Here is a 115,343-nt window from a genome sequence, read left to right as displayed (position 1 = left end):
TGCCGACGGAACGAAGTAGAAGCCGATCCACCCGGCCTGAACCAGAACGACACCGAGTGCGTATCTCCGTGCGGTGAGCGCATATTCGGGACAGTTTCTCGAGACTCGAATCCACTGAATCACCAACGCTATTCGCATGATGACGTATCCGACGATGATCAGTAGGGCGTCGTCGTCGAAGAATCGCACAATCCCGGCGGCGAGTACCAACGAGCCCAGGATTTGAAAGATCGTCAGCAACCGCGCGATACCGTCGTCGTTGTCGAAGGCGGAAGCGAACCACGTGAAGTTGAGCCACGTCCACCAGATCGCGAAGAAGGCCATCACAAAGTGGCCGACGCCCAAGGCCCAATGACCGTCACTGATGGCGTGGTGAAGTCCGGTGGCGGCCTGGGCAACTGCCACGACAAAGCACAGGTCCGTCAGTAGTTCGAGTGGTGTGGCTACTCGGTGTTCCTCGTTCGGATCGCGAGGAACCAACGGACGGATGAACGAACTGACACGATTCACGGTTCGCACAGTAGCGCGCCGAGTGCCGATGCGCTGGACCACTCGACTACCCACTTAGCGGGATTCACCGCTACGGCCAGGATTGTCGTGATACGAGTAGAGGGAACAACTCCTGTCTGCGGTAATCCCGGACCGGGGAAATCAGCCTGCGGGCTCAGTCTTGTAGCGAGGTAATTCTCTATGTCCATTGCACTTTCCGAAGACCAGCGCGCCCTCGCACAGTCGGTTCGCGATTACATCTTGCGGGCAGAACCGCTCATCGAAGCTCGCGAATGCCTCGACAAGCCGACAAACGAATTGCCCTCAGGATGGTCGACTTTCGCGGAACTCGGCTGGCTGGGCGTCCATCTACCGGAAGAGTACGGTGGCGCCGGATTCGGCCTGCCGGAATTGACGGTAATCGTGGAGGAATTGGGCGCGGCAATGGCGCCCGGGCCACTGCTGCCGACGGTGTGGGCGTCGGCTGTCATCGCGGCAGCGGGCACCAGCGAGCAACAGGAAGCGCTGATTCCGGGCCTGATCGACGGAACCGTCGTCGCGACGGTCGGGATCAGCACCACTGCCACGCTGTCAGGTTCGACGGTCGAGCTGACTGCGCCCGTAGAGATGCTCTGTGCGGCAACGGCAGATATCCTCCTCGTCTCGATCGGTGAGGACGTCGTCGTTTTGCGACGCGAGCAGGTGCAGGTAACGGACTCGCCGACTCTTGATCCGACGCGCACCGTCTCGGCAGTGACCACCAACGGCCGCGTCGACGCCGTCGCAGTTCTGGCGGGCGCGGGTGCACACGCCGTCTCGATCGGCCGCACCCTGGCTGCCGCCGAAGCCGCCGGAGTGATTACTGCGGCCACAAAACTGGCCGTCGAATATGCAAAGGACCGCTTTGCGTTCGGCCGCGCGATCGGCTCGTTCCAGTCGGTCAAACACATCCTCGCGAACATGCTGGTAGACCGCGAAATGTCCACCGCGGCTGCCTGGGACGCAGCGCAGGCAGCATCCGACAACGAGGATCAGAGCTCGTTGGCAGCAGCAGTCGCAGTTGTGACAGCTCTACCCGCGGCCATGCGGGTTACCCAGAAGTGCATCCAGATCCACGGCGGAATCGGGTACACCTGGGAGCACGATGCCCACCTGTATCTGCGTCGTGCCGGGGCTCTGAATGCCGCATTCTCCCCCGTCCTCGCCCGCGCTGATATCGCCGACGCCACCGCAGCTGGGATCCGGCGCGAATCGACCATCGAACTGCCGGCCGAGGCTGACGAATACCGCGAGCAGGCGCGTGAATTCGTGAAGAATGCCGCTGCTGCTCCCGCCGATCAACTGCGTCGCCTACTGGTTGATTCCGGCTACGCCGTTCCGCATTGGCCGGCGCCGTGGGGCCGCGGCGCCGGTGCCGTCGAGCAGTTGGTACTGGAAGAGGAACTGTCGACAGTTGATCTGCCGCAGTACGGAATCGGCGAATGGGTGCTGCTCACCGTTGTCGGGCACGGTACCGCCGAACAGCACGAGCGCTTTGTCGACGCCAGTCTCATGGGCACCGTGAAATGGTGCCAGTTGTTCAGTGAGCCCGGCGCCGGTTCCGATGCCGCGGGAATCACTACCAAAGCTCGGCGCGTCGACGGCGGCTGGATTGTCAACGGCCAGAAGACGTGGACCAGCGGCGGCGTGACGTCGACGCACGGCATGGCGACTGTCCGCACCGACCCCGAGGCACGAAAGCACAAGGGCATCACCATGATGCTCATCGACATGGCTGCTCCCGGAGTGCAGGTGCGCCCGATCAAGCAGATCACCGGCGACTCACACTTCTCCGAGGTTTTCCTCGACGACGTCTTCGTTCCCGACGCCGATGTACTCGGCGACGTCAACGGCGGGTGGGGCGTTGCACGCTCTGCTCTCGGAAACGAACGCGTGACGATCGGCCGTGAACGACTGGGCCTGGGCGTCACGTACAGCATCCACGATCTGTTCACCGTGGTGCGCACTACGAACTCCGGGATGGACGATGCTGTGGCCGACCTTGTGGCTGAGGATCTTTCCCTGCGGGCACTCACCACTCGCATCGCAGAAATGGCTGTACTCGGCGCCGGCCCGGGACCCGAAGGCGCGGTGTTGAAGCTGGTCGGCAGTGAGCACGGACAAAGGCTCGCCGACGCCGGACTGCTGCTCTCCGGATTCCTCCCGAGCGACAGCGAATCGAAAAAGCCTGTCCATCACAGCTTTCTGGAGGTTCGCTTCCAGACCATTGCCGGCGGGACATCGGAAATCCTCCGCAACCAGATCGGCGAGCTCATTCTCGGACTACCAAGGGAGCCGGCTCTTGCCTGATTCACTCGACCCTTCACTCACCGGCCTTACCGATCTTACCGGCCGCACCGCGATCGTCACCGGTGCAGGCGCCGGCTTGGGCCGTGCGGAAGCACTGGCCCTGGCCGCTCGTGGTGCATCTGTCGTTGTCAACGACATCGGCTCCGCGGCGCAGGATGTCGTCCGCGAGATCGAGGCTCTCGGATCCCGCGGGGTAGCCGTGACCGGCGACGTCAGCGACTGGTCGCTGGGAGATCACCTGGTCGAAGCGGCAGTCGATTCATTCGGCAGCCTCGACATCGTTGTCAACAACGCCGGAATAACCCGAGACGCAATGCTATTCAACATGTCCGAGAAGCAATGGGACGACGTCATCGCGATCCATCTCAAAGGGCATGCGGCACTGTCACGCTCGGCTGCGATCCATTGGCGCGCAGCAGGCAAGGCGGCGGGTGGCCCGGTATACGGGCGCGTAATCAACACCGCCTCCGAGGCATTCCTGCTCGGCGGTGCGGGTCAGGCCAATTACGCTGCGGCCAAGGCCGGAATCGTCGCGCTTACGCTCTCTACCTCACGTGGTCTGGCGAAATACGGCGTTACCGCCAACGCCATCTGCCCACGCGCCCGGACGGAAATGACTGCCGGAGTATTCGCCGGCGGAGAACCCGCGACGGGGCTGGACATCATGGCGCCCGAGCGCGTCGCCACCTTCGTCTCGTTCCTGGCTACGCCAGCAGCGCAGACGATCAACGGCCAGGTGTTCGTCGTCTACGGCGACATGGTTGCCTTGATGGCCCCGCCCACGGTGCAGCAGAAATTCGTGGCCTCAGACGGGACCTTCACGGTGGAGGAATTCGCCGATCAACTGGTTCCGTACATCGCGGAACTACCAGCAGGACAGACTTACTCCGCGACCAGCATCGTCGCGCTCGATACGACGGGGACCTAACCACTGTGCGCCTCTATTAACCGCCCGCGGTTAATAGAGGCGCACAGCTCAGGCTGTCGGCAACATCGCCGACCGGCCGTGCGCACGAAATTCCGATTCTATGGCTTCGCGGCCCGCATCATCGAGGGGTACATACTCGTTCGTCTTACCCACACGCAGGTACACGGCATCTGTACTCACCCAGGCTGCGCGACGCAACGGATTCTTGTTGACCTTGTTGCTGCCGGTCAAGGGAATTCGGTCGATGACTCGGACGAATCGCGGCCACCACTTTGCACCCATGTCCGGCTGTTCGCCGAGGAACTCTCCGAAAGCTTTGGCGTCGAATCCTTTTCCATCTTCCATCTCCACAACCGCCATCACCTGATCACCGGTCCGAGGATCCGGAACGGCGAAGATCGGTGCAGCGGCAATTCCCGGCGCGCGTTGCAACACTCGCTCCACCGGTGCAGCCGAGAAGTTTTCGCTGTCCACCCGCAACCAGTCGGACGAGCGCCCGGCGAAATAGAAGTATCCGTCCGAGTCGCGGTAAGCGAGGTCTCCGGACCAGAAGTCGGCGCCCTTGACACGATCCGCCATCGCTCCGGGGTTCTTGTAGTACCCCTCGAAGGTATGGGCGAGGCCGATCGCCACCATCTCACCGGTGGCTTCGGCATTGATCAGCCGTCCGTCACTGTCGAATTCCGCAGGTGGACATTCGAGGCCGGTCTCCTCGTCGAGGACTCTGATGTCGAGTCCATTCTGTGGAACGCCCAGCGAATCCTTCGGGGTCTCCGGTGTTCGCCCGATCCGGAACACGCCTTCGCTCAGTCCGTAGCCCTCCATCACCGTGCAGCCGTAACGTTCGGAGAATCGCCGCACGTCGGTTTCCGACGCCTCGGTACCGAAGGCCAATTCCAGGGCGCTGTGGGCGTCTCTCTCGTCCTCGGGCTGACTCAGCACATAGGAGAGGGCTCGACCGACGTAATTGACGTAGGTGACGCCGTAACGATGGATGTCGGGCCCGAACTTGCTTGCCGAGAACTTCCTCGTCATCGCGACCGTTGCACCGGCGTACATCGCGGGAGCGAGATTCAACATCACGGCATTACCGTGGAACAACGGCATGCACAGATACGTCACCGAATCCCGTCGCATCGAGACCCGATCGACCATGGCTGCGGTGAGTCGCGCCAAACGACCCTGCCCGACGATCACAGCCTTCGGTGCCCCTGTCGATCCGGAGCTGAAAAGCAGCAACGCCTTATCTTCCGGGGTCGGTCCGGTCTCCGGGAGCGACGCTCCACGGAATGGTGCCAGGAATTCGGCATACTCGACGCTGTCGATGTTGAGAATCCGTTCCGGCGGTAGGCCGTGAGCCGTTCCCTCCACCAGATGCGCCAGCGCGTTCTCGGTGATCACGATGTCTACGTCACCGTGGCTGATGTCGTTGGCCAGCTCCAGGCCGTTACGGCTCGCGTTGATGCCGACAACCGCTGCCCCGGCCAAAGGTCCGGCGGCGAGCCAGAATACGAAGTCCGGAACATTCTCGAGCAGGACGCCCACGTGGATCTGACGGCCGTCCGGCTTGGGAATCAACGCGGTCAATGCCGCTGCGCGATCAGCACTTTCCTGAACAACCTCACGCCAGGACCAGGAGCTGTCCTCGTACCGAAGACCACCTCCGTCGTCCCCAGCGCGGCTTCGAATTATCTCTGCATACGTGTCCATATCTAGCTCCCTACTTCAGCAGTTCTGCCGGCACCGGCGCCGGCGGATTGAAGGTGAGGTAGTGCCCCGGAAAACCGTTCTCGTCGAGATCGTCGGGTTGCCAGCCCTCCAACAGTCCGCTGCCATCGAGTGCATGAACCGAGCGTCGGAATTCCTTCAGTAGTGGCAGGCTGAACGCCACTCGGCCGGTTACCTCGGACGGTTCGGCAGTGCAGAGCAGCAGCGCCGCCTCGGCCATCGTGTCCTCGGGCTCGGACGGCCATCCCGGAACCGCTGCGGCAGCGTGCTCGGTCGCGACGCCACGGTTGGGCGCAAGCGAATTCACAGCGATGTTATCGCCGTACAGTTCCATCGCGGATCCCGTGCTGATGCGGTCGATCATCGCCTTCGTTCCGCCGTACAAGACAGAACCGGCCAGCGGATGCGGCGCAAACGGCGGACCGACGCGCGGACCGGCCTGCCGGGACGAAATATTGACGATCCATCCCGCACCGTTCGCGCGCATGCTCGGGATGACCGCCTTCATCAGGTCCCAGGTGTTCCACACGTTCGTTTCGACGGAGTCGTAGAACCACTCTCTCGGCATGTCCGCAAAGAGTCTCTCGTAGCGCCGGGACGCGGCAACGTTGTTGACGAGGATGCTCACCGGGCGCCCGAAGCTTTCCTCGATTCGGGCGATCAGAGCGCCGCGATCGAGATCGGGTTCACCCAGATCGACGGCAAAGCTCTGCGCGGTTCCACCTGCCGCCGTAATCAATTCGACGGTTTCCTCGAGCGAGCCCTGAAGATTGCCATCACCCGAACGCAACGTGCGAGAGACTGCCGCAACGGGTATTCCCTCTGCTGCAATACGTCTCGCTATCGCCCGCCCGATTCCTCGGCTCGCACCCGTGACGACCGCAAGGCCTGCGGCTGTGGTGCTGTCATTCGTCATGCCGATACACCTTCCGTTTCCCCGACCACCGTGTCGGGCTGTGTTCCTTGGCGTGTCCGCTAACCCAAGACGTGTGGTAACGGACCAAGTTGTACAAGCTGACGGCCTCGGTTCCGGCCGGTCAGAACGTTTGCCAACGCCCGCGGGGCATTCTCCAACCCGTCTACGACGTCCACGCGGTAACGCAGCCGTCCCGCATCGAGTTGTTCGAGCGCCCACTCGCGGTAACGCGGATAATGCTTGTAGTGGTCGTAGACCACAAAGCCCTGAATTTTCAGTCGCTTACGAAGTACAGGGCGCAAAGGTGGGCCGAAGTCGGCTTCGGCTCCGTTGTACTCACTTGCCATCCCGCACACGACAACCTGACCGAAGTCGTTGAGCTGCTCGAACACCGCGGCCAACGTCTCACCGCCCACGTTGTCGAAGTAGACGTCGACACCTTCCGGACAGGTCCTCGCCAATCCCGCAGAGATCGTCTCGTTCGTCCGATCGATGCATTCTGCAAAACCGAGTTCATTCACGACATAGGCGACCTTGTCGCCACTTGCAATTCCGACAACGCGGGCGCCGGCCAGCGCAGCCATTTGTCCTGCCACCATCCCGACGGCGCCGCCGGCAGCCGAGATCACCACCGTCATACCGGCTTCGAGCTTTGCCGCGAAGTTCAGTCCGCAGTACGCCACAAACCCCGGCCTACCGAGCACTCCCAGCTCCGCTTCCAACTGAAATCCCGGACGGGGTTCCAACAAGTCCAGATACTCGCCGCGAACCGTGTGAAACACCTGCCAGGTATTCCCGCCACGGACCAAGTCGCCCGGCGCAAAATCCGGATGCCGCGACGCGACAACCTCACCCACCAACGCACCATCGAGGCCTGCCTGCGGTGGGCTCACCCCGGCCAGAACGATATCGCCGATCCCGGCCACCGCGCCGAGTGGACCCGGACGCCCGTCGGAGGCAGGCAGCCGCCGACGGGCACTGGGATCGATCGCAAGATAGCAGGCCCGGAACAGCACCTCGCCGTCTTGCGGTTGCCGAATCTCGGCTGCGGCGATCGCAAAGTCCTCTGCACGTGGAAGTCCCTGCGGTGCGCGAAGCACGCGCACCGCCAAGTTCTCCCCCGTGGTCATACAGGTGCGCCGATCGACGCGCCCTTCTCCAGAACATTGGCCAGTTCCATGCCGACCGCGCCCGCGCTCCCCAGGGAGAACGCGATTTGACGACCCCACAGGAAGTAGCGGTGGATCGGGTAGTCGATGTCAGCGCCGATTCCGCCGTGCAGGTGCTGGGTAGCGTGGACGACTCGCAGTCCACCACGCGACGCCCACCACTTGGCTACGAGTGCAGCAGCTTCCGCTTCGCCCTCCGCTCCCGTGTCCATCAGCCACGCTGCGCGTTGCGCGGTCAAGCGAATGCTCTCGGTGTCGAGATACGCATCGGCAGCGCGCACCGACACCGCCTGGTTGGTGGAGATCGGTCGACCGAACTGGATGCGCTCGGACGTGTACTTCGCGGTCATGGCCAGTGCTTCTTCGCACACACCAACAGCCAAGGCTGCCAGCGCAACCCGTGCTCGTCGCAGCGTCCAATCGAAAATAGCTGTTCCGTCACCCGGAAGAACGTCGGCAGCTGTGACGACTGCTCCGTCGAAGCTCACCGCACTGTTGCTCTCGTGATTGGTCACGTTCAGCGTGGTACGGACGAGACGTTCGGCGGGCACGATCATCACGCTCGTGCCACCGCCGGGCATTCCTACCGGAACAACCAGTGCCACAGCAACATCGGCAGCAGCCACCGATTCGACAGTTCCGTAGAGAGTCCAACCATCACCCGACGCCTCCGCCCGGACCGGCAGATCAGCGCCGTGACCAGTCTCGAAAGCACCCGCGACGATCACGGAACCGTCGAGCAGGCCTGGAAGCCACGACGCTTTCTGCTCCGGACTGCCGAACTCGGCAATCGGCAAGGCTGCGGTGGCTACAACCGACCACAGTGGGACCTGAGCGACGCGTCGGCCCTGCTGCTCGAGAACTGCAGCGAGACCGAGCATTCCGAGACCTGCACCACCAGCCTCTTCAGGCAGGGCGATTCCGAGAAGGTCGGAATCGGCGAGTACCTTCCACAATTCCGCGTCGAAACCACCCGACTTCTCGACCTCACGCAATCGATCGACGGTAGACTTGGCGGAAAAGATCGACTCACCCAGATCCCGCACTGCGGACAGGTTGTCGTCGAATTCGAATTCCATGTCAGCTCTTCTCGTTTGGTACGGCAGTGTCTTTCGATACGACAACAGGTCGACGACGCGCGGCGAGCCTCATACCCAGACATTTGGCGGCGACGATTTCACGCATCACTTCGTTGGTGCCACCGCCGAAGGTGTTGTTCTGGGCGCGCCGGCCCAGGTTTTCGACGCGGCCTTCGAGCGCCGCTCCTGGCGTTCCCGGACGCAACAGCCCCTTGGCTCCCAGGATTTCTTGCAGCATTCCGTACGCGCTCACCACTGCTTCGGTGCCGAAGATCTTGGCGGCAGCAGAGTCTCCACCACCCAAGGTGTTCGCCGCGACATCCGCGACCAGTCGGAGGTTCATCAGATCGGCAGCACTGAGCAGGGCGTAGATCTCGGCCAGTTTCTCGCGCACCCAGCCGATGTCGTAGACACAGCCGTCACCGGCCGGCTCGGCCTTCGCCCACTCGACTACCTCGGCAAAGAGTTCGTTGGCGACACCGCCGCGAGCTGCCAATGCCACACGTTCGTGGTTGAGCTGGTTGGTGATGAGCTTCCAGCCCTGATTGAGTTCACCGACAACATTGGAGAGTGGCACACGAACATCCTCATAATATGTTGCCGAGGTGCTAATTCCGCCGATGGTGTGAATTTCGGTCACTGAGAAACCGGGAGCACTGGTCGGCACCAGCACCACAGAAATACCTTCGTGGGTCGGCGCATCCGGATCGGTGCGGACGGCCAGCCACACCCAGTCTGCGAAAACACCGGCGCTGGTGAAGATCTTGTTGCCGTTGATGACCAGATCGTCACCGTCGATACGCGCGCGGGTTTCGAGGGCAGCGAGATCGGTACCGGCGTTCGGCTCGGTGTATCCGATAGCGAAGATCAACTCGCCGGCCAGGATCGGCCGCAGGAAGAAGTCTTTCTGCGCCTGCGTTCCGTGCTTGATCAGTGCGGGGCCGACGGTGTTGAGCGTGACCAGGGACAGTGGCGCATTCGCACGGATAACCTCGTCGTAGAACACGTACAGAGCTTCGGGGTTCTCACCCCGGCCACCGAATTCCTCCGGCCAGCCCAGGCCCAACCAGCCGTCCTTACCCATCTGACGCAGTATGCGGTCGAAGACGGGGCCGCCTTCGGTTTGGTCGACCAACGCGCGGCGGTCGTCTTCGTTGATGATCTCGGCGAAGTACGCGCGCAATTCCTTGCGCAGAGTCTTCGACTCCTCGGACAAATCCAGGTACATGGTGAAACTCCTCGAGAGTGAGAGCTAGGAGCGCGGCAGGCCGAGAACGCGCTGCGCGATGACGTTAAGTTGAATTTCGACGGTTCCGCCGCCGAACAGAATGGAGGGCAATCCGATGTGGTCGATGGCGTAGTTTGCCTTCGGATCAACCACTGCCGCACGGGGTCCCAACAAACGGAGCAAATCTCGCGACCCTTCGCGCTGAGCCAGCGCGTTGTACACCTTCGAGACGCTGATCTCGGCGCCGGGTTCTTGATCGGCCAGGCGGGCCGAGACGCCGCGCAGGTTCATGGCAGATAGTGCCAGCTCACGAGAGATGCTGTGACCCAATCCTTCTACGGCGTCTTCCCTCGAGCAATCGTGACTACCGTCGGCGATGACGGTTCGGAACTGATCGCTCGAACCATGATGCAATGTGCTGCCCATACTCAGGCGCTCGTTCGACAATGTTGTCGCGGCAAGCTTCCAACCTTGGCCCGGTTCGGAGACAAGGCAGTCGTCCGGAATGAACACCTCGTCGAGGAACACCTCGTTGAACTCCGACTTGCCTGTCGACTGCTTGAGCGGCCGGACGTCGACGCCCTTCGATGTCATATCGACCAAGAAGTAGGACAGTCCCCGGTGTTTCGGTGCATCCGCGTCGGTGCGGGCGAGGCAGACGCCCCAATCCGCCTCGTGTGCACCCGAGTTCCAGACTTTCTGCCCCGAAATGATCCAGCCGCCGTCGACCTTACGTGCTTTGGTGCTCAGCCCAGCGAGATCGGAGCCTGCGCCGGGTTCGCTGAAGAGTTGGCACCAGATGATGTCGGCGCGCAGCGTGGGATCGACGAACCTGTCGTGCTGCTCGGCATTGCCGTGTTCGAGGATCGTCGGAAGCACCCACTCACCGATCACAGTGGACGGTTGCGCCCATCCGCGCGTGGCGAACTCATGGGCGATGACAGCCTGTTCCTTGGGTCCCGCTCCCAGCCCATACGGGGCTCGATAGTGCGGTGCAACAAGTTTCGCCTCGGCAAAACGTGCGCGCCGAGCACTCCCCTTCGCCGGAGCCCAACTTGCGGCGGTGGTTCCGTCATCAGGCAGCAACTCGACGTCAGCGAAGACGCGGCGCACATCGGCGCGCAATTCCGGCAACAGGTCGGGATCAACGAACGAGAAGTCGCGAACAGCATCGGCGGAGCGTTCCCCCAGTGTGTGCGCCCACCTCTCCTCCGAACCGACAACGGCCGCAATGCTCAGTGCACGACGCCAATACAAGTGCGCATCGTGCTCCCAGGTGAAGCCGACACCGCCAAGCAATGTGACACATTCGAGCGCGTTCTCGATCCCGATGGGCAACGCCGCCAGCGCCGCCTGAGCGGAAACGAGCTGCTGCTGATCCACGTCGTGGTCTTCCGACCGTGCTGCATCCCAGGCTGCTGCACAGGCAATTTCGGAGCGCACGAGCATCATGGCAGCTTTGTGCTGAACTGCCTGGAAACTGCCGACGGGGCGACCGAACTGCTCTCGCGTCTTGACGTAGTCGACAGCGGTGCGCAGCGCCCAAGCCGCAAGTCCACTCGCCTCCGCGGCGTACACGGTATTGACGATCAGCTCGACACGCTGCGGCAGCAGACCATCTACGATCTCCGCGTCCGATACCGGGTGACCGGTCAGCGTCAACGTGCCGATCGCCCGTGTCAGGTCAATACCGTCCTCGACCTCGACTACCGCTGTGGCAGCCGGGGTGAGCCGGAACCACAGTTCACCTTCGCTGCTCTGGGCCTGTACAAGAACAACATCCGCGCCCGGTAGACCCAGGGCCGGATCCGATGTACCGGTGACGCTCCAGCCGGTTTCGGTGCGGACTGCCTCTACCCCGACACCCGTGGACACAGCTCCGGTAGCTCCAGCGCCCAACTCACTCAACATTGTTGCTGCCGCGCTACCGGAACCGGTCGCGAGAATTCCGCCGGTGACAACGGTCGGGACGTACGATCCGGGATAGAGAGCCATGCCCAACTGTTCGACAACCACCGCAAGTTCTGCGAGCGAGGCACCGTCGCCGCCGTATACCTCCGGCAGATGCACGGCGTGCAATCCCTGGTTTACCAGCGAATCCCAGGAATCCGGACGATCACCGGCGGCGTACCGCTTGAAATTGGCTCGGGTGTCGGCAATTACACCGCCGCGGGCCGCGAATGCGGCTACCGCTTCGGCGAGATCACGGTGGTCTTCGAGCAGGGGCAGGGCCATGGCTGGTTCCTCAATCTTCGGTTCTACTGGGGCGTCAGATACGTTCGAGAATCAGGCAGGTGGTTGCGGCTGACGCGCAGATCGCGATGAGGGCGATGGACTTGTCGCGTCGTTCCAGTTCGTCGATCGCATTGGCCAACAGTCGAATACCGGTTGCTCCGGCCGGGTGCCCCAGCGCAATGGCACCACCGTTGACGTTCAGCAGATCCTGGTCGACGCCGTGCACCTGCGCAAACGACATGGGCACCGAGGCAAACGCCTCGTTGACCTCGAACAGATCGATGTCGGCAATCGTCAGGCCCGTCCGTTCCAGCACTATGGACGCTGCGTCCACAGGACCGTCGAGCATGAACTCCGTGTCACCACCGATAACGCACTGCGCCAATATCTTCGCCCGCGGACGCACGCCCAACGCAGCAGCACGGTTCTCCGACATCAGCACGGCAGCACTCGCCCCATCCGACACCTGCGAAGATGTTCCGGCTGTATGCAATCCGCCTTCCTGGACGGTGCGCAGTTTCGCGAGGCCTTCCAAACTCGACTCCCGAAGCCCCTGATCGCGGTGAATCGGAACATCGGACTCCGGAACCGACACGTCGATAATGTGCTTGTCGAATCGTCCGGCATCCCAGGCGGCAGCGGCACGCTGTTGCGAGCGAAGCCCGAAGGCGTCAATATCTGCGCGCGAGAAACCGCGCTTGACGGCGATCCGGTCGGCGGCCGTGTACTGATCCACGGTGTCGAGTGACCACGACTCGGGTCGGGGTGTTCCGAGGCCCGTGCCCACCTTGTAGGTGAGCGGAGCCCGCGACATCAGTTCCACCCCACAGGCAATGCCGACGTCGACGGCGCCGATGGCGATCTGACCGGCCAGCAACTGCACCGACTGCTGCGCCGTGCCGCACTGCGCGTCGATGGTGGTGCAACCCGCCTTCAGCGGAAGACCCGCGTGCATCCAGGACGTACGAACGATGTTGCCGAACTGCTCCCCGAGCGGCGTCACGCAGCCGCCGATCACCTGGTCGACGGTATTCGGATCTACTCCCACCCGATCGAGCACACCGGACTGCGCATATCCCAACAGTTCGGCCGCGTGGACTCCGGACAGCCAGCCGTCCCGCTTCCCGAACGGCGTGCGTGCTGCGTCGACGATGACGGGGTTCATGTCATTTCCTCGGTTCGAAGTTCTGCTGCGTCGAGACCGCGGACGATCAATGACCAATCGTCGATCAGGTCCAGGCTGACGCATGATTGTGCGGTGAACTCGGTGTCGCAATCACACAGCGCTGTGACCGCTTCCACCATTTGTTCCATAGATTCGACCTGATCCGGACGGATAGTCTCACCGACCAGGACTCTTGCGCCCTCACTGAGCACTGCTGCCCGCGGTTCGATCGTGTTGACGCGCACACCCGCGCCGTAAAGTTCGGCACCCATGCCGTTACTGATGCGGTTCAGCGCCGACTTGGAGGCTCCGTACACGGTCATCGCTGTTCCCGGTTCGATCAACGTGAACGGCGGACCTTGCCACTGCTTCGTGGTTCCACTGGACACATTGACGATCCAGCCGAAACCCTGTGCCACCATGCCGGGTATTACTGCCTGCATCAGATCGAGTGGCGCGTGGACGTTTGCCTCGAAGACCACACGCCGCCGACGGAGCGGGTATTCGGACAACGGCGCGTAGATCGCTGCTGCCGCGTTGTTCACCAGGATGTCGATAGTCCCGCCGATCTTCTCGATCGCCTGCGGCACAACGGTGTCACGCTGCTGTTCGTCCGTCAGATCCGCGACGACAATCTCAACCTTGGTTCCGTACTTCGCAATTCGAGCAGCGGTTTCCTCGAGGCTGCCCAGCAGGGTTGCGTGTGCGCCGAGCGTTCGAGCCACCAAAACGACGTCGGCGCCCTCCGCTGCCAGTCGCTCCGCGACACCCGCACCGATTCCACGACTTGAACCGGTGACCAGCGCCCGGCGACCTTCGAAACGTCTCGTCATGCTACTTCCACCTCGAAGCAAAGCGGTTGATGCTCTCCGCAATCCGAACGACCTCGTCTTCGCGCAAGCCGTGACTCATACCGAGAGTCATACCGCGCTCGAAAACTGCGTCAGCTTCCGGCAATCCTTCGGCCGGCTGACGGTATTCGATGTTGTTCATCATCGGATGGCGAGTGACGTTGCCACTCCACACAGTTCGCGTATCGATACCGTCGGCTTCGATGGCTTCCTGCATATCGCTACGCGTGAAGGGAGCGTCCTCGTTGATCATCACCGGGTAGCACAACCAGGCCGTATCCAGACCGTCCAGTTCGACTGGGGGTGTGAAGAATTCGGGATGCGCACTGTATGCCGCAGTGAAGGCCGCGAACGTGGCCTTACGTGTCTTGTAGTTCTGTTCGAGCTTGTCGAGCTGCACGACGCCGTAGGCGGCACCGAGTTCGGATGGTTCGAAATTCCACGACATAAGCTCGAAAATGAAATCGTTGTCGTAGTCGACGCCGTCGAGCTCTTCCCGGAACACGCGACCGGTCTTCGTGCTACCGAACAGGTTCGGCTCGCTACGTCGGCCCCAACGGCGAAGCAGCAGCGCTTTGTCGCGACTCGCTTCGTCGTCGACCAACACCATGCCGCCGGTGCCGGCGCACGTGATGATGTGTGCCATCGAGAAGCTGGTAACGACGATATCCGCGCGCGAACCGGTGGGTGTACCGCGGAGGGTGGCGCCGATCGCGTCGCAGGAATCCTCGATGACCTTGAGCCCGTGGCGATCCGCGATGTCGCGGATGACGTCCCAGTCGGGGCAGTTGCCGGCCAGGTTCGGCATCAGGATGGCACCGGTCTTCTCGGTGACCATGGCCTCGATCTTGGTGACGTCGACGTTGAACGTGTTGGGCTCGACGTCCACGAACACCGGCACGAGGCCGGCACGCACGATCGGTGCGATGTCGGTGGAGAACGTCAGCGGTGAGGTGATGACCTCACTGCCCGCAGGCAGGCCGAGAAGCTCGACCGCCAGGTACAACCCGGAGGAACCGGAGTTGCACATGACACCGAACTTCTTGCCCGCCAAGGCTGCAATGCGTTCTTCCATCTCGAACACGTTCTTGCCGATACGCAGTCCTTGATTTCCGCTGCGCAGGACGTCGACTACCGCCTGAATTTCCTCTTCGCCGTGGGTAGCCCGCGCATAGGTGATCCGCTCGTTCATAGTTCCTGCTTTCTTTCAACGTGGAGTGCAGATTCAGTGATCGATGAAAATCAGTGATCCGCGGAGAGAACAAGCGCACTGTGCGGGACGGGCGAGCCGCCGGTCACCAGGACGTTGTTCAGGGTCTTCGGAGGTTGGTTGGTGGAGGTGCCGCGGATCAGCCGGACGCCTTCGGCGATTCCGTTGACCCCGTGGATGTAGCCTTCACCAAGCTGACCACCGTTGGTGTTGATCGGAAGTCGGCCTCCCAGTTCGAGATTGCCGTCCGCAATGAAGTCTTTGGCCTCGCCGCGTCCACAGAACCCGTATTCCTCGAGTTGGAGCAGCACCATCGGAGTGAATGCGTCGTAGAGGATGGCAGCATCGATGTCGTCTACACCGATTCCGGCCTGGTTCCACAACTGACGTGCGACAAGCTCGACCTCGGGCATGCTGTCGATGTCGTCACGATAGTAACTACTCATCGAAATCTGTTGGGGACCAACACCTTGAGCTGCACCCGTGATGATTGCCGGCTTGTGCGGCAGATCCCGCGCCCGCTCTGCACTCACGATGACCAGCGCCTGCCCGCCGTCACTTTCCTGGCAGCAGTCCAGCAGACGAATCGGGTCGGCGATCATGCGCGAGTTCTGATGATCCTCGATGGTGATGGGACGATCGTAGAACCAGGCCTTGGGGTTGTTGGCAGCATGCTTGCGTGAGAGAACCGAGATCTGCCCGAAATCGGCACTGGTGGCGCCGTATTTGTGCATGTAGAGCTTGGCCAGGAACGCTTCCTGCTGAGCCGGAGTAAGAAGTCCGTAGGGGTTGATCCAGTTGCGGTATTCCTGATCAGTCGACTGGTTGTACGCGAAAGGCGGTGGGCCGGAACCGAATCGGTGACCTGATCGTTCGTTGAATGCCCGGTAGACGACAACGACGTCGGCGACTCCACTCGAGACGGCCAGCGCGGCCTGCTGAACGGGTGCGCACGCACCACCGCCGCCGTGCGGGATGCGACTGAAAAACGTCAGTTCGGGGATACCGAGGGCCCGGGCGACGGCGATCTCCGGGTTGTTCTCCATGGTGAACAGCGCAAAACCGTTCACTTCTTCGGCTTCGATCTGCGCGTCGTCGAGTGCCGCCATGACGGATTCGCAGGCCAACTGCCATTCACTGCGCCCGGAGTTCTTGGAGAATTCCGTGGCTCCGATTCCGGCGATCGCTGCTGCTCCGGAAAATCCTCGACTCATGCCGTTGCCCCTTCCACAGACGTCACCGTCACCGTGGCGGTGACGTGCGTTCCTCGTTCGTTGCGCCCCTGCACGGCGACGGTCACGGTTGAACCGTCCTTCTCCACTACCTCGCCGGTGAAGGTCATCGTGTCGCCGGCGAAGTTCGGAACACCAAGCCTCAGTGCGATTTTGACAATCCGCGACGCCGGGCCGGACCAGTCGGTGACGTACCGGTCGATGAACCCGTTGGTGGAGTTGATGCTCATGAAGACGTCCGGCGTTCCACGTTCCTGAGCCTTGCCCGGATCGTGATGGACGTCCTCGAAGTCCTGCGAAGAGATCGCGGCTGCCACGATGAGCGTGCGGTCCAGCGGTAGTTCGAGTGCAGGCAGACCAGTGCCGACTACGCAGTCGAGAAAGCTCATGACGGACTCTGCCCGCGACGACGGAGCTGCGGCAAGATCTCGCCATGCGCGTGCTCGGAGAAGCCGACTTCGAGTTCCATGCCGAATTCCAGTTCGTCGTGGTCGATTCCGGCGATGTCCGCGACCAGGCGGGTGCCTTCTTCGAGATCGACCAGTCCGACCGCCAGTGGGTAGTCGAACGCCGGATCCTTGGGGTGGTGCAGGACGGTGAAACTGTGCAGGGTGCAGCGTCGCGTCGATTCGACTGTGTCCCAACTGAACGAGCGGCACGACGGGCACGCCGGTGCCGGCGGGTGCCGCAAGGTCTTGCAATCCGCACAGCGCTGGATTTCCAGACGGCCCTCCTTCGCAGCTTCGAAGAAGAAAGAATTGTCTCCGGTGACGGTAAGTCCGGGCACCGAGGTCCGGGGAACCGGTGCTGGGCTGGTCGGTACTGCGGCCTCGCTCATGCGGGCACCTCCTGCGTGTCAGGGTTGAATCGGAGCAGTCGAAATCGCTCTTCCACCAGAGTCTTTCCGGCTGCGTCGACGTAGTTCTTGAAGAGAGTGATGAAGCACCCGTGCCCGAGGCCGGTCTGCTTGAACGGTGAGATGGACTCGATGGTGAAGTGCGCGGTGACCTGATCGCCGGGACTCAGTTCCGCGAAGTACTCCTGCTCCACGTTCGTCGCGACTACCGAGGTGTAGCCCGCCCCGTCGAGCAGTGCCAGCAGCCTCGAGTAGGAAAAGTCCTCGACGGCGCCGTCTTTCCGAAGTTGTTGAACTTCCCGGTAACGGCGATATCCGGACATCACCCAGGTCGAGATCATCGCGGGCGGGCAGACGACACCGCGCCTACCGGTAGCGCGGGCAGCGTCGGCGTCGACGTAGATGGGGTTGTTGTCGTCGTGCGCTTCGACCCAGTTTCGGATCATCGCCTCGTTGACGGCGTAGCGCGCGACACGCGGCGGTTCGGCCTCCGTGCCGATGAATTGCGGAAACTGTTTCTCCAGGTTCTCCACTGAAAAATCCTCCACGTTCACGAGAGTTGAGCAAGCGCTTGATGCTGAAGTTAGCATAGGAACCCGAGAGCTGAAATACGTGATCCCGTTCGTCAGATCGGAGAGTCGGCCGGCGTGTTCTCCGGCAGCCCCCTACCATTACTTCAAGTCGAAGAACGCGATAGTCGCCAAGCTCGTGCGAAACTTCATCACCGACATTCAGCTGCGCTTCGACCAAGTGCACGAGACAGCCATACCGGCGCGACAACGATCTCCCGCAATCCGTCGACGGCCCGTCCCGCGAAGTCCGCGAGCATTGGATGAAAGCGACCGCCGAGGGCATCGATCAAGGTATCTTCCGCAAGGGCATTGCCCCCGAGATCTTCTATCGAACGGTGCGCGATACCCTCTGGTCGACGACGTATTGGCCGGACCGCCAGAAGTACACCACCGACGAGTGTGCGGATCTGATGATTACGCTCGTCCTCTCGGCATTCAGGGCCACCCCAGCAGCAAATGCTTCAACTTTTCTGCTGGCGTACCCACTGCCAATGGCTCCGGCGCGATCGCATTTCGCGGTCACCCTGTAGCACGCGAATCATTCGGAGCACTCGCGTAAACGTCGAGTGGTGTGGGTCAGCTCTACATGACCCACACCACCCGACGTAAAATTTCAACGACCGAAGACGGTCCCGCCGTTAAGATGAATGACTTGGGAGTTCACAAAGCCTCCACCCTCGCTACATAACCAAACTGCAGCAGCTCCAACGTCGGAAGGCCTTCCAAGCCGTCCTACGGGAATATTCTTGATTAGCTTTTGTACGCCCGAGTCTTGGTTTTGGTGGATCCCTTCCATTAATCCCAAAGCCAAAGCGTTTGCAGTTATTCCCTCTGCGCCGTATTCAACGCCAATATGCCTGATAAGAGACTCTGTACCTGCCTTCGCCGCACCGTAAGCCGAGACGCCAATCGAAAGACCACGGGATGAGGCTCCGGAAGAAATTTGGATAAGGCGCCCCCATCCCCGGTCAATTTGCAGTGGAATAACAAGTTGCACAAGACGAATCATGGCAACCAAGTTTAGTTCGATTTGTAGTTGCCAATCTTCGACCGGCATGTCCGCAAGTTTATTTGGTCGGCCACCTCCTTCAATTATTCCAGCGTTATGAACAAGTATGTCGATGCCCCCAAACTCCTTTGCGATGTTGGATACGGCAGACTCAACTAGGTCCGGTCCCATGACATCGAAAGCATAGGCAGTGCCACTGAAACCCGCTGCGGTAATCGATTCTGCGACCGATTCTGCCCGTTCTTGATAGAGGTCATTTACGATAACTTGTGCACCTGCCGACGCCAGAGACATTGCAATTCCAGCTCCAACACCTCGGCCTGCGCCCGTAACCAGGGCCACGCGACCTTCGAGAGGCAACTTCTGACTCATAATTTCCATCTTTCTATCGGTTGCGACCTTTGCGGAAATGGAATTGTTGATGATGTGGACGATATTCAATGTGGAAGTTCAATCTCCCTAGTCATACCGTCAGTAGTCATGAACGAGCTACACCTTCGAAGTACCGCCGCGGTGTATCAACGAGCATTGCCGTGATCTGCTCCTCTGTAACTCCCCGTTTCCGCACGTAAGGCAGCACATCGTTCGCGAGGTGCAGGTAGTTCCACTGAGGAAACGCGGCTAACGCCGAGGGCTCAGACCAATCCGCGTAGCATGCCGCGTCATGGGACAGCACCATTTGGTCAGCAAATCCCCGACGGCACATCTCGATCAGGGTGTCGGCGCGGGTTTCGAATGTCGTCTCGACATTGATGCCGAATCGATCCATGCCAAGGATGAACCCCGCCTCCGCGAGTTCCGTCAAATGCTCGACGTCATCAGTGTCACCGCTGTGACTAAGGACGATCCGGTGTGGCTGAACGCCTTCTTGTTCACACAGGATCTTCTGGATGTGTCGGCCAGAACGAGTTTCGGGGTGCGTGTGCACCATGATGGGAACTCCAGTTCGGTGGTGCGCTTTCGCCACCGCACGCATGACCCGCTCTACTCCGGACGTCAGTCCAAGTTGATCAATCGCACATTTGAGTAGACCAGCATGTACGCCGGTATCTGCAATTCCCTCTTCGATGTCTTTGACGAAGAGGTCCACCATCGGGTCCGGGATTCCCTCCCCGATGCCTGGTCCGCGGTGTCGAAAGAAGTACGGAACTTCGTCTTGGGTGTACAGGCCAGTAGCCACAATGATGTTCAATCCGGGTACTTGTTCCGCGATTCGTTGAATCCTCGGGATGTATCGACCCAAACCGACCACTGTCGGGTCGACAATTGTTCGAACCCCCTGTGCTACTAGTGCCGATAGCTTCGAGATCGCGTCAGCGACCCGCACGTCCTCATCACCCCACTCTTCTGGATAATTCTGCTGCGTATCGGCGCTCAGAACGAATACATGTTCGTGCATGTATGTTCGTCCGAGTTCGGCGGTGTCTATGGGGCCGCGAACTGTGTACAGCGGTGACATAGGAGCTCCTCGACTGATATCTGTCGCGCAGACGAACAAGGATTTGTGGCGGTTCGCGCAGGAAGCGCTACGCGGGCCGATCGGCCACTGGATAAGCACAATCCAACTGAGCCCACCCTCTCGGCAAGAGTTGACCAAGCGCTTGATCTCGAAAGTAGCATAGGATCACGAAAGTTGAAATACGCGATCCCACCGGCACATTGGCGAGCAAGGACAAGGGTCTCCACGTCGGGACACACCTGGTCGGTTCCGAACCCGAGCCATCAGGCAGGATTGCGGTACGTCGAGAATTAAGAAAACGCCTGCTCGGAGCAGGACCTTCACCAGCGGAGACCACGTGGCAGCCACACCGGATCGTCGAGAGAAAATCCTCGAAAGCTCAGCGGAATTGTTCGCACAGAAAGGCGTCGCGTCCACAACTGTTCGCGACATCGGAGAGGCTGCCGGCGTCTTCTCCGGCAGCCTCTACCACTACTTCAAATCCAAGAACGCGATTGTCGCGGAGCTACTTCGCGGATTCATGACCGACATCCAAGAGCGCTTCGACCAGGTGGCGAAGACTGCCGAAGGTCCCGAAGATGTCCTACGAGGCCTGATCCGGGAAACGCTGCTCGTCATCGAACTCCACCCCTTCCCGACAGCCATCTATCAGAACGATCGCGCCTATCTTCGCGACAACGATCTGCTGCAGTCCGTCGACATCCCGTCACGGCAAGTTCGCGAGCACTGGCTGAAAGCCATCGCGGCCGGCGTCGATCAAGGCATCTTCCGCAAGGACGTCGCTCCCGAGATCTTCTACCGATCCGTGCGAGACACCTTGTGGTCGACTACGCACTGGCCGGACCGTCAGAGATACACAACCGAGGAATTCGCGGACCTGATGATCACGCTCTTCCTCTCCGGATTCCGCATCACCGTGCGCGAGTGAGTTCCGGTAACTCGAGATCCTTGGGGGTTCGGCCCTGCGGAAGTAACAGGGACACGGCAAAGACAACCACGGCGCAGCCCGCACACACCAGATAGGCAACAGCAAAACCCGTCCACGACGTGGAATGCTCACTGCCGCTGACGACAAAAGCAGCCAGAACCGTCGCGACCGTCGCACTGCAAAGGGTGCTTCCGGACGTTCGCAGGAGCGAGTTGACGCCGTTCGCGGCAGCGAGTCGCTGACGCGGCACCGCAACAAGAATGAGCAGCGACAGTGTGCTGTAGACGATTGCCGTTCCGACAGCCGTAATACCCAATGCCGCAACCACTCCCCAGAGGGGCTTACCGGCAACGGCGTGGATGCCGTAGCCGCCGGCCAGAAAAACTGCACCAGCCAACATTGCCGTCCGGGAACCGTAGCGGTCCGTGATCCGTACTGCCACCGGAGAGAACAACACCATCGCGATACTGGCGGGAATCTGACAGAGCGCGGCGGAGATGATGGTCAGTCCGTAGCCTGCGCCCGGCCCTTTCGCACCCTGCAGCAATTGTGTTGTGATCAAGGTGTTTCCAAAGAAGGCGAAGCCGACGAGCAACGCCGCGATATGCGGGATCAGCACGGCACGCTTCACCAACGCCCGGACATCGACAAGGGGGTTGACGTTGCGTCGCTGCTGAAATACCCAGAGTGTAAAGAGAACCAGCGACGTGGACAGCATCGAGATCACCGAACCGCTGGCCCACCCCCAGCTACTGCCCTGAGTGATGGGTACCAGCAACAGGATGAGCGCCGCACTCAGTCCCACGGCGCCAACGCCGTCGAATCTGCCCGACGGATTGGCTTCCGACTCGCGAATGAACACCACTGCGGCGAGTGTCACCGACAATCCGATCCCCGTGGTTATCCAGAACAGCACGTGCCAGTTCGAATACTGAGCGATCATCGCGGAGAACGGAATGCCCAGCGCTGTACCGACTCCCAGCGTTGAACTCATCATGGCGACAGCACCGTTGACCTTGTTGCGCGGAAGTTCGTCGCGCAGGAGCGAAATTCCGATGGGGATCACTGCAGATCCGGCGCCCTGAAGTGCTCGCGCAAAGATCAAAACCGCAATATCCGAGGAGATCGCGCACAACATCGAACCCAGCGTCATCAAGGAGAACGCGACCAACAGCATTTTCTTCTTGCCGAACATGTCGGCCAGACGCCCGAAAATGGGCGTGACAACGGCACCGACCAACAGAGTGACGGTGACAAGCCAGGACACTGCCGTGCGACTGGCACCGGTGAAGTGCGGAAGTTCGGGAAGCAGCGGGACGATGACCGTCTGCAGCACGGCTTGAAAAACGGCCGCTGCGACAACAATCGGAAAAAGAAAACGTGAGCGGGCTGAGACAGTCGATGGAACTGGCGCACGGTCGAGCGTCGTCAAACCCTCACCGCCTGCCTCAGAAGGTAAATATCCGTTCACCTAATGTAGGTGAACGGACATTTACCAGCAAGTAGTGTGGCGACGATCACCCATCGAGAAGTTGTTGCACGAGCGGCGCATACATCGCCACAACCTCGTCCTGAGTGCCCGTCGCATGACCCGCCAGCATCCGCCGACGCATGATGGCCACCCCCGCCACCATCGACATCGCCAACTCGGCACGGAGCCGCACATTCGGGCCCGACAACCGCGCCGCCAAGGTGTCGATCATCTGCGTCGAATAGTTCTCGCGCAGCTTGCGGTTGCTCTCCTCGCTGACGCCGCTCATGAACAGCAAGCTCATGGACAGTGGCTTGTACGATTCGAGCGGCTTGGTGAACAGCGACACCAACCGCTCGCCAAGTGCCTCGTCGGGCGCGTCGAAGGCCGTGATTGCCGCAGCCCGGAAGTCGACCAACTCGTCGTACAACTGCTCTTTCGAGCCGAAGTACTTGATAATCAGCGGCGCGCTGACGCCGGCGTCCTCGGCAATGTCCTTGAGCGTGATCTCGCGGTACGGACGCGTGGCAAATGCCTTGCCGGCGGACGTGACGATCTGGGCCCGCGTCTCTTCCGAGCTACGACGCCCAGTGTGCGCACCACTCATCAGGCGTTCCTGGACAATTCACGGCGCCCGGACAGTGCCCTGCCCAACGTCAACTCGTCCGCGAACTCGAGATCGCCGCCCATGGGAAGCCCGGAAGCCAAGCGCGACACCGTCAAGCCCGGAATATCTCGCATCATGCGGACAAGGTACGTTGCCGTCGCCTCACCCTCGGTGTTGGGGTCGGTGGCAATGATCACCTCGGCCACGTCGACACCGTCCTCCTGATTTGCGATGCGAGCCAACAACTCCCGTATGCGAAGCTGATCGGGTCCGATGCCGGACAACGGATTGAGTGCGCCACCGAGAACGTGGTAGCGCCCCTTGAATTCCCTCGTACGCTCCACAGCCTGAACGTCTTTGGGTTCCTCGACGACGCAGATGATCGTTCGGTCCCGACGAGAATCAGCACAAATTCTGCACTTCTCCTGATCGGAGACAGTTCCGCACACCGTGCAGAACTGGACTCCGTCGCGGATGCGCGCCAGGGCGTTCGTCAAACGGTCGATCGCAGTCGGCTCGACCGAGAGAAGATGAAAAGCGATGCGCTGAGCACTCTTGGGCCCGACCCCGGGAAGTTTCCCGAGTTCGTCGATCAGATCCTGAACCGGACCTTCGTACACGTGGTCTCGTCTCTAGAAACCGGGGAGGCCGGGGAGGCCTCCGCCGAGTCCGCCGGCCAAGGGGCCGAGCTTCTCCGCTGCCACTTCCTGAGCCTTGCGCGACGCGTCTTCGATGGCACCGATCACAAGATCCTGAAGAGTTTCGACGTCGTCAGGGTCCACGACCTTGGGATCGATCTGCAGACCGACCACCTCACCGGTGCCCTTGACTGTGGCAATGACGAGTCCGCCACCGGCCTGGCCGGTGACCTCCGCCTGTGCCATTTCCTGCTGCGCAGCCATCAACTGCTGCTGCATCTGCTGAGCCTGAGCCAACAATGCGGACATATCTGGCATTTCACCTGGTTGCACTAGCGGTCCTTTCTACAGAGTTATCCACACCAGGGTAGTCGGTGCGCGCTACCGTGAGCGGGTGCGCCGGAACCAGTCAAATCACCGTCAACTCTCGTCAACGATATTGCGTTGCGCTGCCCTCTCGATCGGCCTCGCTGCCGCACTCGCCACCGCGGGCTGCACGATCCCCACCGAGACCGCCGAGGCAGGCCCGGTCAGCACTGCGGCCGCTGCTGTCGCCGTCAGCCTTCCCGAGACCACTACCGTTCCCGCAGCCAACACCGTTCCCGAGACTCTTGTCGGCAAGGTCGTCTTCCTCGACCCCGGACACAGTGGCTCGAACGACGCATCCATCAACACCCAGGTACCCACCGGGCGCGGCGGAAGCAAGAACTGCCAAACCACCGGCACCAACACCGATGCAGGGTTCCCCGAGCACACCTTCAACTGGGAAGTCGCGAGCCTGGTGAAGAACGAACTCGAAGCCGAAGGTGCCACAGTCCTCCTGAGCCGACCCGATGATTCGAGCGTCGGACCATGCGTCGACGCCCGGGCCAACTCGGCCAACGCGTCCGATGCCGACGTCGTGGTCAGCATCCACGCCGACGGAGCCACGGCGAGTGCCGAAGGCTTCCACGTCTGCTATTCCGCCCCGCCGCTCAACCCCGTCCAAGCCGGGCCTGCGGTGGCATTCGCGGAGACCATGCGCGACTCCCTCACCGATGCCGGCCTCACGCCATCCACCTATATCGGTGAAGACGGCCTGGCACCGCGCGCCGATCTCACCGGACTCAATCTCTCGGAGCGGCCGTCCATCCTCGTGGAGCTCGGAAACATGCGCAACGCCGACGAGGCAGCCCGCATGAGTAGCCCCGCCGGACAGGCCGAATACGCGTCGGCAGTATCGAACGGTGTGCAGGCTTTTCTCACAACCCCGTAGTGCGCGACCTGTGGATAACTCACGGTTATCCACAGGCTCGAATTCAGTCCGGTTACATCGGGTGCGGCCCGATACCGTTCTGACATGGCCCCGATCCTTCAAGCAGATCTCGAAGCACTACAACAGTTTTCGGCCGATCTATACAGCCAGTCCGACGCGATCATCACCGTCGATACCCTCGACGAGGTTGCCGATGCCTACCGGTTTCTGTCCGGACGGATCAGCGGGTTTGCGTCCGGTGTTGCCGCCACTTCCCGACTGCTCGAGGCCGCGGAGCGTGACTTCACAGACGCCTTGCACAGAATTCAGTTCTAATGCGTCCCACCATCTCCGAAGTTCGCGCGTGGTCGCCGGAACCACTGCGAACGGTGAGTTCGCAACTGATCGAGGCGGATCGGCGGGTTGAAGACATTCTCGACGAGAGCCGACAGCGGGCTGATGCCCAATTCGCTACGTGGAAAGGTGTAGCCGCAACTGCTGCCGGCGCCCACCTGTCCACCACTCTCCGTGCGTCCAGCCGCATATCCATTGCCGTGCGATCGATCGCGGATCTCCATGCCGGAGCAGCAAATACGCTCGGACACGCATACCGCGAGGCCAGAACAATCGCCAACGAGGCCACATTCTCGGGGATGACTGTCACCGACATCGGCGAGGTCTTCCCACCCGCCCCACTCTCGCCGATCAATGTGGCAGATATTCTGCAGAACAACCAATACGCAGAGACGGCAGTAACTTTCGGCCGGAACCTATCGGCAGCACTCGACACCGTGGAACGCGTCGAACTCGACTCCGATGCGGCCTTGGCGATCGCATTTCGTCAACTCTCCGAACTGCTCGAGGCACCGTCCGCCTTGGTCAGTGGCCCGATCATATTGCCGGACAACCCCACTGAACTGAGCACCTATTGGAATACCCTCTCCCCCAGCGAAAAAGATTCCCTGGCGACGCGCTATCCGACAATCGGGAACCGTGACGGACTCCCCGCCCTGGACCGCGACTACTACAACCGCCGCTACCTGGACTCATTGAGCACATCCCCGGATCGCACGTATGCCGCCGTCGCATCGGAACTTCGGCCCGACATGTTTCTACTGTCCATCAGCACCGACGGGCACGCCGTGATTGCTCTCGGAAACCCGGATACCGCAGACAATGTCGCGACTCTCGTTCCCGGAACCGGAACCAGCCTCGGCGGAATCGACGGAGACCTTGCGCGGACCACCGCCATGTTCAACTCCGCGCGAGCAGCCTCGCCCGGGTCTGCCAATTCGGTCATACTCTGGTCCGGATATGACGCTCCCCCAAGCCTTCCCGATGCAGGCTTCGACAGCTTTGCCGACGGCGCCGCACCCGCACTCGACAAGTTTCAGGACGGACTACGCGCTTCACACGACGGCCCGGCCTCCCACAACGTGATGATCGGACATTCCTACGGCAGTACCGTCATCGGCGCCGCCACTACCGGCGGCGCCTCACTCGATGTCGACGATCTTGTCTTCGTCGCCAGCCCCGGCGTCGACGCGGACCGCGTCAGTGACTTGAGACTCGACTCGACGTCCGCTGCAGACATGGGTGAACATGTCTATGCGACAACAGCATTCTGGGATCCGGTACAACTGGTACCGAAGGTCCTCGGAACACACGGATTCGATCCATCCGACCCGGCATTCGGCGCTCAGGTCTTCGAGAGCGCGCCCGGTTCACCAGGGTTGGCCGTCCACGGCGAGTACTGGAATGCAGAAAATCCGGCCCTGAATACTCTGGGCCGGATCATCAGCGGGACTACTTAGCCCAGTTCACGCTTGAGGTTGTCGAGCACCTTCTTCTGGATGCTCTGCAAGCCCTTGGGTGCAAACGTCCGCTCGAAAAAGCCGCCGATACCCGTCGCGCCCTTCCACTGCGTCAACGTCGTCACCGTGGTACCGGCTCCGTTGGGAGCAACCGTCCACGTGGTCACCAAACTGGAGTTGGCGTCCTTCTCGGTGATGACGTTGCCGTCGACCGTGACGGTCGACTCGACGTTGCGTGAACGCTTCTCAGTTGCCTTGAGCGTCCACTGGACAACTGTTCCGTCGCCCTGTCCGCCTTCCACGACCTTGTAGTCGAGGTACTGCTCCGACAGAATGCGCGGGCGAACCGTCTCGTAATCCGTCAGTGCCGCAAGCACCTTCTCCGGTGCCGTAGCGACGACGATCGAACTATGTGCGCTGACCTGACCCATTTACCCTGCGTCTCCCTTTATCAACTACCGCGACTCGATTACCGCGGAATACGTACAAGTGGATTACCTGCCGCTCCGCACAGACACTTCTCTCAATAGTGCCTGCTGCGGCCCGGTATCTCGACCATCTGCCCCGATCGTGTGAGCTGGTTCACCAATGGGTATGGGAAACCTGTGCCCGTTTGCAACAACTCGATCAAATTCACCCAATTCGACCCCTCCCGATGGCCTCCGCCGAACGCGCGGGATAGCGTCGGGGGTGTGACTCTCTCTTTCAATGGGGTAGTTCCGAAGATCTCTCGAATCCGGACAGGTCAGCGTCCGGGTTCCGGTGGCGCGCGCGAAACAGGTTTTGCGCAGCACCGGGAAGGCGTGAAACGACTCCTTGCGTCGTATCACGCGATCCCTCCCGACGGGTCCGTCAGACTCGCAAAGAAGACGTCCAACCTCTTCCGCACCCGAGCCAAGACGTCAACCCCCGGACTCGACGTCAGCGGCCTCACCGGCGTGATTGCCGTCGATCCAGTGGCACGGACAGCGGATGTCGCCGGCATGTGTACCTACGAGGATCTGGTGGATGCCACTCTCCCGTACGGGCTTGCGCCGCTTGTCGTGCCGCAGCTCAAGACCATCACCCTCGGCGGCGCCGTCACCGGCCTGGGAATCGAATCCACGTCCTTCCGAAACGGACTGCCGCACGAGTCCGTCCTCGAGATCGACATCCTCACCGGAAGCGGCGACATCATCACCGCCACCCCCGACGGTGAACATGCCGAACTGTTCTTCGGTTTCCCCAACTCCTACGGCACTCTCGGCTACTCGACACGGCTGAAGATTTCCTTGGAGCCGGTCAAAAAGTATGTGGCGCTGCGCCATCTGCGTTTCGATTCACTGAAGGCACTCGAAACGACGATGGACCGCATCGTCACGGACCGTGAATACGACGGCGTCGCAGTCGACTACCTCGACGGAGTCGTCTTTACCGATACCGAGAGCTACCTCATTCTCGGTGTACAAACCGACGACGACGGCCCGGTCAGCGACTACACCAACGAGAACATCTTCTACCGCTCCATCCAGCACCCATCGCTGATACATCCCAAGACCGATCGCCTCACGACCCGGGATTACCTGTGGCGCTGGGACACCGACTGGTTCTGGTGCTCGAGGGCCTTCGGTGCCCAAAACCCCAAGATCCGGCGCTTCTGGCCCAAGCAGTACCTCCGCAGTAGCTTCTACTGGAAGCTGATCGCCCTCGACCACAAGTACGACGTCGGCGATCGCCTCGAAAAGCGCAAGGGCAATCCCCCGCGCGAGCGCGTCGTCCAAGACGTCGAGGTCCCGATCGAACGAACAGCTGATTTTGTTTCCTGGTTCCTCCAGGAAATCCCGATCGAACCATTGTGGTTGTGTCCGTTACGCCTTCGTGAACCCAGCCCGGCCGCGGCCTCGGCTTCTCGACCTTGGCCCCTCTATCCGTTGGAACCCAAGCGCACCTACGTCAACATCGGCTTCTGGTCCTCGGTACCCATCATTCCGGGCGAGCGCGAAGGCGCCGCCAACCGACTGATCGAAGAAAAGGTCAGCGACTTCGACGGACACAAGTCGCTGTACTCCGACTCGTACTACTCGAGAGAAGATTTCGAAGCCCAGTACTACGGCGGCGACCGATACACCCATCTCAAGGAACACTACGACCCGAATTCCCGTTTATTGGATCTATTTTCTAAGGCGGTGCAACGTAAATGACCACGTTCAAGGACTCCAAAAACCAAGAGAAACTCTCCATCGCGGAGATACTAGAGACACTTTCCGACGGCATGTTGCCGCTACGATTTACCGCGTACGACGGGTCCGTCGCAGGACCGGAAGACGCCGACTACGGGCTTCACCTCAAGTCCACCCGCGGAACTACTTATCTCGCAACGGCTCCCGGCGACCTCGGCATGGCCAGGGCCTACGTCTCCGGCGACCTCGAAGCCGAGGGCGTTCATCCCGGCGACCCCTACGAGATCCTGCGCGTCATGGGCGACGAACTTCACCTGAAGCGACCGTCGGCATTGACGTTGGCCAGCATCACGCGCTCTCTCGGATGGGATTTGTTGCGCCCCATCGCTCCGCCGCCGCAGGAACATCTCCCGCGCTGGCGTCGCGTCGCAGAAGGGTTGCGCCACTCCAAGACTCGCGACGCCGAAGTAATCCACCATCACTACGACGTCTCGAACACCTTCTACGAGTACGTACTCGGCCCCTCCATGACCTACACGTGCGCTACCTACGAGAACACCGAACAGTCACTGGAAGCGGCCCAGGAAAACAAGTACCGATTGGTGTTCGAGAAACTCGGACTCCGCGAGGGTGACCGCCTCCTCGACATCGGCTGCGGCTGGGGCTCGATGGTCCGCTACGCGGCACGTCGGGGTGTCAAAGTTATCGGCGTAACCCTCTCACGCGAACAGGCAGACTGGGCACAAAAAGCCATCGAAGACGAGGGGCTCGCGGATCTCGCCCAGGTCCGCTTCTCCGACTACCGCGATGTAGCCGAAACAGGCTTTGACGCAATATCTTCCATCGGCCTGACCGAACACATCGGCGTCGGAAACTACCCGGCGTACTTCGAATTCCTCAAGGACAAACTGCGTGAAGGTGGGCGCCTGCTCAACCACTGCATCACGCGTCCGGACAACCGCGGCAGCGCCAAGGCCGGCGGATTCATCGACCGGTACGTCTTCCCCGACGGGGAGCTCACGGGCTCGGGCCGCATCATCTCCGAGATCCAGAACGTGGGACTCGAAGTGCGGCATGAGGAAAACCTCCGCGAACACTACGCATTGACCCTCGCCGGCTGGTGCCAGAACCTCGTCGACAACTGGGACGCCTGCGTCGCGGAGGTCGGCGAAGGCACCGCTCGCGTGTGGGGCCTCTACATGGCCGGCTCGCGCTTGGGCTTCGAGCGCAATGTAGTTCAGCTGCACCAGGTTCTGGCCGTCAAACTCGGCCCCAAGGGTGAAGCGCATGTGCCGCTGCGCCCGTGGTGGAAGGGGTAGTACCACCCCCACCAACTGAGCGAACGTACCTTTCGGCGCGTTAGATGCGCCGAAAGGTACGTTCGCTCAGAATGGGTCGGTAAAGACTAGTCCTTCAGTGACGCCGGCGGGGTGAACCGCTCACCGTACTTGGCAGCCAATTCCTCAGCCCGAGCGACGAAGCCGGCCTTGCCACCCTCGTAGCCGGTGACGAACTGGCTGACGCCACCCGTCCAGGCCGGGTAGCCGATACCCATGATGGAGCCGATGTTGGCGTCGGCGGTGGTCATGAGAACACCCTCGTCGAAGCACTTCTGCGTCTCGATGGCCTCGATGAACAGCATGCGATCGATGAGATCCTGGATCGGAGCATCCGAGGTTCCGGACTTGAAGTTCTCCCGCAATCCGGACCAGAGGCCGACGCGCTTGCCTTCGGCGTAGTCGTAGAACCCGGCTCCGCCGAGACGGCCGGTGCGGCCCGCGTCGACGATGAAGTTGATAACTCCGCCGGCCGGATCTGCCGGAAGCTCCCGGCCTTCAGCCTTGGCTGCATCCGCGTTTTCCTTGCGGATCTTCTGCATCAGGGTGAGGTTGAGCTCATCCGAAAGCTGCAGCGGCGCAGCCGGGTAGCCGGCCTGCATGCCGGCCTGCTCAACGGTGGCCGGGTCGATGCCCTCGGCAACCATACCGATGGCCTCGTTGATGAACGTGCCGATGACGCGCGAGGTGAAGAAGCCACGCGAATCGTTGACGACGATCGGCGTCTTACGAATTGCCTGGACGTAGTCGAATACGCGAGCCAGAGCCTCGTCGGACGTCTTCTCACCGCGGATGATCTCCACCAGCGGCATCTTGTCGACGGGAGAGAAGAAGTGGATTCCGATGAAATCTTCCGGACGCTTCACGCCGGTGGCGAGGCCCGTGATGGGCAGCGTCGAGGTGTTGGAGCCGAGCAATGCGTTGGGCTCGACGATGTCCTCGATCTCCTGGAAGACCTTGTGCTTGAGTTCCTGGCTCTCGAAGACTGCCTCGATGACGAAGTCGACGCCGGCAAAATCTGCCGGGTCAGCCGTCGGGGTGATCTTGGCGAGCAGTGCGTCGGACTTCTCCTGCGTCGTCTTGCCACGCGAGAGTGCCTTGGCTTCAATGCCTTCGGAGTACGCCTTGCCCTTGTTTGCAGCCTCGATGGTGACGTCCTTGAGGACGACCTCGTAGCCTGCCTTCGCGGAAACGTACGCGATGCCGGCGCCCATCATGCCGGCGCCGAGGACACCGATCTTGGTGATCGGGGTCTTGGCGATGTCCTTCGGACGCGAGGCGCCGGAGCCGATCGCCTGCATGTCGAAGAAGAATGCCTGAATCATGTTCTTCGCGGTACGCCCGGTGACGAGAGACGTGAAGTACCGTGCCTCGATGATCAGTGCGTTGTCGATGTCGACCTGCGAACCCTCGACAGCTGCGGCCATGATGGCGCGCGGAGCCGGCATGGGAGCGCCCTTGAGGGTCTTGCGCAGGTTCGCCGGGAATGCCGGAAGGTTGGCTGCAAACGCCGGAGTGGCCGGAGTGCCGCCCGGGATCTTGTAACCCTTCTTGTCCCAAGGCTGTACGCCGCCTTCGGGATTGGCCTTGATCCATGCCTTCGCGGCGGGAACCAGTTCTTCGATCGAACCGACAACCTCGTCGACGAGGCCGACTTCCTTGGCCTCGACCGGTCCGCGCTGCTGACCCTGGAGCAGGACGCCCATGAGCGCGTTCTGCAGGCCGAGCATACGAACGGTGCGGACGATGCCGCCGCCGCCGGGGAGCAGACCGAGGGTGACCTCGGGCAGGCCGATCTTGACGCCCTTGACGTCGGCTGCGATGCGGTAGTGGGTTGCCAGAGCGATTTCGAGCCCGCCGCCCAGCGCCGCGCCGTTGATGGCCGTGACAACCGGCTTGCCGAGGGTCTCGAGGCGTCGCAGAGCGGCCCGGATGACACCGACCTCTTCGAAGATTTCGGGAGCCTGGTCGGGGCCGATCTTGATCATGTTCTTGAGGTCACCACCGGCGAAGAAGGTCTTCTTGGCAGAGGTGAGGACAACTCCGGTGATGGAGTCCTTCTCGGCGTACAGGCGGTCGACGGTTGCGCCCATCGACTGCTTGTACAGGTTGTTCATGGTGTTGGCGCCCTGGTTGGGGTCGTCCATGGTGAGCACGACGATGCCGTCGGAGTCCTGCTCCCAATTGATCATGTTGTTCTCGGTCACGCTGATTCGTCTCCTGGTAAGTCCGAGTGAAGAAGGGGGCAGGTCTCTTAGACGCGTTCGATGATGGTGGCAACGCCCATGCCGCCACCGATGCACAGCGTGATGAGTGCGCGCTTGCCGCCGCGACGCTCGAGTTCGTCGACCATCGTGCCGAGAATCATTGCGCCGGTAGCACCGAGCGGATGACCCATGGCGATAGCGCCGCCGTTGACGTTGAGCTTCTCGTCCGGGATGTTCATGTCCTTCTGGAACTTCAGGACGACGGAGGCGAAGGCCTCGTTGATCTCGAAGAGGTCGATGTCGTCGACCGTCAGGCCGGCCGCGGCCAGAACCTTCTTCGATGCCGGGGTGGGGCCGGTCAGCATGATCGTGGAGTCGGCACCGCTGGTGGCGGTAGCAACGACGCGGGCGCGCGGGGTCAGACCCATGTCCTTGCCGGCTTGCTCGCTGCCGACGAGCACGAGTGCCGCGCCGTCGACGATTCCCGAACTGTTTCCACCGTGGTGAATGTGGTTGATCTTTTCGATCCAGTGGTACTTCTGCAGCGCTACGGCGTCGAAGCCGCCGATTTCACCGACAACACCGAACGCCGACGCCAGGCCAGCGAGGCCTTCAACGGTGGTTCCGGGACGCATGTGCTCGTCGTTGTCGAGGATCGTGATGCCGTTCATGTCCTTGACCGGAACAACGGACTTGGCGAAGTATCCGCCGGTCCACGCCTTCGCGGCAAGATCCTGCGAACGTACTGCGTACGCGTCGACGTCGTCACGCGAGAAGCCCTCGATGGTGGCGATGAGGTCTGCGCCGACGCCCTGAGGAACGAAGTAGTTGTCGTAGTTGGTCGCGGGATCCAGCGCCCAGGCGCCGCCGTCGCTGCCCATCGGAACGCGGGACATCGACTCGACGCCACCGGCGATCACCATCTCGTCCCAGCCCGAGCGGATCTTCTGAGCAGCCATGTTGACTGCCTCGAGACCCGAAGCGCAGAAACGGTTGAGCTGCACGCCACCGACGGTGTCCGGCAACTTGGCGTCGTTGACTGCGATGCGCGCAATATCCATGCCCTGATCGCCCACCGGAGTGACGACGCCCAGGATGAGGTCGGAGATCCGATCCTCGTCAAGGTCAGGGAAGCGCACGCGCAGTTCCTGGATCAGACCCGTGACCAGCGAGATCGGCTTGACCGAGTGCAACGAACCGGTCTTCTTGCCGCGGCCTCGCGGGGTACGGATGGCTTCATAAATGAATGCCTCTGTGGTCACTGTGAGGTGTTCCTTCCATGTATGCGTCGACCCTGTTTGCGTCGAACCGGTCTGCCTCGGCCGAGCCCGTGTGTACGGCGCTCAGCCCACTACAAACCTCAGCCCACCCACTCTAGAACGCGTTACAGAAATATGGGAAGGACTGAAGCGATCCTGCTCCATGACCGAGGTGATCACGACGTCGGCCGGTGGCGGTCACTACCGCTTCCGACCTGCCCGATCCTGCCTCACAAACGCGTCCGGCGACACCCCCACGCCGTTGCGTCGAGAGTGCCGCCGGTACGTCGGACAGTAGTTGCCTGCTGTTCACGAAAAGCGATTGTCAGTTGCGCTTCAGCCTGCGCAGACCACATCGATCTGGTAGGCGCCGGCAGCGGTTACCGGTACGGAAACCCGATAACCCCCGTCGACCGAGCGAACCGCGGCAGCTCCGACGTTGGTTCCGGACACCGCCGGACTTCCACAACGCTCCGGCACCCACAGGTCTGCTGAAACCCCAGTCCGGTCCGCGACACCCTCGACCTCGAGTGCCCCGCTCGGCACATCTGCCCGGATAGCTGTCAGCTCACCGGGAACTGCGCGCGGGTACGCCCTCGTCAGGATTGGCAGCAGCGGATCGTTCGCCGGGAAGCTTGCCAGTCCGCCGAAAGTTCCGGGTTGGCAATCGGGACGGTTGCCACGCAACTGAACATTGTGCGGGTCACCGCAGGCCTGCTTCCACTGCCACCACGTACCGCCGATGAGGTAGGAATCCTCCGCCGCGGCGTATCGGACCAGCTTGGGCGCGTCGTCGGCGGGATCATCGGAGAAGAATCCCCATTCACCCGAGAAGAACGGCGTCCCGTAGTTGTCGGCTGCCTTCTGTGCGTTGGCAAAGCCTTGCTCGATGGTGCCCATCGCCAACGCCAGCGACTCGTTGTAGATGTGCGGCGCGTAGACGAGGTTGGAATCCGACGTGAATCCGGACGGACCCGAAGACGCCGAACCCGTAGAACCACCGCTGCCCGAAGAACCTACGCTGCCCGTCGACGGGCCGGGCGTCGGCAGGATGCTCGACATCACCCCCGGCTCGAAGTACACCGTATGGCTGAATCCGCCCGGAACCGATGCTTCGGCCGCTCGGATCGCCGGAACCAGTCGGTCGTACATCTGACCCAGGCGAACGTAATCGTTGAAACCGATAGCCAGACCGGGATTGGGCTCGTTGAGCAGGTCATATCCGACGACGGCCGGATCAGTGGCGAACCGCCGGGCCACAAACTCCCAGGATTTGATGAACTCGCCTTGAATCCCGTTCAGATCGTTGTAGAAGTTCTCGAACGACGTCTGAACCGCTACCGATACCTCACGAGAGTCCTCCAGCCGACACGTATACATCGGGTCCGTGATCGCCGTCGCCCACGCCGGGGCGCCGTCCCAGCCGACTGCCGGCTTCATGAAACTCGGGCACACAGTTCCATCGGGCGAGTTGACCGCCGGACCCCAGGCATCCTGGTGCATGTCCAGAATGACACCGATATCGTGAATCTTCGCCCAGTTCACAGCCTCAGCGATCCGGTCGAGGTACGCGTGGTCGAAAACCCCACGCTGCGGCTCGATCAATGACCACGTGATGATCAGCCGGACCACGTTGAAGCCCTTGGCCGCGATTCCGGCAAAATCGGCTTCCGTCAGAGGCATCGTCGAGTCGAGGTCGGGAAACTCTTGGTAGTACTCACCGAGACCGTTGACGTTGACGCCGCGCAGGATGACCGTCCGCCCCTGATCATCAACGATTCGCGACGAGCCGTCCGTGCTCGTGGACAAAGTGGCCGGCGCCGGAACCGGCGGGACCGCACCGGCGGATCCAACACCCACCACTCCTGCGCAGACAGCCGCGACGCACGCGGTCGCCAGCACTGTAGTCGTCTTCTTTCGCAGCCTGGACAGCATCTGCAGAACACCCACCTCACCTCGACACGAAGGGTCGACGGCAAAGCCATCGCCGCCACGATCGTATTGGTCAGATGTCCAGCTTGTGGCCTTTTGCGAATATTGGGGAACTCTTGACTATTCGAGCTTGCGGGCTCCCAAAACATCCTTGAGTAGCTCTTTTGCTACTTCCTCTGGATCGCGTCGGGTGCTCGGATCGCCAGGCTGCGCAGCCTCGGCAACCATCTGCTTCTCCTCCTCCGGCGTGGCCGCAGCAGGTGTTGCCTCGTAGTCGACCTCCGGTTCGGGGTCGTCCGGATAGTCCGGGGCCTCGGGCGGTGGAATGTCGTCGGAACCGCGATCCGGTCCCCGTTGCGTGGACGTCGACGCCGGTGCCTGCGCCGCCCTCTCCTGACTGGGTCGCGAAAATCGCGGAGCTGCCGCAGCCCGAACGGGAGCATCGGCAGGCTTCGCCGACGCAGCGGAAGCATGAACCGTCGGAGCACCCTCCTGATACTCCACTTGCCAAGTGCCGCCGAACATTTCGGAGAGCACTTCACAAATGACCGCAGCATTGTGCGGCGAGGTGACACGGGCACCGAGCACCGGAGTGACATGCGCAATCACCAGCACCTGCCCCCGCACATCATGAACTGTTGCGGCTGAGAGCATCGCGGGCAGAACCTTGTTTCGCTCACCCACCTTGTTGCGCAACGTGTTCCAGGCATCGCGCAAAACGTCAACGGTAGGACCTGCCGAAACCGGGGCTTCAGGTTCAGGCTCGACAGCAGGCTCGGGTGCAGCGACGGGTTCGGGCTCCACCACCGGCTCGGGTGCGGCGACAGGTTCGAGAACTGGCTCGGACTCGACAACGGGAGTCGGTGCGACTGGTTCAGGCGCGACTGGTTCAGGCGCGACAACAGGCTCAGCCTCAGTCACAGGCACCGGCGCGACAACAGGTTCGGGCGCAACAGGCTCCGGCGCAACAGGCTCCGGCGCCGGCGTCACAACTTCTGGTTCCGGCTTACGCTGCGAGGGACGCTGGAACTTGGACTCGACCTCCGGGGCCGAGGCCGGTGCCTGAGCAACCGGTGCCACGTGTGCCGGTTGCGCGGGCTGGGCAAGTTGCGACGGTGCCGCACCGGAACCCACTGCCGGGATGCCTCTTTCGATTCGCTCCAACCGCTGAAGCACAGCCGATTCGGCATCCGATGCCGAAGGCAGCAGCATTCTGGCGCAGATCACTTCGAGGAGCAAGCGAGGTGCGGTAGCGCCTCGCATCTCGCCCAGACCAGCGTGGACGGTTTCGGCGAAACGCGTCAGCGCAGCCGGTCCGACGCGCTGAATCTGCTCTCGCATCGTTGCCAGTTCAGCCTCAGGAGCATCGACCAATCCGGTTTCGCTGGCATCGGGAACTGCCTGCATCAGGATGAGATCGCGTAGACGCTCGAGGAGATCGAGGGCAAACCGTCGCGGATCGTGACCGGCGTCCATGACACGTTCGATGGTTCCGAACAGGGCCGCACCGTCGCTAGCCGACAATGCATTTACTGCCTCGTCGATGAGTGCGACGTCGGTGACACCGAGAAGCGAGAGCGCGCGCGGGTACGTAACGCCTTCATCGCCGGCGCCGGCAAGAAGCTGATCGAGAATACTCAGGGAGTCACGCGGCGATCCGCCGCCGGCCTTGATGACCAACGGATAGACCGTCGGCTCAACGGGCACGCCCTCTTGCCCGCAAACCTTCTCCAGAAGCCCACGCATCGTGGATGGCGCCAGGAGACGGAAAGGATAGTGATGGGTACGCGAACGGATAGTCGGAAGAACCTTCTCCGGTTCCGTGGTCGCGAAGATGAAGATGAGGTGCTCCGGCGGCTCTTCGACGATCTTGAGCAGAGCGTTGAAGCCCGCCACTGTCACCATGTGAGCCTCGTCGATGATGAAGATGCGGTACTTCGACTCGACGGGAGCGTAGGAAGCTTTGTCTCGAAGTTCACGAGTGTCGTCGACACCACCGTGGCTGGCGGCGTCGAGCTCGGTGACGTCGACGTTTCCCGGACCACCCGGTCCCAGGGCGATGCACGAATTACACACCCCACAGGGCGTCGACGTGGGGCCTTCCTTGCAGTTCAGCGACCGCGCCAAAATACGCGCCGACGACGTCTTTCCACAGCCTCGAGGGCCGGAAAACAGGTAGGCATGGTTGATGCGCCCTGCGTCGAGGGCGGTGCTCAGTGGTGCGGTGACATGTTCCTGCCCCACCACCTCGGCGAAAGTCGCCGGTCGATACTTCCGGTACAGGGCCACGCGCAAAGACTACCGGCGACGTACGACAGGTAAAAACCACCGGCTTTTGCGTCGAAACATATTCGCAACACAATGGCAGTGCAGCGGAAACCACACACACGCATCGTGGGTTTTGTGCACGCGGACAGGTCCGTGTGTGGGAGGAGAAAACTGTGCCCGCCACCATCGACGCCGGAGCAACCGCCTGGCTGCTCGTCAGTACCGCCCTCGTTCTTCTGATGACACCGGGACTTGCCCTGTTCTACGGTGGCATGGTCCGTTCAACCGGCGTGCTGAACATGATCATGATGAGCTTCGTCTCCATCGCGCTCGTCACCGTGGCCTGGTTGTTCGTGGGCTACAGCCTGGTATTCGGCGACGATCACGGCGGCATCATCGGAGGCCTCGAACACCTCGGTATGGCGGGCATCGACCCGTCGACCGTGCACGGGAACGTTCCGGAAGTGCTGTTCGCAACCTTCCAACTGACCTTCGCGATCCTGACCGCAGCACTGATCAGCGGGGCGATCGCGGACCGTGCGAAGTTCTCCGCCTGGATGATCTTCGTCCCGATCTGGTCGCTGCTCGTCTACGCACCCGTCGCCCATTGGGTGTGGAATCCTCAGGGCTGGCTGGCCCGGATGGGAGCACTCGACTACGCGGGTGGCCTCGTCGTCGAAATCGTCTCCGGTGCGTCGGGCCTCGCACTGGCCCTGGTCCTCGGCCAGCGCATGGGCTTCAAGGCCGAGTCGATGCGTCCGCACAACCTCCCGTTCGTCCTGCTCGGCGTCGGATTGCTCTGGTTCGGCTGGTTCGGTTTCAATGCCGGCTCCGCGCTCGCCGCCGACGGCATGGCCGCACAGATCTTCCTCAACACCCTGGTCGCAGGTTGCACCGGCCTACTCGGCTGGTTGTTCGTCGAACAGAATCGCGACGGCCACCCCACCACCTTCGGCGCCGCGTCGGGCGTCGTCGCCGGCCTGGTCGCCATCACACCGTCCTGCGGAACCGTCAACATGTTCGGTGCCACGATCATCGGTTTGGTTGCCGGAATCGTCTGCTCGTACGCGGTGAGTTGGAAGCACAAACTCGGCTACGACGACTCCCTCGACGTAGTCGGTGTCCACCTCGTCGGCGGCATCATCGGATCGTTGATGATCGGATTACTTGCGACGGCCGTCATGACCGGTGGACCGGAAGGACTGTTCCTCGGCGGCGGATTCACGCAACTGGGCAAGCAGTTCGTCGGCGTCGTCGTGGTCGCGCTCTACGCCTTCGGTGTCACCTACGGCCTCGGGAAACTCATCGACAAAACCTTCGGTTTCCGCATTTCGCGGGAAGACGAAGCCCGAGGAATCGACGTCGCTCTGCACGCGGAGTCCGCCTACGAGCACGGTGTCCTCGGCCACGGTCCCATCGGCGGCCAGAATCCCAGCCCGTTCCTGCAGCGCGCCAAGGACGACCGCGAACGCGACTGACGCACTCAGCTCTTCGCGCTCAGGTTCTCGAAGATCGTTGCATTCGCCATACCGCCACCCTCACACATGGTCTGGAGTCCGTAGCGAACTCCTTCGTCACGCAGGTGATGCACCAGCGTCGTAGCGATCCGAGCACCCGAACCTCCGAGCGGGTGGCCGATCGCGATTGCGCCGCCGTTGACATTCACACGGTCGGCCCGGGCACCTGTCGCACGCATCCACGCCCCGACAACACTGGCGAACGCTTCGTTGACTTCGAAGGCACCGATGTCCTCGAGTTGCAGACCAGCCCGTTCGAGCACTCGGGCCGTCGCCGGAATCGGACCGGCCAGCATGGTGACCGGATCGTCGCCGATCACCGTGGCGGTATGCACCCGCGCCAACGGCACGAGTCCGAGTTCTTTTGCACGTTCGCTCGTCATCACCAGCAGCGCAGCGGCACCGTCCGAAATTTGCGACGAGTTTCCGGCAGTGATCCGGCCGTCTTCGACGAACGAGGGCTTGATCTGCCCCAGCTTCTCCGCCGTCGATCCCCGGCGGATTCCTTCGTCGGTGGAGAATTTTGTTCCGTCGGGCAGTGGAATCGACGCAATCTGGCGGTCGAAGCGCCCCTCATCGATCGCCCGCGCAGCGCGGCTGTGCGATTCGAGGCTGTACTCGTCCAGCCAGGATCTGCTGAGATCGTATCGGGCAGCAAGAGTTTCAGCTCCCAACCCTTGATTGAACTCCACTCCGTGGTACCGCTTCAGGATCGCGTCGGTGTAGGCGCTGCCGAGGCCGACTCTGCGCGCAGACCCCATCGGAATACGAGTCATGGACTCGACACCGCCGGCAACGGCAATGTCGTACTGACCCGAAATCACCCCGGCCGCAGCAAAATGCAGTGCCTGCTGACTCGATCCACATTGCCTTTCGATCGTCGTTCCAGCCACATGTTCCGGCCATCCCGCAGCCAGAACTGCATTACGCGCGATGTTCCCCGCCTGTTCCCCGACCTGCCCGACGCAGCCCCACAGGACGTCATCGACTGCGTCGGCACTGATCCCGACCCGTTCGATCAACGCGTTCAGTACCGTCGCCGACAGGTCCACGGGATGGACCTCCGCAAGTTGCCCCTTCCGACGCCCCACCGGACTCCGAACAGCCTCTACCACTACAGCATCACGCATTGTCTTCTCCTAGTCTTTCTGTTTTCGCGGTCACGTCGCAGTCCAGATCGGCGCGCGTCCCGCAGCAAAAGCCGAAGCGCCTTCACGGGCATCGTTCGAATCGAAAACGGGCATCACGATCTCGCGTGCCCGGGCAAACGCCTCGGCCGGCGCCCACGCCGGAGACTCGTCGATCACGCGCTTGCTGGCTCGTACGGCAAGTGGGCCGTTGGCGGCAATCTCCTCGGCGAGTTCGATGGCCGCCTGAAGTACCGCGCCCTCCGGAGCGAGGCGATTAACCAGTCCGAAAGGTTGCAATTCGACTGCAGTCATTGCCTTTCCGGTGAGCGCCATCTCGATCGCCACGGCCCGCGGAATCCGTCCGGGAAGCCTGGTCAATCCACCAGCTGCAGCCACCAGCCCACGCCGAACTTCCGGAAGCCCGAAGGTCGACGTCGGCGAAGCAACTATCAAATCGGCGGCCAGAGCGATCTCGAATCCACCGGCCAATGCAGGACCATCGACCGCCGCGATCAGCGGCTTGGTCGGTGGAGCCTCCACTAGCCCTGCAAAACCGCGACCCTCGACACGCGGGCTCTCCCCACGTAGAAATGCCTTCAAATCCATTCCAGCGGAGAAGAAACCGCCGGATCCGGCAATCACTCCAACGCGCAGAGAAGGGTCTGATTCCAGCCGGTCGACAGCTCGAGCGATCGCATGAGCAACCACACTGTCGACCGCGTTACGGACCTTCGGACGATTCAGAGTGATCACGAGCACCGAGCCGACAGCTTCGGTCAGTACCGATGCCTCCGTCATAGCAACCGCGGCACTCAACGCGGACCCATTCGGATGGCACCGTCCAAGCGGATAGTTTCGCCGTTGAGCATTCCGTTCTCGATAATGTGCTCCGCCAGTGCCGCAAATTCTGCGGGGTCGCCGAGCCTACGCGGATGCGGGACCGACGACGCCAAGGCTTCACGAATATCGTCCCTCGCATTGAGGAGCAGCGGTGTGGCGAACACCCCCGGGGCAATTGTGCAGACTCGAATAGCCACGCCGGCAAGATCTCTGGCTGCCGGCAACGTCATGCCGACGATACCCGCCTTGGACGTAGCGTAGTTGATCTGCCCGATCTGACCTTCGAACGCCGCAACGGATGCCGTCAAGACGCACACGCCGCGGTCACCTTCGAGTAGTTCGTTGGTGGCCATCGTCTCGGCCGCATACCGCAGCACGTTGAATGTGCCGATCACGTTCAGGTTCACGACGGATTCGAAGGGTTCCAGCGGGGCGGCCTTTCCTTCCTTGGTGAGGATCCGCATCGGACGTCCACGGCCGGCGCAATGTACTACTGCCCGGACCGGTCCCCATTCTGCCGCACTCGCGAAAGCCGCTGCGACAGACTCTGAATCGGTCACGTCGGTAGCCACAAAGTTGGCCGCCGGGCCGAGGGCCTGCGCTTGCTCGGCACCGGGCGACTGGGGAAGGTCGAGAAGGGTTACGGTAGCCCCGGATTCGACCAACCGAGTGGCCGTGGCCAGGCCGAGCCCGGAGGCCCCACCGGTGACGACTGCATTGATTTCTTTGATGTGCATGTCAGTTACAGTCCCATCGACTTCGAGATAACACTTTTCATTACTTCGCTTGTGCCACCGAAGATTCGGGTGACGCGGGCATCGGTGTACAGACGCGCGATGGGGTATTCGCTCATGTAGCCGTAACCACCGTGGATCTGCAGACACTTGTCGATTACCCGCGCCTGCACCTCGGTGCAGAACAGCTTCGTCTTCGCTGCGTCTGCGGGGCTGAGCGTGCCGGCATCGAGCGCGACCAGAGCCTGGTCGATCAATGCCTGACCGGCTGCAAGTTCTGTCGCGCAGTCCGCGAGAACAAATTTCGTGTTCTGGAAGTCTGTGAGCGGCTTACCGAAAACAACGCGTTCCCGCGCATAGTCGATGGCAAGGTCGACCGCTGCGGTCGCGGTCGCCTGAGCGGTGATGGCGATCGAGAGGCGTTCCTGCGGCAGGTTGTGCGCCAGCATGGAGAACGCGTTTCCCTCCTCCCCGAGGATGTTTCGTGCCGGGACTCGAACATTCTCGAAGAGCAGTTCGGCAGTGTCACTCGACTTCATGCCGATCTTGTGGAGATTGCGTCCCCGACTGAATCCCTCCATGCCCGCCTCGACCACGATCAACGACAGGCCACTACGCCGATTTTCGGCATTGCGTGAGGTACGTGCAACCACAATCACCAGGTCGGCATTGATGCCGCCGGTAATGAACGTCTTACTGCCGTTGAGGATGTAGTCGTCACCCTCCCTTACTGCGGTAGTCGTCACGCCGGCCAGATCCGAACCGATTCCCGGTTCGGTCATCGCGATGGCACTGACCAGGCCGCCGTCCGCGAAACCCGGGAACCAGCGGTTGCGCTGCTCGTCGTTCGCATATTCCAGGAAGTACGGAAGTACGGTGTTGAGGTGCACCTGGAAGCCTCCGAGTGACGCAGCAGCGTAACCGATCTCCTCGTAGACAACCGTATTGAACAGGAAGCTGTCGATTCCTCCACCACCGAATTCTTCGGGTACCTGAAGGCCGTTGATACCGATCTCCGCCGTTTTCCGGTAGAAGTCACGGGGAATGCAACCGGCTTCCTCCCAGTCCGCGAGGTTGGGCACGATCTCCTTGGCGATGAACTGGCGCACCGAGTCCCGGAACGCGTCGTGGTCGTCGTTGAAAATGTTGCGTTGCATAGTAAATACCTTCGTTCTGGCAACGGGTCGATCCAGCTACAGGAACGACAGCAGTTGGGTTTTGGCCTTCAGTGCAGTGCGATCACGCCGTCAGCAGCGAGTGCGGAAATGGTCTCCGCCGCGTAGCCGAGTTCGAGAAGAAGTTCTCCGGTGTGCTGGCCGAGGTTGGGCGTTCCGGCGGTGGGAGGCTTCGGAATGCTGGCAAGGTGCCACGGAGTGCCGAGGGTGGTGACCGATACGCCGTCCGGTTGACTCACCTCGATGAAGATCCCCGACGCCTCGACGTCCGGACTCCGCATCGCTTCGGCGTAAGTATTGATCTTGCCGGCGACGACGCCGTTTGGCGTGAGCAAGCCCATCGCTTCGTCGCTTGTCATAGTCGCGAACACGGAATGTAGTTCCGCGAGCATCGCTGTACGGTTCTCCACGCGCGCTTTGTTATTGGCGAATCGCGGATCGTCCGCAAGTTCCGATCGGCCCAGCAAATCGCACAGTCGCCGGAAGTGAATCTCGGAGTATGCGGAGAGGACAAGACTTCCGTCCTGGGTCGGCATGATGTCCGCGGCCGGCGCGACGGTCGGTTGCCCGTTTCCCCGACGCTTCGGCTCCTGCCCCGTCGTGAGGTACGCCCCCCAATTCGGAGCCTGAAGGTGGATAGCCACCTCGAGCAGCGACACCTCCACGGTGTCACCCTCACCCGTACGCAATCGCCGGATGTATGCACCGAGAATCGCCTGAGCACACACGTAAGCAGTTGCAGCATCTACGATTTGGGATCCAACCTTCTGCGGTTCCCCGTCGGCTTCTCCAGTCACCCACATCAGACCACTCTCGGCCTGCGCGGCGATATCCAGCCCGGCACGGAATTTCGAAGGGCCGTGCAGTCCGAAGCCACTGACCGTCGCGTAGACGATCTCCGGATTCCTCAATCGCACGTCGTCGGCTCCGAGTCCGAACGAATCCATCACACCGGGCCGGAGATTCTGCAAGACGATATCTGCACCCGCAATCAACTGCCGCGCAATCTCTTGTCCACGGGGGTCTTTCAGATCGACTGCGATGTCGCGCTTGTTGCGGTTGTACGTCTGCAACATCGCGTCGCCGTGAGGTCCGATGCCTCGAGCTGCCTCGCCGTGAATGGGCTCGACCTTGATGACATCGGCTCCCAGGTCTACGAGTACCTGCGCGGCTGCCGGAGCTGCGATGAACTGCCCGAAGTCGATGACGCGGACTCCGTCCAAAGGCTGGTCTGTCATGCTGACTCCTCGACTCGACTGCGAATGAGATTGATGTCGCGCTCCGGATTGACCATGAAGACCGCGATGGCACTGCCGACGATCATCAGGATTCCGCTCATGAGGAATCCGGTTCCGTAGCCGGTGATCTTGTCGACGGAATTGCCGACCGAGAACCCGAGCACCAGTGGTGCTGCCATACCGGAGATGCTCGAAACAGCGCCCAGCCCACCGAGAACCATGCCGCGCTTCTTCGACTGCACAACATCGGCGATGGCCGCCAGTGCCACACCGAAGGCTGCGGTGTTGAGCGAGAATGCCAACGAGATCAAGATGATCTGCAGGACGCCTTGCTGGAGCAGGGTAAATCCGACCATCGCGATACCGGCACTGGAAATGAGGCCGGCCGAGAGGTAGCCGCGGGCGACCCGACGGCTGACACCGCGGGAGATCAAACGGTTCGACAGCCAACCGGCTCCGATCGCACCACCGGCGGCAAGTGCGTAAGGCAGCATCACGAGCCGGCCCGTGGTCAGGGTGTCGTAGCCCAAACCATCAGTCAGGTAGACCGGCAGCCACGATACTTTGAGCGTGGTGGACCAGTACGAGCAGAACATCAGAAGTGCGATACCGGCGACCGTGCCCGTCTTGAGAATGACACGGTACGGCGCATCCACGGCATCCACGACAACAGCGGGCCGCTTCTCCGAATTCGGCTGGGCCGCAGTGAGTTCCGTGGGAGCTGCCCTGCCAAGAATCAGCCAGCCCACGACCCAGGCCAACCCCATGGCAATGAGCACGTAGAAGGCGGCGTGCCAACTCCAGGCAACGATGATCCACGTCAGCACCGGGGCTGCGATCAGAGTGCCGATCGAGGCACCAGCTGTTACGAAACCTCCTGGCATAGCTCGCTTTTCCGGAGGAAACCATGAATGGACTGCGTGGTTCGCAAGAGCAAACGCCGGACCTTCGGCAAAACCGAGGACAACCCGGCAGGCAATCAATACACCGAAACTGACCGGACTGAGTAGCGGAACCATCGTGGCCACCCAGATCAGCACCAACCCGGCCAGTAGCCACCGGATGTTCACCCGGGAAGACAACGCACCGAAGATCAAAGCGCCGGCCGCGAAGAGCCAGAAGAAGCTGCTCTGAACGAGGCCGAACTGCTGAGGCGACAACCCCAGGTCCTTCTGAATTTGAACGCCGGCAAAGGCGATAACCGACTTGTCGGCATGGTTGATGAGCATGAAGATGACGAGCATTCCGGTGATCACCCAGGCCCGGCGCATCGTCGATGGCGGCGACTTCGAGAGGGTGGTCGCAAGCGTTTGTGTCATGAGGTCCCTTCGAGAACGGAACGGATCACCTCACAAGTGGACAGCAGCGGTGTGCTCTGAACTTTCCTGGCAGGGACCGTCCGTCTGGAAGATGCGACCTGCGCCCACATTGGGTGTGACTTGGTACACACCATTCAAGGCCGCGGGACCGATACGGTCAAAGACGAAAGAACTGGGAAGTCACTGCAATTACCTATATATCGAGAGCAGCCCGGGCGTTCTCGTCCCGCATATGACTGTCCGTCGTATCTCGGATGAATTTCGCCGAATCAACAAGCGACCGTCCAGTTTTCATCTGCTCGGCGATAGCCTCGGCAAATCCCGCGATCGAGTCTCGCGAGCAGGACAAGAATTGATCGGCAGCCTCACTCATCCGGCCCGGCCGGGAAATGACACCCATCCGGCGTGTCATCGCCGGAGACAATTCCCGCACGACGCCGCCACGCAACAACGCGTCGAGGCCGCTACGCAACGGAACAATGGCTGACCCGCCGCCGGAGAGGACGATGGGGAGCACTGCGCCGCGGTGCCGGACCTCGACGGCCACATCGGGCTCAACCCCGTTGAGACGCAACGAGTGATCGATGAAGTCGCGGTCCGGCGTACCCCGCTCGCTCATCACGAACGAAACACCGGAAAGTTCTCCTACCGGAACCGGATCCGGCCAGCGAGCCTCAGTACCCGGCGGGGAAACGAGGACCAACTGCTGATCGATCAACTCCTCGCTGTCCAGATTCTCAGTAGGCATCGGTAGGGACAGAAAGCCCAGTTCACATGCGCCGGATCGAACCAGCGCAACAACATCGGCAGTGGAATCGCGCTCCTCGACATGAAAGCGGACTTCGGGATGCCGGCGACGAAACTTCGAAACCCACACGGACAAGGGATCGGAGCAGAGATCCGACAGTGACGCTATGTCGATACGGCCACCACGCATCGCCCCGACGTCCCGTACTGCAGTTTCCGCGGATGCAACTTCCCGGAGGATCATTCGCGCCGGACCCACCAACGCCTCTCCGGCGGGTGACAGCACCAAACCTCGTCCGACACGATGGAACAACTCCGTACCGAGATCACTCTCCAGCTTTCGCACTGCCTGGGAGAGCGAGGGCTGCGCGACTCGGAGTTCGCTGGCCGCTCGGGTCACGCCACCACAGTCGACAACTGCAAGGAAGTACTCCATTTGACGAAGATCCATGTGCTGAATCTACGTCTTCGGCAACAGTGCACAGATCTCGATTTCGCAAAATCCGCCCCTACTATTGACGGATCGGGTCGCCATGCTTGACGGTATGAGACATGCTGAAGTTGCGTAGCGCGGTTCTGAACGGATACGTCGAGGTCGCAGAGTCGGTTGGACTGAACCCCTACCCGCTGATGCGAGTCTCGGGGATCGACCCGGCGACGTTTGCCGCCACTCAGGGCTGGATTGCCGCAAAGTCGGTGAGCGAGCTGCTCGAACTCTCCGCATCTCAGTCCGGCCGCGACGATTTCGGCATCAGGATGTCCGGCGATCGCGGTGTATCAAATCTCGGACCGGTGGGCCTGATCGCCCGCGAGGAGCCGGATGTACGCAGCGCTCTGGGAATTGTCTTGCGCCACATGAAATTACACAACGAGGCAATTCGTCTGAGCCTGACCGAATCGCGAGGACTGGCCACGATTCAAGTCTTGTCGGCAGACGGGATAACCCTCGGACAGCAATCGATCGAACTGGTCGTCGCATCAATCGTCCGGATCCTGTCCGATTTCTTGCCCGACGGATGGCTTCCGGTATCGACCTGCTTCACCCATGCGATGCCGGCCGATAACACCAGGCACATCCAGGCCCTCGGCCCGTCCATCTCCTTCAATCACGAGATTGACGGGATCATCATTGCCACAAGCGATTTGGACGCACCAAACCGACTGTCCAACCCAGTTCTACGGCCATACGCCCAGGAATACCTCGGACTACTCGCGCCACCCGAGAACCCCTCCACCGTCGGACAGGTCCGAGATCTGATTGCCACCCTCCTGCCCACCGAGCATTGCTCGGCCACCCGAATCTCCCACAGCCTGGGGATAGACCGACGCACGCTACACCGGCGATTGGCCCAGGCCGGGGAAAGCTACTCCTCGATCCTGGACTCGGTTCGCAAGGAGCACGCACGCGCATCAATCGAACGTGGGGATCACTCACTCACCGAGATCTCCACGGAACTCGGATTCTCGGAGCTGAGTGCATTCTCCCGATGGTTCCGTCAACAATTCGGATCGAGCCCGAAGGCCTGGTCAGAACTTCAACTCGAGTAAACGCACCAACAAACGACGTCCCAAACCGTCAATATTTTCGTCCCAATCCGTCAAGTATGACACTCCCAACCCCGCTATCGTGATCTGCATCACCTCGAAGTTCCAGTGCCGGTCACATCACAGGCATTCGGTTCTCGCAGCCCTCACGAATGGAGTCACGTTATGCATTTCCACGACGACGCACTGTTCCCCGAGACCCAGGAAAAGCTGGTCATCACCGTCGCACCGTACGGCCCCGAATGGGAACCGGACGACTTCGCCGAAGACCTGCCCCTGACGATGGACGAGCACGTCCAGACCGCGGTGGACTGCTACAACGCCGGCGCGACGGTCCTGCACATCCACGTCCGCGAACTCGACGGCAAGGGCTCCAAGCGACTCTCGAAGTTCAACGAACTGCTCGGCCGCCTCCGCGAAGCAGTGCCGGACATGATCCTGCAGGTCGGCGGCTCCATCTCCTTCGCCCCGGAAGGTGAAGGCGCCGACGCGAAGTGGCTTTCCGACGACGTCCGCCACATGCTGGCGACGCTGGATCCGGCACCGGATCAGGTGACGATCGCGATCAACACCAGCCAGATGAACATCATGGAGTTGATGACGCCCGACGACACCGCGGGGACGTCGATGGACCGCCCGGAGTTGGCGAACACCTACCGCGAGATGGTCGTTCCGGCCGGCCCCGAGTGGGTCGAGGAACACCTGCGCCGCCTGCAGGCTGCGGGAATCCAGCCGCACTTCCAGCTTTCGAGTATTCCGCAGCTCGAGACGGTGGAACGGTTGATCCGCCGCGGTAAGTACACCGGTCCGTTGAACCTGACGTGGGTGGCGATCGGCGGCGGTTTCGACGGCCCGAACCCGTACAACATGATGAACTTCGTCTCCCGCGTTCCGGACGGTGCGTGTTTGACGCTCGAGACGTTGATGCGCAGTGTGTTGCCGGTGAACACGATGGCGACGGCGATGGGTTTGCATGCGCGGTGCGGTAACGAGGACACGATCTGGGGTCGTCGGGGCGAGAAGATGACGTCGGTTGCGCAGGTCGAGCAGGTGGTTCGTATTGCTCGTGAGTTGGGTCGTGAGGTGGCGACGGGTAAGGAAGCTCGCGATATCTATCGGATCGGTCAGACGTATGCCGATGCTGACGAGACGTTGGCGCGGTTGGGCTATGCGCCGAATCGTCGTGTCGGTCAAGTCGGTTTCACCCAGCACGCCTAGCTCCCGCTCTCCCATCTCATAGATCGAACTGAGGAAAAGTTATGGTGCTGCACGCCGAACCGACCAAAGCGCAGGACGAGACGTCGACGCCCGGGCGGAAACGACGGATCTATCCCTGGATAGTCCTTGCGCTGTGCTTCGGACTTCTGTTGTCGGACTACATGTCCCGTCAGGTTCTGAGCTCCGTCTTCCCGATCCTGAAAGCCGAATGGGATCTCTCCGATTCACACCTCGCATCGCTGAGTAGCGTCGTCGCTCTGATGGTCGGCCTGCTGACCTTCCCGCTCTCGATCCTGGCCGATCGTTGGGGTCGGGTGAAGAGCCTGATCCTCATGGCCGTGTTGTGGAGCATCGCCACACTGCTGTGCGCGATTGCCCAGTCGTACGAGCAGATGCTCGGCGCACGCTTCCTGGTCGGAGTCGGCGAAGCAGCATATGGCAGCGTCGGAATTGCAGTGGTGCTCAGCGTGTTTGCTCCTCGGGTGCACGCTGCACTGGCAGGCGCTTTCATGGCCGGCGGTTCGTTCGGATCCGTGATCGGCGTCGCGATCGGCGGCTTCATCGCGGTTCAGTTCAGCTGGCGCTGGTCTTTTGCCATCATGGCTATTTTCGGACTCATCCTGGTGGCCCTGTTCCGCGCTCTGGTCACCGAGAAACGACTGGCAAAATATGCCGTCGAAGGACCTCCGGCAGCGATCGGCGACGCAGAGTCGGTGAGTAGCTACCGCGCCCCACTCTCCAGCCTGTTCACCAACCCTGCCGTCATGTGGACCTACGTCGGCAGCGGCCTGCAGATGTTCACTGCCGCAGTACTTCTCTCCTGGATGCCGAGCTTCTTCAACCGGTACTACGGCCTGGGCCCCGACAAAGCGGGAGCAGTCGCATCCGTCTTCGTACTCCTCGTCGGCAGCGGAATGGTCGTGTGCGGCTTCATCACCGACCGGGTGAGCCGAAACAACCCGGCTACCAAGTGGACCTCGGCAACCGCCTACTGCCTCATCGCGCTCACTTGCTTGGGCGTGGGCTTCAGCCTGGGGAACGGCCCTATCCAACTGATCCTGATCGGTATCGGCGCGTTCTTCTCGGCCGGATCTTGCGGCCCAGCTGCCGCGATGGTCGCCAATCTCACGCACACCAGCATCCGCGCTTCGGCAATGGGCACGCTCACCGTTGCAAACAACCTCCTCGGACTTGCCCTGGGCCCCTTCGTCATCGGAGTCCTCGCCGACCACCTCGGCCTTCTCGGCGCACTGCGCATCGCGCCGCTGTTCTACATCCCCGCAGCCGCGGCAATGTTCCTGGGACGCCGTGCGTTCCCGGCCGGCCTGCGCAAACTCCAGGAACTACGCCCGGCCGACGCCGCGGCCGGAATCGAGGGAAAATGACCATGCCCGAAAACAGCTACCCCGTCGTCGAAGCGATGAAGGCCGGCGGAGGCTGGAATGAACTCTGGGACGAGCTTCTCGAGATGGATCCGGAGTGGACCGAGCTGTACATGAAAATGGCGATGCAGCCGTACCAGAGCGGAGTCCTCTCCCCCAAAGTCATTCAGCTGCTGTGCATCGCCGTCGACGCCTCCGCCACCCACCTGTATGCACCGGGCACGCGGCGACATATCCAGGCCGCCTTGGACATCGGGGTGACGCCCCAAGAGATTCTCGAAGTGCTCAAGCTGGCCACAGTTGTCGGCATTCACTCCTGCAACCTCGGCGTTCCGATCCTGGCCGAGGAGATGGAAGCCTACAAGCAACGTCAGGCTGCCGCTTAACCTGTGCTGAAACGTCAACGGGCCCCTACTCGCGTAGGGGCCCGTTTGCATTCTTGTTACAGAAGCGCCTGTACCGCACCGAGTTCTCGCTTGAGAATCTTTCCGGTAGCGGTCATCGGAAGCGTCGGAACAAATTCCACACGACGCGGATACTTGTACGCTGCCATCTGCTCTTTCGACCAGGCGACAAGTTCCGCTTCGGTAATCTGCGCAGTCGGCTCGAGAATGACGAAGGCCACAACTTCTTCACCGTGGCGTTCGTCGGGAACCCCGATCACCGCGACCAGTGACACGGCCTCGTGACTCAGCAGAACTTCTTCGACCTCACGGGGATAGACATTGAATCCACCACGCACGATCATGTCCTTCGCGCGGTCGACGATGTAGAAGAAGCCGTCCTCGTCGACTCGCGCCAGGTCACCGGTCCGGAACCAGCCGTTGCGCATAACCTCCGCTGTGGCTTCGGGACGGTTGCAGTAACCCTTCATGATGTTGTGGCCACGAATAGCGAGTTCCCCCACCACATCCGGGCCGGAAACGGTGTTCCAGTCCGCGTCGACAAGACGTGCCTCGATACCCCAGACCGGCACACCGATCGAACCTGGCCGGGGGTCACGCTCGGGGTCGCTGAACAACGCCAACGGAGAGGTCTCGGACAGCCCGTACCCTTCGAGGATTTGAACCCCGAAGCGCTCCTTGAATCGCGTCAGAATCTCGACGGGCAGTGCGGCGCCACCGGAGACCGCCTTGCGCATGTTCCGCGCGATCTTCTCGACATCCACGTTTGCACCGTCGAGCGCGCCGAGAAGTCCCCAGTACATGGTGGGTACGCCGGCAAAGACGGTGATGTTCTCGCGCTCCATCAATGCCAGTGCACCTGCAGCGTCGAACCGCGGCACCAGTACCAGGGTCGAGCCCACCGAGATCGCGGAGTTCATGGCGACGGTCTGCCCGAAGGAGTGGAACAGCGGGAGTGTGATCAGGCATCGATCGAGTTGTGTTGGGGTGCTCTCGAACAGTCGGTTTGCCGAGAGCGCGTTGAGCACCATGTTGGAGTGCGTGAGCTCGGCACCCTTGGGCTTTCCGGTGGTTCCACTGGTGTAGAGGATCACTGCGCCATCAGTGGGTTCGCGCACAACCGAATCGAACTGGTCGGTCGAGTCAGGCAGAGCACCCAGCGCATCCTCGAGCGTCTCGACTCCGGGAATCGACGAGGGCGCACCCTCCGCGGCGCTGATCAGAATCATGTCGCGGCAGGTCGCCGTCTGCTCGAATCCGCCGTGTCCGTACTGACCGATCGGCATCTCGGGGCTACCCTCGAAGCAGAAGTAGACCTTCGCCTCGGAATCAGTGAGGTGGTACGCGATTTCACGTTCCTTGAGCATCACGTTGAGCGGTACGACAATCGCACCCGCCTTGAGGATGCCGTTGTACACGATCGGGAACGCGAGGATATTCGGGCAGGACAGCGCCACCTTGTCACCCGGTTCCACGCCACGTGAAACCAACAGATGCGCGATCCGATTTGCCTGCGCGTTCACCTGCGCATACGTCAGTCGCTTGTCTCCGAGGACAAGCGCGTCGCGATCAGGATACCGACGGGCGGAATCTTCCAGCAAGACAGCAAGGTTGAGCATTACGACTTCTCTTTCACTTGATTTCGAGCGAACAACGTTCGGGGGCATGGGCGTCTCCGCTCCATGCCCCCTTGACCTAGTAGGTCAACTACACACGCTTCAAGCGTACGCAGCCAACCTGAGATGACCCCAACTCACGGCTTCAGGCTCACCTCAGCCAGCTTGCTCAGTCCGCCGGCGTAGTGGCGCCGTCCGATCAGCAGAATCACTATCGCGATGACGTAGGCGAACGGAATCCACTGCAAGGCACCCAGCAGACCTAGTCTGTCGGACACAAATCCGACGACGAGGGGACCCAACGCCAGACCGAAGATGTTGTTGGACAAGGTCCCGACGCCGAACGCCGATGCACGAATGGAAGGATGAGTGAGGCTGGCGGTGATCGCGGTGACAGCGCCGGCCGCGCCCGAGCAGAAGAAGGCTCCGATCCCGATCAGCACCAACTGCACCGGCCCGGTATCGAGTCCGAACCCGATAAACAGTGTGGCGAGCGAGATCGCCGGGTACGTCACCGCAGCGAGCCATCGACGCGCCGGATTGTCGCGGCTGATCCGGTCTGCCCCGATACCGCACAGCACCATTCCGGCGCCGATCAGCAGTACGAAACCGGAAGAGGCGAGTCCAGCAGCACTTGCCTCCATGTCGTAGTAGCGGTTGAAGAAACTCGGCAACCACACGAGCAGAACTCCGGAGACGAAGAGTTGAAGACCCCCACCGATGTACACACACATCAGCGAAAGGTTGTTGAACAGACTCGAGAGAGGCGCTCGCGCAGTGTCTGAACTTGTCGTGACAGCGACGTCGGGGTCGTCCGCCCGGTTCTTGTCGATGCGCCCTTCGGTAACCACGATCCGCAGGATGAGGGCAAGTACGAGGCCGACTACTGCCATGAAGACAAACGCCGACCGCCATCCGAAGCGATCCGCGACTATGCCACCGAGCGCAACGCCGATTACCGATCCGAAGTACGTGGAAGCCATGAACGCGCCACTAAGCGAGGCGTGCAGACGAGGAGCGAACATGCTGAGCATGACCGCCATACCGACACTCGCATAGGCCGCCTCACCGAACCCGAGAAGCAGACGGGCACCGAACATTTGGCCGTAACTGGTGGCCGCTGCGCTCAGGAGTGTCGCGACACTCCACACGACCGCCATGAGAACCACACTGCGAACACGCCCCCACCGATCCGCAAGGAGAGACAACGGCAGAGCAAGCACACCGACGATCAGCGCGACTACGCTTGTGAGCGAGGCAAGTTGAGAGTCAGACAGTCCCCACTCCAGCTTCAACAGCGGAAATACCGCGCTGAGAACTTGCCGGGACATGTAGTCCGACATCATCAGCCCGGAAATCAACACGAAGACGATCCAGGGAAACGCCCTTGACGCGGCCTTCATCTCAGTCGATCGTCTTTTATGTTCGTCCACTTGCATTTTCAGCGCCATCAGCACTCCTGTTCAGACGGCCGGCGGACGGAACCTCGCGCCTTGCCGATCACTGTCACTCCCGGGCCTTGTCGATCAGGTCTTGGACCAATTCCTCGGCCCGCGGCCAGTATCCGTACCCCGCAGCGGGATTCAGGTGTCCTACCTCGCCGAGATCGAGCACCTGGCTGCCCCATCCTTCCGCCAGACCGACTACTCGACGATAGTCCGCCAGCGGATCGTTGCGGCTAGCCGCGACCGTGCTGGGGAACGGCAGGCGCTGCCGCGGTACCGGCATCCATCCGTTGTCCTGCAACTGTTCCTGCGTCGGATACGGCTCCCCCATCGGAAAGTCGAAATCCGGCGGTGTGACAAGAAGAGCCCCGGCGATCGGGCGACTGTGTTGCCGGGCCCAGTGCGCTGTGATCATCACACCCGCGCTATGCGCCACCAGGACAACAGGTCCCTCAATGTCAGAGAGCACCGCATCCAATGCGGCAACGCGCGAATCGCGGCTGAGTTTGTCGTGTTCGAGCGGCGGAACAGACCGCACTTTGTCGAGTTTCTTCTCGAGGTGCGTCTGCCAGTGATCCTCGACGTGGTCACGTAGACCCGGGACCAGCACTACCGTCGGTGATTCGATCATCAGGAACTCCGTACTTCTGTTGTGTCAGTTGACAATGACTGCCTGTGCAGCTTCTGGGGACGAACAAAGTTCGGGGGCATGAAGGTCACCCTCCATACCCCCGAACTCTGTCCCTCATCTACATGAACTCAGTCGTGCTGGGTGAAACCGAGCTGACCCGCACGACGATTCGGCGCATACCCCAACCGCGCCAACGTCTCATCAGCATCCGCGTACGTCTCACCGATCCGGTAGATGTCGCGGGCTTCCTTCGCAGTAGCCACCTCCCGGCCCAGCTCGTTCGCCACCCGCACCAGCTGACGCACCTGCTCCGCGGAGGTGATCTTGACCTCGCCCGACGGCGCCCACAGGTTGTCCTCGTTGCCGCAACGCGGGTGCAGACCCATGGCGATCGCCATCGTGTTCACCGGCAATACACTGCGCATCAATGTTTCGAGCGTCAAGCACGCACCGTCCGGAACCCGGCGGATGAACTCCATCATGTTGTACGGATTCGGACCGTCGAAACCGCCGCCGATCGCCACCCAGGTCAGGTTCAACGGACCGGTGTAGAAACCGCGGCGGATCAACCGTTCCACCGTCTCGAGCTGCGGAATGCTGGAAAGCTGGAAGTGCGGCTGGATTCCCGCGGCCTGCAGGCGGCGCAGGTGTTCCTCGACCCACTCGGGGCCGGCCGGGACAACCATCTCCCGGTACGTGTGGGCCAGATCCGCGTTCTCCAGCGAGGTGCCCTTGATATCGCCCGGGGTCATCAGGTCCATGATGTTCATCTGGCTGGTGTTGATCGCGATCGTCACCTGGTCCGGTGCCGGATCCAACGTCGCCAACATGTGGCGGACATCGTCGGACAGCCACTTCGCATCTGCCCCTTCACCTTCCGGAGCGAAGGAGATCGAGCCGCCGACCTGCAGGATCATGTCCGGCACCGCTTCGCGGAGGCGGCCGAGCAGTTCGTTGAACTTCGAGAGCCGCTTGGAGCCCTTTCCGTCGAGCTCACGGACATGAATATGGAGCACGGTCGCGCCGGCTTCGAAGCAGTCCACCGCCTGCTGGACATGCTCATCCATCGTCAGGGGCAGGTCCTCGGGGAAGTCCTCGACCGCCCACTCCGGGCCGTACGGTGCGACGGTGATGACCAGCTTGTCCTGGACCTCGGGGAACAGTGCGTCGTCGTGGAAATGCATAACGTGACTCCAATCGGAAAGTACGTGAAATTTCAGTCGATACAAAAGATCAGAACGGTGCGTCGCCGACTATTCCGGCGCGCTCCATCTTTCGAACTGCAGGCCAATAGTCCTGCACCGCATAGTGTTGCGTCGATCGATTATCCCAGATCGCGACGCTGTTCTTGGTCCAACGCCACCGGACTTGATACTCGGGAATCTGCGCCTGGCTCGCCAGGTAGTTGAGGAGATTGCTCGCGCCCGGAGCAAAATCGACACCGTATCGAATGTTCTCCGGCGTGTGGTAATTGACAAGGTGCGTTGCAAACGAGTTGACAAAGAGAATCTTCTCGCCGGTCTCGGGATGCGTTCGGACAACAGGATGTTCGGCATCCGGGAAGCGTTGATTGAGCTCGTGGCGCTGCTCGATCGGCATCCGCGCCCCGAAGGTCGACTCGATACTGTGCCGAGCCCTCAGATCCTTGATCTGTTCCTTGACCGCGGCCGGCAGGTTCTCGTAAGCCAGAGCCATGTTCACCCAGATGGTGTCACCACCGACGGGAGGTGTTTCCACACAACGGAGTACACAACCCATGGGCGGGTTCACGCGCCAGGTGGCGTCGCAATGGTAGGCATTCTCGAAGTGTTCGGGAGGGCTGTCGAGATCCTTGTAGATGCGAACCAAACCGGGATGCTCGGGATCGCTACCCAGCGCAGGGTGATCCTCGAGTTCACCGAAACGCTGTGCAAGCTCTACGTGTTCGGTCCTGCTGAAATCCTGATCGCGGAAGAACAGAACCTTGTGTTCGAGCAGCAGCGACCTGATTTCGGCAAACAATGCGTCGTCGCGGGAGACCTCACCGAGGTCTACTCCCGACAACTCGGCACCGATGGAGCAAGTCAGCTTTTGGACGGTGATCGAACTGGCGGTCGTCTTGTTCAGCGTTGCGGTGTTGTTCATGACAAGTCCTCTACAGGCGCTTATTCTCAGACGGAAAAGACGGACGACCCGATGCTGCGGCCGGATTCCATATCGTGGTGCGCGCGCACCGCATCTTCGAGTGCGTAGCGCTGATTGATTTCGATCTTGATGCGACCAGCTTCGACGTGCGAGAAGAGTTCGCCTGCCAGTTCGGCACGCTCCGCCGGGTCTGCGATGTAATCAGCGAGAGCCGGACGGGTTACGAAGAGAGATCCCTTGACCGCCAACTGCATTGCGTTGATCGGCGGCGTCGGACCGGATGCGGTACCGAAGCACACCAGCAGTCCGCGGCGCGCCAGCGAATCGAGCGAAATATCGAATGTGGACTGCCCGATGCTGTCGTACACAACCGGCACTCCGACACCGCCGGTGATCTCTCTGACTCTGGCTACGACGTCTTCACGGGTGTAGATGATGACCTCGTCGCAGCCATGGGCGCGAGCAACAGCAGCCTTCTCGTCAGTGGAAACAGTACCGATCACCTTGACTCCCAGCAGTTTTGCCCACTGGGTGAAGATGAGTCCCACGCCGCCGGCAGCTGCGTGCAAAAGAACGGTGTCACCGGCCTTGAGCGGGTAGATGCGACGCAGGAGGTACGCGGCGGTCAATCCTCGCATGGTCATCGCTGCAGCGGTGTCGAAAGCAATGCCGTCAGGCAGCGCAATCAGATCCGAGGCCGGCATGATGCGTTCCGTGCTGTACGCCCCGAGCGGACTGCCGGTGTACGTCACCCGGTCCCCCACACTGAAATCGACACCGGAACCGACCGCCTCGATCACACCAGCGCCCTCGACACCCATTCCTGCCGGTAGCTGCGCTGGGTAGAGGCCACTTCGGAAATAAGTGTCGGCAAAGTTCAGGCCAACCGCCTCGTGCCGAATCCGGACCTCACCGGCACCCGGCTCTCCTACCTCCACGTCTTCCCATTGCATGACAGACGGGGTACCGATTTCATGGAATCGAATGGCGTTCGCCATGATGCTCTCCAATTCTGTGGACATTCTCGACGCCGCGAGCGGCCGAGCTGTATTCGTACGCAACAAGTTCCGGGAATCGTGATCGACTTCGGTATCGCGCCGAACTGATGAGAACCAGATTAGGTGAGATCCGGCTCACATGCTTAACTTGACGAGACACGCAACACGTCATTTTGGGACATCTAGCCGAGGATCCTCCATGAAGCCATTGGCCCGCTACGCATCGCTCAACCGCTACGTCGACCTTTGCCACTCGGTAGACATCGACGCCGTAACACTCATGCGGAGTGTCGATCTCACACCCGCCAGCCTGGCAATCCCCGACCAATGGGTGCCCGCAGCCTCGATTGCCACACTCCTCGAACGGTCCGCAGCGGCATCCGGACACGAAGACTTCGGCCTACTCCTGGCCGAACTGCGCCGACTCTCCAACCTCGGACCACTCAGCCTCGTCATCAGAGAGGAACCCGACGTCAGAAGCGCGTTGGACGTCCTCATGCGTTACGAGCACACCTACAACGAGGCACTACGAATTCGATTGACCGAAGTCAACGGACTCGCCACCCTGCGTATCGAACTGGAGGTCGGAGAACCCGTCGACTCCCGGCAGACCGTCGAACTCGCCGTTGGAGCAACCCTGCAGATCCTGCGGAGTTTTCTCGGATCGCGCTGGCAACCCGTCAGCGTCGGATTCACGCACAGCGCACCGAAGGACACCAGCACCCACCGAAGAATTCTGGGCAACGCAGTGGATTTTGATCACGAGTTCACCGGAATCGTGTTCTACGCCAGCGATCTCGATGCAGCCAACCAACTGTCCGACGAACTTCTGCGTCCCTACGCCCGACAATTTCTCGACTCACTTCCCGTTGCCACATCCTCTGACACACTGAGTCGCACAAAGGAATTGATCGAAGTTCTACTTCCGACCGGGAGGTGTTCAGCCGAGCACGTTGCGCGAAGTCTCGGGTTTGATCGTCGAACGCTGCATCGCCACCTCGCCGAATCCGAGCTGACGTTCACCGGGGTTCTCAATTCGGTTCGCAGTGCGCTCGCGGAACGCTTTGTATCGAATCCCCGCTATTCACTGACCGAGGTCGCCGTCCACCTCGGGTTCTCCACCCAGGGCAGTTTCTCACGATGGTTTCGCAACGAGTTCGACGTCAGCCCCAGCGCCTGGCGAAGCGCGCACAAAATGTGAAGGTACTAGCTGACCAGCACAACCCCGACGTAGGCGATGGTCGCCACCCAGACGGTCGAAATTGCGGCCAGCACGAACGGACGTACGCCCACTCCACGAATCACACTGATTCGCACGCCGAGCCCCAAACCGAACATCGCGGCGGCCAACAAGGCAGTCTGAACCATCTTGGCATCGGCGAGCAGGCCCTCGGGCAAAAGACCCGTCGAGCGCAGTCCCATGAATCCGATGAAGGCCAGGGTGAAGAACGGAACCAGCGGCGGCCGTTTGACATTCGGATTCGAATTGTCGGACAGGGAGCGCTGACGAATACTCAGGAATGCCATGACCGGCGCCAACATGAGCACACGCGCGAGCTTGACGATGGTTGCAACACCGAGCGCAGTGGCACCGAGGGCGCTACCGGCAGCGACAACCTGCGCAACCTCGTGAATCGATCCGCCGGCCCACATGCCGGCACTGATGTCACTCATCCCGAAACTTCTGGCCAACAACGGAATTGTCGGAATCATCAAGGTGCCGAAGATGACAACGAGTGCTACTGCCGTGAGCAATTCTTCTTCTTTTGCGTCGACGACTCCGTCCGCGGCAGCAACGGCAGCAGCACCACAGATCGAGAAACCGCAGGCGATCAGTAGTCGCTGGGTCCACGAGAGCCCCAGAAGCTTTCCGGCATACATTGTTCCAGCGATACCGAGAACCACGATCGCCACGACCACACCGATCACGCCCCAGCCCAGGTTCAGGATGTCACTGAACATCAATTGCAAGCCGAGCAGTGCAATACCGACACGCAACAACCTCTTGGACGAGAAGGTCAGTCCGGGCTGGAAATTCGCGGGGAGGGTAACCAGGTTTGCGAGAACAGCGCCGGCCACAATGGCGATCAGCAACGGACTCACCGTGGCGAAGAAGCTACCGACCGTCAACGCGACCACTGCGCCGACAGCACACAGCGCCACACCCGGCACCAGCGCGGTCACGCCCGCCCAACGGTGAGGTTGCGGCACATCGGCAACGACGGCCTGTTTTTCGGCCACGGTCTTCACATCACGGTTCACCTCTTCAGGGTCCGCCAGACTTCTGCAATGCGGTAGATCGATTCTTGCTATCACGAGATATCAATTCGATATGGCCCTACGGCTAGGTATAGCCTGAACGCATGACTCGACGATGGCCGGATCTCAGCACTCTCGAGCTACTCATCGGCATTGACGACCACGGAAGTCTCAGCGCTGCAAGCCGTCTCGCGCACATCGCGCAACCCAACGCCAGCCGCGCAGTCAAAGCTCTCGAACGACAGCTCGGCATGCCGCTAATCCATCGACGATCCACCGGCGCAACGTTGACGCCACAAGGGACCGTCATCGTTCACTGGGCTCGCCGGGTGCTGGACAATTCAAGACAACTTCTCGACGTCGCCGAGGGAATGCGGACCGAACGATCGGCAGAACTGACCGTCTGCGCGAGCATGACCGTGGCAGAACATCTGATCCCAGCCTGGCTTGGCAGTTTTCGCGGATTGCACCCAGATGTGACCGTGCATCTTCAGGTCTACAACTCGACTCGCGTCATCGAAGCGATCGATGCCGGAACGTGCGACGTCGGTTTCATCGAATCCCCCACCGCGCCAAGGCATCTACACAGCATTACCGTCGCCCGCGATTCGCTCGTAGTTGTCGTTCACCCCGAGCATCCTTGGGCACGCCGACGCAAGCCGCTCACCGCACCTGAATTGGCCACGACACCACTACTCGTGCGCGAACCCGGATCCGGAACCAGAACAACGCTCGACCTGGCACTTCAAGAGTACGAACGTGCTGCACCCTTGCTTGAACTGGGAAGCTCGGCAGCGATCCGCACCAGCGTGCTGGGAGGCGTCGGTCCGGCGGTACTGAGCACGCTGGCAGTGAACGACCAAGTGAAAACCGGCGAACTGCGAGTAGTCGAAGTCGACGGCCTCGTACTCGACCGAACCCTCCGCGCCGTGTGGCGCCCCCCGCGTCAACTCGAGGGGCCGGCCGGCGATTTGGTGAAGCTTGTCCGGATGCGCAGCGCGTAGCGCCTCGCTACTTCGCTTTTGCGGCTGCCTTCGCAGCCTTCTTGAACTCACGGACCTCGAGCAAGGACTGCTCGTCGACAACATCGGCGATAGAGCGCCGCGAGCCGTCGAGTCCGTAATCCCCAGCGGCCTCACGCCAACCCTCCGGCTGGACACCGATTTGTTTTCCGAGGAGCGCCAGGAAGATTCGCGCTTTCTGATCTCCGTAACCGGGCAACGCCTTGAGGCGCTTCAGCACTGTCTTGCCGTCCGGGTCACCTGACGTCCAGATCGCCGCAGTGTCGCCGTCGTAGTTTTCGACGATGTACTGGCACACGAGTTGAATGCGCTCCCCCATCGACTTGGGGAAACGGTGCACCGCGGGTGTTTGAGCGCAGATCGCGATGAACTCGTCAGTGTCCATGTCGGCGATTCTGTGGATGTCGAGACCGCCCATCCGATCGGCCAGCTTCTTCGGCCCCAGAAATGCTGTCTCCATCGGAACCTGCTGATCGAGGAGCATGCCGAGCAACAGCGCCAGCGGATCCGCAGACAGGAGTGCATCGGCTTCGGGATCACCCACAAGATTCAGGTTCAGTGCCATGCGTCCGATCTTGCCACGTCAGATGGCTGTTACTTCAGCTTCCGGCTCCGGTACTGCCCACTTCTTCCAACCGAACAGGATCAGAGTGCTCACTGCAGCGACGACAAACACCCACAGATAGATGGCACCCGTCAGGATGCTCAGATAATCCGGGACTGTAAGCATGAACAGACCCATACCGACAAAGCGGTCGGTGCCGGGAAATACCGTCGGATCCCACCAGGTACGCGACCAATTCAGTACCGGCAGCAGAAACACGACCGGCGCAATCCACGCCCACGCCTTCCGCGACGCCATCGCATAATGGGCAGCCAAAATCACCAGCGGCACGAACCACACCCAATGATGGCCCCAGGAAAAGGGCGACACCACAGTGGCTGTAAGCCCGGTCAGGGTAATACCGAGCAGCTTCTGTCCTTGCCGATAGGCAACCCACGCAGCGCCCAGCCCCAAGCACGCTGCCAGCGCACTCAGACCCAGAACCAGCACCTGCGACGGTTCCGGAGTATGCGTGAGTCGAGCGATCAAACCGGACACCGACTGATTGCTGGGCGCATCCGAGCGCCCGACGCGCTCACTGTCGAACAGTGTGCCGGTCCAGTACGTATACGCATCGTGGTACATCACGATGAAACCCAGAGCCACAGTCGCCGCAAAGGTCAGAACCGCTGTCACCAGCGCGCGCCACTGCTTCGTGACGAACAGATACGCCCAGAAGAACGCCGGCGTCAGCTTCACGCCCGCAGCGATCCCGGCACCGATCCCCCGAAGGCGACTCTTCTCGTCCCGACCCAAGTCCCACACGATCAACAGCAACAGGAAGATATTTATCTGCCCCAGCCAGAGCGTCGTACGTACCGGCTCCATGAACAGGAAGATGACCGTGGCCAACACACTCACGGCATACGCCTTGGCGTCGAGACGATAGCCGAGATACTTCCAGCACAACACGATTACCGCGAAGAGTGCCGCAACATTGAGGACCGACCAGACGACGATCGCCTGTTGAAACGTGAGCACCGCCCACACCGTGAACAGGATTCCCGCAAACGGCGTGTACGTGAACATCATGCCTTTGAAGACGGGACCGTCGTACAACGGAAGCCCCTGGACCACAAAACTCCCGCCGTGGCGGTAGACGTCGAGATCGAGGAAATTGTGGAAGATTCCCCAATAGATTGCATCCATCGGGACGCCGCACAGAACCATCAGCACAGAAGCGATCGCCAGCACCGTGAGAACGGCAAAACCGATCACACCTACCCGCAGTCGACGCTTACTCTGCTGTGGAACGTCCGACTCTCCCACCGAACTCGCTTCGAGCCCAGAACTTTCCGAACCGCTGATTTCGCCCGTCACTACAACCTCCGGGTTTGCATCATCTGTCGGGTACTTGTGAACCGAACGCTACAAGAAATGACCGGAAATACCGACCGGGCACGCCGTTTTCAGTAGCTCAGTTCTCAGCAAGTCGCGATTCTGTAGCCGCCAGCAGAACACACGTTGCGACGCCGTCCATCGCGACCTCGAGATCCCCGAGCGACGGGAAACTCGGAGCCAAACGAATGTTCCGGTCATCCGGATCCACGCTGTACGGGAACGCCGAACCGGCCGCTGTGAGCGCGATACCAGCATTTTTAGCGAGTTCGATGACGCGCTTAGCCGTGCCGTCGATGACGTCGAGGCTGATGAAGTAGCCCCCCTTGGGCTCGGTCCACGACGCGACCTTCGACGCACCCAACCGATCCTCGAGGATCTTCAGAACCAACTCGAACTTGGGTGCAAGCAACTCGCGATGCTTCTCCATATGCGCACGAACACCGTCCGCATTGCCGAAGAAGCGCAGGTGGCGGAGCTGATTTACCTTGTCCGGGCCGATACTCTTCTTGCCCAGGAACTTCTGGTACCAAGCAAGGTTCTCGGCCGAACTGCCGAAGAAGCTCACGCCGGCGCCGGCAAAAGTAATCTTGGACGTCGATGCGAACACCAACGGCCGGTTGGGATGCCCGGCCTCGGCAGCCATCGAAAGAACGTCATAGGACGGCGCGATCTCGCCGAACAGCGGATGCACCGCGTAAGCGTTGTCCCAGTACAGACGGAAATCAGGTGCTGCGGCGGGCATCGAAGCCAGAGTGCGCACAATTTCTTCCGAATACACGGCCCCGGTCGGGTTGGCGTACACCGGAACAACCCACATGCCCTTGATCTGCGGATCTGCAGCAACCAACTCGGCGATCTTGACGACATCCGGGCCGTCGTGGTTCATCGGGATCGAAATCATCTCGATGCCCAACGACTCGGTGATTGCGAAGTGGCGGTCGTAACCCGGCGCGGGGCAGAGGAACTTGACCTTCTCTTCGCGCGACCACGGCTGCGCCGAATCAGGAGTGCCGTGGAGCAGCGAGAACACCACGTTGTCGTGCATGATCTCGAGGCTCGCATTGTTGCCGGCCAGGAGGTTGGCAACCGGAATGCCGAGCAGTTCACCGAAGATGGCACGCAGTTCCGGCAAGCCCGTCAAGCCACCGTAGTTGCGGCAGTCAGTACCGCTTCCGTCACGGAAATCACCGTCGCCGGGCAGCGTCAACAACGCTGCGGAAAGGTCGAGTTGCTCGGGCGAAGGCTTACCGCGAGTCAGATCGAGTGCGAGCTTCTGAGCCTGGAGCTGCGTGTACTTCGCGCTCTGACTCTCATGCTCGGAGGTGAGTTCTTCAGGGCTCATCAACCCGATCTGGGTTTGGATAGGCATCCGGAGCGGCCTTTCACCGACGAGGCGGGGTCGGGATATATGAAAAAAATAGAGGACCCCGCGCACCCGGCAGAGCCCGTTGACCCTTGCTGCCTTCCGGCCCTGGGGGAGTTCACAGGATGCGCGCCGCGCGGGATCCAATGAACAGTGTAGACGGCTCCGGGGGTACACCGCACACCACCCGCCATTACGGCCAATTTCATTGCATCAGCGCAGGTCAGGTACCCGTTTAACGCTTATCGTCAACTGTTGGGTATGCTACTCCACGGAGGATTCGCCTAGTGGCCTATGGCGCTCGCCTGGAACGCGGGTTGGGTTAACGCCCTCAGGGGTTCAAATCCCCTATCCTCCGCCAGGGAAACCCCCTGTGAACTGCCGAGAAGCAGTTCACAGGGGGTTCTTTTTTGCCTTCATGGAGCAGGTGGAGCACGCCATGAGGCAACTGTCTACCCTCTGCAATCGCCTGCAATCGCCAGATCTGTCTCGACGTCATCCTCGGCGCGAGCATGAATGCCTCTGGCTGCGAGAATCTCGACCAACCGGATCCCCACACGATTTCCGAGCTCTCGATCAATTGCGTAGAAGTCGACCGCCGACGTGTACGGCGGGTACTCGATGGCCGTGTCATCGATGTCAGGAACGACCCAGTGCGGCCACGTTGGACGAAGCATTTCTTCGACAACCTGCGCCGCGATCAGGGATTCGGAGACTACGATCCCCGAAGTCGCGGCCAACTGATTGAAGCTCGCCGACAAAAACCATTGTGCGACAAGCTTTTCACGCCGATATCAGCGGGTTCGCAAGACCACGGTGTTCGTTTCGGTATCGACAGCAACCCACGCGGGTTCGCCTTCGGCGTCGTCCTCGCGATGCATCAACGCGCTCTGCCGTTGCTCGAATTCGTGATGCTTTGAACCCTGGAACAGTGCCGCCACTTCCTCGAATCCCGCCGCCGACACCGGCCGTGAGGTACGCCCCCGCGTCCACGGCAACGCCCTGCCACCAGTGAGCCGATTCCACAAGGTTTCCGCAAAAGCGAACAGGATCAGCAGTACCAACAGCCCTGGAAGGGTCAGCGCAAAGACAGTGCCCATCCAGCAAGTTTAACGGCCACTACGCACAATGCACCCGAAGTGACCAGAGCGTCGGTGGTCTGGAACACTCACATCGGGGATTTTTCAGGTTGCTGCCCGCAGCACCGACGGGGGGACAGCACACGATGAGCATGATTCTCGCGGCTACAGCTCAGCCGGACACAACCCACACTTTCGGCGTCGAACTCGCGTTCTTCGGCCATACGGTCCATTTGTTCGGATCAGGTCGTCACAGTCTCGACGCCCTTGGCACCGATAGCTTCGATGTCGCTGTACTCGACCTGTCACTCCCCGATATCGACGGCTTCGAAGTTGCGCGCCAAATTCGGCTTCGCAGTGAAATTCCGATCATCATGGTCGTCGAATCATCAGAGGACATCGAGGACGCGCCCACTCGGGTGGCGTCTGATTTTGCGGTGAGCCCGGTCAGCGCCCGGGATCTCGATTTTCGTGTCACCTCACTGCTGCGGACGACGCCGGCGCCGCGCACGGACAAACGCGAACGCCACGGCGAATTACAGATCGACCGACGCGCCATGACCGCGTCTGTCGGCGGTCGCCAATTAGATTTGACCCGAACAGAATTGCGCGTGCTTCTCGAAATGTCGGGACGCCCGGGCCACGTCTACTCCCGGGATCAGCTTCTCGCGAATGTCTGGGGCGAATCGACCTCCGCCAAGACCCGAGCCGTCGACGCCAATATTCAGAGCCTGCGAGCGAAGATCGAATCCGACTCTGCCCGACCGAATTACATCAAAACTGTGCGCGGGTTCGGCTACCGTTTCGGCCCGGTCGACTGAACACCGCACGGTAGCGAACCGTCGCGTCCCCGTCCTGGGCGATATCTCTCGCCCAGGACGGGGACGCGCTTCGCTAGTGACCGAACCAATGCGCGGGAGCGGAAAGGCTTGCCGGCAAACGCGTTTTGCCATTACCCCGAGCTGCGTTGATCTGAGGCTGGGTGACGTACAACGCGGCTGAGAGATCGGTGCCCTCCAGCCACGCATCACGTAGATCCGCGCCGAGCAGGTCTACCGCAGTGAGGTCGCTTTCCCGCAGATCCGCAGCGATCAGGCAGGCCCCGCGCAGGTCTGCCCCACACAATCTGCGTGCCCGCAGATCGGCTCCGGCAAGATCTGCCGCCGGTGCCAGGTTCGGGTCCAGATGGCCGGCTTCAGCGAAGTAGGAAGCCCGAACTTCCTCACTGACCTCCATCAGAACCATTCTGACCGCGCTGTGCAGTGCACCGATGTCTGCCGAGAACAGTTCGGCGAGACTCCCGTGAGTCAGTGCGGCAATTGCTGATTCGAGTTCACGAACTTCGTGCGCAGCATCCGGGCCGTAGGCGCGTTCCTCCGCCTCGGACAGGTACCACAGCATCTCGTGCAATTGCTTCACGATCTTGAATGCCGCGAACATGTCCGGCTGGGTATCCGGCCGTTCGCGCCAGCTGACACCCGAGAACAATCGCTGCGATACGACCTGCCCCGCGCCGAAGCAATCGAAGACCGTACACCCGCGAAAACCCCGGGGACGGAGTCCTTCATGGACAGTGCAGGAGAACGTCGATGCCAGATGCCGACAGGGCGAGCCGACCGGCTTGTCTTCGGCAAAATCTGCCGATCGTGAAAATCCGAAGGCAGTGCAGCACAAAGCGAAACAACTTCCGCAGTCGGCGCGCAGATCCTCGCGACGCAGCGATGACGGCATGGACGTGGGTGTAGACGAGATGATCAAGTGAGCTCCCAGTAGCGATGTGTGTGCAGGACGGGAGGCGGGAACCCGATATCGGATTCCCTCTCGGGGCACACGGAATCACCACCGCACGTAGGCGCGGCGCACGATCACTACGGAAGGTCTGGGTCACAGACAAGTTTTGATAAGCACTGCCGACAAACTAGCAGCCCGGAAAATGCCTCGAAGAAAACAATCCCGATTCGCCCCAGATCCTGAAGAATCAGCTCCATGACTTCCACCGATATCTCCCCCGCCCAGCGCTACCGAAATCTGGCCGCCAATTTCACCCAGCGAATTGACGCAGTGCCCGAGCAGAACTGGGACAACGACTCTCCGTGCGACGGCTGGACTGCGCGGGATCTACTGCGACATGTGATCGACAGTGAACGAGACATGGTCAAGGTCGTCGGCCTCGAACTGGCGTCAGGTCCGTCCGTCGACGAAAACCCGGCCGCTGCGTGGGCTGCGGTGCGCGATTCGATGCAGGCCATACTGGACGACCCGGCCAAGGCGAACCTCGAGTACGACGGCCACTTCGGCCGAACCAATCTCGGAGCTACCGTCGAAGGTTTCCTGTGCTTCGATCTGGTCGTTCACGGATGGGATCTCGCCGTCGCAACCGGTACCGACACGTCGATTCCGGACGACGATGTGGAATGGGCGTCGCAGATCGCTACAAGCCTCGGCGATTCGATCCGAATGGACGGCGTCTGCGGCCCCGAGATGCCGGTTTCCGACGACGCGGACAAAGCAACCCGACTTATGGCCTATCTCGGCCGTGCCGCCTGAAAAACACCCCTGACGTGCAGGTTGTTTCAATACGCCTGTAATCTCCAGGCATGCGCGAAGGTCGAAAATCAGCTACGAACCCGGATTTGCTGGCCGCGGCGCTTTTTGACGTTGCCGCCGAATCAGGGCTCGAAAATGCCAGCGTCCGAGAGGTCGCGAAGCGCGCAGAGGTGTCGATCGGGGCTGTCCAACATCACTTCTCGACCAAAGAACAGATGTTGACATTCGCGCTACGCACCTTGACCGAGCGAATGCTGAATCGTCTCACTGAATCTGCGCCGGGCGCCTCCCCGCACGTCGCACTGTTCCACGCTTTGTCACAGCTACTCCCCCTCGACGAGCAGCGCACCCGCGAAGCTCACGTCCTGGCCGCATTTGCCGTGCGGGCAGCGACCAGTGCACCGTTGGCAGAAATTCGGCGAACCGCACTGTTCACCGTTCGCACCGGCATTTCTGCCGTTCTGATCCAGGTTGCCCTGCCCGAAGCCGAAACGCGCGCGGCACTTCTCCTTGCGACGGTCAACGGATTGGCACTCGACGCGATCGGCAATCCCGACCTGTATCCCGCGCACTATCTCGAGTACGCCCTCGAAAGTCAGATCCGCCTCACCCTTCACGACGCCGAGGTGTCGACCGGATTGGCGGGCTGACGTGGTGGGAGCAGGACGTTTTGCACCGAGCCCTTCCGGTGATCTGCATCTGGGGAACCTGCGCACCGCCCTCCTGGCCTGGCTGTTTGCCCGCACCACCGGCCGCGAGTTCCTCATTCGTGTCGAAGATCTGGATCGAGTCCGGCCCGGTGCCATGGACCGTCAACTCGACGACCTCCGTGCGCTCGGCCTGGGCTGGGACGGCGAGGTCGTCAAACAATCGGATCGGCTGCCGCTGTATGCGGAAGCCATCGAGACACTGAACGGTCGGGGGCTCACGTACCCCTGCTTCTGCACTCGCAAGGAAATCCTGCAAGCACCGTCTGCGCCTCACTCTCCCGACGGGGCGTATCCGGGAACGTGCCGGAATCTCTCGGCCTCCGAGCAAGCCGAAAAACTCGCGACCGGCCGAAACCCAGCTCTTCGGCTACGGTCCGACACCGATTCGTTCACGGTTACAGACACACTGCGGGGCAACGTCACCGGCGCAGTTGACGACGTCGTCCTGCTTCGCGGCGACGGCGTGCCCGCATACAACCTTGCCGTCGTCGTCGACGACGGCGCCCAGAACATCGACCAAGTTGTACGCGGAGACGACCTGTTGAGTTCTGCCCCACGCCAGGCGCACTTGGCGACGCTCCTCGGAATCACGCCGCCGGTTTACGCTCACGTTCCTCTCGCACTGAACACCGCCGGCAAGCGCCTGGCAAAGCGGGACGGTGCGGTCACGCTCTCCGATCAACGCGCACTCGGCCGCAGTTCCGACGAGGTGCTGACAATGATTGCGTCGAGCGTCGGATTGGCTGAACCCGGAGAACTAATCACACCAATGCAATTAGCCGAACGGTTCGATGCTCAAAAGATTCCACACGAACCGTGGATCGTGACCGTCGATGATTCTGCAGGCCCACCCGAATTGCGGTAACTGACGGAAATAACAGCTAATCGTTGGCAATTTTCGTTTAGTGAAGTACCTTCGACATAGGTGAAGGCAAACAGGACATGTCGTCCTGAGCAGGTTACAACCGAGGGCCAAACCCTCGAATGACCACGCGCCCGCTGGGGGGCAACCGCACTGAGTTGCAGTGCGGCAGGAGCGGGAACAGGACGAAAAGGAAATCCGCATGGTTCGCGAGCTTCGCGAGGCACTCGACGACCATCAATTCGAGGTGTTGTACCAACCCCAGGTAAGCCTGAAATCTTCGGTTATCACCGGTTACGAAGCGCTCCTCCGGTGGAGGCATCCACTCCGAGGATTGATCGAACCACAAGACTTCATGAGATCTGCTGAAATGTCCGGCTTGATTATCCCGATCGGATTACAAGCACTCGACCTTATCTGCGCACAAATCGCAGGCTGGGACGACCACTTGAATATCGCCGTAAATTTTTCACCTCGACAACTATCCACAAAGAATGCGGCACGCGAAATACTCGATACCCTGCGTAGATCCGATACACCTCACGACAAATTCATCGTGGAAGTCACTGAACTCGGCGTCGTCAGCCAAGATGCTGCCGCCACTCTGCAGACTCTCCACGACGAGGGAATTCGCATTGCGCTCGACGATTTCGGAGCCGGATTCGCCTCGTTTGCTGCACTGTCGGAGCTGCCAATCGACATTCTCAAAGTCGACCAGACCCTGACATGGGCGCTCAGCGAAACGAAGCACCCCCGCGAGCGAGCATTCATCGTCCTGGAATCGATCGCCGAAATCGCCGAAAAACTGGGGATGGAATCCATCGCCGAGGGCATCGAAACCGCTGATCAAGCTGCTGCTGTGGTTCGTGCTGGATACGACACCGGGCAGGGCTACTACTTCGGGAAGCCACTTCCGACTGACGCACACATCACAGCTATGTAAGACTCGGCGGCTAAGCGGAACCGACTACCAGAAAAATAATGAAGAAAGCCACCAATACTGCGATCATCGCGGCACCGACAGCGATACCAGCGATTGCCAAACCGCGCCCCTGCTGACCAGTGCTCTTTATCTGGCCAAGTGCTAAAACACCCAAAATGATTCCGATAACCGACCCGAGCCCGTAGGTGCACCCTCCCGCGATCGACGTCACCAGCGCTGCAATCGCCAGCCCATTAGTCCCTACCGGCGGCGCGTAGCCTCCGCCGTATTGGCCGTAAGCGCCGTATTGCATCGGCTGCTGATAGGGAAGTGGTTGTTGGTACTGGACCGGCTGCTGAAATTGGGCCGGCGGTTGATACTGGACTGGGGGTTGATACTGGGCTGGGGGTTGATACTGAACTGGCTGCGCGAACGGGACCGGATGATCTGAAGCCGGGGTATACGTCGGCGGCGGATAGCCTGGGTACTGCTCAGTGGCAGATGTGAAGCCCGGAATCTCCCAATATGACTGCGTTATTTCTGACGAATGTCCCGCTCCGTCTGATGGAAGCCCCGGAACCTCCCCGTATCCAGGTTTTGCCAGATATTCATCTGGCGAATTCTCGCCGTTGCCCCCGGAAATCGTCATGGACGCAGCCTAAACCACCGATGACATCCGTTGCCCGACGAACAAATGCCGTCCACATTTGTGCGCCGTGACAGTAGGGTCGTACTAACTGTCAAACTCGAGCGAGCTTTCAACGATGAGGGGAAACGATGACGACCGGCGGGTACGACCCCAACAAGAATCCGGATGACGGAAAGCAGTCACCGCAAGATCCGTACAGTCAGCCCCAAACACCACCGCCGGGGAACTACCCGCCACCGGTAACTCCCCCTCCGGGTGGCGGATTTCAGCCGCCCGCGGGCCCACCGCCCGGGAACTACCCGCCCCCGCCGGGGAACTACCCCCCGCCTGGTGGAAACTATCCGCCGCAGCAAGGCAATTACCCGCCCCCTCCGGGCAACTACCCCCCGCCCGGTGGATACCCGCCACCGCCACAGGGCGGTAACTTTCCGCCGCCCCCACAGTTCAACAACCAAGGCAGCTACGGTGCGGCCAGGCTCCCTTCCGGCGCTTTGCCGGGTGATCTATGGATACGACTCGGTGCCCGCGTCATCGACGGCATCATCGTCGGCATCATCGCTCTGATCCTGGCAGTCCTGGTTAGCAGCGCCGATTCCTTGGTTCTGATCTCCGGACTGTTCTCGGGAATCCTGACCTTCGCCTACTTCGTCGGAATGGAAATCACCCAGGGCTGGACGCTGGGCAAGAAGATCCTTGGCTTGTCAGTGCAAGGCCCCGGCGGCGCACCACGTCCGACCCCGCAGCAATCGGCGATTCGTAACGCGTTCACTCTGCTTTCGATCATTCCGATCATCGGCGGATTGCTCGCGCTGGCGGCTTACATCGTCATCGCAGTCACGATCAACAACAGCCCCACCAAACAAGGCAAGCACGACGAACTTGCTGGCGGCACTCAGGTAATCAAGAACTAACTCACCACACCGAAGGCCCGGCAGTATCACCGTGAAACTGCCGGGCCTTCGGTGTGCTCTGGGCAACTGGACGGTCTCCAACTCGCTTCCAGGTGCCCTGAGGTGCTTGGATTGCTGACGTGACAGCTCAGGATCAGCAAGACGAAACAGCCTCAGAGACCAAGTTTGCGCACGTCAGTACGGGTTATTACCCGACGATTGTCGCCCTCTTCACCGCGACACTCCTTATCTCGAATGTGGCCGCAACCAAGGGCGTCGCATTTTTCTCGGACTCCGAGTTTTCCCTCGGACCGCTGCAGCTTCTCCCGATCATCACCGACGGCGGGTTCTTCCTCTTCCCCCTCGCGTACGTTCTCGGCGACGTCCTCAGTGAGGTCTACGGCTTCAAGGCCACCCGACGCGCTATCTATCTCGGCTTCGGGGCGCTCATGCTGGCAGCTGCGTGCTTCTGGCTCGCCGTTCAGTTGCCGTCGGCCGCCTTCTACGAAAACCAGGAATCCCTGGAAACCGTCGTCGGCGTCATCCCCAGGCTCCTGGTCGCCGGATTGGCTGCCTACCTCGTCGGACAGCTCCTGAACTCGCTGGTTCTGGTCATGATGAAGAAGCGCATGCAGGAAAAGCACCTGTGGGCGCGTCTGATCGGCTCGACGGTTGTCGGAGAATTCGCCGACACCCTCATCTTCTGTTCCATCGCGGCCGGCGTGATCGGCATCAGCACCTGGGAAGACTTCATCAACTACGTGCTGGTCGGCTTCCTCTGGAAGACGCTCGTCGAGGTTCTGGTCATGCCGATCACCTACCGCGTCATCGCGTACGTGAAGAAGCGCGAACCGACTTACAGCTGAGCCGCCTGGATCTTCTTGGCGTAGAACTTTCCGAGCATGTCGGCCTTGAAGTCGTGGAAATATCCACCTTCGATGCTGGCTCGGATGTCGTCGACCAACTTCACGGTGAATCGCTCGTTGTGAATGGTGCAGAGCGTCGACGCCAGCATTTCCTTCGCCTTGAACAGGTGATGAATGTAGGCACGGGTGTAGTTGGCGCAGGTGTAGCAGTCGCACTCGTCGTCGATCGGCGTGAAATCGCGCCGGAAGCGGCTGGTGTTGATGTTGAATCGGCCGGAGCGCACATAGATCGCGGCGTTGCGCGCTACCCGTGACGGGTTGACGCAGTCGAAGGTGTCCGCGCCGTTCTCGATGGCGACAAAGAAGTCGTCGGGCTCACTGATTCCGAGCATGTGGCGGGGCTTGTGCTCGGGCAGTTCCTCGTTGCACCAGCGAACGATGGTGCCGAGGTTCTGCTTCTCGAGTGCGCCGCCGATGCCGTAACCGTCGAATCCGTAGCCGTTCTCGCCCTCGATGGACTCGAGGCCGCGGCAAGCTTGGCGACGCAGATCCTCGTACTGCGCGCCCTGGACCACACCGAACAGTGCCTGGTACGGCTTGTCCGCACGCTCAGCGGTGAGCTTTTCATGCTCGTTGATACAGCGGATGGCCCACGCTTGCGTGCGCTCGACGGACCGCTCCTGATAACCACGAGTGTTGAGCAGGGTAGTGAGCTCGTCAAAAGCGAACATGATGTCTGCGCCCAGCTGATGCTGAATCTGCATCGACACCTCCGGGGTGAAGCGATGCTTGCTGCCGTCGAGGTGCGATTTGAAGGTGACACCCTCGTCGTCGACGGTGGCGAGGCGTTCCTTGCCCTTGGCGATGACGTCGTCGGACTGTACGCCGACGGACTCCATCGCGAGCACCTTCTTGAATCCGACGCCCAGCGACATGACCTGGAATCCACCGCTGTCGGTGAAGGTGGGTCCGTCCCAGTTCATGAATTTGCCCAGACCGCCGGCTTCGTCGACGATGTCGGCGCCAGGCTGCAGGTACAGGTGATAGGCATTGGCGAGCACCGATTGTGTGCCGAGGTCCTTGATGGATTCGGGCAGCACGGCCTTGACCGTCGCCTTGGTTCCGACCACGACGAACGACGGCGTCGCGATGTCTCCATGCGGCGTGTGGATGGTGCCGGTCCGACCCAGACGGTCTTCGAGTCGGGTCCCGATCGTGAAAATAGATTCGGGGCGCTTCGACGGAGACGCATCAGGCTGGGGCTGTACTGCAGAATTCACGGCACAATCCTGTCACAGCTGCGCGAGCATCTTCATCGCCCCTGGTCACGGTCCTGACGAAGTCGATGCCCCAAGCGATGCAGCGACTGCTGCAGTAGTAGCAGCCTGAGCAGGTTTGCGCCGGTCAGAATCGACACCAGCCCAGCCTCTGCCGGCTTCCGTTGGCGAGCGTCACCAAGAATCTCGCACCGAATGACGCGCAGGTGATGTTCGTACCGCGGCTGTGCCGTCGGTGGCGAGCAACAGTAGATCCTCACGGATCAGCATGCTCGCCACCGTAAGGTCCGACTAGAGTTCCGCCCCCACGAACTGACTGTTGTACAAACGGAAGTACGCGCCCCGCGAAGCAAGCAACGCGTCGTGGCTTCCCTGCTCCACGATCCGGCCGCCCTCCATCACGACAATGAGGTTCGCATCCCGAATTGTCGAAAGACGGTGCGCAATAACAAAACTGGTGCGGTCGCTGCGCAGCACGGCAGTGGCGCTCTGCACCAGGAGTTCGGTACGTGTATCCACCGAGCTGGTGGCCTCGTCGAGAATCAGTATGGATGGCTGCGCGATGAACGCACGCGCGATGGTGATGAGCTGCTTCTCACCCGCACTGATGTTGTTGCCCTCTTCATCGATGACGGTGTCGTATCCTTCGGGCAGGGAATGCACGAACTTGTCGACGTAACTCATCTGCGCAGCGCGCTGAATTTCCTCTTCGGTGGCATCCGGTTTGCCGTACGCGATGTTCTCGCGGATGGTGCCGCCGAACAGCCAGGCATCCTGAAGAACCATGCCGATCCGCGAACGCAGATCGTCGCGCGTCATCTTCGAGATGTCGATACCGTCGAGAGTGATTCGACCCGAATTGAGTTCGTAGAACCGAAGAATCAGATTGACGAGCGTTGTCTTGCCGGCTCCGGTAGGTCCGACGATGGCGACCATCTGGCCGGGTTCGGCGACCAACGACAGGTCCTCGATAAGAGGTTGTTCAGGCGTGTAGCTGAACGTGACGTTTTCGAAAGCCACGCGGCCCGTGGACGTTGCGGGCGACTGAGCGTCTACGGAGTCGGTGGACTGCTCCTCCTGATCGAGGAGAGCAAACACCCGCTCGGCCGACGCAACACCGGACTGGAGCAGGTTCGTCATCGAAGCGATCTGCGTCAGAGGCTGAGTGAACTGGCGCGAGTACTGGATGAAAGCCTGCACGTCACCGAGCGTCATGGTTCCGGAAGCAACACGCATGCCGCCGACAACAGCGATGGCAACGTAATTGAGGTTGCCGAGGAACATGACGGCCGGCATGACCAGACCGGAAATGAACTGCGCCTTGAAACTCGACTGGTAGAGATCTTCGTTCTGCTTACGGAAGCGCTCTTCGACCTCGTTCTGACGGCCGAATACCTTGACCAGCTCATGGCCACTGAAAGCTTCTTCGACCTGCGCGTTGATGCCGCCGGTGCTCTTCCACTGCGCCACAAAATGTTTCTGCGAACGCTTCGCGATCACGGCTGTGACGATGATCGACAGAGGAACCGTCGCAATCGCGATCAAAGCCAGGATCGGGGAAATGAACACCATCATGACAAGAATGCCGATCACCGTCATCACCGACATCACCAACTGGCTCAGGGTCTGCTGCATACTCTGCGCAACATTGTCGATGTCATTGGTGACACGCGAGAGAACGTCGCCACGCGCATGAGTATCGAAGTACCGCAGGGGAAGTCGATGAATCTTCTGCTCGATATCCTCACGCAACCGGCGAACGGTGCGCTGAACCACGATGTTGAGCAGGTACGACTGCAACCAACTGAACAGCGCCGCACAGACAAACAGCAGCAGCACGATCATCAGCACTCGGCCGACTTCGTCGAAATCGATTCCGGTTCCAGGCACGACGTTCATGCCGGACACCATGTCGGCGAGCTGGCCTTGGCCGTCCGCACGTAGGCCCGCGACCGCCTGCTCCTTGCTGACTCCGGCAGGAAGCTGCTTGCCCACAATCCCGTCGAAAATGAGGTTGGTGGCGTTGCCCAGGATCTTCGGTGCGATCGATGTCAGCACGACGCTGACTGCTACCAAAGCGAAAATCAGGATGACAATCGGCTTGTCGGGACTGAGCCGCGAAAGTAGGCGCTTGAGCGAAGGCCCGAAGTTCATGGCCTTCTTGGTGGGATCACCGCCACCGGGCGGGCCGATCGGGGGCGAAGAACTCGGTCGATTGCTCATGATGCGTCCTGTACGGCTAGCTGAGAGGCGACAATTTCGCCGTAGGTGGGACAAGTAACTTGCAGTTCTTCGTGGGTGCCGACGCCGACGATGGCACCGTCGTCGAGCACGATGATCTGATCGGCTTCGACGATGGTGGAAATACGCTGCGCGACAACGATGATGCATGCGTCCTGGGTGACCGGCCGCAGCGCTGCACGCAGGCGTGCGTCCGTGGTGAGGTCGAGGGCGGAGAAGGAATCGTCGAACAGGTAAATCTGCGGCTTACGCACCAAGGCTCGGGCAATCGCGAGTCGCTGACGCTGACCACCGGAAACCGTCGTACCGCCCTGGGCCACCGGGGTGTCCAAACCTTGGGGCATGTCCCGGACAAAATCTGCGGCTTGTGCAATCTCGAGACACTCCCACAACCACTCGTCGGTGGCGTCGGGATTTCCGTAGCGAAGGTTGGATGCGATGGTGCCGGAGAACAGGTACGGCTTCTGCGGCACCAGTCCGATGACCGAACACAGCAGTTCCGTATCGATCTCGCGAACGTCGACGCCACCGACGGATACCGATCCGGACGTGGAATCGATGAGGCGCGGAATCAGATTGAGCAGTGTCGTCTTTCCCGATCCGGTACCACCGATGATTGCGGTGGTCTTGCCGGGTTCGGCGCGGAAGGTGATGTCGCGTAGCACCGGTTCCTCGGCGCCGGGGAACTGGAACTGGGCGCCCCGAAGTTCCACGACACCGGGGGTGCGAAGTTCGTAGATCGGATTCTTGGGCGGGACGACGGAGGAGTCGGTATCGAGGACCTCGGAAATACGCTCGGCGCACACCGACGCGCGCGGCAACATGACGGCCATGAACGTCGCCATCATGACGGCCATCAGGATCTGCATGATGTAGCTGAGCATCGCGGTGAGGGAGCCGATCTCCATGGACCCGCTGTCGATCTGATGCCCACCGAACCAGATCACGGCCACGCTGGTGACGTTGCTGATCAGCATCACCAACGGGAACATGAGCGCCATCAACTTGCCGACTCCGAGAGCAGTCTCGGTGAGTTCGTCGTTGGCCTGACCGAAGCGCTTCACCTCGGAAGGCTCACGAACAAACGCTCGAACTACGCGAATGCCGGTGATCTGTTCACGGAGAACTCGGTTGACGGAGTCGAGGCGGCCCTGCATGAGACGAAAACCGGGGACCATGCGGGCAATGATCAAGCTCATCGCAATCACGAGCAGCGGGACGCTGACGCCGAGAATCCACGAGAGGTTTACGTCCTGACGCACCGCCATGATGATGCCGCCGATACACATGATGGGAGCCATGACGAGGATGGTGCAACTCATCACGACCATCATCTGAACCTGCTGGACGTCATTGGTGTTACGCGTGATCAGTGACGGTGCACCGAAATATCCGACCTCGCGGGCCGAGAACGTTCCGACTTGATGGAGCACCGAGGCTCGCAGGTCACGCCCGATGCCCATTGCGACGCGGGCTCCGAAGAACACCGCCCCCACCGAGCACAGGATTTGCGTCAGAGTGACCATGAGCATCATCCCGCCCGTGGACAGGATGTAGCCGGTGTCTCCCTTTGTCACGCCGTTGTCGATGATGTCGGCGTTGAGACTGGGAAGGTAAAGGGCAGCCATGGTCGCAATGAACTGCAGGACAACAACGCCCGTGAGTTCGCCGCGGTACGGCTCGAGGTAAGTGCGCAGCAGCCTGATCAGCATAGTGAGCGAAGGTTACCAAGCCTCACCGACAACTGCCCCCGAATATTCGACTCAGTAGACGAAAAAAGCGCGTGCCCCAACCGACTGAAGTGTCGACTGGGGCACGCCTTTCCGGATAACCGAACTAGGCAGATGTCGCGGCTAGTTCCGCTTCCTTTTCGGCACGGAGGGTTTGGTTGAGCTTCTCACCCTCGATGTCGATGTTCGGCAGAATCTTGTCGAGCCACTTCGGCAGCCACCACGCCTTGTCACCGAGCAGTGCCATGACAGACGGGATGATCACCATGCGCACGATGAAGGCGTCGAAGAAGACTGCCGCCGCGAGCGCGAACCCGATCGATTTGATGAACGAGTTCGGCTCTGCCATGAAGGCACCGAACACGGACATCATGATGACCGCTGCAGCACTGACCACGCGGGCGCCGTGATTGAAGCCGACGGTCACGGCCTGCTTGGCACTGGCTCCGTGGACATATTCCTCACGCATCCGCGTCACCAGGAACACTTGATAATCCATCGCGAGTCCGAACACGACGCCGATCAGGAAAATCGGCATGAAACTCACAAGCGGTTGTGGGTTCGCAACGATGCCGAACCAGCCGTGCTGGAAGATTCCGACGGTGGCACCGAATGTCGCCAGCACACTGAGCAGGAAGCCCAACGTTGCGGTAAGCGGAACCAGGATCGAGCGGAACACCAAGAGCAACAGGATGAATGCCAACCCGACGACTACCGCGAGGTACGGAACCAGTGCGCTCTGGAGCGTTTCCGAGATATCACCCTCGAGAGCCGTCTGGCCGGTGATGCCGTAGTTGACACCGATCGAATCATGCAGCGCCCCTTCGGCGGCGCGGATACTGGACACCAATTCCATGGTGGCCGGATCGGTAGGTCCACTCTTCGGGGTGATCAGGACGCGTGCCGTGTCACCGGCCGGATTAACTCCGACGACCTGGGCGTTCGAGACGTCACCGAAGTCCGAGATCGTGGAGACGACCTTTGCGAAGGCCTCTCCGGCCGGAATGTTGGCGTCCTTCGCGTCGACGACGGCGAGGAGCGGGCCGTTCCGACCGTCACCGAAGCCGTCGTTGATCAGGTCGTATGCCTGACGTGAACTTGTGGCCGGGTCACCGGTGGCCTCGGACGGTAGTGCCAGATTCAATCCCGTTGCAGGAAAAGCCAATGCACCCAACAGGGCGACACCGCCGATCAGCGGAACCAGTGGACGACGGACGATGGCGTTGATGTAGCGAAGAGCAAAGTTGGGTTTGCTCGAGCTTTCGGCGCCCTGAGCCTTGTCTCCGAGGAACGGAATCTTGCCCGCAAAAGCCTTCTTGCCGAACATGCCCAGGATCGCGGGCAACAACGTCAAAGCGATGAGAACTGCGATCAGTACCGTAAATGCTGCTGCCGCACCCATATCCGAGAGGAACGGGATACCGACAACCCGTAGCGCGACGAGCGCAATGATGACTGTCAAACCGGCGAACACCACTGCAGATCCGGCAGTTCCCACGGCTCGGCCTGCGGCTTCCGCTCGATTTTCGGTAAGCGTGAGTTCATGTTTGAACCGAGACATGATGAACAGCGAGTAGTCGATTGCCACCGCCAGTCCGATCATGACCGCCAGCGTCGGGGTCATGGAACCGAGATCCATGAAGCCCGTAGCGACGGTGATCCCGAGGCTGCCGATCATGATGCCGATGATGGCAGTGATCAGCGGAAGACCTGCTGCTACAAGCGAACCGAATGTGAGGGCGAGAACGACAGCAGCAACTGCGATACCCATCAGCTCAGCGAGTCCACCGGGCATCTCCGCGACCTGAGCGGCCGAACCACTGACCTGGACGTTGAGTCCTTCAGCGCGTCCCACATCGGCAGCGGCGTTGATCGACTCGGTCAGCGCATCGTCCACATCAGTCATCGTGCCGACGAACGGGACTTCGATGTATCCGACCGTGCCGTCCTGGCTGAGCGGCGACAACGCAGCGGCGTCGGCAAGCGCCTGTTCCTCGGAAGCACCTGTAGCCGCAGCCTTTTCCTTGAACATCGCGACCATTGAATCGTTGGCGACAACCGGATTGACCAACGCGCCGGCAGCCTGCTGCGGTGTTGCCGTCACCGGGTCGACCTTGGCCGGGTCAGTGACCTTGTCGATGCCGCGGATCTTCTCGAGCATGGCATTCATGGCCTTGACGTTTTCCGGATCGGACAGCGTCGTACCTGCGGGGGCCTGGGCTACATATCGCGCAATCAACGAATCCATCGGATTGGCAGCATCGGGAAAACGCTCCGCCATCAAGTCCTGGGCTTGCTGCGCGGGAGTACCCGGAATGTTGAACGAGTCCTTGGTCGGACCGGACAAGGTGGCCGCTCCGACACCCATGAGAACAAGAATGATCAGCCAGAGACTGAGGACCGCACCTTTTCGCCGATAGGCGAACTTGCCGATCCGATAGAGATAGGTGGCCACGACGGGCTCCTTGCTGTTTCGGTGCGTGTACGTGGACAGATTTGATGTGTAACCCGAAAATCCGCGTCAGGAACGTGGCGGCGGAGCCGGGAGCCCCGCCCGAATCTGGCGAAAAGCGTCACGGACGAGTTCCTCTGGGCCGGAAGCCTCCGACTTCCCTCCGATCCAGACGTCGATCGCCGATTTGCATGCCCCGCCCACCGCCGCGAGGAGGAGGGTCGGATAGAGATCCCGGTCGACATCGGTACCGGTGCGGTCCGCCAATGCCTGGGCGACTTCCCGGCCGATCCGTTGGTGCATTTCAGCAGCCTTGCGATACAACGCGGGACTGCCATCCAGCAGGACGCCCACTTTGGCGGACTCTTCGAGAGGCCTAGTGGGGTCGTTCACGATCCCGATCAACAGAGCCTCGAGCGAATCGAGAATCGGCTCGTCTGCCGGCCGCGCCGCGAGCATCTCGAGCCACTCGTGGACAGATTCTTCGAAGTGCGCGAGTACTGCCTCCTCCTTGCTGGAGAAGTAGTTGTGGAAAGTCCTCGTCGACACTCCTGCTTCGGAAGCGATCGCGTCGGCAGTGACGCATTCGATCCCGAGTGCACGAGCAAGCCGTGCCGCTGCATCGCTGAGCGCGGAACGGGTTGCTGCCTTCTTGCGGTCACGAAGGCCTGGCTCGAATATCACTCCGCCCACGCTACAGAACTTGCAGACATCTGCAAGTTTGCAGAGTGCTGCAAAATTGTGGATTGCGGCACACCCGGTTGCCAGCTGTAATGCCTGTCACATCTGTCGATAAAATCGCACGCTCTCGACAAACCCCCACCCACGCCAGACAATTACGCAATATGGTTGCCGTTGATTAACCAACCGACTACCCAGCGTCGAATCACCATCTTGAACCGCTAAGGAACTCCATGGATTCACTCCTACACACCTGGCCGGTGCCGTCCTCGGCCATGCTGTGGGGAACGAAGAACGGTCCCGGATCAGTGCTGAGACTCGTCAACATCACCATCGGGTTCTGTTCGCTCAACTTTTCCATCGTCGCGTATCTGTTTCTGATCAGCGACGAAGGACCCGACGGCCCCTTCGCTCGCGCCTGGCTCATCGCCTTCGCGACAGTCAACCTCTTCCCCACCACCGCCTGGTTCCTGGGGAAGGTTCGTGGACCGCGATCCACCAAACTATTCGGAATCTGGGCGGACCTGGGGACAGCGTCCGTCATCATCACGTTCACCAACCACGATGCAGCACTCTTCGCCACGGCGCTCTTCGTGGCCTCCGGCGCCTACTTCACATACTTTCTCAACTTTCGATGGCTCGCCTTCCACCTGGCCTTTTCCTGCACCTTCATCATCTCCCTCGCGATCCTCGCCATAGCCGACGGAACATCGTCCACTGCCGGCATCATCGCGCGCACCGACGTCGTACTGTGCGCCGTCATCTTCATTCCAGCCACCATTCAGTTCGCGTGGCGCCAACTACTGGCCCGCGCGTCGGGCTCGAAGATCGACGCATTGACCGGACTGCTCAACCGTCGCGGAATGTGGGACATCTCGGAACGCGTCTGGTCGATAGCCCACTCCAACCGAGCCGACATCGCCGTCGCGGTCGTCGACATCGACAAATTCAAAGCCGTCAACGACGCCTACGGCCACGACGTCGGCGACACAGTCATCATCAGAACCGCCAACCGGCTACAACAACACGTCAACGGTTTCGGCTACGTCGCGCGCACCGGCGGAGAAGAATTCACGATCGTCATGATCGGAACGCCCTACGGATTGCGCAAACGCATCGCGACGCTTCCCCGCGCCGCCATCGAACCCACCGACGCTCCCCTCGCGACCGTCAGCGTCGGCGCCGTCACGATGCCGTTCATTCCGCAGTTGGAACAGTTCGACTACAACGCCTTCTCCCGAGCAATCGTGCATGCGGATCACCTGATGTACCAAGCAAAGTCAGCGGGCGGAAACTCGGCAAACACCGCGCCACTCGACATGACGCGGTTCAACCGAACCAAGTAGCTGCCAGCGCCGTCAGCGCCGCTTCCAGGCCCCCGGATCCGCCGTCAACTCGTGAACGAATTCCGGCAGTCCGTCGACTGCGACGTCCGCAATCGTGACGTTTTCGAGTACCGCGCGGAGGTTCACCCTAACCGCGATCCACACTTCTTTGAGAGGCGACGCCGGTCCGCTGTAGTCGACATCCTCCGGCCGTTGACCGCGGATCGACGCCAACGGTCCCTCCACCGCGCGTATGACGTCGGCAATGGTGATCTCCGACGCCGGCCGGGCAAGCCAGTAGCCCCCCTCCGGTCCGCGCTTACTGCTGACGAGTCCGCCGCGTCGTAGATCCGACAGCACTGCCTCGAGAAACTTATGGGGAATCACCTGTGATGTGGCGAGAAATTCAGCTTTAGTCGGGCTTGGACCGACCGCCGCGAGTTCCGTCAAAGTCCGCACGGCGTAGTCCACCTTTGCGGTGATGTGCATCGGGAATTCCTACCATTCCGCTATGGAAAGGCACAAGGGCCATTCTCGTCCCTGTAGTTACATCCCTGGTGCATGATGTAACGACTCACTGGAGAGAACAGGACAAAGTGCATGTGGGAGACCCTTCTCCAATCCTGGAAGTCGTTACTCGAACCGCTTCATGATCCGGTAACGCTGGCCATCCCCGCGTTTGTCCTCTTCCTGGTGATCGAATGGATCGCAGCGCGAACACTCGAAAATCAGCCTGACGGCGCGGACGGTCGAGCACGACCCGCAGTCGGCGGCTACCGCGCGGTCGACGCCCGAACCAGCATTCTTCTCGGGTTGGTCTCCCTGGCAACAAGCGCCTTCTGGCAAGTACTCGCACTGATCGGCTACGTCGCGGTCTGGGTGTACGTCGCGCCGTGGCATCTGCCGCCGACCGCCTGGTACACCTGGGTGATTCTCCTACTCGGAATCGATGTCCTCTACTACACGTATCACCGTATGGCACACAGAGTTCGGGTTATCTGGGCAACGCATCAAGCGCACCATTCGAGCGAATACTTCAACTTCAGCACGGCACTTCGCCAGAAGTGGAACCAAAGCGTCCAAATCATCATGTGGCTTCCGTTGGCATTTCTGGGAATGGCACCGTGGATGATCTTCGTCGGAGTCTCGGTCAGCCTGATCTACCAGTACTTCGTTCATACGGAAAGAGTTGGGAAACTCTGGCGGCCTGTCGAATTCATCTTCAACACACCGTCACATCATCGCGTCCACCACGGGTCCGATGCCGAATATCTGGACCGCAACTACGCCGGAATCTTGATCATCTGGGACCGGTTGTTCGGCACCTTCGAACCTGAAACCCACAGGCCCACTTACGGACTCACGACGCCGGTCGGAACGTACAACATCTGGAAACTGCAGACTCACGAATACGCTGCCATTGCCCGCGATTGGCGTAGCGCTTCAACGTGGCGAGACAAACTCGGTTACACCTTCGGTCCGCCTGGCTGGGCACCGAAATCCGAACTCACTTCAGCAGAATCCATAGCCCCGAAGCGCTGAGGAGAAGCAGACTTGCCGCAAGCACGGCCCCCATACCCAATGCGGGCGTGGCCTTTTCGGTCGCAAACAATGCCAATCGTGCCGGCCTCGAACGACGTTCATGAACTGTCACTCCGACGATCAGCAGCGCGGCGAGCGCGGGACCGATCAACGCCGCCGCCCCGAACGGCGGCAGCCAGCGCAAACACGCCGCCGACAAACCGAGAATTGACAGACTCGTACGCACAAACGAAAGCGACGTGCGTTCGGACTGCAATCCCTTGTCCGGAGGCTTCGGCGCGTCTTCAGACTCGACCGAAGTCACGTCAGCTCACAACCTCGATCACCAGGACCGTCGCGCAGATCACCAGAACAATCCCCACCACCGGCGCCATCAACGGAACCGGTAACGAGCGATCTGCACGCAACGCCCGCTCTGCACTGATCCAGTGAATGAACGACGTAATCGCAATCAGTGCGCCGCCGACCAACAGCAAGGCTGCCAAAGCGCCACGGACCGTCTCCGGCAGGATATCGCCGCCGAAGGCTTCGAGCCCGACACCCGACGCGATGAATGCCGTCGCGGTACGAATCCAGGCGAGGTACGTCCGCTCGTTGGCGAGCGTGAATCGCGGATCCGGGTCTTCGCCCGATCGAAACGGCTTCCAGTTGACCATTACGTTTGCAGCCTGTCGCCGCAACACTCGCATCCGAGCACGCGTTGCACATTCAAGTCCATGTCCTTAATCTTCCCTGGCGCTCCTCCGAGCCCACACTCGGGCCTGATCAGGACACCGTGAGCGATACCAGGAAATCCACCGAGCCACTGCCGTCGACCGTGACGAACCCGAGCGAAGGCGGCTCGACGCCGAAGTCGGTCCAGGTGACCGGAATCGATCCCGACGCGATCAACGAGTCACCCGAATGCAGAACTGTCATGTCCACGGACACCGGCTTGGACACTCCCTTGAGCGTCAACGTGCCCGGCACAGTCACCGTCGCCGTCGTTCCGTCCGTCGGTACCGAAGACAGGTCGACGGGTGAGTTGATCGTGAACGTCGCAGTCGGATAGGTGCTGGTGCTCATCACGTTGCCGGTGAACTGGCCGTCACGGCGGTCCGAATCCGTCTTGATGCTCGCGACCTGCACGGTCACTTCACCGGCGGTGAGCTTTTCACCCTCGACCGTCGCATTGCCAGTCACCTCACCGGTGGTACCCACGACGGTCACACTCGCGCCGTTGAGAATCTCGTGCACGGTGTACCCGGCTGCCGTCCGGTTATCGCCCTGACCGGCCGCGACCGTCCACGTACCGTCGATCGATCCCGATGCCGCTTCTGCACCCTGGGTGGATACCACTGCAGCGGGTGCGTCGTCCTCGGCAACGAACTTTCCGTACGCCCACGGCCCCACGAGCAGACCGAGCAGAATCAGGACCACAGCTCCGCCGATCCACCACATCTTTTTCATGCTTCCAAGGCTAGTTGCAGCTTCAACGGTTGTCAGGAGTTCCTAGCTGGGAGAGTCCTGGGAAGTGCCTCCGCACTCGAGCGAACGGTACGTTCGGCGCATCTGAGGCGACGAAAGCGTCGTTCGCACCATCAGGAGGCGCGCAAAACGCACAAAAAAAGTCCCCCACCTGCGTTAACAGGCGGGGGACTCTTGGCGGTGGCGGAGAGATTTGAACTCTCGGACGGGGGTTACCCGTCACACGCTTTCGAGGCGTGCTCCTTAGGCCGCTCGGACACGCCACCGTTGGTTACTTTACCGGACGTGTCCCCGAGAATAAAAATCGCCAGGTGACGCGGCTTTACGTCAGCTTGTCCTTGATGCTGGAAGCGGCGTCCTTGACCTTCTCACCAGCATCTTTGACGGCAGATTTCACCTGGTCCGCCTTGCCTTCGTTTTCGAGGTCTTTGTTTCCGGTTGCACTGCCCGCGGCTTCCTTGGCCTTGCCCCCGAGGTCTTCTGCCTTGTTCTGAGCTTTGTCTGCGATTCCCATGAGTACTCCCATCGAATGAACGCGAACAAATCACCTTCCGGCAATTCGCGATGCCGTGACGGCATCTGCCTCCACCATGCCCGCGATGTCCGGTTCGGGCTACCCCGATGTGGAATTGATCTCCGTCGGGAATATCGGTGTCAGGACCGGTGCTCGCGGAAAAAATCCTCCAAAAGCCCAGCGCATTCGTCCTCGAGCACCCCACCGCGCACCTGCGGACGGTAGGTCAATCTTCTGTCCCGAACCACGTCCCACAGCGACCCGACGGCCCCGGTTTTGGGTTCCCAAGCGCCGAAAACTACACGTGAAACACGAGCGAGGACCAGCGCGCCGGCACACATCGTGCAGGGTTCGAGGGTGACGGCGAGCGTCGCACCTTCCAAACGCCAACCGTCGCCGTAGACGCGTGCGGCAGCCCGCAAGGCCAGAATCTCGGCATGTGCGGTGGGATCGGACGACGCTTCACGCGCATTGGCCGCGCGAGCAACCTCGACGCCGTCGGCATCGAAGACCACGGCGCCGACGGGAACATCTGCGTCCGACGCACCGAGTGCAGCATCGATGGCTACACGGATCATGCGCTGATCGTCAGCGAGAGACATCTACCGAGGAAGTTTGTCGAGCGCAGACGAGAATTCGGATTCGAATCCGAGTCGCTGAGCGATCATCGTCAACTGCTCGTCCGGGTACAGATCGGTGTCGGCCGAGATAATTGCGAGGACGGGTTCCGGCAACCCCAGATCCGCCAGGACTGACAAGTCCCCTTCGGCCCAGGGTTCCACGCTGTCGAGCTCGTCCGGATCGATATCGGGGATCTCGACGTTGAGTGCGTCGAGTACGTCGGCAGCAATGTCGTAGTCGATGGCTGCGGTCGCATCGGAAATCAGCACGTGCGTTCCCGTCGGCGCGGGGCGCAAAATGATGAAGAACTCGTCGTCGACGTCGAGAAGACCGAAGACGGCACCGGAGCTACGAAGCTCGCGAAGTTCGGTTTCGGCTGTCGCCAGTGACGTCAAGGCTGCGGAAGTCAACGGCTTGACCGTCCACTTTCCCTCTTCACGTACCACCGCCATCCCGAAGCCTTCGAACTCCTCCGACTGATTCGAGGAGGCGCTCTTGTTACTCGCGCGCTGTGCACCCATGGCGCAACGGTAGCCCGGCAAGTGCCAGGTAGTGAAGTCCGTACCTGCCGGGTAGCGAAGTTCCACTCCGGATATGCCAACCTGAACGAGTGCCTGCGACAGTTTCCGCCCCGCCCGTCTGCGTTCTCGGCCTCGGTTTGATCGGCGGTTCGCTGCTGCGGGCCGCTGCGCGCTCGGGTCGCCAGGCGTGGGGTTACAACCGTTCTGCCGAATCGGCGGAAGCCGCCCGTGCCGACGGCTTCGATGCCGACACCGACCTGACTGCCGTTCTGCGGAAAGCGCACGCTACCAGCGCGATCATCGTGATCGCCGTCCCGATGCCGGCAGTTGACGCCACCCTCGAAGCCATTGCGGCGCATGCCCCGAACAACCCGATCACCGACGTCGTCAGCGTGAAAGGTGAAGTGAAGACTGCCGTCGAACGCCGTGGTCTGAGTACGCGTTTTGTGGGCGGCCATCCCATGACCGGAACGTCGGCCTCAGGCTGGGCGGTGGGCGATGTGGACCTCTTCACCGACGCCGTCTGGGTCGTGGCAACCGACGAGGGTGTCGACGCCGACGTGTGGACGCAGGTTGCGGACCTGGCTCTCGATTGCGGTTCGGTGGTGGTTCCCGCCGAGTCCCTCGAACACGACCGAGCTGTGGCACGAATTTCGCACCTGCCGCATCTGCTGGCCGAAACCTTGGCGATCACCGGTGCTGCCGGCGGCGAACTCGCCCTCGGATTGGCAGCCGGATCGTTCCGGGACGGCACTCGTGTAGCCGGCAGTGCACCGGGACTGGTGCGCGCGATGTGCGAGGGCAACCGCGACGCTCTGCTGATCGCCTTGGACGAGGCACTCGAACTACTGCAGCGCGCGCGAATCGATCTCCACGACAATGATTCGACAGCAGAACTCGTCGACGCCGGGTTTGCGGCGCGCGGAGCCTACGAATCGCAGGAACGCTGGGATATCACCGACATAAGCGTCGGAGAACCCGGATGGATCGATCGGATGCGCGACGCCGGACGTCGTGGCGGCGTAATCCGCCGGAGCAACTAGCTCCGTTTAGATTCGGGCAGCCAGGCCGGGATAGTCGATGATGAAACCGTCGTGGTCGACGGACACCGTAGAACTGGACACCGGCGAGAGCACGCTGATGCCGTCGGTACCACTGCTGTAAGTGATGGTGGCGCCTTCGACCCGCAGATCCAGCAAGTTGACGTACACAACCGGAACCTCCACGTCGTCGGTGTTGTTCTGCAAACCGAAGCGGCGGATGGGGAGGGTGTTGAAGAACGGGCTGAGGATCACGTCGACATCAAGCGCGCCGTCGAATGACGAACGCTGATGGTGGGCGCCGTTCTCCACCATCCAGGTGCCTTCTTCGTCGCGACTGATCGACATCTGACGCTCGCCGGCCGCCAGAGCCGTACGCACCGAGAGCCTGCGCGTGACACCAGCTTCGTCTGTGACCAGGTCATATGACGCACTGAACGCGGGATGCTCGCTGCAAGCGCCCCCGATGATCCGGCCCGATGCCTTGATGCGGTTGCCGTTCAACTGCACACGAACCGACTCCATACGCGGAGCGTTGTGGGCCTGCCAGGTCAATACCGCAGGCCAGGACGCGCTACCGGAAGGTTGGATGCTCACCCGACCACGGTAATGGACGAAGGCCCGCAGAGCACTGCTGGTGCGGATTATTGCCCAGGATCAAGGACCTTTTCCGATGCAATCAGTGAACAACGGCCACGTATGTAAGGCGATTCACAGCCCGATTCGGCTTCTCGCGCGGGCTGAACCGCCAATTGCGAAACCTTTGGCAAAAGATGTCTGACTTCTCGAGTACCGTAATTGCAGTCGGTTCGTGAGGAAGGGTGCTGTGACGTCGTCGCGAAGCATGGTGGGGTTGTTTGCCGGTATCGGCGGGCTCGAGTTAGGCCTGTCGGAACATGGGTGGAACACCGAACTGCTGTGTGAAATCGACCCCGGCGCCCAGGCCGTTCTCCGCTCCCGTTTCTCGGATGTCCCCTTGCACGGTGACGTCACGAAACTCCGCGCGCTCCCCGCGAACATCGACTTGGTGGCGGCCGGCTTCCCCTGCCAGGACCTCTCGCAAGCCGGCAAGACAGCGGGAATCACCGGCGCTCGTTCCGGCCTGGTCGACGAAGTATTTCGACTGGTCAAACGGAAAAAGGGTCCGCGCTGGCTTGTCATCGAAAACGTTCCCTTCATGCTGCAACTCAGCAAGGGTGCTGCGATGCGCCACATCACCGACGCTCTCGAAGACCTCGGCTACACGTGGGCTTACCGGGTTGTCGACGCCCGGGCATTCGGCCTGCCGCAGCGTCGCCAGCGCGTGATCATGATTGCCTCACGCACCGAGGATCCCCGTGAAATCCTCTTCGGCCAAGACGCCGGCGAGCGACTCGGCGGCGATCCCGCCGACTTCCCGTGCGGTTTCTACTGGACTGAAGGCACCCGCGGCCTCGGCTGGGCCGTCAATGCCGTCCCGACGCTCAAGGGCGGATCGTCCATCGGAATCCCCAGCCAGCCCGCCGTCCGATTGCCTTCGGGTGAAATCGTCACGCCAGGCCTCGTCGACGCCGAACGTCTGCAAGGTTTTGATCCCGACTGGACGCTGCCGTCGGTCGACGTCCCCGGATTGCGCCACAGTCACCGCTGGAAGCTCGTCGGCAATGCCGTCAGTGTGCGGATGGCCTCGTGGGTGGGCAGCCGGTTGAACGATCCCATCGAATACGACGCGAGCAACCAGACCCCCCTCGAACCCGGCGATGCCTGGCCCAGCGCCGCCTGGGGCCGCAACCGTCAAGCCTTCCGCGTCCACACCTCGACCTGGCCGGTCCAGGACGAGTACGAAGATCTGAGCGGTTTCCTCGAAGACACCCGCTTGCTGTCTGCCCGGGCCACAGCAGGGTTCCTCAAGCGCGCCCGGATGGGCAACCTCCGCTTCATCCCCGGATTCATCGAGGACGTCGAAAGTCACCTCGAACGGATGGGCGGATACCCCGAGGCTGTCGCATGAATGAATTGTTTCCCGAGCCTGACACGCTGTTTTCCACACCGGAACACGAACCCCTCTGGGATGCACTGCAACTCGCCGGCGACAAACCTGCCGCCGATGCCGACCGCGGCGAGAAGAAAAACTACGCGCAGCGGTTATCCAACCAGTTGGCACAAACCGTCGCCGATGCCCTGCGGCCGTTGTATCCCAACATCACTCCGACCGCGTCGGGCGAGGGCCAGGAAGCGACGGTCGACGTCGCCAAAGGCCGAAAGCGCTTGGACGTCAAGGCACTCGATCCCACCCTCGGCCTAATTCTGTGCGTGTCGATCAAGACGTACAACTTCCAGGATTACAGTCCCGGCAGCAAGAAGCTGGGTCGATGGACCAAGAACATCGTCCGCAACGATCACGAATTGCGCGGCGAGGCAATGGTTTTGCATCAGCGCCAGCCGTACAGCGTGTTGGTTGCCGTCATGTTCGAACCGTATGCCACGTGTGACGACGGTGATCCCACCAAGACCAGCGACACCGGCAAATCTTCGTTTGCCCACCACGTCACCACGCTGTCGAAGCGTTCCGGACGCGGCAAGCGCGCCGTCGTCGGCGTCCCCGGGAAGGCGTGGGTCGATCTCGGCGCCGAGGACACCCGCTACGACCTCTTCGAGAAGGTCTACATCGGCCTGTACGAAAGCGATGGCGCTGTAAGGTTTTTCGACGTCGACGAGCCACCGCCCCGCAACGGCCGCCCGACGGAAAGCCAAACGTTGTCGTTCAACGATTTTGTGACCGTCGTTCACGGTGAAGTGGAGCGTCGCAACAGGTTTGCACCGACGTGGTCGGACCCGGACGACGGCGAAGACTCCGACGGTTAGGTACGGCTGTGCCTGCGACAGATCCTACGACCAGCGCTCGAATGAGCGTTCAGCGTCGCCGCGACACCAAACCTGAGCTCGCACTGCGACGCGAACTCCACCGACGCGGCCTGCGATACTTCGTGGATCGAGCTCCCGCCAAAGGCATTCGCCGACGGGCCGATCTGGTTTTTCCGCGTCGCAAAGTGGCCGTGTTCGTGGACGGCTGCTTCTGGCACTGCTGCCCGCAGCATGCAACATTCCCGAAGAACAATGCACAGTGGTGGGCGGACAAGTTGGCGGCCAACGTTGTTCGGGACCGTGATACCGATGTTCGACTGGGCGAACTGGGCTGGACCGTGATCCGGATTTGGGAACACGAAGATCCATTGACTGCGGCCGATCGCGTCCAGAACGCCTTAACCAGTCCGTAAGCTCGCAGTGTGAAGGAACGCAACGGGGCGCGATGGGGTTTAGCGGTCGCGCTGTCACTGGGTGGAATTGTCTATTCGTCGTGGATTCTCGAATTCTTCCTCCCAACTGGGCTTGATCCCGTGACGTCATTTCTCAGTGAACTCGATGCCGCAAACCAGAAGTATCGCGACGTGTTCAGTAACGCCGACATCCTGTCTGCCTGTTTGATGTTGGTGGCAGCGACGCTGGGACTACTCACGACTCCGCGGCGCAAGCTCTACGTCACAGGCTGGATAGCGCTGGCGGTGTTCGGCATCGCCACCATCGCCGACGCGTCATTTCCGCTGGAGTGTTCCGGGGCGAGTTGTGAGGCGAGCGCGCCGGGCGGCCTACTCCCTCAATTGCACCATATTCATGCACTGACCAGCAGCGTAGCGGTTTTCGCGATCTTTACCGCAATGATCGCATTTACGGTTGGTGCTTTCCGATACCGCGAATACCCGTCACTGCGCACGGCCGGATTGGGTATTTTGATCGCGACTTCCCTTGCGACGGTATGGATGTTGACAACCAACGGAATAGAACTGGCCGGCGGCGGTAACCTGGGCTTGGGAATTGCTCAACGCGCACAGGTTCTGGGTATGTCGCTGTGGCTGTGCACACTGGGATTTGCAGTGTGGCGGCCATAGAAAAGGTTTTGACACAGCGGTTTCGGGCGATCCTGGAATAGACGGACCTACCAAAGGTGTGCCAATGTCCCTAGCGTCGTCGTTGTTCTCCCACCCACATCAGGCGTTTTCCACCGGGTTTTATCGCAACGAGTCTTTCGACTACGAACTGCGAATCCTCCTCGGTCACGCCACGTACGGGGCGTCCGATACCGGAGAAGTGCTCTCAGCCCTTACCGATATCGGCGACAAAGACTACGAGGGCTGGTACGAGGGCTGGTTCGATCTGGGTTCACGAATCTTCGAGCAAGCCGAAGCCTCTGCGAACGCGGGGCACCCTCGCAGTGCATCAAATGCGTATCTGCGGGCAGCGTCGTACTTCGGTGTTGCAGTCAATGCCGTCGACGGTCTCAGCGACGACTCGGTATTGGTACCCACATTCAGGCATCACCGGCAGGCTTGGGATCGTTTTGTCGACACTACGCAGCACCTCGTCGAACGCGTCCGAATTCCGTACGAGGACACCACGATGCCGGGATACTTCTTCCGTCCACCCGGGGAGGTACGTCGGCCGACGCTCATCATGGTGAACGGCAGCGACGGCCCCATCAGCTCGATGTGGGTCAGCGGCGGCGCCGGCGCCTTGGAACGCGGCTACAACGTCCTGATGTTCGACGGACCCGGCCAGCAGTCCATGCTCTTCGAGCACAATGTTCCGTTCCGCCACGATTGGGAAGCGGTGATCACTCCCGTCGTCGATTTTCTCGTCGACCGCCCGGACGTCGACGCGTCGAAGTTGGCGATGTACGGGATAAGCCAGGGCGGTTACTGGGTGCCACAGGCGTTGGCGTTCGAGCATCGGATCGCCGCGGCCATCGCGGATCCCGGCGTAGTCGATGTGTCGGCGTCATGGCTCAAACACATACCGCGGGGAATGCAGAACTTGCTGGACGAGGGCAAAGCCGAGGTTTTCGACCGCGATATGGCCATGGGGATGAGGGCGTCGAAAGACAATGGGCGCCTGTGGCGGTTCCGATCCCGGCCGTATCTGACGGAGGGTTACTACAACACGCTGGCGGAGGTCCGGAAGTACCGCCTCGAGCATGTAGCCGGCTCCATCACCACGCCCATGCTGATCACCGATCCCGAAGGGGAACAGTTCTGGCCGGGGCAATCGTCTCGCCTCGCCGAACTGTCCGGTGGACCCACCACCGTTGTTCCCTTCACGGCCGCCGAGGGCGCAAACCTTCACTGTCAGCCGATGGCCCGACGCCTGACCGATCAGCGCATGTTCGACTGGCTAGACGAGCAACTGAACCTGTAAACACGATTCAATGCCCACCGCACGCTAGATCCTTTGCTCGAACAGAACACGATAGTCCGCCCACTCTGCACGCTCGTTCAATACCGTCGGGTCGATGAATGCCGCAGTTGCCCAGATGTCCGCCCACAGCAAACTCGGTCCACCCACGGTAATCGATCCGACGCAGCCGGCCGGCTTCCCCGATCTGGGATCAACGATGTGATTGCCTCGCGCAGCGGTTCCTGATGTCGCGACAGCGCCGTCGATGATGCTCACGACGTGTGAGACGACAGACCTGTCAATCGGGTTTTCGATACCGATACGCCACGGCCTGGGGCACCCGACCGCTTCACCGCCATGACCGCACGTGATATCGCCACCTGCGTTGACTGCGAAGGCAATTCCGTCCACCGAACGGAGTCGCTCGACCGCTGCCTCAATCGCCCACCCTTTGGCCAGCCCGGTGGGATCCCATCCCCGCGTACCGTCCGGACCGATGAGATCGGTCGTGAACAGACGGTTCGTCTCGGACGATGCCTGTTCACACAGGGCCATCACTTCACGCAGAGAGTGGTGCGCGTCCTCGAGAGCGAGATCCCCACGGCGCCAACGCATGACATCGCTGTCGGGCCGCCACGTACTGAGGACGGAGTCTGTCAGGCGGAGGCGCTCGAAAGTCGAGGCGACGGCCTGCGTGATGTCCGGCCGGGACGGGTCGTCGGCCCGAACATGAAGCGAAATCGGCATACCCATGATCTGTTCGACCCACGCGCGCGTAATTCGGTTGTCTGCGTGGATCATCCGAGGTTCGCCTGGTCGAGTGCGGACTGGAGACTCTGAACGTACCCATCGGATGTGTAGGTGGCTCCTGACACCATATCGATGTCAGCGCTCTGAGCGTGGATCGCCTCTTGTTCCAGCACTGGAACCGCGCGACTGTTGATCTGTCGATCTTTCCCATTATTTTCCGGCACCTGGATGGTCACCGCCTCGGTCACCTGACCGTTTGCCACCGCGATCTGGACCTGAACAGGTCCGAATTTTGTATCGACTGCTTCGCCGGTGAACACCGCAGGTTGTGCCGGCGATGCGGCGGAACTCTGGGAGGTGGAAGCAGTCGAGTCAGGGGAAGCAGTCGAAGTTGCTGCATCGGCCGCCGAAGGCGACGCTACCGCTGCGACCGAAGCGACTGCACTGTTTCCGTTGGTCGAGGTGTGGTAACTGAACAAGAGCACAACGACAGTGGCAGTGATGATCATCCACAAGGTAATTCGACGCATGAGCTTCTCTCAGGGTTGGAAGGATTCGACATGGATCTGGCTTGGCGGCGTGCCTGCTGTGCGCGCCGCATGACAGACGGCGTCGCTCCATTCCTTCGGCCCGCAGATGAAGACGTCGCGCTGCGCGACATCCGGGCACAAACTTCGGAGCGCATCGGTGTCGTCCCACGCTTGCGCCTGCTGCGGTAGCCAACTCGAACGGTCACGAATTCGGTGTCCCTCGACGATTCGGAGTACCGCGCCGCGTTGCCGACAGAGGCCTTCTAACTCGTCCCCGAGCAGCGCATCGTGTGATGTGCGTGTTCGGTAGACGACCGTGACGTCACCGTCTGTCGGCGGCAACGATTCGAGCAGCGCACACATCGGTGCAATGCCTGCTCCGGCTCCGATCAGGAGGGATTTCGGTTGCGAACGAACGCCCGGATGCATGCGACCGTACGGACCTTCGAGCAGAACGCGCGTACCGCGCCGGAGTGACCTCAGTTGCGTGCTTCCGTCGCCGACAACCGCTGCGGTGAAACGCAGCGTGACGCCGTCGGGAGCCGCGGAGAGTGAATATGGATGCGCTCTGCTCCAGCCCGGACCGTCGAGAAACCGCCATTGAAAGTACTGTCCTCCTTGAGCTTTCAGACGTTCAACTCCGGAACCACCGACGGTGACGGTAGTTGCCCGGTCACCTTCGGATCGCACCTCGAGCACTCGGATCGGCTCACGGAGAGATTTCCACAGCGGAAGTGCTACGCGATAGACGATGACCGCGCCGGCACACACGGCATAGAGTGTCCACCAGAAAAACGCTGCCGGCGTCGAGTTCAGAAACTCTTGACCGGTCCACAATTGGTGGGGCAGTGCCAAACCCGCGCCCAGATACCCATAGAGGTGGATCAGATGCCAGGATTCGTAGCGAAGGCGCCGACGAGCACCCCGTACCGAAGTCGCCACCACCATGATCAGCGCGGCCGTTCCGGCAGCAGCAAGCAATAGGCCCGGATAATTCAGGGCGAAATCGACGGTGGTTGTCCACAGCAATCGAGGATCCGCATCGGCATAGCCGAGCGTGACCAGTCCGATGTGCAGGATCATCAAGACAAACGACGAAAACCCGATAATCCGGTGCATTCTCGTCAATCCATCTTGACCCCAAGCTTTTTCAATCATCGGCACTCGGGCCATGAGGAACACCTGGATCAGCAGCAGCGCCGACGCGATCAGCCCTGTCAATCGACCAGTCGACGTCAGAACCTCGCTAGCGCTGCCGAACAGGTCTTGAATACCACCGTCACTTATCCACAGCGAAGTGACTCCGACGACAACCACCCAGGCAGCGATGATCGAGCCGTCACGCACCCCTCGAGATACCGATCGAATCGGGCCCCGCCGCGTCGTGGCGTCCACGATCAACCCTCTCGGCGCGGTCATCGAATCCAGTTTGCTCACAAGAGTCATCCTGCAGCGCAATTCCTGAACCACGCTGACAGGTGGCTGGGCATTAGCTGTGAATGCATGCCCGAAGCGATACACGTTCGATCCTGACGTATTTCCGCGACGACGCCGCACTCCACACGCTGCACAACTGCGGTCGCGTTCCAGCCTTCCGGCATCGATTCGAACAGCGCCCGTATTTCATCTCGATCACCGTCTGTCTCCGCCCCTGCCTGTTGTCGGGTGGCACCCGATCGGCGAACTCGCGATCGCCGCCGAGATAGTCGCCGCACACAACGGAGCTATCGTCATCGGCGAGCGGCCAGGCGGAGGAACTCTGGCGACGGTGCAGCGACCGTCCTCTCGGAGGACTGATACGCACAAATCCTGATCTACGAATGCCAATGTCAGTTCACCGACTCGACGAGCAGTTGGGAGCTCTAGCTCACCTTCGTGGTTTTCTCCGGTCGATTCAGCAATGTCGCACACATCGGCAGGAGCAGGACGGTGATTGCACCCGCTGCCACCAGAATCGACGCATTGTCCGACGACATCTGACCCGCGCTGACGGCAGCACCGGTGACAGCCACGATCATCGGCAATCCGGTAGCACCGTACAGCGCCACCTGCGCACTCTCGCGGGTGCTGAAAGGTGGTTCGATCTTCTCGAACTTTGTCGCGATGAACACCGGCACACCGCGGACCACGATGATGAGAAGCAGGAACGCCAGCAGGACAACAGGATTGGCGGCCACAGCCGAGACGTCGATCGCCATTCCGGACGTGATGAAGAAGATCGGAATGAGGAATCCGAAGGCAATGCCTTCGAGTTTGATCTCCAACCGCTCGTCACCCTCAGGCATCAAGCGGCGCAGGATAAATCCTGCCGCAAAGGCGCCGAGGATGACGTCGAGAGAGAATACCGCTGACAGCACACCGAGACCGACCAGCAGCAGCACCGTCAGACGGACCGTCGTCTGCGCAGTTGTGTCGGCACCCGAGCGAACGAGTCGATGTGTCCACGATCCGTGCGACACAAGCTTTGTCGGCAATACGGCAACAAGCACAGCGATCAGCGCAAAGGTTGCCAGCACTACCAACGACAGGAAAGCGCCACGCGCGCTGAGTAATACGGCCATCGCAACCACAGGCCCCAGTTCGCCGACCGCACCGTGATTGAGAACAGTTTTACCCAAACGGGTGTCGAGAAGTTTGTTGTCCTTGAGAATCGGCAGCAACGTACCCAGAGCCGTCGACGTCATCGCGATGGCAACCGCTGCCTCGGCGGAGATCACGTTTCGGATGCCGAGCAGGGCAACTACTCCGAAAGCCAGAGCGAGGCACAGCAGCCACGTGTACAGCGCTCGCCGGCCACCCTTGCCGCTGAGTTCACTGCGGTCGATCTCGTAGCCGGCAAGGAGGAAGAGCATCCCCAAGCCAAGCTCCCGGAGGGTACCGATGGCGTCACTCTCCGCGGCGATGTTGAGCGCGAACGGTCCGATGGCGGCGCCGGCGACCAACAGCAGCACCACTTCGGGCACCAACCGACGCGGGAACAGGCCCGCGACTATGGGCGCGAGCGCAGCGATCAACGCGATCCAGAACAGCGACGAGGCAATTGAGGGCACGCATCATTATCGGGCATAAACGGCATACATGTACGCAGGCACGCGACTCTTTTCCCGCGGCAGCACATCACTGCACTCGAAAGATCTACGCGTGCGGAATTCTCGTTGCGATTCACAGCGCACGCCGCTCTTCGTGAAGTTGAGGAAGCGGTAATCCGGCATCCGCCAAAGAGTTCCGTGTCGCTTCGGCCATACCGGGTGGACCGCAAAGGCCTCACCTGCGGCTAGGCTCGGTTATCTCGACGTGTGTCCGCGACAGGTAACCGACCAACCCGACGATCACCACGGTCATGACCAGCGTGACCCAGCCTGTGCCCGCGCCCAGCCCACCTCGATCATGCGACACCGCAACCCAATCGGCCACAGACGCACCCAACGGCCGAGTCACGACGTAGGCGAACCAGAATGCCGATACAGGACCCATTCTTCCGGCGCTGTGTGCCAGTGCAGGAACGGCGATCACCGCAGCGAACAGAATTGCCGATGTCAGGTAACCGAGATGCATGACCGTGGCCGTCAGGTCGCCGGCGGACGTGCCCAGCGCAAAGGTCGTCAAGACTGCCACCCAATAGAATCCCTCGCGCCGGCGCGTGACGATACTGTGAATGGAGAGCGTTTTCTCCGATTGCCGCCAAAACACAAACACCGCAACCAGACACACTGCGAAAACGACCGTCGTCACGGCGTACGGGATTCCCAGAATCACGTGCAGCGCATCGCTGGCCATGGTGCCGAACACGCTCACCATCACCACCGCGGCCCAGTACACCCACGGCACATATCGATCAGTTCGAAACTGCACGATCAGGGAGATTGCCAGTAGTAGACCCGTCACACCCACCACGAGAACAGGATTCAGCGCTGTCGCGAAGAAGTCCGACGCTGTCTCACCCATCCCCGTGGTCAACACCTTGGTTATCCAGAACAATCCGGTGGCCTCGGGCACTTTGCTGACCACACTGCGAGCCAACGAATCCGGGCGGTCCTGTACGTCATCAGTCATCACGAGATGCCAGCATGGTCGAGCGTCTCTGAAGAACCGCTGAGAGAGCTATCGAAGCGCTGCCAACAGTGCTGTGAGAGTGGCCGTCTCGGTCGAGGTGTCCGGGTTGCCTGCACGGACGGCCGAAAGGACCTTGTCGATACGCGCGTCGAGAGCCGACCAGCCGGCGGCGTCGAGAGGCTGCAAAGTCGATTGGTTGTCGTCCCAGGTTGTTTCGAGCTCTTTCACCTTGGACTTGGCGTCACTCTGCGACCCGGCCTGCACGCCCGCGAGAGCATCCCCCACCACAGTTCTCAGTTCCGTGACCGTACCCGCCGGAAAGTGTGCAATCGCCTGTCCCGGCGCAAGTTCCGTGGTCGAACTGGACGCAGAGGACGCTTCCTCGGTTGCCGGCGCCGTGTGCGGCTGCGCAGAAGCCCACGCCAACAGAATGCCCGTGACGACGGCGACCCCGGCGAAGTACCCGAGCATCACCTTCTCACGTGACGGGTCGGTCGATCTCGTCGAGCGCTGCGCACTCTTCTCGTCGATCACGTCGCTGCGGGCCAACGTCAGGTAGGCGACCGTACCGAGTATTGCGACCAGGAAGATAACGCTGGTGACAGCTGTTCCGATGCCCAGGCCGTGCTCGTCCGACGGCATGGCGAACCAGTCGCCGAGGTTCGCGCCCAACGGACGAGTCAGGATGTATGCCATCCAGAACGACAGCACCGCGTTCGCGCCGAGGCGCCAACCGATCACGATCGCGACGATCAAACCGGCCGGGAGCAGGACGGACGTGCCTGGCCCCCATCCGGTGACGCTCAACGTCCAGTCTCCGACCGCCGTGCCCAAGGCGAAGGTCACCAGGATAGCGAGCCAGTAGAACAACTCCCGCGGCACGGTGACGATGCTGTGAATCGACAGCGTGCGCTCACGTGCGAACCACACGCCGAAGACGCCCGCAAGCACCAGGGCGAATACCGTCGTACTCACTGCCAGCGGGACTCCCAGGCTGTCGGTGAGGATGTCCGTGTACAGCGTTCCCGTAACACTGAGTACGACAACGGTCAGCCAATATACGACCGGCACGTAGCGAGGCAACCTGACTTGAACAGCAAGGACCACAACAAGGATCACGGTGAAGATCACAGCCGTCGTATTCAGGCCCACACCCAGCGTCATGTTGATCCAGTCGGCAAAACTCTCTCCGACGGTGGTGCACAAGATCTTGACGACCCAGAACCACAGAGTGATTTCGGGGACTTTACTCAGCAGTGCCCGCTCGGCCGGCATGACATCGGATCTCGTTGTGTCGCTCATACTGCCGGACCATACGGATCGGCAACTGAAGCGAGGCTGAAGACGTTGTCGCCGAGGTCGACCCGACGGAGCTGACGTGCTTACCCGACCCGAAGCAGACTGCGCGATCAGAGCCCCCAGTGTGATCAAGGGCACGCACGCTCAGAGTCCGATCCGTGACCGACTAGAAAAGCGAATCCAACCGAACAAAAAACCCCCTCACCGGCATCTCTGCTGGTGAGGGGGTTTCTGTTTGTGCGCCCGAAGGGATTCGAACCCCTAACCTCCTGATCCGTAGTCAGGTGCTCTATCCGTTGAGCTACGGGCGCATGTTCTGTTGTACTGCTTGTCTTGCTGTCGTAATTTCTATCATTTCTAACCCGCCGGTCAAAATCACCGGCGTGGCGGAGGCGAGAGGATTTGAACCTCCGGTCCCTCGTAAAAGGGACAACTCATTAGCAGTGAGTCCCATTCGGCCGCTCTGGCACGCCTCCCTGGGGGTTCCGATCCTTTCGGACCGCCGGGATGAAAGATTACACATGTCTCACCACCAAAGGCAAAACGAGTGGTCAGCGGCCTAATTCGGGCACTTATCGCAGGTTGCTGTCGAACCAGTCGAAGATTCTGGTGCGAGCGTCGATGATCGCGGCCGCATTCGGGTCGTCCTCGTCCTGGCCGTCGGGGACCTGCGGCGGTTCGTCGGCGCGATGCGCCAAGCCGGCGTAGCTCACCACCAAGGTGGCGACGTCAGCCTTGGCCGTCGCCTCCCGAAGTTGGTTGACGTGTTCGAGTGGAGTTGCAGGATCGTCGTCGCCGTACAAACCGAGCCAGGGAGCTTGCAATGACACCGCGGCGTCGATGAGCGCCTGCGCGTCGACAGATAACGCGTCGACGATCCCGCGGGCAGCAACGCTGACGGCAGCACCGACGGGGCGACTGGTGGCGACGAGCATTGCAGCCGTACCGGCGGCATCGAAACCGAGGACGCCGATCGTGTCGACCCGGACATCCCGGCCCGTCAGCCAATCGAGGGTGGCGTCGAAGTCGGCAAAAAGGTTGTCACCGAAAATGTCACCGTGCATCTGCTCGGGTTCCCGATGAAAGAGATGCGGTGCGACGGTCACCCAACCTTCGAGCGCGAGGGCTGACATCAACTCCAGGAGCGCATCACCGAACTGCCTCGCCTCGTGCAGAACGACGATGGCACCACGCGTCGGGCCGTCAGGTTCCACCACGGTGAGCGGCACAGCGATGGCGACGTCACCGTCGGCCCCCGGCAAATACGCGGTGTCCCGGAACATTCCCGACATACCTCCTACTCTGACACGTGGACGGCTCGAGCGCACCGAATCAGGCAGCGCATAATCAGGGAGTGACTCCTCGCATTCGGCCTGACCTCGCCTCGATTCCCGCCTACGTTCCCGGACGCAACTTTCCCGGCGCCATCAAGCTGGCGAGCAACGAAACGACGATCGGCCCACTTCCCGGGGTTCGCGACGCCGTCGCCGACGCAGTCGCGAACGCGAATCGCTACCCCGACAACGCCGCGGTCGCCCTCATCGAGGCACTCGCCGCGTTCCTGAACGTCGAACCCGCGAATGTCGCTGCCGGCTGTGGTTCCGTGACGCTGTGCCAGGAATTGGTTCAGATCACGTGCGACCAGGGTGACGAGGTCATCTTCGCGTGGCGTTCCTTCGAGGCGTACCCGGTTGTCGCCCAGGTCGGCCACGCAGTTTCCGTGAAGGTTCCGCTGACCGAAGAGTTCGGCCACGATCTCGACGCGATGTTGGCCGCGATCACCGATCGCACCCGACTGATCTTCATCTGCAACCCCAACAACCCGACCGGCAATGCCTTGTCGAGGGCAGAACTCGAGAGCTTCCTCGACGCGGTTCCGACGCACATCGTCGTCGCTCTCGACGAGGCGTACTACGAGTACTCCCGCTCCGATTCGGACGGAATCGAACTGTTCCGCAGCCGCCCCAACGTGGTTGTTCTACGCACGTTCTCCAAGGCGTACGGATTGGCCGGCATTCGTGTGGGTTACGCGGTGGCTGATCCGGAAATCATTACCGCGCTCGGCAAAGTCCACACTCCGTTCACGGTCAGCGTTGTCGCTCAGGCCGCCGCAATCGCTTCGCTGGCTGCGGCCGACGAACTCCTCGCTCGCACCGAAGGCGTCATCGCGGAGCGGACGCGCGTTCGCTCAGCGTTGATCGAGGCGGGCTACACGGTCCCGGAATCGTCGGCGAACTTCGTCTACCTTCCCCTCGGCGAACTCTCCCCCGGCTTTGCCGAGGCAAGTACCGAAGCTGGGATCCTGATTCGCCAGTACGGCACCGAGGGCGTCCGAATGACCATCGGTGATCCGGACGAGAACGACGCATTCCTCGCTTTCGCCCGAACCGACGCTGCCCGACGCTTGGCCGGGATCGGCATCAGTGCGTAAAAGTTGATACCGGCGTGACACTTGATACGTAACTGTTACGCGCAGAGCTAGAATTCGTTATCGCGGCAAGGCACACTCAGGAAGGTTCGAGATCGGTCCGAGCAAGGGAGCATGACGTATGACGCGACGCATCACGCGCGCTTGTGCTGTGCTCGCAGCTTCCCTTCTCGCCATCACTGCAACCTCCCTGAGTGCTGTCGCGACGGCCCAATCCGTCAACACCCTCTCGGTCCGCCTACTCGCGTTCAACGATCTCCACGGCAGCTTGCTGCCCCCGGAAGGTGAACGCAGCGAGATCATGCAGGCCGACGGATCCTTCACACCAGCCGGCGGCGCGGCATACCTCGCGGCCTATGTCTCGCAACTGCGCAGCCAAGCCCCAAATTCGCTGCTCTACTCGGTAGGCGACAACTGGGGCGCGTCGGCGCTGGAATCTTCGATGTTCAACGACGAACCGACCGTCGAACTCCTCAATCGCATGCAGATCAATGCGTCGGCGATCGGTAATCACGAGCTGGACAAGGGACTGGCCGAGTTCCACCGCCTGGAATCGGGTGGATGCTCCGCCGCCAATGCGTGCACATTCAGTCCGTCGTTCAGCGGCACCAACTTTCCCCTGATGGCCGCCAACATGACCTACGCCGACGGCACGCCTGCGACGCTCCCCTTCACCGTCAACATGGTGGACGGCATCCCGTTCGGAGTGATCGCGATTGCTCCGAGCAACACGGCGCAGATCGTCTCACCCGACGGAATCGCAGACCTGAGATTCGGCGACGAGGTCGAGGCAATCGATCGTACTGCCGACATTCTCGACTTCTTCGGCGTCAAAGCCATCACCGTGCTGCTGCACCGCGGAGACGAACCTGACCGGGCCGGCGGACCCAACGATTGCAACATCACGGCTGGGCCGGCGCGGGATATCGCATTGCGTGCTTCGCCCAAGGTCGATGTCATCTTCACCGCAGACAGCCATCAGCAGTACAACTGCGAATTCCCGGATCCGGCCGGAAATCCCCGAGTTGTGATGCAGGGTGCCTCTCACGGCCGGATCGTCTCCGTTGCGGACGTGACCATCGACCGAAACACTCGCGACGTGGTGCGGGACCAGACATCGGCATTCAATCAGATAGTGACACACGATATTTCGCCGGATTCCGAAATTCAGGCACTGTCGGATCGCGCCTGGAAGACAGCCGCGGAGGTAGCGCAGCGCCCGGTCGGGACACTGACCGCTGCACTCACCCGAGACCACATCGCCGGCGCCGAATCTACGCTCGGCAACCTGGTTGCCGACGGTCAATTAGCCGCTGGAGGTGCCCGCGGAGCTCAAATCGCGCTCACCAACCCCGGCGGGATCCGCGAAGACCTCAGTCCGGGTGTGGTGACGTACCGCCAAGCTCACGCGGTCCAGCCGTTCGGCAACAGCCTCGAAGTGCTCTCCGTCACAGGTGCAGTATTAAAAGAAGCCTTGGAGCAGCAGTTTCAGTACTCGACCGAAGGCAGCACCCTCGAACGGATTCTCGCACCGTCGAACGGTTTTACCTACACCCTCGATCGCACAGCACCCCAGGGTTCCCGGATCTCGGAAATGCGCCTGAACGGCCAGAATATCGGCCCGGACATGGTCTATCGCGTGGCCGTCAACAAGTTCCTCGCCGACGGCGGCGACGGCTTCACCGCACTGAGGCAGTCGACGGAAACAACCGGCGCGGGCACTGATCTGGACGCCTTGGCCGCGCTCTTCACAGCCGGTTCACCGGTCTCCCCGCCGCCCACCGATCGAATCCGTGTAATCGACTGAATAGGCATCGGCGGTCAAGATTGCCTAGTCTCGACACGTGATCATCGCGACCCATAACGGCAAATTCCACGCAGACGACGTCTTCGGCGTATCGCTGCTCAAGCAGCTGTACCCCGACGCCACAGTCGTTCGCAGCCGCGACGAGGACGTCCTGAACAGCGCAGACATCGTCCTCGACGTCGGCGGCCGGTACGAACCCGCAGCCGGACGCTTCGATCATCATCAGCGCGGTGCGGGCGAGCGCAGCAACGGCATTCTGTACTCGGCATTCGGTCTGCTGTGGCAAGAATTCGGCCTGCAGTTCTGTGGTGGCGACGAGTCCGTGTGCCGCCGGATCGACAGCCGCTTGGTCGAAGGCATCGACGCCGTCGACAACGGGCAGGAGATCTACACCCTCAACGAGTACGACACGAAGCCCTTCGATCTGTCTTCGGTGCTGGACCTGTTCAATCCCATCTCGTCCAGCGACGAAGAATTCGACACGCAGTTCGAGCTCGCAGTGGTTCTGGCGACCCAGGTCCTGATTCGCCTGCGCGCCAAGTACGCCGGCGACGCAGCAGCAGAACGTGAATTTGCCGATACCTACGCCAAGGCGTCGGATCCGCGGTTTGTCGTCCTGGAACGCTTCATTCCGCACGGCCGTGCAGCGTCGGCTCAGCCGGAACTGCTGTTCACGATCTTCCCGAACACCAACGGCGGCTGGTCGATTCAGACCGTCAAGCCAGCTGACTCGAAGTTCGGTTCACGGAAGCTGTTGCCGGAACTGTGGCGTGGCCTCAATGGCAAGGACATGGCGGCCGAAACCGGCGTCGACACTTCGGTGTTTTGCCACAAAGCCGGATTCATCGCTGCCGCGCAGACTCGCGACGACGCGATGAAGCTGCTGGAACTCGCTCTCGCAGAGTAAAACTTCGGTGCGCTAAAGGTTCAGTGCCGATTGCAGCGTCGGCCAGGAATCATGCAGTGCATCTTGCCAATACGGCCACGAATGGGTTCCGCCGTCCCGGTAGGCGACTGCCGCGGGGATTGCGAGTCCGTCAAGCCTGTTCGCGAAGAGTTGAGTGCAGGTATGCGCGAGCGCTTCCAGCGGTCCACCCACGACGGCGATCAGACGCCCGTCCGGAGTGAACAGGTCGTCGTACACTCCGGGCGAGCCGGTGCTCGTAGAAATATAGATCGCCTTGCCGCGCAACGCCTCTGCGTTGTACGACGGATCATGATCTCGCCACGCCGGATCCGAAACCGGCCCCCACATGTTGGTGGCATCGCCGTTCTTGCTGGCGACCGTGACACGTACGGAATCCTGCGACGACGACGCAGAGTTGTCGAGACACCCACTGTACGAAGCCAATCCCGAATACAAGTCCGGGTGGCGCGTGATCAAGTTTCCAGCCCCGAGCGCGCCCATGGACACTCCGCCCACTGCGTTGGTTCCATTGCCGCGAAAGGCCTCGTCGATCAGGGGCGGTAGTTCGTCGGCCAGAAATGATTCCCATTTGTTCACACCGAGATTCGGGTCGTCGGCACGCCAGTCGGTGTAATAGCTTCCGGTGCCGCCCACGGGCAGAACAACATTGACGTCTTTGTCGGTGAAGAATGTTTCGATGTCGGTCTTCTGCGTCCACGTACTTTCGGTGTAACCGGATTCAGAGCCGGCACTGACCCCGTCGAGGAGATAGAACGTCGGCCGTGTGCCCGTTCCTTTCTCGGGATGCAACACCTGAACCTGTATTTCCCGTTGCATCGACGGGGAGTCGACGAACACCGCACTCCGGGTGGGGGTCAGTTGGTCGATCCGATCGATACGAGCGCGCGCTTGAGGTTCCGCCTGAGCAACGTTGCTGCAACTGAGTGCAAATACTGCCAAGGCCACCCCGAGCACCCCAGCGTTCTGCCGTTTTCTCCGCATCCGTGAGCACCCCTTCTCACATGCAATCATCCCCGACTGATCGGTCGTAACTCACGATTCGACAGGACGAACGCTGCGAGGTCAACCCTTCGTTTGCAGCTGATTGCCGCCGGGTATGCCCCCGGGGATCTGTAAGTTTCGGCATGTTCTCCACCGATGCACACACAGGTGTGGATAACTTAATTCACATCCCACCGCGGCCTGTGCATAACCTGTGGACAACTACATGAATTACACGAAGGTTATTCCACCTACCTGCAGCGATGAAGTTCTACACAATGTGGATAACTTCGGCGCAAAAATATTGTCGCCTTGTCCCTTTCGGGCGTGTCCACGCAGTTCCGCACCAACGGTCCACGATTTGTTCACAAGCAAGCAACCTCTCCATACTTAGTGCATGATTTCCGCGCTGCTGGCGGCCGCCGCCGTCCTCGCACTACTCACGCTGGTACCCGGCCCGGATATGGCCGTCGTGACACAGGCGGCGCTCACCGGCGGACGATCCTCCGGATTTCGCGTATCGGTCGGCATCGTCAGCGGCCTACTCGTGTGGGGCCTACTGACCGTCCTCGGACTGTCTGCGATCCTCGCAGCGTCCGCAGAGGCCTACACCGCCGTCAAACTGGCCGGCGCCGCCTATCTGATCTATCTCGGGGTGCGGGCGCTCTGGCAGAGTCGCGTCTCCGCCACGGTTGACGGAGCGAGCGATCCGGCCGTGCAGAAAGCCGGAACGTGGAAGACCGGATTCACCACCAACCTGCTCAACCCCAAGATCGCCGTCTTCTACACCGGACTGTTGCCCCAACTCGTTCCGGCCGGATGGCCGACAGGACCGTCCCTCGCATTGTTGGTCCTCATCCACGTCGTGATCTCCATCGCGTGGCTCAGCGCGTACGTCGTCCTGCTCTCCCGGGCACGTAGCACCTTCGAGAAGCCGAAGGTACGGCAGATGCTCGAACGCGTGACCGGAACGGTGCTTCTAGGATTCGGGGCGAAGATTGCGCTGGAAGCACGCTGACCGAACTGAGCAGCTGACTAGGCGCTAGAACCAATACAACAGTAGGAAAGAGTCGACAGTGGGCGCGTGGGGATCAGGACCGTTCGAGAACGACGGTGCCGGAGATTTGGTTGCATCCATCGGCCACGGTGATTTCACCTTCGCATCGGTGGAGTGGGCATTCGAAGACGACTATCTGGAAGTGGACGGCGGCCAGATCGCCGTTGCACTACTGGAATTGGTGCTGATCGTGCGTGCAGACCGCAAGCGGGATCCTTTGGTCGAGGAACTTGATCTCGACGATTTTGCCGACGCTTTGACCGGTGAGCGCCTCGCCTGGCTGATCGACATGGTGGAACGCACTATCGCGTCTTCAGATTCGGAACTGTTCGAACTGTGGGACGAGCAGGGCCCCGAAGAGCTTGCCGCCTGGCGCATCCCGGTGGTCGACGGACTCGAAGACCTACGGGTGCTGACCGTCTAGCCATTTGCCTTGGCGATTGAATCCTTGCCTTCTGCCGCGCCACCTTTGATGGTGTCGTGCTGGACGGGAACGAACTTCTTTTTCGGTAGCAGGAACAGCCAGGTAGCAAATACGAAGGGGCCCGTTCCGGCGGGGAGGCTGATGGGCGCGAAGGCCGACACCAAGGTCCCGTGGATAACAACCGTCACCAACACACCGAACAGTGTGTAGACAAAAACGCGCCACGACGGGTTGTAGAACACCGACCCCAGAGCGATGGCCGTCAATACGGAACTAAGGCCGTACAGGCCGTTTCCGAGGTCGACGGTATTGACTCCGAGCGCGAGAACCGCGCCGATTGCGACCGCCGAACCGATGAGAGCGAACATTGCCGCCCACCGCGACGCAACCAGAAGTGCCACGACAAAGATGATGCCGGTCATCGTGTTGTTGATCAGGAAGATTTGAGAAACATTGCGGAACAGGGTGTCCCATAAAAAACTGAACGTAACGTCGGCATGCACCGACGCGTCGCCGATGTGCTGCGGAAACTGGCCTGCACTCAGTTCCGACGTCTCGATCCGAAGGAATTGAAATGCGGCCAGCAGGAAGAACCAGTTGACGAGGTTGAACGGAAACGTCAGTGCCGGCACATCCCAAGTCTTGAATACATTGGCAATGGCCAAGAAGACAACGGTCGACGCGGCAGCTCCCACCACCAGGTAGATCCACAACATCACACCACCGGCGAGAAACGTCGGAAAGGCTGCACCCACCAGGATTCCGTTGTATCCGTACAAGCCGATACGCATGGAATCCTCGTCGGAATGCAGCAACATCCCGGTTGCCGTTGATACCACCAGTCCCACCACCGCGCCGATGGCAACGGTTATGGTGTCGGCAGCGATCGCGCCCCAGAAGATGCCCACGAGAAACAACAGACCGGTCAGAGCATTGCCCTGAAACATCACCTGCCCGGCACCTTTGAGATTGGTGTCGATGAATCTGAGCACAACATTCTTGTCGGCGATGTCGTCCCAAGGCTTGGTGATGGTGGTCATCTGACTTCTCTCAATCGTCTTGAGACATCATCCCCAGAGGGGAACGGGCGGAATCGTGGTACCGCGAACCGACTTTCGAACGAGCGCCCAGAACTCACGAACCTTCGCCTTGACAGGCTCACTCTCCGGGCCGAGCACCTTGAAGATCAGACCCGCATCGTTCGGCAGTCGACTGGCCCCGGAAATAACCTTGCCGTCGGGACCGGCAACCACCTGCTCCAAGATCTCGTCGGCGTTTTCCTTCGGGGTAAGCAGGATGACGTTTCCGAACACGTCGTACCGGCCCATGATTCCGTTGTGACGCACGGGGAATCGCTTCGGCTGGATGACCAGCTTTTCGGTGAACAGACTCTTGCCGTCGGGTCGGCTAGCCGTGATGAGCGTCGAGAACAAGTCGTAGACAAACAGTTCGCCTTCAGATTCGGCACTGTTGTGGTACTTACGGCCCGGCATGACAATTTCCGAGAATAACAGTGTCGCAGAAGGGTCGATCGTCACTTCGGTCCGCGCGTAGTACCGCGTATTGCGGTGCGGGATAGTCACGCCCGGCATCAGTTCGAGGTACGAATTCTCGGCCAACACCACCTTCTGCAACTGCGACGCATGGTTGGCATCCATCCGGTGCACCTTGGTGGCCGACTGCGTCGTGACATGAGCCAAGGATCCCGGCTCCATCTCTATGGTCAGAAAAAGTCGATCACCTTGCAGCACACTGCCGGACGTCGAGATCATGTAAACGCACGGCATGGTCGGCAAGGCTTCGTCCCAGTACAGCGCCTGCTGCACCAGCATCGGCGTCTTGCGGTACATGTCTCGCAGAATCGTCTTGTCACCCCGATCGACAAATCGCATCTCGAGCACGCCGGTCTTCCCGACCTTACCGGCCGGAGCCTGCTTCGGCTGATCCTGATACTGATCGAGTTCCGGAATCGTCGGAATCGGCTCGGGGAGAGCCCGTGACACTCCCGAAGTGGTTGGCGCACTCACGGCGCTCCCACTCCCACTTCCTCGTCCTCTTCATCGAAGAGGACACCGTGCACGATGAGGTCCACTACTTCCTTGATGCCCTCACCGGTCATGCAATTGGTGAAAACAAACGGCTTGTCGCCGCGCATATCCTTCGAATCCCGATCCATCACACCCAGATCCGCCTTGACGTACGGGGCGAGGTCGGTCTTGTTGATGACCAAGATGTCCGACTGCGAGATTCCCGGTCCGTTCTTTCGCGGAATTTTGTCTCCCGCAGCAACGTCGATGACGTAGATGAAAAAATCGACGAGAGCGGGGCTGAACGTCAAAGTCAGGTTGTCACCACCACTTTCGATGAACACCACGTCCGTGTCGGGGAAGGTGCGCTCCATGTCTTCGACCGCGGCGAGGTTCATACTCGGATCCTCACGCACCGCGGTGTGAGGGCACGCGCCGGTTTCAACACCGACGATACGTTCTTCCACAAGAACACCTTTGAGCGCCTTACGAACGTGCTTGGCGTCCTCGGTAGTGACAACGTCGTTGGTGATGATCAGAACGCTGGTTCCACGATTCACGAACTCCGGCGTGATCGCCTCGATGAGGGCGGTCTTGCCCGAACCCACAGGACCGCCGATTCCGATGCGCGTTGTCTTCTTCATGGTTCTCCTTCTAGTTCATGAACATTCGGACGTGCGCCTTGACATGCACGGCCGCCAGAATGTCGATCATGGGGGCAAAATTCGACATGTCCTCGAGCCCGTACTCACGTACGGACGCGTACTCGTCGCCGGCAGTCTGATTTACCTCGAACAGGATTTCCTGAGTAGCCAGATGATCTACCCGCACGATACGGAGCGCCGCACCCAGCAAGGTCATCGCCACACCGTATTGGTTGACCGAAAATGCGTCCTCTTCCGGAGAACCCATCTCGGCGAACGCAATTCCGAGACCCACCGGATACGTTCCCGGCGTTTCACCGGACTCCACTGCGGCCAACCACTTCTCGAACAGTTCTGCTCCGGCCAGACGCCCACCGAGTTCGGCTAACTTCTTGCCCATGCGGGTACTCATCGTGCGAGATTCCTCGTTGAGCTTGCGCTCGATCACCGCCTGATCAGCTTCGACGATCGCCGAGAAATTTCCGGCCGAGGCTGCGCGATGCGCTGCCAGCACCGCAATCCCATCGCATGTCGCACCCTGATGCGCAGCAGCGAGAACAAACTCCCTCAACGACGGCCCGTCCTTGACGATCTTCTGGGCCACAGCCGATTCCAACCCGTTGGAGAACGAGAAGGAACCGACCGGGAACATGGAATCGGCAAATTGCATCATCCGCATCGCACGGGTGATGCTGAGCGGGAATCCCTCAGACGAGGGGGTCATGGGTATGCCCCTCGCCCTCACGCGCTGCCGCACCGAACAACCGGCGTGCCTCGTGCGGAGCGATGTAGGGAATGACCTCGGCCCCCGGAATGAATGTGTACTCGATGCCCTCGAAAGCGTGAGTACGCATCACCGAACCCATGACCGCCTTGTCGACGGTCAGCGGAACATACACCTTCATGCCTTTGACTACAGCCGGCCAATGCTGGTTTCCCACAGCATGACCCAACTCCAAACACGTTTGAATCATCTTCTCGGGCGTCACGTTCACCAAGGCGCTGAGATCGATCTCCAATACATCCTTGAGATTGATCCGCGCGACGACGGCCGTGTTTTCACCTTCGTCCCACAACAGAATGTCACCGTCCTGCAACTGAACTCCGCGATCGAGTGACACCGCCAGTTCGCGGCCACCGAGCGTCGTACGCCGCAGTCGACTCTTCTGCGCCTCCCATTGGTCCAGGGAGAGAACGTCTACGACAGCCTTCTCCAATACACCGACCCACTCCTCGTCTGTTTCCTTCCCGAGCAAGGCGTCGACGCGGATCGGCTTACCGCTCGGCGCCGTCATAGCGGCGTGAGTGTGCGGAGCCGTACCGTCGCCATGCGTGTGTGTGATTGTTTCCGACACGGAAATCCCCTAACTGAAGAAGTAAAGTTGGTTCAGGCGAATCGATTCCGCAGGTTCGACGTAGCAATGCTCGCCGTCCGCGGTCACCGCGAAAGTCTCCGGATCGACCTTGATTTCGGGGGTCTTGTCATTGCGCACCAGATCGCGCTTGGTCACCGTCCGGGTGCCCTCGACTGGAATCACCTGCCGTTCGAGGCCGAGACGATCCTTGATTCCGTCGTCGAACGCCGCCTGTGAAACGAACGACACCGACGTTTCCTGTAGCGCCTTGCCGAATCCGCCGAACATCGGTCGGTAAATCACCGGCTGGGGCGTCGGCAGTGAAGCGTTAGGATCCCCCATTGCATGCCAATTGATCATGCCGTTCTTGATGATCATCTTGGGCTTCGCACCGAAGAAGGCCGGTTCCCAAAGAACCAGGTCCGCCATTTTTCCGGGAGCGATCGAACCAACCGTATTCGATATCCCCCAAGTCAGAGCCGGGTTGATCGTTGTCTTCGCGACATACCTCAAGACCCGGAAGTTGTCGTTGTTCGGCGAATCCTCCGGCAACTTGCCGCGCGCACGCTTCATGCAGTCCGCAGTCTGTATGGCGCGCAACCAATTCTCTCCGACGCGGCCCATAGCCTGCGAATCGCTCGAGAACATCGAAATGACGCCCATGTCCTGCAGCACGTTCTCGGCACCGATCGTCTCGACGCGAACACGCGACTCGGCAAACGAAACATCCGAGGGCACTTTGGGATTGAGGTTGTGACACACCATGATCATGTCGAAGAGTTCAGCTTGGGTGTTGATGCCGTACGGCAACGTGGGATTGGTCGACGACGGCAGGACGTTGTCCTCACCCGTCACCTTCAGAATATCGGGAGCGTGACCGCCACCGGCACCCTCACTGTGATAGGTGTGGATGGTGCGCCCCTCGAACGCCGCAATCGTGTCCTCGACATACCCGGCCTCGTTCAGCGTGTCCGTATGGATGGCGACCTGAACATCCATTTCGTCCGCGACTTGAAGCGACGTCTGGATGGCGGCAGGTGTTGCGCCCCAGTCCTCATGGACTTTCAGGCCCGCCGCGCCGGCCTTGATCTGTTCGACAATCGATGCACGCCCCGACGAGTTGCCTTTGCCGCACATCAGAACGTTTACGGGAAGGCCTTCGTTGGCCTTGAGCATCATCTCCATGTTCCAGACACCAGAAGTGATAGTGGTGCCGTTGGTGCCGTCCGACGGGCCGATACCGCCACCGATCAATGTTGTCATTCCGCCACTGAGCGCGTGATACGCCTGCTGCGGCGAGACCAGGTGAACGTGCGGATCGAGGCCACCCGCAGTGAGAATCATCTGCTCACCGGAGATTGCATCAGTGGCAGGACCGGTAGTCAAACCCGGAGTCACGCCGTCCATCGTACCGGAGTGGCCGGCCTTGCCGATGCCGACGATCTTGCCGTTCTTGATACCGACGTCCGCCTTCACGATACCGATGAGCGCATCGACGACCACGACGTTTGTGATGACCAGATCAAGAGCCCCGTCGGCACTGCACGACGCCGGATCCTGGCCCATACCGTCACGCAGCGTCTTACCGCCGCCGTACAACGCCTCGTCGCCGATGACGCGTAGATCCTTCTCGATCTCGATGTAGAGATCGGTATTGCCGAGCCTGATCTGGTCACCCGTCGTGACTCCGAAAAGACCTGAATACTCTTGCCGTGAAATACTTGTCATCTGTTCGATCTCCTTCTCATCACTTACGAGAGGTGGCCCAGCAGCTTTCGAGCCCGGCAGCTTTCTTGCTCAGTTTTCTTCGGGTTCGGATTCGAAACCCTGCTCTGCGGCAATTCGGACGGCGCGCCCGAGCCTCGGTCGATACGTTGCATGGGTCGGGGCCCAGCCGTCGACAAAGTTGTTGAAGCCGTGAACCCGCTGCTTGCCGCCGAACGGCACCAGGGTCACTTCCTTCTCGTCTCCCGGCTCGAACCGCACGGCAGTTCCCGCTGGGATATCCAGACGCCAACCGAAAGAACGCTCGCGATCGAATCGCAGCGCCCGATTCACTTCCATGAAGTGGAAATGTGAACCGACCTGGATCGGACGATCACCAGTGTTGCGTACGCGCAGCTTGATTCGCGGCTTTCCGGCGTTGATCTCGATCGGTTCGTCCTTCAAGACGTAACCGCCGACCGGCACCTTGGTGCCCTGCGCGGCGCCCTTCTTGCTCTGTGCAGCCATGTACTTGCTCCTCGATCTCAGGCGATCACTGGATGGGTGAGTGAACGGTGACCAAACGGCTGCCGTCCGTGAAGACGGCCTCGACCTGCACGCGCGGAATCATTTCCGGCACACCCTCCATCACGTCGTCGACAGTCAACGCGTGCGATGCGTCGGCCATCACCTGTTCGACGGTCTTCCCCTCCCGGGCGCCCTCCAGTGCCGCTGCGGTGATGACCGCCACCGACTCCGGGTGGTTCAGTTTGAGCCCCTTAGCTTTTCGTCGGAGGGCTACGTCCGCCAACATGAGGATGGTCAGCTTGTCGAGTTCTCGCGGTGTCAGATGCATTCCGAAGGCTCCTTCTCACTCATACTTTTCGATCCTGTAGTCACGACTGAAACTCAACTTCCCGAACTCGGCGTACTGGACCCCGCCAGAGGCTCGGCGGACTGTTGAACAAATCCGCTCCGTCGTCCGATGGAGTGCCGGTTGAGCGCGTCGAGAACTGCTTGTGTTCGATCTGCCGGCGCCAGGACTTCAACCCGAAGTCGTTCAGTGAAGACAACGTCATTGCGATGCCCACGGAAGTTGATCGAGTCCGAATCACCTGCTGAGACATGGGCTTCCGATACGACGATCGACTCGGCACCGGCTTCGACCAGAGCATGTCGCAGCTTCTCCGTTTCCATACTCTCGAGCACAACGGTGATGAGTTCATGCTTG

At 60.9% G+C, this 115,343-nt stretch carries 112 protein-coding genes, 4 tRNA genes and 1 other RNA gene (2 of these 117 only partly in view); 37 read left to right on the top strand and 80 right to left on the bottom strand.

All coding sequences use genetic code 11. The features are described 5' to 3' along the window. A protein-coding gene (locus BDB13_RS06185) for a low temperature requirement protein A (protein ID WP_254922729.1) crosses the window boundary here: on the bottom strand, positions 1-510 show its 5' portion. Its footprint begins 300 nt before the window's first position; the window shows 510 of its 810 coding nt (coding positions 1-510); it begins with the start codon at positions 508-510; its stop codon lies beyond the left edge, outside the window. Positions 511-690: 180 nt separating this feature from the next. Here BDB13_RS06185 and BDB13_RS06180 point away from each other — a divergent pair, with 180 nt between their 5' ends. Continuing rightward, a complete protein-coding gene (locus tag BDB13_RS06180) occupies positions 691-2,838 on the top strand; it encodes an acyl-CoA dehydrogenase (protein WP_094270872.1) in 2,148 nt (715 codons plus the stop codon). Continuing rightward, positions 2,831-3,766, top strand: a complete 936-nt coding sequence (locus BDB13_RS06175) for a 3-oxoacyl-ACP reductase (protein ID WP_094270871.1) — start codon at positions 2,831-2,833, stop codon at positions 3,764-3,766. Before BDB13_RS06180 ends, BDB13_RS06175 begins: the two co-directional genes overlap by 8 nt. Before the next feature lie 48 nt (positions 3,767-3,814). Here BDB13_RS06175 and BDB13_RS06170 read toward each other — a convergent pair whose 3' ends face one another. From BDB13_RS06170 to BDB13_RS06110, 13 genes are read right to left on the bottom strand one after another with little or no spacing between them, the layout of a single operon-like run. Further along, entirely contained in the window at positions 3,815-5,476 is a 1,662-nt protein-coding gene (locus BDB13_RS06170) for an AMP-binding protein (protein WP_094270870.1), read from the bottom strand. A 10-nt stretch (positions 5,477-5,486) separates the two neighbouring features. Beyond that, complete coding sequence (locus tag BDB13_RS06165; RefSeq protein ID WP_094270869.1) at positions 5,487-6,410, bottom strand: SDR family NAD(P)-dependent oxidoreductase; 924 nt, start codon at positions 6,408-6,410, stop codon at positions 5,487-5,489. Between the two features lie 59 nt (positions 6,411-6,469). Continuing rightward, positions 6,470-7,540, bottom strand: a complete 1,071-nt coding sequence (locus BDB13_RS06160; protein WP_094270868.1) for an MDR family NADP-dependent oxidoreductase — start codon at positions 7,538-7,540, stop codon at positions 6,470-6,472. Continuing rightward, entirely contained in the window at positions 7,537-8,658 is a 1,122-nt protein-coding gene (locus BDB13_RS06155) for an acyl-CoA dehydrogenase family protein (protein ID WP_094270867.1), read from the bottom strand. Before BDB13_RS06155 ends, BDB13_RS06160 begins: the two co-directional genes overlap by 4 nt. 1 nt (position 8,659) lies before the next feature. Continuing rightward, a complete protein-coding gene (locus BDB13_RS06150; protein WP_094270866.1) occupies positions 8,660-9,886 on the bottom strand; it encodes an acyl-CoA dehydrogenase family protein in 1,227 nt (408 codons plus the stop codon). Between the two features lie 24 nt (positions 9,887-9,910). Then, positions 9,911-12,121, bottom strand: a complete 2,211-nt coding sequence (locus BDB13_RS06145) for an acyl-CoA dehydrogenase (RefSeq protein WP_094270865.1) — start codon at positions 12,119-12,121, stop codon at positions 9,911-9,913. Positions 12,122-12,155: 34 nt separating this feature from the next. After that, on the bottom strand, positions 12,156-13,286 hold the full coding sequence (locus tag BDB13_RS06140; protein ID WP_094270864.1) for a steroid 3-ketoacyl-CoA thiolase: 1,131 nt from the start codon (positions 13,284-13,286) through the stop codon (positions 12,156-12,158). Further along, positions 13,283-14,119, bottom strand: coding sequence for an SDR family NAD(P)-dependent oxidoreductase (locus tag BDB13_RS06135; RefSeq protein ID WP_094270863.1), 837 nt, complete (start codon positions 14,117-14,119; stop codon positions 13,283-13,285). The genes BDB13_RS06140 and BDB13_RS06135 overlap by 4 nt, the downstream gene beginning before the upstream one ends. A gap of 1 nt (position 14,120) precedes the next feature. Beyond that, complete coding sequence (locus BDB13_RS06130) at positions 14,121-15,329, bottom strand: DegT/DnrJ/EryC1/StrS family aminotransferase (RefSeq protein WP_094270862.1); 1,209 nt, start codon at positions 15,327-15,329, stop codon at positions 14,121-14,123. A gap of 50 nt (positions 15,330-15,379) precedes the next feature. Further along, entirely contained in the window at positions 15,380-16,561 is a 1,182-nt protein-coding gene (locus BDB13_RS06125; RefSeq protein WP_094270861.1) for a lipid-transfer protein, read from the bottom strand. Beyond that, positions 16,558-16,968, bottom strand: coding sequence for a MaoC/PaaZ C-terminal domain-containing protein (locus BDB13_RS06120; RefSeq protein ID WP_094270860.1), 411 nt, complete (start codon positions 16,966-16,968; stop codon positions 16,558-16,560). The genes BDB13_RS06125 and BDB13_RS06120 overlap by 4 nt, the downstream gene beginning before the upstream one ends. Then, positions 16,965-17,417, bottom strand: coding sequence for a Zn-ribbon domain-containing OB-fold protein (locus BDB13_RS06115; RefSeq protein WP_094270859.1), 453 nt, complete (start codon positions 17,415-17,417; stop codon positions 16,965-16,967). The genes BDB13_RS06120 and BDB13_RS06115 overlap by 4 nt, the downstream gene beginning before the upstream one ends. Then, a complete protein-coding gene (locus BDB13_RS06110) occupies positions 17,414-17,968 on the bottom strand; it encodes an FAS1-like dehydratase domain-containing protein (protein ID WP_094274710.1) in 555 nt (184 codons plus the stop codon). Before BDB13_RS06110 ends, BDB13_RS06115 begins: the two co-directional genes overlap by 4 nt. A gap of 299 nt (positions 17,969-18,267) precedes the next feature. Between BDB13_RS06110 and BDB13_RS32815 the strand changes: the two genes are divergently transcribed. Next, a complete protein-coding gene (locus BDB13_RS32815) occupies positions 18,268-18,537 on the top strand; it encodes a hypothetical protein (RefSeq protein WP_254922728.1) in 270 nt (89 codons plus the stop codon). Positions 18,538-18,620: 83 nt separating this feature from the next. On the opposite strand, the gene BDB13_RS06100 is transcribed toward BDB13_RS32815, so the two are convergent. Continuing rightward, positions 18,621-19,457: an SDR family NAD(P)-dependent oxidoreductase gene (locus tag BDB13_RS06100; RefSeq protein WP_254922727.1), complete on the bottom strand. Its 837-nt coding sequence runs from the start codon at positions 19,455-19,457 to the stop codon at positions 18,621-18,623. A gap of 37 nt (positions 19,458-19,494) precedes the next feature. Beyond that, positions 19,495-20,475 carry a phosphotriesterase family protein gene (locus BDB13_RS06095; RefSeq protein ID WP_094270858.1) on the bottom strand — a complete coding sequence of 327 codons (981 nt, stop codon included), beginning with the start codon at positions 20,473-20,475 and terminating at the stop codon, positions 19,495-19,497. A 337-nt stretch (positions 20,476-20,812) separates the two neighbouring features. On the opposite strand from BDB13_RS06095, the gene BDB13_RS06090 reads away from it, so the two are divergent. Further along, positions 20,813-21,403: a TetR/AcrR family transcriptional regulator gene (locus BDB13_RS06090; RefSeq protein WP_094270857.1), complete on the top strand. Its 591-nt coding sequence runs from the start codon at positions 20,813-20,815 to the stop codon at positions 21,401-21,403. Here BDB13_RS06090 and BDB13_RS06085 read toward each other — a convergent pair. From BDB13_RS06085 to BDB13_RS06070, 4 genes are all read right to left on the bottom strand, one after another. Next, positions 21,387-22,835, bottom strand: a complete 1,449-nt coding sequence (locus BDB13_RS06085) for an MFS transporter (protein WP_094270856.1) — start codon at positions 22,833-22,835, stop codon at positions 21,387-21,389. The two genes, BDB13_RS06090 and BDB13_RS06085, sit on opposite strands and share 17 nt — an antisense overlap. Positions 22,836-22,920: 85 nt before the next feature. Beyond that, positions 22,921-23,481, bottom strand: a complete 561-nt coding sequence (locus BDB13_RS06080) for a TetR/AcrR family transcriptional regulator (protein WP_094270855.1) — start codon at positions 23,479-23,481, stop codon at positions 22,921-22,923. Next, complete coding sequence (gene recR, locus BDB13_RS06075; RefSeq protein ID WP_094270854.1) at positions 23,481-24,101, bottom strand: recombination mediator RecR; 621 nt, start codon at positions 24,099-24,101, stop codon at positions 23,481-23,483. The genes BDB13_RS06080 and recR overlap by 1 nt, the downstream gene beginning before the upstream one ends. A gap of 12 nt (positions 24,102-24,113) precedes the next feature. Then, complete coding sequence (locus tag BDB13_RS06070; RefSeq protein WP_441347178.1) at positions 24,114-24,452, bottom strand: YbaB/EbfC family nucleoid-associated protein; 339 nt, start codon at positions 24,450-24,452, stop codon at positions 24,114-24,116. Positions 24,453-24,555: 103 nt separating this feature from the next. Between BDB13_RS06070 and BDB13_RS06065 the strand changes: the two genes are divergently transcribed. The 3 genes from BDB13_RS06065 (at position 24,556) to BDB13_RS06055 (ending at position 27,167) form a co-directional block, all read left to right on the top strand. Further along, the gene (locus BDB13_RS06065; protein ID WP_441347227.1) at positions 24,556-25,374 is read left to right on the top strand and encodes an Rv3717 family N-acetylmuramoyl-L-alanine amidase; all 819 of its coding nucleotides are present in this window, start codon (positions 24,556-24,558) and stop codon (positions 25,372-25,374) included. A gap of 84 nt (positions 25,375-25,458) precedes the next feature. After that, positions 25,459-25,689: a hypothetical protein gene (locus tag BDB13_RS06060; RefSeq protein WP_094270851.1), complete on the top strand. Its 231-nt coding sequence runs from the start codon at positions 25,459-25,461 to the stop codon at positions 25,687-25,689. After that, positions 25,689-27,167 carry an alpha/beta hydrolase gene (locus BDB13_RS06055; RefSeq protein ID WP_094270850.1) on the top strand — a complete coding sequence of 493 codons (1,479 nt, stop codon included), beginning with the start codon at positions 25,689-25,691 and terminating at the stop codon, positions 27,165-27,167. The genes BDB13_RS06060 and BDB13_RS06055 overlap by 1 nt, the downstream gene beginning before the upstream one ends. On the opposite strand, the gene BDB13_RS06050 is transcribed toward BDB13_RS06055, so the two are convergent. Next, on the bottom strand, positions 27,164-27,598 hold the full coding sequence (locus tag BDB13_RS06050; RefSeq protein ID WP_094270849.1) for an SRPBCC family protein: 435 nt from the start codon (positions 27,596-27,598) through the stop codon (positions 27,164-27,166). The two genes, BDB13_RS06055 and BDB13_RS06050, sit on opposite strands and share 4 nt — an antisense overlap. Before the next feature lie 303 nt (positions 27,599-27,901). Between BDB13_RS06050 and BDB13_RS06045 the strand changes: the two genes are divergently transcribed. Next, the gene (locus tag BDB13_RS06045) at positions 27,902-29,347 is read left to right on the top strand and encodes an FAD-binding oxidoreductase (RefSeq protein ID WP_176459700.1); all 1,446 of its coding nucleotides are present in this window, start codon (positions 27,902-27,904) and stop codon (positions 29,345-29,347) included. After that, on the top strand, positions 29,344-30,645 hold the full coding sequence (locus BDB13_RS06040; protein WP_094270848.1) for a class I SAM-dependent methyltransferase: 1,302 nt from the start codon (positions 29,344-29,346) through the stop codon (positions 30,643-30,645). Before BDB13_RS06045 ends, BDB13_RS06040 begins: the two co-directional genes overlap by 4 nt. Before the next feature lie 86 nt (positions 30,646-30,731). On the opposite strand, the gene BDB13_RS06035 is transcribed toward BDB13_RS06040, so the two are convergent. The 4 genes from BDB13_RS06035 to BDB13_RS06020 form a co-directional block, all read right to left on the bottom strand. Then, the gene (locus tag BDB13_RS06035) at positions 30,732-32,855 is read right to left on the bottom strand and encodes a 3-hydroxyacyl-CoA dehydrogenase NAD-binding domain-containing protein (protein ID WP_176459699.1); all 2,124 of its coding nucleotides are present in this window, start codon (positions 32,853-32,855) and stop codon (positions 30,732-30,734) included. Positions 32,856-32,917: 62 nt separating this feature from the next. Beyond that, entirely contained in the window at positions 32,918-34,132 is a 1,215-nt protein-coding gene (locus BDB13_RS06030) for an acetyl-CoA C-acetyltransferase (protein WP_094270846.1), read from the bottom strand. Between the two features lie 333 nt (positions 34,133-34,465). Beyond that, a complete protein-coding gene (locus BDB13_RS06025; protein ID WP_169632477.1) occupies positions 34,466-35,989 on the bottom strand; it encodes a glycoside hydrolase family 5 protein in 1,524 nt (507 codons plus the stop codon). A 192-nt stretch (positions 35,990-36,181) separates the two neighbouring features. After that, positions 36,182-38,350: a DNA polymerase III subunit gamma and tau gene (locus BDB13_RS06020; protein ID WP_094270844.1), complete on the bottom strand. Its 2,169-nt coding sequence runs from the start codon at positions 38,348-38,350 to the stop codon at positions 36,182-36,184. Between the two features lie 152 nt (positions 38,351-38,502). Between BDB13_RS06020 and BDB13_RS06015 the strand changes: the two genes are divergently transcribed. After that, complete coding sequence (locus tag BDB13_RS06015) at positions 38,503-39,807, top strand: ammonium transporter (RefSeq protein ID WP_094274707.1); 1,305 nt, start codon at positions 38,503-38,505, stop codon at positions 39,805-39,807. Positions 39,808-39,812: 5 nt separating this feature from the next. Here the strand turns inward: BDB13_RS06015 and BDB13_RS06010 are convergent, their stop codons facing one another. The 7 genes from BDB13_RS06010 to BDB13_RS05980 all read right to left on the bottom strand — a co-directional run bounded on the left by BDB13_RS06010 (position 39,813) and on the right by BDB13_RS05980 (position 47,480). Further along, a complete protein-coding gene (locus BDB13_RS06010; protein ID WP_094270843.1) occupies positions 39,813-40,976 on the bottom strand; it encodes a thiolase family protein in 1,164 nt (387 codons plus the stop codon). A 30-nt stretch (positions 40,977-41,006) separates the two neighbouring features. Then, positions 41,007-41,774, bottom strand: coding sequence for a crotonase/enoyl-CoA hydratase family protein (locus tag BDB13_RS06005; protein ID WP_094270842.1), 768 nt, complete (start codon positions 41,772-41,774; stop codon positions 41,007-41,009). Between the two features lie 14 nt (positions 41,775-41,788). Next, complete coding sequence (locus BDB13_RS06000; RefSeq protein WP_094270841.1) at positions 41,789-42,553, bottom strand: SDR family NAD(P)-dependent oxidoreductase; 765 nt, start codon at positions 42,551-42,553, stop codon at positions 41,789-41,791. A gap of 5 nt (positions 42,554-42,558) precedes the next feature. Next, complete coding sequence (locus tag BDB13_RS05995) at positions 42,559-43,707, bottom strand: acyl-CoA dehydrogenase family protein (protein ID WP_094270840.1); 1,149 nt, start codon at positions 43,705-43,707, stop codon at positions 42,559-42,561. Positions 43,708-43,775: 68 nt separating this feature from the next. Next, positions 43,776-44,963 carry a CaiB/BaiF CoA transferase family protein gene (locus BDB13_RS05990; RefSeq protein ID WP_094270839.1) on the bottom strand — a complete coding sequence of 396 codons (1,188 nt, stop codon included), beginning with the start codon at positions 44,961-44,963 and terminating at the stop codon, positions 43,776-43,778. After that, positions 44,960-46,282 carry an MFS transporter gene (locus BDB13_RS05985; protein WP_094270838.1) on the bottom strand — a complete coding sequence of 441 codons (1,323 nt, stop codon included), beginning with the start codon at positions 46,280-46,282 and terminating at the stop codon, positions 44,960-44,962. Before BDB13_RS05985 ends, BDB13_RS05990 begins: the two co-directional genes overlap by 4 nt. Positions 46,283-46,475: 193 nt before the next feature. Next, the gene (locus BDB13_RS05980) at positions 46,476-47,480 is read right to left on the bottom strand and encodes a LysR family transcriptional regulator (RefSeq protein WP_176459533.1); all 1,005 of its coding nucleotides are present in this window, start codon (positions 47,478-47,480) and stop codon (positions 46,476-46,478) included. A 101-nt stretch (positions 47,481-47,581) separates the two neighbouring features. Between BDB13_RS05980 and BDB13_RS05975 the strand changes: the two genes are divergently transcribed. The 4 genes from BDB13_RS05975 (at position 47,582) to BDB13_RS05960 (ending at position 51,560) form a co-directional block, all read left to right on the top strand. Continuing rightward, complete coding sequence (locus BDB13_RS05975; RefSeq protein WP_094270837.1) at positions 47,582-48,577, top strand: AraC family transcriptional regulator; 996 nt, start codon at positions 47,582-47,584, stop codon at positions 48,575-48,577. Between the two features lie 162 nt (positions 48,578-48,739). Then, positions 48,740-49,792: a 3-keto-5-aminohexanoate cleavage protein gene (locus tag BDB13_RS05970; protein ID WP_094270836.1), complete on the top strand. Its 1,053-nt coding sequence runs from the start codon at positions 48,740-48,742 to the stop codon at positions 49,790-49,792. A gap of 41 nt (positions 49,793-49,833) precedes the next feature. Then, positions 49,834-51,177, top strand: coding sequence for an MFS transporter (locus tag BDB13_RS05965; protein ID WP_094270835.1), 1,344 nt, complete (start codon positions 49,834-49,836; stop codon positions 51,175-51,177). Further along, positions 51,174-51,560 carry a carboxymuconolactone decarboxylase family protein gene (locus BDB13_RS05960; RefSeq protein WP_094270834.1) on the top strand — a complete coding sequence of 129 codons (387 nt, stop codon included), beginning with the start codon at positions 51,174-51,176 and terminating at the stop codon, positions 51,558-51,560. Before BDB13_RS05965 ends, BDB13_RS05960 begins: the two co-directional genes overlap by 4 nt. 56 nt (positions 51,561-51,616) lie before the next feature. Here the strand turns inward: BDB13_RS05960 and BDB13_RS05955 are convergent, their stop codons facing one another. The 6 genes from BDB13_RS05955 to BDB13_RS05930 form a co-directional block, all read right to left on the bottom strand. Then, a complete protein-coding gene (locus BDB13_RS05955; RefSeq protein WP_094270833.1) occupies positions 51,617-53,197 on the bottom strand; it encodes a long-chain-fatty-acid--CoA ligase in 1,581 nt (526 codons plus the stop codon). A gap of 134 nt (positions 53,198-53,331) precedes the next feature. Beyond that, positions 53,332-54,597, bottom strand: a complete 1,266-nt coding sequence (locus BDB13_RS05950; protein WP_254922726.1) for an MFS transporter — start codon at positions 54,595-54,597, stop codon at positions 53,332-53,334. 103 nt (positions 54,598-54,700) lie between these two features. Then, positions 54,701-55,270: an RBBP9/YdeN family alpha/beta hydrolase gene (locus tag BDB13_RS05945; protein WP_094270831.1), complete on the bottom strand. Its 570-nt coding sequence runs from the start codon at positions 55,268-55,270 to the stop codon at positions 54,701-54,703. A gap of 128 nt (positions 55,271-55,398) precedes the next feature. Further along, positions 55,399-56,454 (bottom strand): 3-keto-5-aminohexanoate cleavage protein, encoded by a 1,056-nt coding sequence (locus tag BDB13_RS05940; RefSeq protein ID WP_094270830.1) that lies wholly within the window; start codon positions 56,452-56,454, stop codon positions 55,399-55,401. Positions 56,455-56,503: 49 nt separating this feature from the next. After that, positions 56,504-57,394 (bottom strand): TauD/TfdA dioxygenase family protein, encoded by an 891-nt coding sequence (locus tag BDB13_RS05935; protein WP_094270829.1) that lies wholly within the window; start codon positions 57,392-57,394, stop codon positions 56,504-56,506. 26 nt (positions 57,395-57,420) lie between these two features. Next, positions 57,421-58,392, bottom strand: coding sequence for a quinone oxidoreductase family protein (locus BDB13_RS05930; RefSeq protein ID WP_094270828.1), 972 nt, complete (start codon positions 58,390-58,392; stop codon positions 57,421-57,423). A gap of 199 nt (positions 58,393-58,591) precedes the next feature. Between BDB13_RS05930 and BDB13_RS05925 the strand changes: the two genes are divergently transcribed. Then, entirely contained in the window at positions 58,592-59,593 is a 1,002-nt protein-coding gene (locus BDB13_RS05925) for an AraC family transcriptional regulator (protein WP_094270827.1), read from the top strand. A 5-nt stretch (positions 59,594-59,598) separates the two neighbouring features. Here the strand turns inward: BDB13_RS05925 and BDB13_RS05920 are convergent, their stop codons facing one another. After that, positions 59,599-60,603: a YeiH family protein gene (locus tag BDB13_RS05920; RefSeq protein WP_254922997.1), complete on the bottom strand. Its 1,005-nt coding sequence runs from the start codon at positions 60,601-60,603 to the stop codon at positions 59,599-59,601. A gap of 152 nt (positions 60,604-60,755) precedes the next feature. Here BDB13_RS05920 and BDB13_RS05915 point away from each other — a divergent pair, with 152 nt between their 5' ends. Continuing rightward, on the top strand, positions 60,756-61,655 hold the full coding sequence (locus BDB13_RS05915; protein ID WP_094270825.1) for a LysR substrate-binding domain-containing protein: 900 nt from the start codon (positions 60,756-60,758) through the stop codon (positions 61,653-61,655). A 7-nt stretch (positions 61,656-61,662) separates the two neighbouring features. Here the strand turns inward: BDB13_RS05915 and BDB13_RS05910 are convergent, their stop codons facing one another. From BDB13_RS05910 to ffs, 4 genes are all read right to left on the bottom strand, one after another. Further along, on the bottom strand, positions 61,663-62,238 hold the full coding sequence (locus BDB13_RS05910) for an HhH-GPD-type base excision DNA repair protein (RefSeq protein ID WP_094270824.1): 576 nt from the start codon (positions 62,236-62,238) through the stop codon (positions 61,663-61,665). 18 nt (positions 62,239-62,256) lie between these two features. Then, positions 62,257-63,597, bottom strand: coding sequence for a glycosyltransferase 87 family protein (locus tag BDB13_RS05905; RefSeq protein ID WP_094270823.1), 1,341 nt, complete (start codon positions 63,595-63,597; stop codon positions 62,257-62,259). A 97-nt stretch (positions 63,598-63,694) separates the two neighbouring features. Next, complete coding sequence (locus tag BDB13_RS05900) at positions 63,695-64,987, bottom strand: aminotransferase class I/II-fold pyridoxal phosphate-dependent enzyme (RefSeq protein WP_094270822.1); 1,293 nt, start codon at positions 64,985-64,987, stop codon at positions 63,695-63,697. 43 nt (positions 64,988-65,030) lie between these two features. Beyond that, positions 65,031-65,130, bottom strand: an RNA gene (gene ffs, locus BDB13_RS05895) — signal recognition particle sRNA small type. Positions 65,131-65,254: 124 nt separating this feature from the next. Between ffs and BDB13_RS05890 the strand changes: the two genes are divergently transcribed. Beyond that, positions 65,255-65,342, top strand: a tRNA-Ser gene (locus tag BDB13_RS05890). A 91-nt stretch (positions 65,343-65,433) separates the two neighbouring features. Here the strand turns inward: BDB13_RS05890 and BDB13_RS05885 are convergent. Together BDB13_RS05885 and BDB13_RS05880 are read right to left on the bottom strand one after the other, a co-directional pair. Continuing rightward, positions 65,434-65,721 (bottom strand): hypothetical protein, encoded by a 288-nt coding sequence (locus BDB13_RS05885; protein WP_141210617.1) that lies wholly within the window; start codon positions 65,719-65,721, stop codon positions 65,434-65,436. Between the two features lie 54 nt (positions 65,722-65,775). Then, positions 65,776-66,081: a DUF6191 domain-containing protein gene (locus BDB13_RS05880; RefSeq protein WP_094270820.1), complete on the bottom strand. Its 306-nt coding sequence runs from the start codon at positions 66,079-66,081 to the stop codon at positions 65,776-65,778. 125 nt (positions 66,082-66,206) lie between these two features. On the opposite strand from BDB13_RS05880, the gene BDB13_RS05875 reads away from it, so the two are divergent. Further along, positions 66,207-66,881 carry a response regulator transcription factor gene (locus BDB13_RS05875; protein WP_094270819.1) on the top strand — a complete coding sequence of 225 codons (675 nt, stop codon included), beginning with the start codon at positions 66,207-66,209 and terminating at the stop codon, positions 66,879-66,881. A gap of 73 nt (positions 66,882-66,954) precedes the next feature. Here the strand turns inward: BDB13_RS05875 and BDB13_RS05870 are convergent, their stop codons facing one another. After that, positions 66,955-67,818 carry a pentapeptide repeat-containing protein gene (locus tag BDB13_RS05870; RefSeq protein WP_254922725.1) on the bottom strand — a complete coding sequence of 288 codons (864 nt, stop codon included), beginning with the start codon at positions 67,816-67,818 and terminating at the stop codon, positions 66,955-66,957. A gap of 228 nt (positions 67,819-68,046) precedes the next feature. On the opposite strand from BDB13_RS05870, the gene BDB13_RS05865 reads away from it, so the two are divergent. From BDB13_RS05865 to BDB13_RS05850, 4 genes are all read left to right on the top strand, one after another. After that, a complete protein-coding gene (locus tag BDB13_RS05865; protein ID WP_094270817.1) occupies positions 68,047-68,607 on the top strand; it encodes a TIGR03086 family metal-binding protein in 561 nt (186 codons plus the stop codon). Positions 68,608-68,657: 50 nt separating this feature from the next. Then, positions 68,658-69,257, top strand: coding sequence for a TetR/AcrR family transcriptional regulator (locus BDB13_RS05860; protein ID WP_094270816.1), 600 nt, complete (start codon positions 68,658-68,660; stop codon positions 69,255-69,257). 1 nt (position 69,258) lies between these two features. Next, positions 69,259-70,182: a tRNA glutamyl-Q(34) synthetase GluQRS gene (gluQRS, locus tag BDB13_RS05855; protein WP_094270815.1), complete on the top strand. Its 924-nt coding sequence runs from the start codon at positions 69,259-69,261 to the stop codon at positions 70,180-70,182. Positions 70,183-70,381: 199 nt separating this feature from the next. After that, complete coding sequence (locus BDB13_RS05850; protein WP_094274705.1) at positions 70,382-71,122, top strand: EAL domain-containing protein; 741 nt, start codon at positions 70,382-70,384, stop codon at positions 71,120-71,122. A gap of 10 nt (positions 71,123-71,132) precedes the next feature. Here BDB13_RS05850 and BDB13_RS05845 read toward each other — a convergent pair whose 3' ends face one another. Beyond that, positions 71,133-71,750: a DUF4190 domain-containing protein gene (locus BDB13_RS05845; RefSeq protein ID WP_094270814.1), complete on the bottom strand. Its 618-nt coding sequence runs from the start codon at positions 71,748-71,750 to the stop codon at positions 71,133-71,135. Positions 71,751-71,878: 128 nt separating this feature from the next. Here BDB13_RS05845 and BDB13_RS05840 point away from each other — a divergent pair, with 128 nt between their 5' ends. Both BDB13_RS05840 and BDB13_RS05835 read left to right on the top strand, forming a co-directional pair. Further along, positions 71,879-72,661 carry an RDD family protein gene (locus BDB13_RS05840; protein ID WP_094270813.1) on the top strand — a complete coding sequence of 261 codons (783 nt, stop codon included), beginning with the start codon at positions 71,879-71,881 and terminating at the stop codon, positions 72,659-72,661. 119 nt (positions 72,662-72,780) lie between these two features. Beyond that, the gene (locus BDB13_RS05835; RefSeq protein WP_094270812.1) at positions 72,781-73,506 is read left to right on the top strand and encodes a queuosine precursor transporter; all 726 of its coding nucleotides are present in this window, start codon (positions 72,781-72,783) and stop codon (positions 73,504-73,506) included. On the opposite strand, the gene tgt is transcribed toward BDB13_RS05835, so the two are convergent. The 5 genes from tgt to BDB13_RS05810 all read right to left on the bottom strand — a co-directional run bounded on the left by tgt (position 73,497) and on the right by BDB13_RS05810 (position 81,890). Continuing rightward, positions 73,497-74,786 (bottom strand): tRNA guanosine(34) transglycosylase Tgt, encoded by a 1,290-nt coding sequence (gene tgt / locus BDB13_RS05830; RefSeq protein WP_243620253.1) that lies wholly within the window; start codon positions 74,784-74,786, stop codon positions 73,497-73,499. The genes BDB13_RS05835 and tgt overlap by 10 nt on opposite strands. 288 nt (positions 74,787-75,074) lie before the next feature. Continuing rightward, on the bottom strand, positions 75,075-77,006 hold the full coding sequence (locus BDB13_RS05825) for an ABC transporter ATP-binding protein (RefSeq protein WP_094270811.1): 1,932 nt from the start codon (positions 77,004-77,006) through the stop codon (positions 75,075-75,077). Then, the gene (locus tag BDB13_RS05820; RefSeq protein ID WP_094270810.1) at positions 77,003-78,736 is read right to left on the bottom strand and encodes an ABC transporter ATP-binding protein; all 1,734 of its coding nucleotides are present in this window, start codon (positions 78,734-78,736) and stop codon (positions 77,003-77,005) included. The genes BDB13_RS05825 and BDB13_RS05820 overlap by 4 nt, the downstream gene beginning before the upstream one ends. Before the next feature lie 124 nt (positions 78,737-78,860). Continuing rightward, positions 78,861-81,209 (bottom strand): MMPL family transporter, encoded by a 2,349-nt coding sequence (locus BDB13_RS05815; RefSeq protein ID WP_094270809.1) that lies wholly within the window; start codon positions 81,207-81,209, stop codon positions 78,861-78,863. Between the two features lie 66 nt (positions 81,210-81,275). After that, positions 81,276-81,890, bottom strand: coding sequence for a TetR/AcrR family transcriptional regulator (locus BDB13_RS05810; RefSeq protein ID WP_094274703.1), 615 nt, complete (start codon positions 81,888-81,890; stop codon positions 81,276-81,278). A gap of 230 nt (positions 81,891-82,120) precedes the next feature. On the opposite strand from BDB13_RS05810, the gene BDB13_RS05805 reads away from it, so the two are divergent. Next, the gene (locus tag BDB13_RS05805) at positions 82,121-83,233 is read left to right on the top strand and encodes a GGDEF domain-containing protein (RefSeq protein WP_094270808.1); all 1,113 of its coding nucleotides are present in this window, start codon (positions 82,121-82,123) and stop codon (positions 83,231-83,233) included. Positions 83,234-83,245: 12 nt separating this feature from the next. Here the strand turns inward: BDB13_RS05805 and BDB13_RS05800 are convergent, their stop codons facing one another. After that, entirely contained in the window at positions 83,246-83,701 is a 456-nt protein-coding gene (locus BDB13_RS05800; RefSeq protein WP_094270807.1) for an RrF2 family transcriptional regulator, read from the bottom strand. 111 nt (positions 83,702-83,812) lie between these two features. Here BDB13_RS05800 and BDB13_RS05795 point away from each other — a divergent pair, with 111 nt between their 5' ends. Beyond that, positions 83,813-84,754: a sterol desaturase family protein gene (locus tag BDB13_RS05795; protein WP_094270806.1), complete on the top strand. Its 942-nt coding sequence runs from the start codon at positions 83,813-83,815 to the stop codon at positions 84,752-84,754. On the opposite strand, the gene BDB13_RS05790 is transcribed toward BDB13_RS05795, so the two are convergent. The 7 genes from BDB13_RS05790 to BDB13_RS05760 form a co-directional block, all read right to left on the bottom strand. Next, the gene (locus tag BDB13_RS05790; protein ID WP_094270805.1) at positions 84,720-85,058 is read right to left on the bottom strand and encodes a DUF202 domain-containing protein; all 339 of its coding nucleotides are present in this window, start codon (positions 85,056-85,058) and stop codon (positions 84,720-84,722) included. The genes BDB13_RS05795 and BDB13_RS05790 overlap by 35 nt on opposite strands. A gap of 1 nt (position 85,059) precedes the next feature. Next, positions 85,060-85,410, bottom strand: a complete 351-nt coding sequence (locus BDB13_RS05785; protein WP_094270804.1) for a YidH family protein — start codon at positions 85,408-85,410, stop codon at positions 85,060-85,062. Positions 85,411-85,519: 109 nt separating this feature from the next. Beyond that, positions 85,520-86,203 (bottom strand): YceI family protein, encoded by a 684-nt coding sequence (locus BDB13_RS05780; RefSeq protein ID WP_094270803.1) that lies wholly within the window; start codon positions 86,201-86,203, stop codon positions 85,520-85,522. A gap of 193 nt (positions 86,204-86,396) precedes the next feature. Continuing rightward, positions 86,397-86,487 (bottom strand) — tRNA-Ser (locus BDB13_RS05775). A 56-nt stretch (positions 86,488-86,543) separates the two neighbouring features. Further along, positions 86,544-86,735 (bottom strand): CsbD family protein, encoded by a 192-nt coding sequence (locus BDB13_RS05770; protein ID WP_094270802.1) that lies wholly within the window; start codon positions 86,733-86,735, stop codon positions 86,544-86,546. Between the two features lie 140 nt (positions 86,736-86,875). Further along, entirely contained in the window at positions 86,876-87,337 is a 462-nt protein-coding gene (locus BDB13_RS05765) for a nucleoside deaminase (RefSeq protein ID WP_094270801.1), read from the bottom strand. Further along, positions 87,338-87,877, bottom strand: a complete 540-nt coding sequence (locus BDB13_RS05760) for a tRNA adenosine deaminase-associated protein (protein ID WP_094274702.1) — start codon at positions 87,875-87,877, stop codon at positions 87,338-87,340. 71 nt (positions 87,878-87,948) lie between these two features. Between BDB13_RS05760 and BDB13_RS05755 the strand changes: the two genes are divergently transcribed. Next, positions 87,949-88,920: a prephenate dehydrogenase gene (locus tag BDB13_RS05755; protein ID WP_094270800.1), complete on the top strand. Its 972-nt coding sequence runs from the start codon at positions 87,949-87,951 to the stop codon at positions 88,918-88,920. 6 nt (positions 88,921-88,926) lie between these two features. Here BDB13_RS05755 and BDB13_RS05750 read toward each other — a convergent pair whose 3' ends face one another. Next, a complete protein-coding gene (locus BDB13_RS05750) occupies positions 88,927-89,514 on the bottom strand; it encodes a putative glycolipid-binding domain-containing protein (RefSeq protein ID WP_094270799.1) in 588 nt (195 codons plus the stop codon). 247 nt (positions 89,515-89,761) lie between these two features. Here BDB13_RS05750 and BDB13_RS05745 point away from each other — a divergent pair, with 247 nt between their 5' ends. The 5 genes from BDB13_RS05745 to BDB13_RS05725 all read left to right on the top strand — a co-directional run bounded on the left by BDB13_RS05745 (position 89,762) and on the right by BDB13_RS05725 (position 94,146). Beyond that, complete coding sequence (locus BDB13_RS05745) at positions 89,762-90,907, top strand: DNA cytosine methyltransferase (RefSeq protein WP_176459697.1); 1,146 nt, start codon at positions 89,762-89,764, stop codon at positions 90,905-90,907. Then, a complete protein-coding gene (locus tag BDB13_RS05740) occupies positions 90,904-91,761 on the top strand; it encodes a hypothetical protein (protein WP_094270798.1) in 858 nt (285 codons plus the stop codon). The genes BDB13_RS05745 and BDB13_RS05740 overlap by 4 nt, the downstream gene beginning before the upstream one ends. A gap of 8 nt (positions 91,762-91,769) precedes the next feature. Beyond that, positions 91,770-92,174 carry a very short patch repair endonuclease gene (locus tag BDB13_RS05735; protein WP_094270797.1) on the top strand — a complete coding sequence of 135 codons (405 nt, stop codon included), beginning with the start codon at positions 91,770-91,772 and terminating at the stop codon, positions 92,172-92,174. Positions 92,175-92,183: 9 nt separating this feature from the next. Beyond that, entirely contained in the window at positions 92,184-92,843 is a 660-nt protein-coding gene (locus BDB13_RS05730; RefSeq protein ID WP_094270796.1) for a DUF998 domain-containing protein, read from the top strand. A gap of 64 nt (positions 92,844-92,907) precedes the next feature. Next, complete coding sequence (locus BDB13_RS05725) at positions 92,908-94,146, top strand: alpha/beta hydrolase family protein (protein ID WP_094270795.1); 1,239 nt, start codon at positions 92,908-92,910, stop codon at positions 94,144-94,146. Between the two features lie 24 nt (positions 94,147-94,170). Here the strand turns inward: BDB13_RS05725 and BDB13_RS05720 are convergent, their stop codons facing one another. From BDB13_RS05720 to BDB13_RS05675, 9 genes are all read right to left on the bottom strand, one after another. Then, a complete protein-coding gene (locus BDB13_RS05720; RefSeq protein ID WP_094270794.1) occupies positions 94,171-94,926 on the bottom strand; it encodes an FAD:protein FMN transferase in 756 nt (251 codons plus the stop codon). Further along, on the bottom strand, positions 94,923-95,405 hold the full coding sequence (locus tag BDB13_RS05715; RefSeq protein ID WP_094270793.1) for an FMN-binding protein: 483 nt from the start codon (positions 95,403-95,405) through the stop codon (positions 94,923-94,925). The genes BDB13_RS05720 and BDB13_RS05715 overlap by 4 nt, the downstream gene beginning before the upstream one ends. Before the next feature lie 9 nt (positions 95,406-95,414). Next, positions 95,415-96,842 carry a ferredoxin reductase family protein gene (locus tag BDB13_RS05710; RefSeq protein ID WP_254922724.1) on the bottom strand — a complete coding sequence of 476 codons (1,428 nt, stop codon included), beginning with the start codon at positions 96,840-96,842 and terminating at the stop codon, positions 95,415-95,417. 425 nt (positions 96,843-97,267) lie between these two features. Next, positions 97,268-98,455, bottom strand: coding sequence for a cation:proton antiporter (locus BDB13_RS05700; RefSeq protein WP_094270790.1), 1,188 nt, complete (start codon positions 98,453-98,455; stop codon positions 97,268-97,270). A gap of 214 nt (positions 98,456-98,669) precedes the next feature. After that, a complete protein-coding gene (locus BDB13_RS05695) occupies positions 98,670-99,458 on the bottom strand; it encodes a COG4705 family protein (protein WP_094270789.1) in 789 nt (262 codons plus the stop codon). Between the two features lie 48 nt (positions 99,459-99,506). Continuing rightward, positions 99,507-100,760, bottom strand: coding sequence for a COG4705 family protein (locus tag BDB13_RS05690; RefSeq protein WP_094270788.1), 1,254 nt, complete (start codon positions 100,758-100,760; stop codon positions 99,507-99,509). Positions 100,761-100,995: 235 nt separating this feature from the next. Next, positions 100,996-101,068 (bottom strand) — tRNA-Arg (locus BDB13_RS05685). Positions 101,069-101,141: 73 nt separating this feature from the next. Continuing rightward, positions 101,142-101,233, bottom strand: a tRNA-Ser gene (locus tag BDB13_RS05680). A 96-nt stretch (positions 101,234-101,329) separates the two neighbouring features. Continuing rightward, a complete protein-coding gene (locus BDB13_RS05675) occupies positions 101,330-102,049 on the bottom strand; it encodes a dienelactone hydrolase family protein (RefSeq protein WP_094270787.1) in 720 nt (239 codons plus the stop codon). 62 nt (positions 102,050-102,111) lie between these two features. On the opposite strand from BDB13_RS05675, the gene hisC reads away from it, so the two are divergent. The 3 genes from hisC to BDB13_RS05660 all read left to right on the top strand — a co-directional run bounded on the left by hisC (position 102,112) and on the right by BDB13_RS05660 (position 105,899). Further along, positions 102,112-103,188: a histidinol-phosphate transaminase gene (gene hisC, locus BDB13_RS05670; RefSeq protein ID WP_094270786.1), complete on the top strand. Its 1,077-nt coding sequence runs from the start codon at positions 102,112-102,114 to the stop codon at positions 103,186-103,188. A gap of 118 nt (positions 103,189-103,306) precedes the next feature. Then, positions 103,307-104,992, top strand: coding sequence for a bifunctional metallophosphatase/5'-nucleotidase (locus BDB13_RS05665; protein ID WP_094270785.1), 1,686 nt, complete (start codon positions 103,307-103,309; stop codon positions 104,990-104,992). Positions 104,993-105,029: 37 nt separating this feature from the next. Then, on the top strand, positions 105,030-105,899 hold the full coding sequence (locus tag BDB13_RS05660) for an MYG1 family protein (RefSeq protein ID WP_094270784.1): 870 nt from the start codon (positions 105,030-105,032) through the stop codon (positions 105,897-105,899). A 12-nt stretch (positions 105,900-105,911) separates the two neighbouring features. On the opposite strand, the gene BDB13_RS05655 is transcribed toward BDB13_RS05660, so the two are convergent. Next, on the bottom strand, positions 105,912-106,901 hold the full coding sequence (locus BDB13_RS05655) for an alpha/beta hydrolase (RefSeq protein WP_094270783.1): 990 nt from the start codon (positions 106,899-106,901) through the stop codon (positions 105,912-105,914). A 397-nt stretch (positions 106,902-107,298) separates the two neighbouring features. Between BDB13_RS05655 and BDB13_RS05650 the strand changes: the two genes are divergently transcribed. Continuing rightward, entirely contained in the window at positions 107,299-107,919 is a 621-nt protein-coding gene (locus BDB13_RS05650; protein WP_094270782.1) for a LysE family translocator, read from the top strand. Positions 107,920-107,977: 58 nt separating this feature from the next. Beyond that, on the top strand, positions 107,978-108,382 hold the full coding sequence (locus tag BDB13_RS05645) for a DUF4259 domain-containing protein (protein ID WP_094270781.1): 405 nt from the start codon (positions 107,978-107,980) through the stop codon (positions 108,380-108,382). Here BDB13_RS05645 and yut read toward each other — a convergent pair. From yut to BDB13_RS05600, 9 genes are all read right to left on the bottom strand, one after another. Continuing rightward, positions 108,379-109,422 (bottom strand): urea transporter, encoded by a 1,044-nt coding sequence (gene yut / locus BDB13_RS05640; RefSeq protein WP_094270780.1) that lies wholly within the window; start codon positions 109,420-109,422, stop codon positions 108,379-108,381. The two genes, BDB13_RS05645 and yut, sit on opposite strands and share 4 nt — an antisense overlap. Before the next feature lie 27 nt (positions 109,423-109,449). Continuing rightward, positions 109,450-110,409 carry an urease accessory protein UreD gene (locus tag BDB13_RS05635; protein WP_094270779.1) on the bottom strand — a complete coding sequence of 320 codons (960 nt, stop codon included), beginning with the start codon at positions 110,407-110,409 and terminating at the stop codon, positions 109,450-109,452. Then, positions 110,406-111,053: an urease accessory protein UreG gene (gene ureG, locus BDB13_RS05630; RefSeq protein ID WP_094270778.1), complete on the bottom strand. Its 648-nt coding sequence runs from the start codon at positions 111,051-111,053 to the stop codon at positions 110,406-110,408. Before ureG ends, BDB13_RS05635 begins: the two co-directional genes overlap by 4 nt. A gap of 10 nt (positions 111,054-111,063) precedes the next feature. Then, complete coding sequence (locus tag BDB13_RS05625) at positions 111,064-111,777, bottom strand: urease accessory protein UreF (RefSeq protein ID WP_094270777.1); 714 nt, start codon at positions 111,775-111,777, stop codon at positions 111,064-111,066. Continuing rightward, positions 111,761-112,408 (bottom strand): urease accessory protein UreE, encoded by a 648-nt coding sequence (ureE, locus tag BDB13_RS05620; protein WP_094270776.1) that lies wholly within the window; start codon positions 112,406-112,408, stop codon positions 111,761-111,763. The genes BDB13_RS05625 and ureE overlap by 17 nt, the downstream gene beginning before the upstream one ends. A 9-nt stretch (positions 112,409-112,417) precedes the next feature. Continuing rightward, positions 112,418-114,136 carry an urease subunit alpha gene (locus BDB13_RS05615; RefSeq protein WP_094270775.1) on the bottom strand — a complete coding sequence of 573 codons (1,719 nt, stop codon included), beginning with the start codon at positions 114,134-114,136 and terminating at the stop codon, positions 112,418-112,420. Positions 114,137-114,205: 69 nt separating this feature from the next. Further along, positions 114,206-114,640, bottom strand: coding sequence for an urease subunit beta (locus BDB13_RS05610; protein WP_094270774.1), 435 nt, complete (start codon positions 114,638-114,640; stop codon positions 114,206-114,208). Positions 114,641-114,665: 25 nt separating this feature from the next. After that, entirely contained in the window at positions 114,666-114,968 is a 303-nt protein-coding gene (locus BDB13_RS05605) for an urease subunit gamma (protein ID WP_094270773.1), read from the bottom strand. Positions 114,969-115,021: 53 nt separating this feature from the next. Further along, positions 115,022-115,343 carry the final stretch of an ammonium transporter gene (locus BDB13_RS05600; protein ID WP_169632513.1) on the bottom strand. Its footprint extends 1,358 nt past the window's final position, so the window shows 322 of its 1,680 coding nt (coding positions 1,359-1,680); its start codon lies off the right edge, out of view; its stop codon occupies positions 115,022-115,024.

Origin of the sequence: Rhodococcus sp. OK302, from assembly GCF_002245895.1 — a bacterium.
Classification (GTDB): Bacteria; Actinomycetota; Actinomycetes; order Mycobacteriales; family Mycobacteriaceae; genus Rhodococcus_F.
This window is presented reverse-complemented; position numbering and strand designations above follow the sequence as displayed.

Excerpts from the sequence above, each read along its gene's own strand:
- ureG (WP_094270778.1), bottom strand. The coding sequence starts at position 111,053 with ATGAAGAAGACAACGCGCATCGGAATCGGCGGTCCTGTGGGTTCGGGC.
- BDB13_RS06170 (WP_094270870.1), bottom strand. The coding sequence starts at position 5,476 with ATGGACACGTATGCAGAGATAATTCGAAGCCGCGCTGGGGACGACGGA.
- BDB13_RS05690 (WP_094270788.1), bottom strand. The coding sequence starts at position 100,760 with ATGAGCGACACAACGAGATCCGATGTCATGCCGGCCGAGCGGGCACTG.
- BDB13_RS05860 (WP_094270816.1), top strand. The coding sequence starts at position 68,658 with ATGCGCGAAGGTCGAAAATCAGCTACGAACCCGGATTTGCTGGCCGCG.
- BDB13_RS05655 (WP_094270783.1), bottom strand. The coding sequence starts at position 106,901 with ATGCGGAGAAAACGGCAGAACGCTGGGGTGCTCGGGGTGGCCTTGGCA.
- BDB13_RS06160 (WP_094270868.1), bottom strand. The coding sequence starts at position 7,540 with ATGACCACGGGGGAGAACTTGGCGGTGCGCGTGCTTCGCGCACCGCAG.
- BDB13_RS05625 (WP_094270777.1), bottom strand. The coding sequence starts at position 111,777 with ATGACCCCCTCGTCTGAGGGATTCCCGCTCAGCATCACCCGTGCGATG.
- BDB13_RS06180 (WP_094270872.1), top strand. The coding sequence starts at position 691 with ATGTCCATTGCACTTTCCGAAGACCAGCGCGCCCTCGCACAGTCGGTT.
- BDB13_RS05795 (WP_094270806.1), top strand. The coding sequence starts at position 83,813 with ATGTGGGAGACCCTTCTCCAATCCTGGAAGTCGTTACTCGAACCGCTT.
- BDB13_RS05975 (WP_094270837.1), top strand. The coding sequence starts at position 47,582 with ATGCTGAAGTTGCGTAGCGCGGTTCTGAACGGATACGTCGAGGTCGCA.
- BDB13_RS05935 (WP_094270829.1), bottom strand. The coding sequence starts at position 57,394 with ATGAACAACACCGCAACGCTGAACAAGACGACCGCCAGTTCGATCACC.
- BDB13_RS05880 (WP_094270820.1), bottom strand. The coding sequence starts at position 66,081 with ATGGGCACTGTCTTTGCGCTGACCCTTCCAGGGCTGTTGGTACTGCTG.
- BDB13_RS05995 (WP_094270840.1), bottom strand. The coding sequence starts at position 43,707 with ATGCAACGCAACATTTTCAACGACGACCACGACGCGTTCCGGGACTCG.
- BDB13_RS05850 (WP_094274705.1), top strand. The coding sequence starts at position 70,382 with ATGGTTCGCGAGCTTCGCGAGGCACTCGACGACCATCAATTCGAGGTG.
- BDB13_RS06125 (WP_094270861.1), bottom strand. The coding sequence starts at position 16,561 with ATGAGTCGAGGATTTTCCGGAGCAGCAGCGATCGCCGGAATCGGAGCC.
- BDB13_RS06135 (WP_094270863.1), bottom strand. The coding sequence starts at position 14,119 with ATGACGAGACGTTTCGAAGGTCGCCGGGCGCTGGTCACCGGTTCAAGT.
- BDB13_RS05970 (WP_094270836.1), top strand. The coding sequence starts at position 48,740 with ATGCATTTCCACGACGACGCACTGTTCCCCGAGACCCAGGAAAAGCTG.
- BDB13_RS05960 (WP_094270834.1), top strand. The coding sequence starts at position 51,174 with ATGACCATGCCCGAAAACAGCTACCCCGTCGTCGAAGCGATGAAGGCC.
- BDB13_RS06050 (WP_094270849.1), bottom strand. The coding sequence starts at position 27,598 with ATGGGTCAGGTCAGCGCACATAGTTCGATCGTCGTCGCTACGGCACCG.
- BDB13_RS05955 (WP_094270833.1), bottom strand. The coding sequence starts at position 53,197 with ATGCTCAACCTTGCTGTCTTGCTGGAAGATTCCGCCCGTCGGTATCCT.
- BDB13_RS32815 (WP_254922728.1), top strand. The coding sequence starts at position 18,268 with ATGAAAGCGACCGCCGAGGGCATCGATCAAGGTATCTTCCGCAAGGGC.
- BDB13_RS06165 (WP_094270869.1), bottom strand. The coding sequence starts at position 6,410 with ATGACGAATGACAGCACCACAGCCGCAGGCCTTGCGGTCGTCACGGGT.
- BDB13_RS06005 (WP_094270842.1), bottom strand. The coding sequence starts at position 41,774 with ATGACGGAGGCATCGGTACTGACCGAAGCTGTCGGCTCGGTGCTCGTG.
- BDB13_RS06130 (WP_094270862.1), bottom strand. The coding sequence starts at position 15,329 with ATGAACGAGCGGATCACCTATGCGCGGGCTACCCACGGCGAAGAGGAA.
- BDB13_RS05695 (WP_094270789.1), bottom strand. The coding sequence starts at position 99,458 with ATGACTGATGACGTACAGGACCGCCCGGATTCGTTGGCTCGCAGTGTG.
- BDB13_RS05615 (WP_094270775.1), bottom strand. The coding sequence starts at position 114,136 with ATGACAAGTATTTCACGGCAAGAGTATTCAGGTCTTTTCGGAGTCACG.
- BDB13_RS05740 (WP_094270798.1), top strand. The coding sequence starts at position 90,904 with ATGAATGAATTGTTTCCCGAGCCTGACACGCTGTTTTCCACACCGGAA.
- BDB13_RS05725 (WP_094270795.1), top strand. The coding sequence starts at position 92,908 with ATGTCCCTAGCGTCGTCGTTGTTCTCCCACCCACATCAGGCGTTTTCC.
- BDB13_RS06080 (WP_094270855.1), bottom strand. The coding sequence starts at position 23,481 with ATGAGTGGTGCGCACACTGGGCGTCGTAGCTCGGAAGAGACGCGGGCC.
- BDB13_RS06000 (WP_094270841.1), bottom strand. The coding sequence starts at position 42,553 with ATGCACATCAAAGAAATCAATGCAGTCGTCACCGGTGGGGCCTCCGGG.
- BDB13_RS05940 (WP_094270830.1), bottom strand. The coding sequence starts at position 56,454 with ATGCATTTCCACGACGACGCACTGTTCCCCGAGGTCCAGGACAAGCTG.
- BDB13_RS05760 (WP_094274702.1), bottom strand. The coding sequence starts at position 87,877 with ATGGGTGCACAGCGCGCGAGTAACAAGAGCGCCTCCTCGAATCAGTCG.
- BDB13_RS05665 (WP_094270785.1), top strand. The coding sequence starts at position 103,307 with ATGACGCGACGCATCACGCGCGCTTGTGCTGTGCTCGCAGCTTCCCTT.
- BDB13_RS05925 (WP_094270827.1), top strand. The coding sequence starts at position 58,592 with ATGAAGCCATTGGCCCGCTACGCATCGCTCAACCGCTACGTCGACCTT.
- BDB13_RS05865 (WP_094270817.1), top strand. The coding sequence starts at position 68,047 with ATGACTTCCACCGATATCTCCCCCGCCCAGCGCTACCGAAATCTGGCC.
- BDB13_RS05945 (WP_094270831.1), bottom strand. The coding sequence starts at position 55,270 with ATGATCGAATCACCGACGGTAGTGCTGGTCCCGGGTCTACGTGACCAC.
- BDB13_RS06055 (WP_094270850.1), top strand. The coding sequence starts at position 25,689 with ATGCGTCCCACCATCTCCGAAGTTCGCGCGTGGTCGCCGGAACCACTG.
- BDB13_RS05825 (WP_094270811.1), bottom strand. The coding sequence starts at position 77,006 with ATGAGCAATCGACCGAGTTCTTCGCCCCCGATCGGCCCGCCCGGTGGC.
- BDB13_RS05910 (WP_094270824.1), bottom strand. The coding sequence starts at position 62,238 with ATGGCACTGAACCTGAATCTTGTGGGTGATCCCGAAGCCGATGCACTC.
- BDB13_RS05990 (WP_094270839.1), bottom strand. The coding sequence starts at position 44,963 with ATGACAGACCAGCCTTTGGACGGAGTCCGCGTCATCGACTTCGGGCAG.
- BDB13_RS05930 (WP_094270828.1), bottom strand. The coding sequence starts at position 58,392 with ATGGCGAACGCCATTCGATTCCATGAAATCGGTACCCCGTCTGTCATG.
- BDB13_RS05845 (WP_094270814.1), bottom strand. The coding sequence starts at position 71,750 with ATGACGATTTCCGGGGGCAACGGCGAGAATTCGCCAGATGAATATCTG.
- BDB13_RS05985 (WP_094270838.1), bottom strand. The coding sequence starts at position 46,282 with ATGACACAAACGCTTGCGACCACCCTCTCGAAGTCGCCGCCATCGACG.
- yut (WP_094270780.1), bottom strand. The coding sequence starts at position 109,422 with ATGACCACCATCACCAAGCCTTGGGACGACATCGCCGACAAGAATGTT.
- BDB13_RS06150 (WP_094270866.1), bottom strand. The coding sequence starts at position 9,886 with ATGTACCTGGATTTGTCCGAGGAGTCGAAGACTCTGCGCAAGGAATTG.
- BDB13_RS06115 (WP_094270859.1), bottom strand. The coding sequence starts at position 17,417 with ATGAGCGAGGCCGCAGTACCGACCAGCCCAGCACCGGTTCCCCGGACC.
- BDB13_RS06120 (WP_094270860.1), bottom strand. The coding sequence starts at position 16,968 with ATGAGCTTTCTCGACTGCGTAGTCGGCACTGGTCTGCCTGCACTCGAA.
- BDB13_RS05715 (WP_094270793.1), bottom strand. The coding sequence starts at position 95,405 with ATGCGTCGAATTACCTTGTGGATGATCATCACTGCCACTGTCGTTGTG.
- BDB13_RS05875 (WP_094270819.1), top strand. The coding sequence starts at position 66,207 with ATGAGCATGATTCTCGCGGCTACAGCTCAGCCGGACACAACCCACACT.
- BDB13_RS05950 (WP_254922726.1), bottom strand. The coding sequence starts at position 54,597 with ATGAAGGCCGCGTCAAGGGCGTTTCCCTGGATCGTCTTCGTGTTGATT.
- BDB13_RS05610 (WP_094270774.1), bottom strand. The coding sequence starts at position 114,640 with ATGGCTGCACAGAGCAAGAAGGGCGCCGCGCAGGGCACCAAGGTGCCG.
- BDB13_RS06010 (WP_094270843.1), bottom strand. The coding sequence starts at position 40,976 with ATGCGTGATGCTGTAGTGGTAGAGGCTGTTCGGAGTCCGGTGGGGCGT.
- BDB13_RS05800 (WP_094270807.1), bottom strand. The coding sequence starts at position 83,701 with ATGCACATCACCGCAAAGGTGGACTACGCCGTGCGGACTTTGACGGAA.
- BDB13_RS06035 (WP_176459699.1), bottom strand. The coding sequence starts at position 32,855 with ATGATCAATTGGGAGCAGGACTCCGACGGCATCGTCGTGCTCACCATG.
- BDB13_RS05805 (WP_094270808.1), top strand. The coding sequence starts at position 82,121 with ATGGATTCACTCCTACACACCTGGCCGGTGCCGTCCTCGGCCATGCTG.
- BDB13_RS05820 (WP_094270810.1), bottom strand. The coding sequence starts at position 78,736 with ATGCTGATCAGGCTGCTGCGCACTTACCTCGAGCCGTACCGCGGCGAA.
- BDB13_RS05965 (WP_094270835.1), top strand. The coding sequence starts at position 49,834 with ATGGTGCTGCACGCCGAACCGACCAAAGCGCAGGACGAGACGTCGACG.
- BDB13_RS05765 (WP_094270801.1), bottom strand. The coding sequence starts at position 87,337 with ATGTCTCTCGCTGACGATCAGCGCATGATCCGTGTAGCCATCGATGCT.
- BDB13_RS06140 (WP_094270864.1), bottom strand. The coding sequence starts at position 13,286 with ATGAACCCCGTCATCGTCGACGCAGCACGCACGCCGTTCGGGAAGCGG.
- BDB13_RS05980 (WP_176459533.1), bottom strand. The coding sequence starts at position 47,480 with ATGGATCTTCGTCAAATGGAGTACTTCCTTGCAGTTGTCGACTGTGGT.
- BDB13_RS05780 (WP_094270803.1), bottom strand. The coding sequence starts at position 86,203 with ATGAAAAAGATGTGGTGGATCGGCGGAGCTGTGGTCCTGATTCTGCTC.
- BDB13_RS05650 (WP_094270782.1), top strand. The coding sequence starts at position 107,299 with ATGATTTCCGCGCTGCTGGCGGCCGCCGCCGTCCTCGCACTACTCACG.
- BDB13_RS05770 (WP_094270802.1), bottom strand. The coding sequence starts at position 86,735 with ATGGGAATCGCAGACAAAGCTCAGAACAAGGCAGAAGACCTCGGGGGC.
- BDB13_RS05745 (WP_176459697.1), top strand. The coding sequence starts at position 89,762 with ATGGTGGGGTTGTTTGCCGGTATCGGCGGGCTCGAGTTAGGCCTGTCG.
- BDB13_RS05785 (WP_094270804.1), bottom strand. The coding sequence starts at position 85,410 with ATGGTCAACTGGAAGCCGTTTCGATCGGGCGAAGACCCGGATCCGCGA.
- BDB13_RS05915 (WP_094270825.1), top strand. The coding sequence starts at position 60,756 with ATGACTCGACGATGGCCGGATCTCAGCACTCTCGAGCTACTCATCGGC.
- BDB13_RS06040 (WP_094270848.1), top strand. The coding sequence starts at position 29,344 with ATGACCACGTTCAAGGACTCCAAAAACCAAGAGAAACTCTCCATCGCG.
- BDB13_RS06155 (WP_094270867.1), bottom strand. The coding sequence starts at position 8,658 with ATGGAATTCGAATTCGACGACAACCTGTCCGCAGTGCGGGATCTGGGT.
- BDB13_RS05840 (WP_094270813.1), top strand. The coding sequence starts at position 71,879 with ATGACGACCGGCGGGTACGACCCCAACAAGAATCCGGATGACGGAAAG.
- BDB13_RS05675 (WP_094270787.1), bottom strand. The coding sequence starts at position 102,049 with ATGTCGGGAATGTTCCGGGACACCGCGTATTTGCCGGGGGCCGACGGT.
- BDB13_RS05720 (WP_094270794.1), bottom strand. The coding sequence starts at position 94,926 with ATGATCCACGCAGACAACCGAATTACGCGCGCGTGGGTCGAACAGATC.
- BDB13_RS05900 (WP_094270822.1), bottom strand. The coding sequence starts at position 64,987 with ATGCCTATCCAAACCCAGATCGGGTTGATGAGCCCTGAAGAACTCACC.
- BDB13_RS06060 (WP_094270851.1), top strand. The coding sequence starts at position 25,459 with ATGGCCCCGATCCTTCAAGCAGATCTCGAAGCACTACAACAGTTTTCG.
- BDB13_RS06095 (WP_094270858.1), bottom strand. The coding sequence starts at position 20,475 with ATGTCACCGCTGTACACAGTTCGCGGCCCCATAGACACCGCCGAACTC.
- BDB13_RS05605 (WP_094270773.1), bottom strand. The coding sequence starts at position 114,968 with ATGCATCTGACACCGCGAGAACTCGACAAGCTGACCATCCTCATGTTG.
- BDB13_RS06145 (WP_094270865.1), bottom strand. The coding sequence starts at position 12,121 with ATGGCCCTGCCCCTGCTCGAAGACCACCGTGATCTCGCCGAAGCGGTA.